The 113,831-nt window shown below is 71.0% G+C and carries 105 protein-coding genes and 2 pseudogenes (1 of these 107 running past the window's edge); 52 read left to right on the top strand and 55 right to left on the bottom strand.

The features are described from left to right. From ACFY36_RS00535 to ACFY36_RS00505, 7 genes are all read left to right on the top strand, one after another. On the top strand, positions 1-1,157 hold the 3' portion of the coding sequence (locus tag ACFY36_RS00535; protein WP_499743730.1) for an MMPL family transporter. The gene continues 976 nt to the left of window position 1, outside the view; 1,157 of the gene's 2,133 nt are visible here — the last part of the coding sequence; its start codon lies beyond the left edge, outside the window; it ends in the stop codon at positions 1,155-1,157. Between the two features lie 4 nt (positions 1,158-1,161). Then, a complete protein-coding gene (locus tag ACFY36_RS00530) occupies positions 1,162-1,836 on the top strand; it encodes a response regulator (protein WP_499743729.1) in 675 nt (224 codons plus the stop codon). After that, positions 1,829-2,992, top strand: coding sequence for a sensor histidine kinase (locus ACFY36_RS00525; RefSeq protein WP_499743728.1), 1,164 nt, complete (start codon positions 1,829-1,831; stop codon positions 2,990-2,992). The genes ACFY36_RS00530 and ACFY36_RS00525 overlap by 8 nt, the downstream gene beginning before the upstream one ends. Positions 2,993-3,024: 32 nt before the next feature. Continuing rightward, complete coding sequence (locus ACFY36_RS00520; RefSeq protein WP_499743727.1) at positions 3,025-3,531, top strand: MarR family winged helix-turn-helix transcriptional regulator; 507 nt, start codon at positions 3,025-3,027, stop codon at positions 3,529-3,531. Between the two features lie 11 nt (positions 3,532-3,542). Further along, positions 3,543-4,361, top strand: a complete 819-nt coding sequence (locus ACFY36_RS00515; protein WP_499743726.1) for a helix-turn-helix transcriptional regulator — start codon at positions 3,543-3,545, stop codon at positions 4,359-4,361. Positions 4,362-4,436: 75 nt separating this feature from the next. Next, complete coding sequence (locus ACFY36_RS00510) at positions 4,437-4,751, top strand: MmyB family transcriptional regulator (RefSeq protein WP_499743725.1); 315 nt, start codon at positions 4,437-4,439, stop codon at positions 4,749-4,751. A gap of 96 nt (positions 4,752-4,847) precedes the next feature. Next, the gene (locus tag ACFY36_RS00505) at positions 4,848-5,741 is read left to right on the top strand and encodes an NADP-dependent oxidoreductase (protein ID WP_499743724.1); all 894 of its coding nucleotides are present in this window, start codon (positions 4,848-4,850) and stop codon (positions 5,739-5,741) included. Between the two features lie 209 nt (positions 5,742-5,950). Here ACFY36_RS00505 and ACFY36_RS00500 read toward each other — a convergent pair whose 3' ends face one another. The 3 genes from ACFY36_RS00500 to ACFY36_RS00490 all read right to left on the bottom strand — a co-directional run bounded on the left by ACFY36_RS00500 (position 5,951) and on the right by ACFY36_RS00490 (position 8,701). After that, positions 5,951-6,922 carry an AraC family transcriptional regulator gene (locus tag ACFY36_RS00500; protein ID WP_499743723.1) on the bottom strand — a complete coding sequence of 324 codons (972 nt, stop codon included), beginning with the start codon at positions 6,920-6,922 and terminating at the stop codon, positions 5,951-5,953. Beyond that, positions 6,919-7,758: a helix-turn-helix domain-containing protein gene (locus ACFY36_RS00495; RefSeq protein WP_499743722.1), complete on the bottom strand. Its 840-nt coding sequence runs from the start codon at positions 7,756-7,758 to the stop codon at positions 6,919-6,921. The genes ACFY36_RS00500 and ACFY36_RS00495 overlap by 4 nt, the downstream gene beginning before the upstream one ends. Positions 7,759-8,083: 325 nt before the next feature. Next, on the bottom strand, positions 8,084-8,701 hold the full coding sequence (locus ACFY36_RS00490) for a TetR/AcrR family transcriptional regulator (protein WP_499743721.1): 618 nt from the start codon (positions 8,699-8,701) through the stop codon (positions 8,084-8,086). Between the two features lie 103 nt (positions 8,702-8,804). Between ACFY36_RS00490 and ACFY36_RS00485 the strand changes: the two genes are divergently transcribed. The 5 genes from ACFY36_RS00485 to ACFY36_RS00465 all read left to right on the top strand — a co-directional run bounded on the left by ACFY36_RS00485 (position 8,805) and on the right by ACFY36_RS00465 (position 12,682). Beyond that, a complete protein-coding gene (locus ACFY36_RS00485) occupies positions 8,805-9,500 on the top strand; it encodes an alpha/beta fold hydrolase (protein ID WP_499743720.1) in 696 nt (231 codons plus the stop codon). 70 nt (positions 9,501-9,570) lie between these two features. Then, complete coding sequence (locus ACFY36_RS00480; RefSeq protein WP_499743719.1) at positions 9,571-10,062, top strand: nuclear transport factor 2 family protein; 492 nt, start codon at positions 9,571-9,573, stop codon at positions 10,060-10,062. Between the two features lie 119 nt (positions 10,063-10,181). Next, complete coding sequence (locus ACFY36_RS00475) at positions 10,182-11,084, top strand: ABC transporter ATP-binding protein (protein ID WP_499743718.1); 903 nt, start codon at positions 10,182-10,184, stop codon at positions 11,082-11,084. A 10-nt stretch (positions 11,085-11,094) separates the two neighbouring features. Further along, a complete protein-coding gene (locus ACFY36_RS00470; RefSeq protein ID WP_499743717.1) occupies positions 11,095-11,814 on the top strand; it encodes an ABC transporter permease in 720 nt (239 codons plus the stop codon). Positions 11,815-11,893: 79 nt separating this feature from the next. After that, entirely contained in the window at positions 11,894-12,682 is a 789-nt protein-coding gene (locus tag ACFY36_RS00465) for a helix-turn-helix domain-containing protein (protein ID WP_499743716.1), read from the top strand. Here the strand turns inward: ACFY36_RS00465 and ACFY36_RS00460 are convergent. After that, positions 12,649-13,272, bottom strand: coding sequence for a hypothetical protein (locus ACFY36_RS00460; RefSeq protein WP_499743715.1), 624 nt, complete (start codon positions 13,270-13,272; stop codon positions 12,649-12,651). The genes ACFY36_RS00465 and ACFY36_RS00460 overlap by 34 nt on opposite strands. A 33-nt stretch (positions 13,273-13,305) precedes the next feature. After that, the gene (locus ACFY36_RS00455) at positions 13,306-13,935 is read right to left on the bottom strand and encodes a TetR/AcrR family transcriptional regulator (protein WP_499743714.1); all 630 of its coding nucleotides are present in this window, start codon (positions 13,933-13,935) and stop codon (positions 13,306-13,308) included. 95 nt (positions 13,936-14,030) lie between these two features. Between ACFY36_RS00455 and ACFY36_RS00450 the strand changes: the two genes are divergently transcribed. Beyond that, positions 14,031-14,825, top strand: coding sequence for an SDR family NAD(P)-dependent oxidoreductase (locus ACFY36_RS00450; RefSeq protein WP_499743713.1), 795 nt, complete (start codon positions 14,031-14,033; stop codon positions 14,823-14,825). A 15-nt stretch (positions 14,826-14,840) separates the two neighbouring features. Here the strand turns inward: ACFY36_RS00450 and ACFY36_RS00445 are convergent, their stop codons facing one another. Continuing rightward, positions 14,841-15,512 (bottom strand): response regulator, encoded by a 672-nt coding sequence (locus tag ACFY36_RS00445; protein WP_499743712.1) that lies wholly within the window; start codon positions 15,510-15,512, stop codon positions 14,841-14,843. Next, positions 15,509-16,816: a sensor histidine kinase gene (locus ACFY36_RS00440; protein WP_499743711.1), complete on the bottom strand. Its 1,308-nt coding sequence runs from the start codon at positions 16,814-16,816 to the stop codon at positions 15,509-15,511. The genes ACFY36_RS00445 and ACFY36_RS00440 overlap by 4 nt, the downstream gene beginning before the upstream one ends. Positions 16,817-17,036: 220 nt before the next feature. Between ACFY36_RS00440 and ACFY36_RS00435 the strand changes: the two genes are divergently transcribed. Then, positions 17,037-17,201, top strand: coding sequence for a hypothetical protein (locus tag ACFY36_RS00435; RefSeq protein ID WP_499743710.1), 165 nt, complete (start codon positions 17,037-17,039; stop codon positions 17,199-17,201). Here the strand turns inward: ACFY36_RS00435 and ACFY36_RS00430 are convergent. The 6 genes from ACFY36_RS00430 to ACFY36_RS00405 all read right to left on the bottom strand — a co-directional run bounded on the left by ACFY36_RS00430 (position 17,176) and on the right by ACFY36_RS00405 (position 22,958). Next, entirely contained in the window at positions 17,176-18,639 is a 1,464-nt protein-coding gene (locus ACFY36_RS00430) for an alpha/beta hydrolase (protein WP_499743709.1), read from the bottom strand. The genes ACFY36_RS00435 and ACFY36_RS00430 overlap by 26 nt on opposite strands. A 1-nt stretch (position 18,640) precedes the next feature. Next, on the bottom strand, positions 18,641-19,528 hold the full coding sequence (locus ACFY36_RS00425) for a DUF5996 family protein (protein ID WP_499743708.1): 888 nt from the start codon (positions 19,526-19,528) through the stop codon (positions 18,641-18,643). A gap of 63 nt (positions 19,529-19,591) precedes the next feature. Next, on the bottom strand, positions 19,592-19,990 hold the full coding sequence (locus tag ACFY36_RS00420; protein ID WP_499743707.1) for a universal stress protein: 399 nt from the start codon (positions 19,988-19,990) through the stop codon (positions 19,592-19,594). Continuing rightward, positions 19,987-21,489: a tripartite tricarboxylate transporter permease gene (locus tag ACFY36_RS00415; protein ID WP_499743706.1), complete on the bottom strand. Its 1,503-nt coding sequence runs from the start codon at positions 21,487-21,489 to the stop codon at positions 19,987-19,989. Before ACFY36_RS00415 ends, ACFY36_RS00420 begins: the two co-directional genes overlap by 4 nt. 9 nt (positions 21,490-21,498) lie before the next feature. Continuing rightward, the gene (locus tag ACFY36_RS00410; protein ID WP_499743705.1) at positions 21,499-21,972 is read right to left on the bottom strand and encodes a tripartite tricarboxylate transporter TctB family protein; all 474 of its coding nucleotides are present in this window, start codon (positions 21,970-21,972) and stop codon (positions 21,499-21,501) included. Next, positions 21,969-22,958: a tripartite tricarboxylate transporter substrate binding protein gene (locus ACFY36_RS00405; RefSeq protein ID WP_499743704.1), complete on the bottom strand. Its 990-nt coding sequence runs from the start codon at positions 22,956-22,958 to the stop codon at positions 21,969-21,971. The genes ACFY36_RS00410 and ACFY36_RS00405 overlap by 4 nt, the downstream gene beginning before the upstream one ends. Before the next feature lie 95 nt (positions 22,959-23,053). Between ACFY36_RS00405 and ACFY36_RS00400 the strand changes: the two genes are divergently transcribed. Genes ACFY36_RS00400 through ACFY36_RS00375 form a run of 6 tightly spaced genes read left to right on the top strand, consistent with a single transcriptional unit; the run spans position 23,054 to position 29,715 of the window. After that, entirely contained in the window at positions 23,054-23,992 is a 939-nt protein-coding gene (locus ACFY36_RS00400; protein ID WP_499743703.1) for a LysR family transcriptional regulator, read from the top strand. Between the two features lie 5 nt (positions 23,993-23,997). Then, positions 23,998-24,915 carry a 5-dehydro-4-deoxyglucarate dehydratase gene (gene kdgD, locus ACFY36_RS00395; RefSeq protein ID WP_499743702.1) on the top strand — a complete coding sequence of 306 codons (918 nt, stop codon included), beginning with the start codon at positions 23,998-24,000 and terminating at the stop codon, positions 24,913-24,915. Next, entirely contained in the window at positions 24,912-26,240 is a 1,329-nt protein-coding gene (locus ACFY36_RS00390) for an enolase C-terminal domain-like protein (RefSeq protein WP_499743701.1), read from the top strand. Before kdgD ends, ACFY36_RS00390 begins: the two co-directional genes overlap by 4 nt. Further along, the gene (locus tag ACFY36_RS00385) at positions 26,237-27,361 is read left to right on the top strand and encodes an L-talarate/galactarate dehydratase (RefSeq protein ID WP_499743700.1); all 1,125 of its coding nucleotides are present in this window, start codon (positions 26,237-26,239) and stop codon (positions 27,359-27,361) included. The genes ACFY36_RS00390 and ACFY36_RS00385 overlap by 4 nt, the downstream gene beginning before the upstream one ends. Then, positions 27,358-28,815, top strand: coding sequence for an aldehyde dehydrogenase (NADP(+)) (locus tag ACFY36_RS00380; protein WP_499743699.1), 1,458 nt, complete (start codon positions 27,358-27,360; stop codon positions 28,813-28,815). Before ACFY36_RS00385 ends, ACFY36_RS00380 begins: the two co-directional genes overlap by 4 nt. A 48-nt stretch (positions 28,816-28,863) precedes the next feature. Next, positions 28,864-29,715, top strand: coding sequence for a helix-turn-helix domain-containing protein (locus ACFY36_RS00375; RefSeq protein ID WP_499743698.1), 852 nt, complete (start codon positions 28,864-28,866; stop codon positions 29,713-29,715). A 19-nt stretch (positions 29,716-29,734) separates the two neighbouring features. Here the strand turns inward: ACFY36_RS00375 and ACFY36_RS00370 are convergent, their stop codons facing one another. From ACFY36_RS00370 to ACFY36_RS00350, 5 genes are all read right to left on the bottom strand, one after another. After that, positions 29,735-30,427 (bottom strand): alpha/beta fold hydrolase, encoded by a 693-nt coding sequence (locus tag ACFY36_RS00370; RefSeq protein ID WP_499743697.1) that lies wholly within the window; start codon positions 30,425-30,427, stop codon positions 29,735-29,737. A gap of 1 nt (position 30,428) precedes the next feature. Next, positions 30,429-31,556 (bottom strand): FAD-dependent oxidoreductase, encoded by a 1,128-nt coding sequence (locus tag ACFY36_RS00365; protein WP_499743696.1) that lies wholly within the window; start codon positions 31,554-31,556, stop codon positions 30,429-30,431. Positions 31,557-31,634: 78 nt separating this feature from the next. Then, positions 31,635-32,294: a TetR/AcrR family transcriptional regulator gene (locus ACFY36_RS00360; RefSeq protein ID WP_499743695.1), complete on the bottom strand. Its 660-nt coding sequence runs from the start codon at positions 32,292-32,294 to the stop codon at positions 31,635-31,637. Positions 32,295-32,319: 25 nt separating this feature from the next. Beyond that, positions 32,320-32,661: a hypothetical protein gene (locus ACFY36_RS00355; protein WP_499743694.1), complete on the bottom strand. Its 342-nt coding sequence runs from the start codon at positions 32,659-32,661 to the stop codon at positions 32,320-32,322. A gap of 33 nt (positions 32,662-32,694) precedes the next feature. Then, positions 32,695-33,792 carry an NAD(P)/FAD-dependent oxidoreductase gene (locus tag ACFY36_RS00350; RefSeq protein ID WP_499743693.1) on the bottom strand — a complete coding sequence of 366 codons (1,098 nt, stop codon included), beginning with the start codon at positions 33,790-33,792 and terminating at the stop codon, positions 32,695-32,697. Positions 33,793-33,874: 82 nt separating this feature from the next. On the opposite strand from ACFY36_RS00350, the gene ACFY36_RS00345 reads away from it, so the two are divergent. Next, positions 33,875-34,330 carry a MarR family winged helix-turn-helix transcriptional regulator gene (locus ACFY36_RS00345; protein WP_499743692.1) on the top strand — a complete coding sequence of 152 codons (456 nt, stop codon included), beginning with the start codon at positions 33,875-33,877 and terminating at the stop codon, positions 34,328-34,330. Positions 34,331-34,346: 16 nt separating this feature from the next. On the opposite strand, the gene ACFY36_RS00340 is transcribed toward ACFY36_RS00345, so the two are convergent. Further along, a complete protein-coding gene (locus tag ACFY36_RS00340; RefSeq protein WP_499743691.1) occupies positions 34,347-35,546 on the bottom strand; it encodes a PucR family transcriptional regulator in 1,200 nt (399 codons plus the stop codon). 329 nt (positions 35,547-35,875) lie between these two features. On the opposite strand from ACFY36_RS00340, the gene chvE reads away from it, so the two are divergent. The 4 genes from chvE (at position 35,876) to ACFY36_RS00320 (ending at position 42,096) form a co-directional block, all read left to right on the top strand. Further along, on the top strand, positions 35,876-37,003 hold the full coding sequence (gene chvE, locus ACFY36_RS00335) for a multiple monosaccharide ABC transporter substrate-binding protein (protein WP_499743690.1): 1,128 nt from the start codon (positions 35,876-35,878) through the stop codon (positions 37,001-37,003). Between the two features lie 25 nt (positions 37,004-37,028). Then, positions 37,029-38,558, top strand: coding sequence for a multiple monosaccharide ABC transporter ATP-binding protein (gene mmsA / locus ACFY36_RS00330; RefSeq protein WP_499743689.1), 1,530 nt, complete (start codon positions 37,029-37,031; stop codon positions 38,556-38,558). 5 nt (positions 38,559-38,563) lie between these two features. Further along, on the top strand, positions 38,564-39,793 hold the full coding sequence (gene mmsB / locus ACFY36_RS00325) for a multiple monosaccharide ABC transporter permease (RefSeq protein ID WP_499743688.1): 1,230 nt from the start codon (positions 38,564-38,566) through the stop codon (positions 39,791-39,793). Positions 39,794-39,882: 89 nt separating this feature from the next. After that, positions 39,883-42,096: a glycoside hydrolase family 97 N-terminal domain-containing protein gene (locus ACFY36_RS00320; protein WP_499743687.1), complete on the top strand. Its 2,214-nt coding sequence runs from the start codon at positions 39,883-39,885 to the stop codon at positions 42,094-42,096. A gap of 13 nt (positions 42,097-42,109) precedes the next feature. Here ACFY36_RS00320 and ACFY36_RS00315 read toward each other — a convergent pair whose 3' ends face one another. Continuing rightward, positions 42,110-43,099: a LacI family DNA-binding transcriptional regulator gene (locus tag ACFY36_RS00315; protein ID WP_499743686.1), complete on the bottom strand. Its 990-nt coding sequence runs from the start codon at positions 43,097-43,099 to the stop codon at positions 42,110-42,112. A gap of 77 nt (positions 43,100-43,176) precedes the next feature. Between ACFY36_RS00315 and ACFY36_RS00310 the strand changes: the two genes are divergently transcribed. From ACFY36_RS00310 to ACFY36_RS00285, 6 genes and pseudogenes are all read left to right on the top strand, one after another. Then, complete coding sequence (locus tag ACFY36_RS00310; RefSeq protein ID WP_499743685.1) at positions 43,177-44,532, top strand: extracellular solute-binding protein; 1,356 nt, start codon at positions 43,177-43,179, stop codon at positions 44,530-44,532. A 3-nt stretch (positions 44,533-44,535) separates the two neighbouring features. Beyond that, entirely contained in the window at positions 44,536-45,456 is a 921-nt protein-coding gene (locus tag ACFY36_RS00305; RefSeq protein ID WP_499743684.1) for a carbohydrate ABC transporter permease, read from the top strand. A 1-nt stretch (position 45,457) separates the two neighbouring features. Next, positions 45,458-46,270, top strand: coding sequence for a carbohydrate ABC transporter permease (locus tag ACFY36_RS00300; RefSeq protein ID WP_499743683.1), 813 nt, complete (start codon positions 45,458-45,460; stop codon positions 46,268-46,270). Between the two features lie 127 nt (positions 46,271-46,397). Continuing rightward, on the top strand, positions 46,398-48,143 hold the full coding sequence (locus tag ACFY36_RS00295) for a CocE/NonD family hydrolase (protein WP_499743682.1): 1,746 nt from the start codon (positions 46,398-46,400) through the stop codon (positions 48,141-48,143). A gap of 97 nt (positions 48,144-48,240) precedes the next feature. Next, positions 48,241-48,534 (top strand): annotated as a pseudogene (locus ACFY36_RS00290) (DUF3500 domain-containing protein); the annotation flags it as partial. Between the two features lie 25 nt (positions 48,535-48,559). After that, on the top strand, positions 48,560-48,946 hold the full coding sequence (locus ACFY36_RS00285) for a CoA transferase (protein ID WP_499743681.1): 387 nt from the start codon (positions 48,560-48,562) through the stop codon (positions 48,944-48,946). Between the two features lie 17 nt (positions 48,947-48,963). Here ACFY36_RS00285 and ACFY36_RS00280 read toward each other — a convergent pair whose 3' ends face one another. Next, positions 48,964-50,511 carry a ricin-type beta-trefoil lectin domain protein gene (locus tag ACFY36_RS00280; RefSeq protein WP_499743680.1) on the bottom strand — a complete coding sequence of 516 codons (1,548 nt, stop codon included), beginning with the start codon at positions 50,509-50,511 and terminating at the stop codon, positions 48,964-48,966. A gap of 510 nt (positions 50,512-51,021) precedes the next feature. On the opposite strand from ACFY36_RS00280, the gene ACFY36_RS00275 reads away from it, so the two are divergent. The 3 genes from ACFY36_RS00275 to ACFY36_RS00265 all read left to right on the top strand — a co-directional run bounded on the left by ACFY36_RS00275 (position 51,022) and on the right by ACFY36_RS00265 (position 56,715). Beyond that, on the top strand, positions 51,022-53,118 hold the full coding sequence (locus tag ACFY36_RS00275; protein WP_499743679.1) for a PQQ-dependent sugar dehydrogenase: 2,097 nt from the start codon (positions 51,022-51,024) through the stop codon (positions 53,116-53,118). Positions 53,119-53,188: 70 nt separating this feature from the next. Next, the gene (locus tag ACFY36_RS00270) at positions 53,189-55,579 is read left to right on the top strand and encodes a ricin-type beta-trefoil lectin domain protein (protein ID WP_499743678.1); all 2,391 of its coding nucleotides are present in this window, start codon (positions 53,189-53,191) and stop codon (positions 55,577-55,579) included. A gap of 29 nt (positions 55,580-55,608) precedes the next feature. Further along, the gene (locus tag ACFY36_RS00265; protein WP_499743677.1) at positions 55,609-56,715 is read left to right on the top strand and encodes a ricin-type beta-trefoil lectin domain protein; all 1,107 of its coding nucleotides are present in this window, start codon (positions 55,609-55,611) and stop codon (positions 56,713-56,715) included. Between the two features lie 649 nt (positions 56,716-57,364). On the opposite strand, the gene ACFY36_RS00260 is transcribed toward ACFY36_RS00265, so the two are convergent. Together ACFY36_RS00260 and ACFY36_RS00255 are read right to left on the bottom strand one after the other, a co-directional pair. Further along, complete coding sequence (locus tag ACFY36_RS00260; protein WP_499743676.1) at positions 57,365-61,840, bottom strand: glycoside hydrolase family 2 TIM barrel-domain containing protein; 4,476 nt, start codon at positions 61,838-61,840, stop codon at positions 57,365-57,367. 33 nt (positions 61,841-61,873) lie between these two features. Then, positions 61,874-62,689 carry a DeoR/GlpR family DNA-binding transcription regulator gene (locus tag ACFY36_RS00255; RefSeq protein ID WP_499743675.1) on the bottom strand — a complete coding sequence of 272 codons (816 nt, stop codon included), beginning with the start codon at positions 62,687-62,689 and terminating at the stop codon, positions 61,874-61,876. A 226-nt stretch (positions 62,690-62,915) separates the two neighbouring features. On the opposite strand from ACFY36_RS00255, the gene ACFY36_RS00250 reads away from it, so the two are divergent. The 4 genes and pseudogenes from ACFY36_RS00250 to ACFY36_RS00235 all read left to right on the top strand — a co-directional run. Further along, positions 62,916-64,190 (top strand): spinster family MFS transporter, encoded by a 1,275-nt coding sequence (locus ACFY36_RS00250; protein ID WP_499743674.1) that lies wholly within the window; start codon positions 62,916-62,918, stop codon positions 64,188-64,190. Further along, positions 64,187-65,674: a flavin-containing monooxygenase gene (locus ACFY36_RS00245; protein WP_499743673.1), complete on the top strand. Its 1,488-nt coding sequence runs from the start codon at positions 64,187-64,189 to the stop codon at positions 65,672-65,674. The genes ACFY36_RS00250 and ACFY36_RS00245 overlap by 4 nt, the downstream gene beginning before the upstream one ends. Continuing rightward, a complete protein-coding gene (locus ACFY36_RS00240) occupies positions 65,671-66,867 on the top strand; it encodes a zinc-binding dehydrogenase (RefSeq protein WP_499743672.1) in 1,197 nt (398 codons plus the stop codon). Before ACFY36_RS00245 ends, ACFY36_RS00240 begins: the two co-directional genes overlap by 4 nt. A 4-nt stretch (positions 66,868-66,871) precedes the next feature. After that, positions 66,872-67,219: pseudogene (locus ACFY36_RS00235) on the top strand (amidohydrolase family protein); the annotation flags it as partial. Between the two features lie 82 nt (positions 67,220-67,301). Here ACFY36_RS00235 and ACFY36_RS00230 read toward each other — a convergent pair. From ACFY36_RS00230 to ACFY36_RS00220, 3 genes are read right to left on the bottom strand one after another with little or no spacing between them, the layout of a single operon-like run. Beyond that, a complete protein-coding gene (locus ACFY36_RS00230; RefSeq protein ID WP_499744862.1) occupies positions 67,302-67,556 on the bottom strand; it encodes a hypothetical protein in 255 nt (84 codons plus the stop codon). Between the two features lie 23 nt (positions 67,557-67,579). Then, complete coding sequence (locus tag ACFY36_RS00225; RefSeq protein WP_499743671.1) at positions 67,580-68,050, bottom strand: OB-fold protein; 471 nt, start codon at positions 68,048-68,050, stop codon at positions 67,580-67,582. A 25-nt stretch (positions 68,051-68,075) separates the two neighbouring features. Continuing rightward, entirely contained in the window at positions 68,076-68,957 is an 882-nt protein-coding gene (locus ACFY36_RS00220; RefSeq protein ID WP_499743670.1) for a helix-turn-helix transcriptional regulator, read from the bottom strand. Positions 68,958-69,087: 130 nt separating this feature from the next. Between ACFY36_RS00220 and ACFY36_RS00215 the strand changes: the two genes are divergently transcribed. Then, entirely contained in the window at positions 69,088-69,948 is an 861-nt protein-coding gene (locus tag ACFY36_RS00215) for an SDR family oxidoreductase (protein WP_499743669.1), read from the top strand. Further along, positions 69,945-71,132, top strand: coding sequence for a metallophosphoesterase (locus ACFY36_RS00210; protein WP_499743668.1), 1,188 nt, complete (start codon positions 69,945-69,947; stop codon positions 71,130-71,132). The genes ACFY36_RS00215 and ACFY36_RS00210 overlap by 4 nt, the downstream gene beginning before the upstream one ends. A 6-nt stretch (positions 71,133-71,138) precedes the next feature. Here the strand turns inward: ACFY36_RS00210 and ACFY36_RS00205 are convergent, their stop codons facing one another. Beyond that, positions 71,139-71,711, bottom strand: a complete 573-nt coding sequence (locus ACFY36_RS00205) for a TetR/AcrR family transcriptional regulator (protein ID WP_499743667.1) — start codon at positions 71,709-71,711, stop codon at positions 71,139-71,141. Between the two features lie 82 nt (positions 71,712-71,793). On the opposite strand from ACFY36_RS00205, the gene ACFY36_RS00200 reads away from it, so the two are divergent. Further along, positions 71,794-72,639 (top strand): aldo/keto reductase, encoded by an 846-nt coding sequence (locus ACFY36_RS00200; protein WP_499743666.1) that lies wholly within the window; start codon positions 71,794-71,796, stop codon positions 72,637-72,639. Here ACFY36_RS00200 and ACFY36_RS00195 read toward each other — a convergent pair. Continuing rightward, positions 72,620-73,519 (bottom strand): LysR substrate-binding domain-containing protein, encoded by a 900-nt coding sequence (locus tag ACFY36_RS00195; protein ID WP_499743665.1) that lies wholly within the window; start codon positions 73,517-73,519, stop codon positions 72,620-72,622. The two genes, ACFY36_RS00200 and ACFY36_RS00195, sit on opposite strands and share 20 nt — an antisense overlap. Before the next feature lie 82 nt (positions 73,520-73,601). Here ACFY36_RS00195 and ACFY36_RS00190 point away from each other — a divergent pair, with 82 nt between their 5' ends. Continuing rightward, entirely contained in the window at positions 73,602-74,195 is a 594-nt protein-coding gene (locus ACFY36_RS00190; RefSeq protein ID WP_499743664.1) for a nuclear transport factor 2 family protein, read from the top strand. Continuing rightward, positions 74,192-75,286 (top strand): amidohydrolase family protein, encoded by a 1,095-nt coding sequence (locus ACFY36_RS00185; RefSeq protein ID WP_499743663.1) that lies wholly within the window; start codon positions 74,192-74,194, stop codon positions 75,284-75,286. The genes ACFY36_RS00190 and ACFY36_RS00185 overlap by 4 nt, the downstream gene beginning before the upstream one ends. Positions 75,287-75,292: 6 nt before the next feature. On the opposite strand, the gene ACFY36_RS00180 is transcribed toward ACFY36_RS00185, so the two are convergent. The 4 genes from ACFY36_RS00180 to ACFY36_RS00165 form a co-directional block, all read right to left on the bottom strand. Beyond that, complete coding sequence (locus tag ACFY36_RS00180; protein WP_499743662.1) at positions 75,293-76,432, bottom strand: amidohydrolase family protein; 1,140 nt, start codon at positions 76,430-76,432, stop codon at positions 75,293-75,295. Continuing rightward, positions 76,429-76,884, bottom strand: a complete 456-nt coding sequence (locus ACFY36_RS00175; RefSeq protein WP_499743661.1) for an HIT family protein — start codon at positions 76,882-76,884, stop codon at positions 76,429-76,431. The genes ACFY36_RS00180 and ACFY36_RS00175 overlap by 4 nt, the downstream gene beginning before the upstream one ends. A gap of 75 nt (positions 76,885-76,959) precedes the next feature. Next, positions 76,960-77,445, bottom strand: coding sequence for a nuclear transport factor 2 family protein (locus tag ACFY36_RS00170; protein ID WP_499743660.1), 486 nt, complete (start codon positions 77,443-77,445; stop codon positions 76,960-76,962). 135 nt (positions 77,446-77,580) lie between these two features. Continuing rightward, entirely contained in the window at positions 77,581-79,875 is a 2,295-nt protein-coding gene (locus ACFY36_RS00165; RefSeq protein ID WP_499743659.1) for a thiamine pyrophosphate-binding protein, read from the bottom strand. Positions 79,876-80,048: 173 nt separating this feature from the next. On the opposite strand from ACFY36_RS00165, the gene ACFY36_RS00160 reads away from it, so the two are divergent. The 4 genes from ACFY36_RS00160 (at position 80,049) to ACFY36_RS00145 (ending at position 84,121) form a co-directional block, all read left to right on the top strand. Further along, complete coding sequence (locus tag ACFY36_RS00160) at positions 80,049-80,717, top strand: GntR family transcriptional regulator (protein WP_499743658.1); 669 nt, start codon at positions 80,049-80,051, stop codon at positions 80,715-80,717. A gap of 108 nt (positions 80,718-80,825) precedes the next feature. After that, entirely contained in the window at positions 80,826-81,674 is an 849-nt protein-coding gene (locus ACFY36_RS00155; RefSeq protein WP_499743657.1) for a fumarylacetoacetate hydrolase family protein, read from the top strand. Positions 81,675-81,692: 18 nt separating this feature from the next. Beyond that, a complete protein-coding gene (locus ACFY36_RS00150; RefSeq protein ID WP_499743656.1) occupies positions 81,693-82,571 on the top strand; it encodes an alpha/beta fold hydrolase in 879 nt (292 codons plus the stop codon). After that, a complete protein-coding gene (locus ACFY36_RS00145; protein WP_499743655.1) occupies positions 82,571-84,121 on the top strand; it encodes an FAD-dependent monooxygenase in 1,551 nt (516 codons plus the stop codon). Before ACFY36_RS00150 ends, ACFY36_RS00145 begins: the two co-directional genes overlap by 1 nt. An 8-nt stretch (positions 84,122-84,129) precedes the next feature. Here ACFY36_RS00145 and ACFY36_RS00140 read toward each other — a convergent pair whose 3' ends face one another. After that, positions 84,130-85,155: a lysylphosphatidylglycerol synthase transmembrane domain-containing protein gene (locus ACFY36_RS00140; RefSeq protein ID WP_499743654.1), complete on the bottom strand. Its 1,026-nt coding sequence runs from the start codon at positions 85,153-85,155 to the stop codon at positions 84,130-84,132. Positions 85,156-85,164: 9 nt separating this feature from the next. Further along, positions 85,165-86,196, bottom strand: coding sequence for a hypothetical protein (locus ACFY36_RS00135; RefSeq protein WP_499743653.1), 1,032 nt, complete (start codon positions 86,194-86,196; stop codon positions 85,165-85,167). 90 nt (positions 86,197-86,286) lie between these two features. Here ACFY36_RS00135 and ACFY36_RS00130 point away from each other — a divergent pair, with 90 nt between their 5' ends. Beyond that, complete coding sequence (locus tag ACFY36_RS00130; RefSeq protein WP_499743652.1) at positions 86,287-86,907, top strand: TetR/AcrR family transcriptional regulator; 621 nt, start codon at positions 86,287-86,289, stop codon at positions 86,905-86,907. On the opposite strand, the gene ACFY36_RS00125 is transcribed toward ACFY36_RS00130, so the two are convergent. From ACFY36_RS00125 to ACFY36_RS00085, 9 genes are read right to left on the bottom strand one after another with little or no spacing between them, the layout of a single operon-like run. Continuing rightward, positions 86,891-87,961 carry a hypothetical protein gene (locus tag ACFY36_RS00125; protein ID WP_499743651.1) on the bottom strand — a complete coding sequence of 357 codons (1,071 nt, stop codon included), beginning with the start codon at positions 87,959-87,961 and terminating at the stop codon, positions 86,891-86,893. The genes ACFY36_RS00130 and ACFY36_RS00125 overlap by 17 nt on opposite strands. Positions 87,962-88,018: 57 nt before the next feature. After that, entirely contained in the window at positions 88,019-88,921 is a 903-nt protein-coding gene (locus ACFY36_RS00120) for an aminoglycoside phosphotransferase family protein (RefSeq protein ID WP_499743650.1), read from the bottom strand. Between the two features lie 6 nt (positions 88,922-88,927). After that, positions 88,928-90,646, bottom strand: coding sequence for an ABC transporter ATP-binding protein (locus ACFY36_RS00115; RefSeq protein WP_499743649.1), 1,719 nt, complete (start codon positions 90,644-90,646; stop codon positions 88,928-88,930). Then, positions 90,643-92,304 (bottom strand): ABC transporter transmembrane domain-containing protein, encoded by a 1,662-nt coding sequence (locus ACFY36_RS00110; protein WP_499743648.1) that lies wholly within the window; start codon positions 92,302-92,304, stop codon positions 90,643-90,645. Before ACFY36_RS00110 ends, ACFY36_RS00115 begins: the two co-directional genes overlap by 4 nt. After that, positions 92,301-93,092, bottom strand: a complete 792-nt coding sequence (locus tag ACFY36_RS00105) for an ABC transporter ATP-binding protein (RefSeq protein ID WP_499743647.1) — start codon at positions 93,090-93,092, stop codon at positions 92,301-92,303. The genes ACFY36_RS00110 and ACFY36_RS00105 overlap by 4 nt, the downstream gene beginning before the upstream one ends. Then, complete coding sequence (locus ACFY36_RS00100) at positions 93,089-94,126, bottom strand: FecCD family ABC transporter permease (RefSeq protein ID WP_499744836.1); 1,038 nt, start codon at positions 94,124-94,126, stop codon at positions 93,089-93,091. Before ACFY36_RS00100 ends, ACFY36_RS00105 begins: the two co-directional genes overlap by 4 nt. Positions 94,127-94,128: 2 nt before the next feature. After that, on the bottom strand, positions 94,129-95,139 hold the full coding sequence (locus ACFY36_RS00095; protein ID WP_499743646.1) for a FecCD family ABC transporter permease: 1,011 nt from the start codon (positions 95,137-95,139) through the stop codon (positions 94,129-94,131). After that, positions 95,136-96,125 (bottom strand): ABC transporter substrate-binding protein, encoded by a 990-nt coding sequence (locus ACFY36_RS00090; RefSeq protein WP_499743645.1) that lies wholly within the window; start codon positions 96,123-96,125, stop codon positions 95,136-95,138. The genes ACFY36_RS00095 and ACFY36_RS00090 overlap by 4 nt, the downstream gene beginning before the upstream one ends. Further along, positions 96,122-97,978, bottom strand: a complete 1,857-nt coding sequence (locus ACFY36_RS00085) for an SIP domain-containing protein (RefSeq protein WP_499743644.1) — start codon at positions 97,976-97,978, stop codon at positions 96,122-96,124. Before ACFY36_RS00085 ends, ACFY36_RS00090 begins: the two co-directional genes overlap by 4 nt. Positions 97,979-98,043: 65 nt before the next feature. On the opposite strand from ACFY36_RS00085, the gene ACFY36_RS00080 reads away from it, so the two are divergent. Continuing rightward, on the top strand, positions 98,044-99,636 hold the full coding sequence (locus ACFY36_RS00080) for a helix-turn-helix transcriptional regulator (RefSeq protein WP_499743643.1): 1,593 nt from the start codon (positions 98,044-98,046) through the stop codon (positions 99,634-99,636). Here ACFY36_RS00080 and ACFY36_RS00075 read toward each other — a convergent pair. From ACFY36_RS00075 to ACFY36_RS00065, 3 genes are all read right to left on the bottom strand, one after another. Next, positions 99,573-100,028: a VOC family protein gene (locus tag ACFY36_RS00075; RefSeq protein WP_499743642.1), complete on the bottom strand. Its 456-nt coding sequence runs from the start codon at positions 100,026-100,028 to the stop codon at positions 99,573-99,575. The two genes, ACFY36_RS00080 and ACFY36_RS00075, sit on opposite strands and share 64 nt — an antisense overlap. A gap of 98 nt (positions 100,029-100,126) precedes the next feature. After that, positions 100,127-100,876, bottom strand: coding sequence for a glucose 1-dehydrogenase (locus tag ACFY36_RS00070; RefSeq protein ID WP_499743641.1), 750 nt, complete (start codon positions 100,874-100,876; stop codon positions 100,127-100,129). Continuing rightward, positions 100,864-101,508 carry a TetR/AcrR family transcriptional regulator gene (locus tag ACFY36_RS00065; RefSeq protein ID WP_499743640.1) on the bottom strand — a complete coding sequence of 215 codons (645 nt, stop codon included), beginning with the start codon at positions 101,506-101,508 and terminating at the stop codon, positions 100,864-100,866. The genes ACFY36_RS00070 and ACFY36_RS00065 overlap by 13 nt, the downstream gene beginning before the upstream one ends. 225 nt (positions 101,509-101,733) lie before the next feature. Here ACFY36_RS00065 and ACFY36_RS00060 point away from each other — a divergent pair, with 225 nt between their 5' ends. Together ACFY36_RS00060 and ACFY36_RS00055 are read left to right on the top strand one after the other, a co-directional pair. Then, on the top strand, positions 101,734-102,018 hold the full coding sequence (locus ACFY36_RS00060; RefSeq protein WP_499743639.1) for an SDR family oxidoreductase: 285 nt from the start codon (positions 101,734-101,736) through the stop codon (positions 102,016-102,018). Between the two features lie 188 nt (positions 102,019-102,206). Continuing rightward, the gene (locus ACFY36_RS00055; RefSeq protein WP_499743638.1) at positions 102,207-103,709 is read left to right on the top strand and encodes a PAS domain-containing protein; all 1,503 of its coding nucleotides are present in this window, start codon (positions 102,207-102,209) and stop codon (positions 103,707-103,709) included. A 5-nt stretch (positions 103,710-103,714) separates the two neighbouring features. Here ACFY36_RS00055 and ACFY36_RS00050 read toward each other — a convergent pair whose 3' ends face one another. From ACFY36_RS00050 to ACFY36_RS00010, 9 genes are all read right to left on the bottom strand, one after another. After that, the gene (locus ACFY36_RS00050; protein WP_499743637.1) at positions 103,715-105,286 is read right to left on the bottom strand and encodes an ATP-binding cassette domain-containing protein; all 1,572 of its coding nucleotides are present in this window, start codon (positions 105,284-105,286) and stop codon (positions 103,715-103,717) included. Continuing rightward, on the bottom strand, positions 105,267-106,253 hold the full coding sequence (locus tag ACFY36_RS00045) for an ABC transporter substrate-binding protein (RefSeq protein ID WP_499743636.1): 987 nt from the start codon (positions 106,251-106,253) through the stop codon (positions 105,267-105,269). Before ACFY36_RS00045 ends, ACFY36_RS00050 begins: the two co-directional genes overlap by 20 nt. Further along, on the bottom strand, positions 106,250-109,024 hold the full coding sequence (locus tag ACFY36_RS00040) for an ATP-binding protein (protein WP_499743635.1): 2,775 nt from the start codon (positions 109,022-109,024) through the stop codon (positions 106,250-106,252). The genes ACFY36_RS00045 and ACFY36_RS00040 overlap by 4 nt, the downstream gene beginning before the upstream one ends. Positions 109,025-109,201: 177 nt before the next feature. After that, a complete protein-coding gene (gene rraA, locus ACFY36_RS00035) occupies positions 109,202-109,519 on the bottom strand; it encodes a ribonuclease E activity regulator RraA (protein WP_499743634.1) in 318 nt (105 codons plus the stop codon). Between the two features lie 33 nt (positions 109,520-109,552). Further along, a complete protein-coding gene (locus ACFY36_RS00030) occupies positions 109,553-109,690 on the bottom strand; it encodes a hypothetical protein (RefSeq protein ID WP_499743633.1) in 138 nt (45 codons plus the stop codon). 76 nt (positions 109,691-109,766) lie between these two features. Then, the gene (locus ACFY36_RS00025; RefSeq protein WP_499743632.1) at positions 109,767-110,459 is read right to left on the bottom strand and encodes a class I SAM-dependent methyltransferase; all 693 of its coding nucleotides are present in this window, start codon (positions 110,457-110,459) and stop codon (positions 109,767-109,769) included. Next, positions 110,456-111,220, bottom strand: a complete 765-nt coding sequence (locus ACFY36_RS00020; RefSeq protein WP_499743631.1) for an ABC transporter ATP-binding protein — start codon at positions 111,218-111,220, stop codon at positions 110,456-110,458. Before ACFY36_RS00020 ends, ACFY36_RS00025 begins: the two co-directional genes overlap by 4 nt. Next, the gene (locus ACFY36_RS00015; RefSeq protein ID WP_499743630.1) at positions 111,217-112,179 is read right to left on the bottom strand and encodes an ABC transporter substrate-binding protein; all 963 of its coding nucleotides are present in this window, start codon (positions 112,177-112,179) and stop codon (positions 111,217-111,219) included. Before ACFY36_RS00015 ends, ACFY36_RS00020 begins: the two co-directional genes overlap by 4 nt. A 2-nt stretch (positions 112,180-112,181) precedes the next feature. Next, a complete protein-coding gene (locus tag ACFY36_RS00010) occupies positions 112,182-113,249 on the bottom strand; it encodes a FecCD family ABC transporter permease (RefSeq protein ID WP_499743629.1) in 1,068 nt (355 codons plus the stop codon). A 337-nt stretch (positions 113,250-113,586) separates the two neighbouring features. Here ACFY36_RS00010 and ACFY36_RS00005 point away from each other — a divergent pair. Next, positions 113,587-113,831: energy-coupling factor ABC transporter permease (locus tag ACFY36_RS00005; RefSeq protein WP_499743628.1), on the top strand; the 245-nt coding region annotated here is incomplete at its 3' end.

Raw genomic sequence — 113,831 nt, 5'->3', positions numbered from 1 at the left:
CTGCGGGCATCCCGATCGAGACCTCCTCCAAGGCCGGCCCGGCCGCCCGGTGGGCCGCTCTGGTCAGCCGCTCGCCGAAACGCCTCGTCGCGGCCGCCCTGATCGTCGTGGCCGCGCTGGCCCTCCCGGCCACCCAGCTGCGCGTGGGCGACGCCGACGCGAGCAGCGACCCGGCCGGCTCGGTCACCCGCGCCTACTACGACCTGGTGACCCCCGCCTTCGGCGCCGGCTTCGACGCGCCGCTGCTGCTGGTCGCGAAGACCCCCGACCAGGCCTCGGCCGCCGCCTTCACCGCGCTGACCAAGCAACTCTCGTCGGTCACCGACGTCGCCACCGTCTCGGCCCAGCCGGTCCAGGCGGGACAGACCATCGCCGTGGCCACCGTCATCCCGGAGACCAGCGCCCAGACCGAGAAGACCGCCGACCTCGTCCACCGGCTGCGCGACCACGTCATCCCGGCCGCCGCCGAGGGCACCGGCCTGCGCGTCTACGTCGGCGGCACCACCGCCACCAGCATCGATCTCGGCGACGCCCTGCTCAGCAAGCTGCCGCTCTACCTCGGCCTCATCGCCCTGCTCGGTTTCCTGCTGCTGGCTGTCGCCTTCCGCAGCATCCTGGTCCCCCTGGTCGGCGCGCTCAGCAACCTCGCCACCATCCTGGTCGGCCTGGGCACGGTCACCGCGATCTTCCAGTTCGGCTGGGGCTCCGAGCTGCTGCAGGTGGGTTCCGGCGCGCCGGTCAACTACCTGGTGCCGGTGCTCATCGTCGGCATCGTCTTCGGCCTGTCCATGGACTACCAGGTGTTCCTGGTCAGCCGCATGCACGAGGAGTGGACGCACACCCGCGACAACACGCGCACCGTCCGGGTCGGGCTGGCCGAGACGACCCAGGTCATCGTGGCCGCCGCGACCATCATGCTCAGTGTGTTCGCCTCCTTCGGCTTCGGCGGCGAGCGGATCGTGTCCGCGATCGGCATCGGTCTCGGCCTGGCCGTGCTGGTCGACGCGTTCGTCGTCCGCCTGGTCCTGGTGCCGGCCCTCATGCGGCTCATCGGGCCGGCCAACTGGTGGTACCCCCGATGGGCGAACAAGATCACCCCGCACGTGTCCATCGAAGGCGAGCGCGAGCCCGTCGCCGCCCTCTCCCGGCAAGAATGATCCGATGCCGATCCGTGTGCTGCTCGCCGACGACCAGGCCCTGCTGCGGGCCACGTTCCGCCTGCTGCTGGAGGCCGAGGACGACATCGAGGTCGTCGGCGAGGCCGGCGACGGCGCCGAGGCGGTCGCCCTGGCCCACACCACCCGGGCCGACCTGGTGCTGATGGACATCCGCATGCCCGGCACGGACGGCATCGAAGCCACCCGGCGCATCACCGGCGACGAGGACCTGGCCGGTGTCCGGGTGGTCATCCTGACCACCTTCGAGACCGACGAGCTGGTGGTGGACGCCCTGCGGGCCGGCGCGAGCGGCTTCCTCGGCAAGGGCGCCGACCCCGGCACGCTGCTCGACGCCATCCGGGTCGTGGCGGCCGGGGAGTCGCTGCTCTCCCCCGCCGCCACCACCGCGCTCATCGAACGGTTCCTGGCCACCCCGAGCCGGCCCGGCCCGCGCCGATTCGACGGAACGCTCATCAGCGCCCTGACCGAGCGGGAACTCGAGATCACCGCGCTGGTCGGCGCCGGCCTGTCCAACACCGAGATCGCCGAACGCCTGGTCATCAGCCCGGCCACCGCCAAGACCCACATCAACCGGGCGATGGCCAAGACCGGCGCCCGCGACCGCGCCCAGCTGGTCATCTTCGCCTACGAGAACGATCTGGCCGGCCGCCGTGGCTGACACGTACGGGCGCGCCGCCTGGCGGATCTGGGCGGCGCCCCTGCTCACCGTGCTGATCATGATGGCGGCGACGGCCTGGCACGACGAGAACACGCTCGTGAAACCCACCGCCGCCCAGTTCGTGCTGATCCTCACCGGCGCCATAGCCCTGCTGTTCCGTCTGTGGTGGCCAGTGCCGGTCGCAGCGGTCACTGTCGTCTGCGGCGCGCTGCTCCCCCTGTTCGAACCCCACCTGGTCTTCATCGACGTCGCGTGCGTCGTGGCCGCCTACACGGTGGCCACCCTGCGCTCACGCCGGACCGCCTGGACCACCGGGATCCTGGCCACCGTCGCGCTGACCGCGGCCATCATCCCCTGGCAGCCTCACGGCCTGCTCGACATCCTCAACGTCCTGCCCGCCAACTACATCCTCGTCGCGGTCGCCGTCGGCGACGCCGTGAAGACCCGCCAGGCCCTGCTGACCCAGGTCCGCGAACGCGCCGAGCAGGCCGAACGCACCCGCGAGCAGGAGGCCCGCCGCCGCGTCGGCGAGGAGCGCATCCGCATCGCCCGCGACCTGCACGACGTCGTCGCCCACCACATCACCCTGGTCAACGCCCAGGCCGGCGTCGCACACCACCTCATGCGCACCCACCCCGACCGCGCCTACCAGGCCCTCGCCGAGATCCGCGAGACGAGCCGCGCCGCCCTCGACGAGCTCCGCGCGACCGTCGGCCTCCTGCGCCAGGACGACGATCCGCCGGACAGCCGCCGGCCCACCCCGACGTTCGCGGACGTGGACAGCCTGATCGACGGTTTCCGCAAGGCCGGCGCCGACATCGCCGTCTCCACCGAGGGCAAGCCGGTCCCATTGACCGCCCCGGCCGACGTGGCGGCGTACCGCCTCGTCCAGGAGGCCCTGACCAACGCCGGCAAACACGCCCTCCCCGGGCCGGTCCAGCTCCACTTCGCCTACGACCCGGCCCATCTGCGCATCACCGTCACCAACCCCGCCCGCCCCGGCCACCACGGCCCGGGAACCGGCCACGGCCTCATCGGCATGCGCGAACGAGCCGAGGCCGCCGACGGCACGCTGACCACCGAGATGCGCCCCGACGGCCGTTTCATCGTCGAAGCGACCCTCCCCTTGCGGACGCCGGCACCCGGGCGCCCTTGATCGTTCGAATTCTAAGCAAGTAGGCTCTCCCGGTGAGCACACCGTCCGAAGGCCTGAACTCGGAGCAGCTCGGCGCCTACTTCGCGCTGATGGAGGTCAGCAGCCTTCTGCAGTACGCGGTGGACGAGCACCTGCGCGCCGACGGCGACCTCAGCTACGTGCAGTTCCAGATCCTGGCCCGGCTGGTGGACTCGCCGGAGGGCCGGCTGCGGATGACCGACCTGGCCGACGGTGTGGTGTACAGCCGCAGCGGCCTGACCTATCAGGCCGGGCTGCTGGAGAAGCGTGGCCTGGTCACCCGGGCGCCGTCGCCGGACGACGAGCGCAGCGTCATGGTCACCGTCACCGACGCGGGCCGGGCTCTCATCGCGCATGTGCTGCCGGGGCACGTGGAACGCGTACGGCAGCTGTTGTTCGATCCGATGAAGGACCGGGACCTCTCCACCCTGAGCAGCGTGCTGGGCCGCGTGCGCGAGCACATGCGGGCGACCCCGCCCCGCTCCGCCAAGCCTCGCGCCGGGCGCAACCGGGCCGAGTGAGGGGCGGCGAGATGGATCGGGCGTTGCTGGCCGACTTCCTCCGGGCCCGGCGGCAGGCGCTGCGGCCCGAGGACGTCGGGCTTCCCGCGGGCTCCCGGCGCCGCACCAGCGGGCTGCGGCGGGAGGAGGTCGCGGTGCTGGCCGGCATGTCGGCCGACTACTACAGCCGCCTCGAACAGCAGCGCGGCCCGATGCCGTCCGAGCAGATGCTGGCGGCGCTGGCCCGCGGCCTGAAGCTCAGCCCGAGCGAGCGCGATCACCTGTTCGACCTCGGCGGGCACTCGGCGCCGCGGCGCGCGCTGCGCGACGAGCAGGCCAGCCCGGCCATGCGGCGGATCGTCGAGCGCATGTCGGACACGCCGGCGATCGTGCTGTCCCGGTTCGGCGAGGCGCTGCTGCAGACCCGGCCGGCGGTCGCCCTGCTCGGCGACTACACCAGCTACCACGGCATGGACCGCTACCTGGTCTACCGCTGGTTCACCGATCCGGCGCAACGCGCCCTCTTTCCGCCGGAGGACCACGAGGTCCGGGGCCGGGTCTTCACCGCGGAGATCCGCGCGGCGTACACGGCCGACCCCGCCGGAACGGCCGGCGAGATCGTCGAGGCGCTGCTGACCGTAAGCCCCGCGTTCGCCGAGGTCTGGCGGAGGCACGAGGTGGGCCTCGTCCATCATCACGATCTCAAGCGCTACCGGCATCCGGAGCAGGGCGAGCTGGAGCTCTACGCCCGGCGGCTGATCGACCCCGACGAGGGTCAGGAACTCCTGGTCTACCTGGCCGAGCCGGGCTCACCGAGCGATGACAAGCTCCGGCGCCTGAGCGCCATGTGACGGTTATCCACGGACAAGTAGTCCGTGGATAACCGTGCCATTCACCTTCTCCCCGGTTCGTATCACTCTGGACGAGTGCAGCGGGAACGTGTCGGGCCTTTTCTGGCGTACCTGGTCGAGCGGCTGTCGGATCACCCGGCGATCGTGTTCTCGCGGTTCGGCGAGATGCTGCTGCGGACCCGTCCCGCGGCGGTCCTGCTGAGAGACCGCGCTCTGGTCGAGGTGGGCGGCACACCCGATTCCCGCCTCCGGCGTTACCGGCACGCCCTCCTGGGCGAGCTGGAGCTGTACCGCCAGGTTCTGGTGGATCCCGACGAGCACCAGGTCCTGCTCTTCTTCACCACCGTGCCCGGCTCGGCGAGCGAGGAGAAGCTCCGCCGGCTGCTGTAGGCCACGTCACACCCGTTTCTAGTTGCTTCGAATTCGAAGCCAAGTATGGTCAAGAAGTGCTTCGAAAACGAAGCACCCGACGAGAGAAGGCTCCCGATGAAGGCAGTGCGATTCCACGAGTACGGCGACCCGGCCGTCCTGCGGTACGAGGACACCGAGCGCCCCACCCCGGCCGCCGGCCAGGTCCTGGTCCGGGTCGCCGGTACGTCGTTCAACGGCGTCGACGGCAACATCCGCGGCGGTTTCATGCAGGGCCCGATCCCGGTGACGCTGCCGCACACGCCCGGCATCGACGTCTCCGGCACGGTCGAGGAGCTGGGCGAGGGCGTGACCGCCGTTCAGGCCGGGGACCGGGTCGTCGGCTTCCTGCCGATGACCGAAGACGGCGCCGCCGCCGAGTACGTTCTGGTCCCGGCCGAGATCCTGGCCCCGGCGCCCGCGAGCATCCCCCTGGCCGACGCGGCCGCGCTGCCCACCGTGGGCCTGACCGCCTGGCAGGCGCTCTTCGACCACGCCAAGCTCACCGCCGGGCAGCGGGTGCTGATCAACGGCGCCGGCGGCGCGGTCGGCTCGTACGCCGTCCAGCTGGCCGAGCAGGCCGGCGCCGAGGTCGTCGTCGTCAACGGCCCCCGCGGCCAGGACGGCCTGCGCACCATCGACGAGGTGACCGAGCCGGTCGACGTGGCGCTCAACCTGGCCCCGGTCGAGCCGGACCGGCTGACCGCGCTGGTCGGCCTGATCCGCGACGGCGGCGTCCTGGTCAACACGACGGTGTGGATGCCCGCTCCGTCCGACGACGCCAGGGACGTACGCGGCGTCAATCTGTTCGTCCGTAGCGACGCCGGCCAGCTCGCGCACCTGGTGTCGCTGGTCGACTCGGGCGAGCTGCGGGTCGACGTGGCCGAGCGGGTGCCGCTGGCCGAGCTGGCCACCGTGCACGCGCGGGCCGCCGCCGGCAAGCTGGCCGGCAAGACCGTCATCGTCGCCTGAGAGTCGGGCGGATTCATCGAAAAGACAGTTCAACGCCCGGCCCAAGGACGACCCGGAGCGCACGACGTTGCCGGTCGCGGGTGACGATGTCGCCGCGAAAAAACTGGTGACGCGGTTCATGGAGACGGTCGGCTACGACGTGGTCGACGCTGGTTCGCTTCCGCCGGCCCATGTCGCCATCTTCCTGGACCTCGCGCGCGGAGCGACGTTCAAGAGGTAGGCAAAGCCTGCGGGGTGCCGTCGAACGGCACCCCGCGGTCCCGCGCCCGCCCCCGGAAAGCGCGAGGTGAGCAGCCGACGACGCGGCGGAAGGCGGTGCTGAAGGCGCTTTCGGACTCGTAACCCGTGGCCACCGCCAGCTCGGAGATCGACCGGGTGTCGTTGCGCAGGGCGTCCCGCGCCAGGCTCATCCGCCACTCGATCAGATACGTCAGCGGCGCCGTGCCGATCTTCGCCTTGAACGAGGCGGCGAACACCGAGCGCGACGTGTGGCTGATCGCGGCGAGCTCGTCGAGAGTCCACCGGCGGCTCACATCGGCGTGCATCGCACGCAGGGCCGCTCCGATGCCGTCGTCCACGAGAGCGCCGAGCCAGCCGACGGGCCGTTCGCTCCCATCGGCGTGCACACGCAGCAGATGAACGAGGATGAGCTGGGCGAGGTGCTCCAGGGCCAGGGACCGGCCGACGCCGGCCGACTCCATCTCGGCGACGGTCAGCGCGGAAAGGTGCTGGAGCAGCGCTCCCCGCGAGTCGCCGGCCCGGACGAGCACGACGGGTGGGAGCACGTCGAACAGCATCGAGGCGTTGGCTTCCTCGAACATGAAGTCGATGCTGCAGACGTACGTGTCCTCGTCGCTCTCGGCTCCGATGCGGAGGTCGCCGTCGTCCGGTTCCTTCAGGTAGAAGGTGGCCGCGCGGGGTTTCACGTCGAGCGCGCTGGCCAGCGTGTAGGCCGGCGGGTTGTTCAGGAGGAAGAAGTCCCCTTCGTTCAGCACCACCGGCCGGCAGCCCTCGAGGTCCAGCCAGCACTCGCCGTGGAGGACGACGCCCAGGCGTACGTGCGGACGTGGGTCGAACCGCACCGCCCACGGTGTGGCCGCGTGCACGCGTGCCGGCAGGACCGCGTGCGGGTGCAGCAGCCGCAGGACGTCGGCGATCGGGTCGCCGGTCCCGAGGGTCATCGTGCCGAAGTCCGCAGAAGGGCGAGTTTCTCGGCGTCCCGCGAGCTCGGATCGGCCCAGTTGAGCACGATGTGCAGGTCGGCTCGCTCGATGGTGAGGATGTCGCAGTTGAGGGTGATGTCCCCGAGCTGCGGGTGGACGACCGTCTTACGGTTGCGTTCCAGCGGCAGCGTCTCGTAGCGCGTCCACAGCCGGGCGAAGCGCGGGTTCGCCTCGCGCAGACCGCTGATCAGCTCGGCGACGGCGCGGTCGTCGGGATAGCGATCGGCCGCCCGGCGCAGGTCGGACACCATCATGCGTTCGAAGGCGTCGGCGTGCGCGGCGTCGCGTTCGATGCGCGAAGCGCCGGCCGCGGCCGGGGCGGCGAAGTGTCCCCAGATCATGTTGAGCGTCCGGGCGTTCGACTCGGCCGGGTTCCCGAAGAGCGCACCCCACAGCGGGTTCCACTGCACGACGTCCCATGCCGCGGTGAAGACCGCCAGCGGGGTGTCGCTCATCCGGTCGATCATCTGCTGTACGCCGGGCGGCACCTCACGCGGCACGGATCCCGAGACCGGGGCGACGGATCCGGCCAGGCGGTAGAGCAGTTCGCGGTCCACGGCGTTCAGGCGCAGCGCCTGCGCCAAGGCCGCGAGCACCTGCGTCGAGGGGTTCGCGGCCCGGCCCTGCTCGAGCTGAACCAGGTAGTCGAACGAGATGCCGGCCATCAGGGCCAGTTCCTCGCGGCGCAGGCCCTTGACCCGGCGGGTGCCGTGGATCGGCAGACCGACGTGGCGGGGGTCGACGCGTGCCCGCCAGGCGCGGAGGGCGGCGCCCAGTTCGGTTCCGTTGCTCATTCTCGTAGTGTGCGCTTCCGGCTGGACTACAGCCTGGTAGTGGGATTCATAGGGAGTCAGAGCTTGTAACCGGCTCGAGGGCGAGCGTGTGCGTCAGATTGTTGAGGCTCGCCTTCGCCATCGCATAGATGGGCGCCGCCGGCATCGGCCGCGAGCCCCCACCCTCAGCGCCGTTCTTGCTCGCGTTGTAGGTGAGCGCGACTGTTGCCCCCTCCTTGGCCAGGCGCTCAGCAATAGAGCGGCCGATACCCCGGGAACCGCGAGATTCCGGTTCACCTTGGCCATGACACCCAGCCGGCCGGGGCGCGCTGTTTGAGGACGGCGGTCAGCGGCCCAGGAGCTGCCGCGTGAGCACCTCGTTGAGCCAGGCCTCGGATCGGTCGAGCGGCCAGCCGAGGTCGTCGGTCCGGATGAAGTAGGCGGCGTTGCACAGGTGCAGCCACAGGATGTCGGCCGCCTGAGCCGCGTCCACACCCTCGGCGAGCGCCCCCATCGCGGCCAGGCGGTCGGCGGTCAGCCGCAGGCCGCCGCGCAGACCCTGGTGGGCGATCTCCATGCTCTCGCGGACCACGGGCTCCTGCGGCGCGGCGGCGACCACTTCGCGCATCAGCGGCGACCAGCGCTCGAACTTGGTCCGCGACGTGGCGACGATGAGCCGGATCAGGCCCTCCGGGTCGGTGGCGGCCTCGATCTCGGCGAGCAGCCGGGCGTTCTCCTCCGAGTTGACGGTGAACTCGATGAGCGTACGCAGCAATCCGCTCTTGCCGCCGCCGACGGCGTAGACGGTGGCGGGGGCGACCCGCGCCGTGCCGGCGATCTGCTCGACCTTCGTCGCGAAGTATCCCTGCTCGGTGAAGAGCGACCGGGCCGCTTCGAGGATCGCCTGACGGGTCGCCTCCGCGTACTCAGCTCGGCGGCTGGCGCGACGTGTCCCGGTGGTCATGAAGTCGATCCTAGGAGACCCACTCACTAGAGTTCGCTTTGATCATCAGAGTGCACTCTGATGATCATGCTAGGGTCGGAATCCCCCGAACCAAGGAGATCCGATGCACTACGTCTTCGTTCCCGGCGCCTGGCACGGCGGATGGTCCTGGCACCCCGTCGGCCACCGGGTGCGCGCCACCGGCCACGGCGCCACCGCGCTGACGATGCCCGGGCTGAGCCTGGGCGACGATCCGGCCGGGCTGCGGCTGGCCGACGCCGTCGACCACATCGTGACCGCCGTCGAACGCCGCGATCTGCGTGATGTCGTGCTCGTCGGGCACAGCTGGGGCGGCATCCCGATCACCGGCGCCGCCCACCGGCTCGGCGAGCGCCTGGCCGCGGTCGCCTACTTCAGCGCCTTCATCCCACGACCGGGCGAGTCCATGGCCGCCGCGATGGGCCCGATGGAGGGCTTCATCCGGGACACGATCGCAACCGCGCCGGACGGCACCATCGGCCTCGACTTCGACACCCTGGCCCAGCGGCTGATGCCCGGCGAACCCGAGCCGCTCCAACGGCTCATCTTCGATCAGCTCATGCCGCAGCCCGGCGGCTACCTCCTGGACGCGCTCGACCTGCCCGGGGTGGAGACGCTCGGCGTGCCGATCACCTACGTGCTCGCGGAGGACGACATCGCGCTGGCCGCGCCCGGCGAGGAACTCGCGGCCCGGGTCGGTGTCCGGCCGGTGCTGGTGCCCGGCGGCCACGAGGCGCTGCTGACCCGGCCCGACGAGGTGGCCAAGGCCCTGCTGGGGTGAGGGTGGTAAAGGATTTCCTACCGTCGAACCTTCTCTGGTACGCCCTTTCGCGCCGCCGAATCATGAAGACATGACAAACGCACCGACCACCGAAAAAGCCCTCGCCCGCCTGGTCGACGAGGCCGCCGTCCGCGACACCATCGTCCGTTTCGCCGACATCGCCACGCGCGGCGACTTCGACGCTTTCCGCACCCTCTGGTCCGACGACGCCACCTGGATCATCGGCGGCACCGACCGCCAGCCCTTCGAACGCCGGGCCGACGGCATCGACCAGATCGCGGCGCTCTACCGCACCCTCCGGGAAGAACGCGACTACTTCATCCAATTCGTCATTCCGGGCGCCATCGACATCGACGGCGACACCGCCACCACCCGCTCGATGTGCCACGAAGCCGCACGCGGCCCCGGCCAAAACTACTACCGCAACAACGGGATCTGGACCGACACGTTCCGCCGCACCGACAACGGCTGGGTCTTCACCAACCGCACCTTCCAGTACCTGTGGCTCGACTTCTCCCCGTTCACCGGCGACATCTCCTGGCCCGGAACAGACGCCCGATGACCACCTCCGGCTCCTCGACCGAGCCTGGGTGACCTTCGTAACCGTTGCCTTGACTGTGTTCCGTGCACACGGTCTGCACTGGATTCACGACGACCGTCATCCAGTTGAGGCAGGACGCCATGGCGCAGGCCGCAGTCGAAGTGGACCATTTGCACGTCTCGTACGGTGATTTCGCTGCCGTCAAGGATCTGAGCTTCCGGGTCGAGCAGGGCGAGCTGTACGCGCTGCTGGGCACCAACGGAGCGGGCAAGACCTCGGCCCTGGAAGTTGTCGAGGGCCATCGGAAGGCGACCTCGGGCACCGTGCGGGTGTTCGGTGAGAGTCCGGCCGACCGGCGCGCGGTGCGGCCCCGGATGGGGATCATGTTGCAGGAGAGCGGGTTCTCCGCCGATCTCACCGTCGCGGAGTCCGTGCGGCTGGTCGGGCGGCTGTCCGGGCGCTCCGATTCGGTCGACCGTGTCCTGGACGTCGTCGACCTCACGCGTAAGGCCTCGACCAAGGTGGGGCAGCTGTCGGGTGGTGAGAAGAGGCGACTCGACTTCGCCACCGCTGTCTACGGGCGGCCAGAACTGATCTTCCTCGACGAGCCGACCACGGGGCTGGACATCCAGTCGCGGGATGCCCTGTGGAAGGCCGTCGAGGACCTGCGCGGCTCTGGTTCGACCGTCATCCTGACCACGCACTATCTCGAAGAGGCGCAGCAGCACGCCGACCGTATCGGGCTCATGCACCGGGGCACCCTGCGCACTCAGGGGACGGTGGCCGAGCTGACCCGCGCGCTGCCGGCGGCGATTCAGTTCTCGCTCTCCCCCGGGGCTCCCGTGCCACCCCTCGGGGTGGCGCAACCGGGAGGGCCGGCGTACCAGATCGAGACGTACGAGCTGCAAGCCGATCTTAAAAGGCTGCTCGACTGGGCGGATCTGCACGACGTGGACCTGCACGGGCTCTCCGCCGCGCCGACCCGGCTGGACGACGTGTTCCGCGCCATCGAGACCGACCCGGTTCCCACTCCTACACGCTAGAGGCCACGACATGCTTCCCATCGCGTACAGCGAGTTCGCCCAGATCTACCGCAACCGCGCCGTCCTGATCTCGAACCTCATCATGCCGTTGCTGGCGAGCGCCTTCTTCATCTACCGCCGCGACTCGTTCGCTGAGATCGGCAGCCTCGGCTACATCGCCGCGGTCCTCGTCTTCACCGTCGCCGCGTTCAGCCTCTACACCACGGCGGTGACCACCCTGGCCGCCCGGCGGCAGGATCTGTTCCTCAAGCGGCTGCGCTCCACCGCGGCCGGCGACCCGGCCATCCTGTCCGGCCTGACCCTGCCGGTCACCCTCACCGCCCTCGTCCAGGCGGTTGCCATCCTCGGTGTGTTCGCCGCGGTCAGCGGCAGCCCGGCCGATGTCGCGCTTCTGGCCGTCTCGATCCTGGCCACCTTCGCCATGATGCTCGCCCTGGCCATGGCCACCGCCGGCCTGACCGGCTCGCCCGAGCAGGCACAGGTCACCACGCTGCCGATCAGCCTGCTCACCATCGCCGTGGCCAGCTGGGTCGGCATCACCGGCACCGAGGAGCTCGCCCTCATCAAGCGGTTGCTGCCCGGTGGGTCGGCCACGGAGCTCATCGTGAACACCTGGAACGGCGGTGTGCCGCTCGCGGAGTCGCTCCCGCTGCTGGCTCCGACGCTCGGCTGGGTCGTGGTGGCGGTCGTGCTCGCGCTGAGGCTGTTCCGCTGGGAACCTCGCCGGTAGGGCCGGTGTGCTAGCTTGCCCGGGAGACTGATCGGCACGGTGTCGAGGGCCGAGCCGGCGCGACCGGGAAGGGGCCGACGTGGCCTGGAGCACCCGGGAACTCGCCGAGCTCGCCGGCACCACGGTGAACACGGTCCGGCACTACCATCGGCTCGGCCTGCTCGAGGAGCCCGAGCGCCGGTACAACGGCTACAAGCAGTACGGCGTATCGCATCTCGTCTGCCTGCTGCGTATCCGGCGGCTCGTGGCCCTCGGCGTCCCGCTGTCCCACATCGGCGCGGCGATGTCGGACGGGCAGGTCCCGCCCGAGGTGCTGCGCGAGGTCGACGCCGAGCTGTCGGCCGAGATCGACCGCCTGAACAAGGCCCGCGCCGACATCGCCGTCATCCTCCGCGACGGAGCGCCGGCCGACACCCCGGCCGGCTTCGAGTCGGTCGCGCCCCGCCTGTCCGAGGCCGACACCTCGCTCATCCACGTCTACAGCCAGCTGTACGACGACGACGCCATGAAAGACCTCAAGCGCATGGCCGAGGACGACACCGACCCGGTCAACGCCGAACTCGACGCCCTGCCCGAGGACGCGGACGAGGCCACCCGGCAGGACCTAGCCGAGAGGTTCGCGCCGCTCATCGCCCGCAACCTCACCGACTATCCGTGGCTGAGCGACCCGGCGGCGCACCTGTCCAAGAGCGCGGACGTCACCACGCAGACGGTCCTCGACGCGATCGTCTCGATCTACAACACCGCGCAGGTCGACGTGCTCACCCGGGCCAGCATCCTCGCGCACCGCCAGCTGAACTCCACGCCCGCGCCCGAGGGCGGCCCGGACACCGGTCAGGTGCCCAGGCCGTCCAGCAGCGCGTTGTAACGCAGCCGCCAGCTGCGTTCGACAGCGCCCAAGGTGGCGGCGGCGCCGAGTGCGACGTTGAGCCACACGGGCAGGTCGATCGGCGACTCGAACCGCCCGAACCGTTCGACGACCGGCGGGACCTGCAAGATCGGCTCGAGCAGCTGCACCAGGTTGAGTCCGGCGCCGACGACGAGCGCCACCACCGAGAAGGCCGCGATCCAGCGGCTCAGGGCCCGGTGCTCGCGGTCGAAGCGCAACCGGCGGCCGATGGCCGACCGCGGATCGGGGGTCAACCGGTACTCCCCGCCCTCGGCCGTCACGTAATGGGCGCGTTTGAGGCCCACCGTGGACATCGCGACCTCGATCGTGCCGCCGTCGACGGGAATGGCGGCGGGCATCCGGGACCGGGCTTGGTGCCGGCCGTCGACGTACAGGTGCACCATCCCGTCCCCGTTGTCGCCCGCCTGCTTGCCGGTGACGCGCACGTCCACGGCGTAGACGGTCCGGCCGACATGCAGCGAGAACAGCTTGCGCCCGGTGACCAACTGCCACCAGCGGAACCTCTCCAGAGGGCGGCCGTCGCCGGCGCGGACACGATTGCGGAACATGACTTCACGAGACACCGTGTTCCCGCCACAGGGTCAAGCGCGCTTCTCCCGGGTGAGGACGGGCGGCCAGCTCCGCAGGGTGGCGTCGACGATCAGCTCCAGGTCGGCGCGTTCGGCGCCGCCGGCCGCTTGGACCGCGACGCCGTTGCCGATCGTCATGACGTACCGGGCCAGCAGCGCCGGGTCGGTCGCGGCGGGCAGGTCGCCGTCGTCGACGGCCCGGCGGAAGCGCTCCGTCAACAGGGTGCTGGTCTCGTCGCGCCACGCGGTCAGCAGGTCGCGGATCGGCTGCCCGTCCTCGCCCCCGATGAGGGAGGCCCGCAGGCTGAGGCATCCGCTCGGATATCCCGGCAGGGTGGCGCTGCGGACGGCGCCGTGCAGGAACACCGTGGCGACCCGCTGGGCGGTGGGCTCGGCGACGGCCTCGACGCCGTACGAGGCCGGGCCGTCGGCGTAACGGGCCAGTGCCTTGCGGAACAGCTCTTCCTTGTTGCCGAAGGCCGCGTACATGCTCGTACGGCTGATCCCCATGGCCCCGAGCAGGTCGGGCAGGCTGGCGCCCTCGTAGCCGTTCTGCCAGAACACCCGCATGGCGTTTTCGAGGGCCTCGTCGGCGTCGAAGCCCCGCGGACGGCCGACGGGAGCGCTCTTCTGGATGTCCATGTGATCGATCTTACCAATTGCGGACCGATCGATCCGGAACTGTTACGGTAATTCTGAACCGATCAGTTGGTACGGAATTAACGAAGGAGTTCGACATGAGTGAGCTGACCGGCAAGACGGCCCTGATCACCGGTTCCACCACCGGCATCGGCCGCGCGGCGGCGATCGCCCTGGCCGCCCGGGGCGCGAGCGTGGTGGTGACCGGCCGCGACGCCCAGCGCGGGGCCGAGGTCGTCGAGAAGATCCAGGCCGACGGCGGCACGGCCCACTTCGTCGCCGCCGACCTGACCGACCAGGAGGACGTGGCCCGGCTGGCCCGCGAGGCCGGCGACGTGGACGTGCTCGTGAACAACGCGGCGGCGGCCAGCTTCGGCCCCAGCGCCGACATCACCACCGCGCAGTACGACGCGATGCTCGACGGCAACCTGCGCGCGGTCTACGTGCTGACCGCCGCCCTGGCCCCCAGGATGGCCGAGCGTGGCAGCGGCAGCGTCATCAACGTCAGCAGCGGGGCGGCCCTGATGGGAGATTTCTACAACGCGGTGTACGCCGCCACGAAGGGCGCGGTGAACTCCCTGACCCGGGCCTGGGCCGCCGAGTACGGCCCGGCCGGTGTACGCGTCAACGCGGTCGCGCCCGGCCCGGTCTACACCGGCGCCCCGGTGGAATGGCTCGACAAGTACATCCCGCTCATCCCGCTGCGCCGCGTCGCCCGGCCCGAGGACGTCGCCGAGGTGATCGCCTTCCTCGCCGGCCCCGGCGGCTCGTACGTCAACGGGACCGTCATCCCCGTGGACGGTGGCCTCACCGCGGTCGAGCCCCCGAAAACCGTCGTCGAGCCCCCGAAAACCGTCGTCGAGCCCTCGAAGGCCGGCGCGACGAACGGCTGACGGCGGGTTCCCGGCTCAGGCCGGGCCGTCCAGCGAGGCCACGCCGTGGCGGTAGGCCCAGATGACGGTCTGCACGCGGTCGCGCGCGCCGATCTTGGCCATGGCCCGGCTGAGATGGCTCTTCACGGTGCTGACCTCGACGACGAGCTCGGCCGCGATCTCCGCGTTCGACAGGCCTTCGGCGAGCAGCCGTACGATCTCGGCCTCGCGGGAGGTCAGAAGGTCACTGGCCACCCCGGGCGCCGGCGTGGTCACGGCCGGGCGCCGGCGGGCGAACTCGGCGATGACGCGACGGGTGACCGTCTGGTCGACCAGCCCTTCGCCCGCGGCCAGCCGCCGGATGCCGTTGATGAGTTCGTCCATGTCGGTGTCCTTGAGCAGGAAGCCGCTGGCGCCGGCTTCGAGCGCTCCGAAGACGTACTCGTCAAGCTCGAAGGTCGTCAGCACCAGGACCGCGGGCGGTGGGTCGATCTCGGTGACGATGACCCGTGTCGCGTCGAGGCCGTTGCCGCCGGGCATGCGGACGTCCATGCACACCACGTCGGGGCGCAGCTGCCGCGCGAGCTTCACCGCGTCGGGGCCGTTGGAGGCCTCGCCGACGATCTGGATGTCCTCGGCGAGTTCGATGAGCGAGCGGAATCCGGCCCGCAGCAGGGGCTGGTCGTCGACCAGGAGCACGGTGATCAAAGTCGGCCACCTTTGCGGGGAACGGTGAGGGTGACCGACCAGCCGCCGTCCGGGGCCGGCCCGGCGGTCAGGGCGGCGCCGACCAGGCCGGCCCGCTCGCGCATGCCGATCAGCCCGAATCCGCGGTGCTGACGGTCGGCCGGCGCCGGCTCGGCGGTCGGCGGCCCGTTGCGTATCTGAAGCACGCTGCCCTCTTTTCTATGTTCGAGCGTGACCGTCACCTCGGCGCCCGGTGCGTGGTCGCGGGCGTTGGACAGCGCTTCCTGCGTCACGCGGTAGAGCGTCAGCTCCGCCGCCGCCGACAGGTCACCGGCCTCCCCCGAGACGATCAAATTCGGACGATTGCGGCTGTACGCATGACGGGCCACCAGTTCGCCGATGCCCTCGAGTCCCGGCACGGCCGTGCCATCCGGTTCGACCGGCCGGGTCTCCCGGAGGGTGCCCACCACCGACCGCAGGTTGCCCAGCGCGCTCTTCCCCTCGGTACGGATGGCGGCGGCGGCGCGGCGGGCGGCCTCGGGGTCCCGGTCGAGCATCCGCTCCACGACGGTGGCCTGAACGATGAGGGCCGTCAGGTGATGGGCGGCGACGTCGTGCAGCTCGCGCGCCATCCGGGTGCGTTCGGCGGCCAGGGCGGCGTCGGTGCGTACGCGCAAATTCTCCGCGGCCTCGGCGGCGCGCAGCTCGACCACCCGGGTGTAGCGCCGGCGCAGGGCGGCGCTGCGGCCCAGCAGAGCCGCCGTGCCGTACAGCAGCAGCGCCAGGAAGAACTGACCGGAGAAGCGCGTGACCCACAGCCACGGCGACCCGGGCGGGTCCTCGGCGGCCGGGATCGCGCTCAGCACCACGAAGCTCGCGATCTCGGTGAACGCCGCGAGCCCGGCCACGGCGTAGGCGCGGCTCGCGGACAGCAGCGAGCCGCAGGTGTAGACGGCGATGATCAGCGCCACTCCCCGCAGGCCCTCCCCCGGCGGCGCCACCGAGGCCAGGCCGATCTGCAGGACGAGGACCGCCGACGCGCACCAGATCGGCCGCACCCGGCGCAAGCACAGGACCGCCGCCTGGGCCACCATCAGGATCAGGATGGGCACGTCCGCGGGCGCCATGCCGGAGGTGGCCGACTCGGCCCCGGCCGGGAACAGGAACAGGGCCGCCGACACGCCCGCCACCAGAGCCGCGAACGCGCAGTCGCGCCGGAACGGTGTGCTCAGCCCCAGCGCCTCGAGCCGCCGGACCCAGTCGTCGAGAAAACGTCTCCGCTCGGCCGGCCCGGAGAACCCCTGGGGCTCATCCCTTGCCTTCACCTGTCCACGCCTTCTTCTGCCGGTGACACCGGCACCGATGCTACCGACGCCGGCGCCGCCACGACCCTTCCCGCGCGGCCGGGCGACAAGGTTCATGCCGGCGTCGCAACCGCCTCCGTCGCAGGTCGCAAGCCGAAGTTCATCCCCGCGCCAGATGTGCCGGCCGGCCGCCGAACGGCACGGTGGTCATGCCCGTACACCTTGTTCGAGGAGCCCCGCCATGGCCCAGCACAAGCCCGAACCTCCGGCCGAGTCCCGGCGTACGAACACCGCGAGCGGGGTCGCCGTCATCACCGCGGCGCTGATGGCCGGCATGACCCCGCTCGCGAAGCGGCATTTCCCGTCTCGACCGGAGGCGGTCAGCGGGGTTCGGCCGCACAGGTGATGTCGTGCCGGGGACGCTGCCCGGTGGTGAGGAAGGTGGTCACGGTGTCGTTGGCGCACTTGTTCGTGGCGAACAACAGATAAGCGCCGTGGCCGCCCTGGTCCGCCGTGACCATCCGGGCCCGGTCGCCGAACGCCTTGCGGAGCTCGCGGGCGCCGGCCATCGGAGTTCCGGGATCGCGAAGGTTCTGCACCATGAGTACGTTCGACGGGCCCCCGTCGCCGATCCGCACCGGCCGCTCGGCCGGGGACGGCCAGAACGCGCACGGCCCGATGTTGGCCGCGGCGGCGCCGATCAGCGGGTACTTGACCCGGTGGACTTCGACGGCGCGCTGGTATTCGCGGACCGACCGGGGCCAGGCCGAATCGCCGCAGATGACGTGCAGGCGGCTGGAGATGGCGTTGTCGACGTTCGCCGGCGGCGGCTCGGGAGGCAGTGGCTGGTTGGTGTCGAGGGCCTTCCATATCGCGGCCAGGGCGGGCATGCCGGCGTCGCTGTAGAGGTGGTCGAACGTGATGCCCCGGAACAACGAGCCGTCCACGCCCTGCACCGGCGCCTTCTCCAGACGTACCGCAAGGTCGAAGAACTTCGCTCTTACCTGCTTCGGCGTCGAGCCCAGCCCGTACTGCGGACGGGCCGCGGCGAACGCGGCGAAGTCCGGGAACCGATCCTCCAGGCCACGGCCGAACCTTCGCTGCGCGGTGACGTCGTAGCCGCCGGGACCGAGGTTGCTGTCGAGCACGAACCGGTCACTGCGCTGCGGGAACATGGTGGTGTAGACGGCGCCGAGGTAGGTGCCGTACGAGGTGCCGAGGTACGAGATCTTCGGTTCGCCGAGCGCGGCCCGGACGCGGTCCAGGTCCCGCGCGGTGTTCGCGGTGGTGATGTGGGGCAGCAGAGAGGCCGTCCCCGACGTCACGCACTGCCGGGCGATCGCCTTGGCGATCACGGCGTCCTTCAGTACGTCGGCTGCGGTGGCCGGGTACGGGAGATTGCGCCGCGCGATCTGCTCCGGCGTCACGTCACAGGTCACCGGCGAGCTGTGACCGACACCGCGCGGGTCGAAACCGATGACGTCGTACCGGTCCTGGATGCTGTGGGGTAAAGGCTGAGGCGACAGATTGCCCGCGAGCAGGACCGGGTAGATCAGTCCGCCGGCGCCGGGGCCGCCCGGGTTGGTCACGAGCACGCCCCGGCGCTGCGACGGATCCTTGCTCGGCAGGCGGGAGACCGCGATATCGATCTGCCGCCCCTGCGGCTTCCGGTAGTCCAGGGGAACCTGAACCGTCGTGCATTCCAGTCCGGGCAGCGCGCTGTCGGCTGGACACGGACCCCACCGCAGCCCGCTGTGCGCCGCCGCTTGAGAGACGCCCAGGACGGAGACCACCGAGATCGCCGCGACCGCCGAAGCGAGCGTGACCGACAAGGCTTTTCGCATCTCAAACCTCCACGGCGGAGCGGTTCCACGCGGCCAGATCCGCCGCGGCCTCGTAGGTTTCGCGGAGGAACTCCAGCAGTGTCGCGTCGGGGTCGGGCGCTTCGGCCACCGTCTCGTACGGGAGCAGGCATTCCCGCAGGTCCTGGTGGTAGTACGCCTCGGTGCGCTCCCGGTAGCCCGGCGGCTCCGGATAGGCGTACGCGTAAAAAGCGCCCTCCTCGCCGCCGCCCGGCCAGAAACCGAAGCTGGCCAGCTCGTGCGAATAGCCCTCGTGCATGACCCACGGCGGGCAGTTCGGCACGCCGCCCGGGTGTTGCGGGGCGACGCGCCCGGAGAAGCGGGTGTACGCCAGATCCATCGCGCCCCAGAAGAAGTGCACCGGGCTGGCCTTGCCCACGAACTCCGCCCGGAAACGGCCCAGCACGCGCTCGGCCTGCTGCAGCTGCCGCCAGAAGAGCCGTACGGCCTCCCCGTCGTACGAGCCGTTCCGGTCGTTCTCGGCGAAGGGGATCGCGAGCTCGACCTCGTTGGGCACGGGGTGGATGCGTGGTTGCAGGCCGAGGGCGGCCAGCGCTTCGAGAGTCTCGGCGTAGAACCTCGGGACAGGCTTCGGTTCCAGTACGACCTCACGCGCGCCACCGGCGCTCGTCCGCACGCGCAGCCGGTCGTCGACGAAGTCGAACTCGATGTCGAAGACACCCCCGTCGTACGGCACGGCCGAGGTGGTCAGCCCGCGGGCCGTGGGATGGAGCGTGACGTGCCACCAGTGGTTGGCCGTCGGCGCGTACGCCATCCGGATCTTGCCGACGATCTGGGTCCACATGTGCAGGGTGTCGCGGGTCTCTGTCCAGTCGGCCACGCGCAGCCGGGGCCACGAGCCAGTGATCATGTCGGTTCCTCTTCTCCTGGGCGGGTTCCGCCGCTCAGGAGACACCGTGTTCCTCGAACAGGGTCAAGCTTCGGGCGGCTTCACGGCCAGGACCGGGCGTTCCGCCTCGAGCAGGATGCGCTGCGCGTTGCTGCCCAGCAGGAGCTTGCCGACCGCCGACCGGCGGCGCAGGCCGATGACGATCAGTGAGGCGCCGATCCGGTCGGCGGTGCTCAGCAGGTGATCGGCCAGGTCGCCGTTGTGGGGCGCCTGCACGACGTCGAGGGCCACGCCGGCCTCCTCGGCCCGTGCGGCCAGCCCGGTGATCCGGTCGGGTGGTGCCACCTCGGCGCTGACCAGGGCGCCGTCGCGGGGCGAATTGATCAGGACGACGGGTTCTTCGCGGCGGAGGGCTTCCTCCAGCGCGGCGGCGAAGGCGGCGTCGCCCTCGGGTGTGGGCAGATATCCGACGAGGATCGTCATACCGGCTCCTTGAGACGGTCGTTGGCGCGGCGGCGGCGCAGGGCCGCCCGGGCGGCCGGCAGCAGGATCACCAGGAGGAAGGCGGCGAGCAGGACGCCGGAGATGGGGCGGGTGAAGAAGCCGCCCGGGTTGCCGTCGAACATCAACAGGGAGCGGCGCAGCGAGCTCTCCAGCAGCGAGCCGAGCACGAAGGCCAGCACCATGGGGCCGGGGTCGAAGCCGGCCTTCTTCATCAGGTAGCCGAGCACGCCGAAGAAGATGACCAGGGCGATGTCGAAGACGTCGTTGCGGACCGTGTAGGCGCCGATCAGGGTGATCAGCGCGGTGATCGGGGCCAGGACGGCCGGGCGGACGCGCAGGATGCGGACGAACAGGCCGACCAGCGGCAGGCTCATGATCAGCAGCAGGACGTTGCCGATGTACATGGAGTTGACGACGCCCCAGAACAGGTCGGGGTGTTCGGTGACCAGTTGCGGGCCCGGGGTGATGCCCTGGATGAGCAGCGCGCCGAAGATGACGGCCATCGTCGCGTTGGCCGGGATGCCCAGTGACAGCAGCGGAATGAACGACGACGTGGCGGCCGCGTTGTTCGCGGTCTCGGGTGCGGCGACGCCCTCGATCGCGCCGTGGCCGAAACGTTCGGGGTGTTTCGACCGGCGCTTCTCCACCGCGTACGCGGCGAGCGAGGACAGGACCGCGCCGCCGCCGGGCAGGATGCCCAGCACAAAGCCGATCACGCCGCCGCGGCCGATCGCGCCGCTCGACTGACGTAGGTCGGAGCGGCTGGGCCACACATTGGCGACCACGGCCGGCGCCTGCGCCGCCCGGTGACGTTCCTCGAGGTTGTAGAGGATCTCGCCGAGGCCGAACAGGCCCATGGCGATGGGGACGAAGTCGAGGCCGTCGGCCAGCGAGAGGCTGCCGAAGGTGAACCGTTCGGCGCTGATGAAGTCGTCCCGGCCGACGGTCGCCAGCAGCAGGCCGATGGCCGCCGCGATGAACGCCTTGAGACGGCTGCCGTTGGAGACGGTGGCGACCAGCAGGATGCCGAGCAGGGCCAGCGCCGCGTACTCGGGCGGGCCGAAGTCGAGGGCGAAACCGGCGACCAGCGGGGCCACGAAGGTCAGGGCGATGATGGACAGCGTGCCGCCGACGAACGAGCCGATCGCGGCGATGCCGAGCGCGGTGCCGGCACGGCCCTGTTTGGCGAGCGCGTGGCCGTCGAAGACGGTGACGACCGAGGAGGCCTCTCCCGGCAGGCGCAGGAGCACCGAGGTGATCGTGCCGCCGTACTGGGCGCCGTAGAAGATGCCGGCCAGCATGATGATCGAGGTGACCGGTTCGAGGCCGAAGGTGACCGGCAGCAGGATGGCGATGGTGGCGGCGGGGCCGAGGCCGGGCAGCACGCCGATCAGCATGCCGATGATGACGCCGATGAGGCAGTAGAGCAGGTTTTTCGGCTCCACCACGACGGCGAAGCCGTCGAGTACCGCGGACAACGGTTCTCCCTAGAAGAGGTGGGGGATGGTGACGGAGAGCGCGCCGACGAAGATCAAGTAAAGAACGAGGGTGACGGCAAGGCTCACGACGACGGACATACGCCACGACTCCCGCCCGAGGAACCGCAGCCAGACGAAGGCCAGCAGCGCTGCCGGAATCTCGAAGCCGATCACCTCGACGAGCGCGACGAAGGCGACCATGCTCGCCACCGCGGCCAGCACCAGAAGTCCGGAGCGGGTGAATCGCTCGGCGTCGTCCGTGCGCCGTGCCCGTGCGGCCAGGACCGCCCCGAGCACGATGAGCACAGCACTGACGATGGCCGGCCAGGTGCCCGGCCCGGGCGCGGAGAGAGTCCCCACGCCCAGGTCGAGCGATCCGATCAGGGTCGCGCCACCGAGGATCACAACGACCAGAGCGATGACGAGATTGGTCACCGCTCCCGCGGCCGGCGGGCGGTCAGATTCCTCGATGGGCTCGTTCACGACTTGCCACTCAAGTCGATCTTGTACTTCTCCACAAGCCCCTTGTACGTCGTCAGCGCCTCGTTCCACTGCTGGAGCAGGGTGGCGCCGTCGACCTCGTTCGGGGTGAGCATGCGCCCGGTGTTGAAGTCCTTGTACTTCTGGTCGGCGAACGACTTCTGGAACGCCGCGCGCAGCCGGTCGAGGACCTCCTTCGGGGTGCCCTTGGGGGCGACGACGGCGCGGGACTGCTGCACCAGCGCGTCGTAGCCGGCCTCCTTCGCGGTCGGGGTGTCCGGCAGATAGGTGGGCCGCTTCTCGGCGAAGGTGACGACCGGCGTGATCTTCCCGGCCTTGATCTGGGCCTGTGCCTCGCCGAGCTGCACGCTGGCCACGTCGACCTGCCCGCCGAGGACGGCGGTCAGCGCGGGCGACCCGCCGTTGAACGGAACCGCGGTGGCCTGGATGCCGGCCTGTGCGAAGAGCAGCTCCTGGCTGAGCTGGCTGCCGGTGCCGACGCCGGTGGTGGCGTACTTGATCGGCCGCTTGGCGTCCACGATCGACTCGACCGTGGTGAAGCCGGTCTTCGGGTTGGCCACGAGCACGTAGTCGTCCTGCGAGACCCCGGTCACGACCTCGTAGTCGTTGATGTCCACGGCCTCGTTCTCGGGGACGGCCAGCGGCGTGATGTAGGCGAGGGAGCCGACGAAGAGCATGACCGTGTAGCCGTCGTTCTTGGCGCCGGCCAGTTCCTTGGCGGCGACCGCCCCGTTGGCGCCGGGCTTGTTCAGCACGGTGATCGACTGCTTGAGGTCGGCCGCGGCCGGGTCGGCCAGGGCGCGGGCGATGAGGTCGGTGCTGCCACCGGCGTCCTGCCCGACGAGCAGGTCGACGGTCCGCTCAGGATATTGGGAGGCGGCTTCGGAGTCGTTGCTATCGAGGTTGCCGCCACAGGCGCTCAGCGCGAGGACGGTTGCTACAGAGGCGCCTAAGAACCTGCTACGCATGGACTGTCTCCGGTATGTGAGGCGGGTCACGAGCGTATGACCGCGAATTTATGCCTGTCCAACTCCCTTATTGCATTGATTGATACCTTTCTTGCATGGCTTACACGCTGGAGCAGCTCCGCGGGTTGGTGGCCGTCGCGGAAGAGCTGCACTTCGGGCGGGCGGCCGCCCGGCTGCGCATCACCCAGCCGCCGCTGAGCCGCCAGATCCAGAAGCTGGAGGCGGCCGTCGGCGTGCACCTTCTGGACCGCGACAACCGCCGGGTCGCGCTCACCCCGGCCGGCGAGGCGTTCCTGCGCGAGGCCCGCCGCATTCTCGCCATCGCCGAGGCGGCGCCCGACCTGGCCCAGCGGGTCTCCTCCGGCACCCGGGGGCTGATCCGCCTCGGCTTCACGGCGGCGTCCACTTTCGGCATTCTCGGCCGGCTGCTCGACGAGTTCGAACGCGAGCTTCCCGAGGTGCGCATCGAGCTGTTCGAGATGGTCACCCGTGAGCAGACCGCGGCACTGGCCGCCGAGGACCTCGACCTCGGGCTGGCCCGGCCGCCGTTCGACGCCGATCTGTTCGACTCGCGGCTGCTGCACCGCGAGGCGTTGCTGCTGGCAGTGCCGGCCGGCCATCGGCTGACCGCTCTCGGCCGCCCGGCCGGGCCGGACGATCTGGCCGGCGAGCCGCTGATCTTCCATTCGCAGCAGAAGGCCCGCTACTTCTACGACCTGGTGGTCGGCATGGTGCCCCTGGCCCAGGAACGCGTCGTGCACAGCGTCAGCCAGATCATGACCATGCTGTGGCTGGTCTCGGCCGGGCGCGGGGTCGCCTTCGTGCCCGCCTCGGCCACGCTCGCCGGCATCCCGCAGGTCGATTTCGTTCCCCTGGCCACCCCGGTGCCGCAACCGGTGGAGCTGCACCTGTTGTGGCCGCGGCAGTCACAGAATCCGGCGCTGACCAAGGCACTCACGGTGATTGATGCTCGCAAGGTATCAGACGATGCGGAAACGCTCTTGGACACGCATCATCGTCAGTCCATACCGTAACCGGGGTGACGCCGACATCACCCGCTGAGCTCGCCGCTCGTCTTCCCACCGGACTCCTGTCCTTCCCCGTGACGCACTTCGACGACGACCTCGCCTTCGACGAATCCCGCTACCGCGAGCACCTCGCGTGGCAGGCGGGCTTCGGCGTGGCCGGCCTGTTCGCGGCCGGCGGCACCGGCGAGGGTTTCTCGCTGACCTCGGCCGAGATCGACGCCGTCGTCCGGGCGGCGGTGGGTGAGGTCGGTGACCGGCTGCCGGTGGTCGCCCCCGCGACCGGCAACACCGCGCAGGCCATCGCGCAGGCCGAGGCCGCCCAGCGGGCCGGAGCGGCCGGGTTGCTGCTCCTGCCGCCCTACCTGACCGAGGCCACCCAGGCCGGCCTGATCGCGCATGTCACCGCCGTGTGCCGGGCGACGGAGCTCGGCGTCATCGTCTACAGCCGGGCCAACGCCGTGCTCGACGACGTCACCGTGGCCGAACTGGCCGAGCGTAACCCCAACCTGATCGGCCTCAAGGACGGCGTCGGCGACATCGAGCGGATGACCCGCACCTACGCCAAGCTCGGCGACCGGCTCATCTACATCGGCGGCCTGCCGACCGCCGAGACCTTCGCCCTGCCGCTGCTCCAGCTCGGCGTCAGCACGTACTCGTCGGCCCTTTACAACTTCCTTCCCGAGTACGCCTTGAGGTTCTTCTCGGCCGTACGGGCCCAGGACCGCGCCACGGTCTACCAACTGCTCAACGACTTCGTCATCCCGTACCTCGACATCCGTGACCGCGCCCGCGGCTACGCCGTCTCCATCATCAAGGCCGGGCTGACCGCGATCGGCCGCGACGGAGGCCGGGTCCGGCCTCCGCTGACCGATCTGACCCCGGCCGACCGGGCCGACCTGGCCGCCCTCATCGACAAGGTCCGCTCGTGAGCACCCCGGCGGTCGCCCGGGTCGAGGTGGTCCCGGTCGCCGGGCACGACAGCATGCTGCTCAACCTCAGCGGCGCGCACGGCCCGTTCTTCACCCGCAACGTCGTGGTCGTCACCGACAGCACCGGTCGCGAGGGCCTCGGCGAGGTGCCGGGCGGCGAGCCGATCCGGGCCACCATCGAGGCCGCCGGCGAGTCCCTGATCGGGCAGCCGATCGCCCGCTACGCCACGCTCCTGCGCGAGATCGGCTCCCGCTTCGCCGGTCTCGACAGCAAAGGCCGAGGACCGCAGACGTACGACCTCCGGGTGGCCGTGCACGCGATGACCGCCCTGGAGAGCGCGTTGCTCGACCTGAACGGACAGCATCTGGGCGTGCCGGTGGCCGAGCTTCTGGGCGAGGGGCAGCAGCGAACGGAGGTGCCGGTGCTCGGCTATCTCTTCTACGTCGGCGACCGCACCCGCACCGACCTGCCCTACGTCACCGAGCCGCAACCGGCCGACGACTGGGAGAAGCTGCGCCGCGAGCCGGCCCTCACCCCGTCGTCCATCGTGGACCTCGCGGTCGCCGCCCAGGCCCGCTACGGCTTCGCCGACTTCAAACTCAAGGGTGGCGTGTTCCGAGCCGAGGAGGAGATCGAGGCGGTCCGCGCGCTCGCCGCCCGCTTCCCGCGGGCCCGCATCACCATCGACCCCAACGGCGGGTGGGGGCTGAGCGAGGCCGTCGCGCTCTGCGCGGGGCTGAGCGACGTGCTGGCGTACGCCGAAGACCCCGTCGGCGCCGAAGGCGACCTGTCCGGCCGTGAGGCGATGGCCGAGTTCCGCCGGGCGACCGGCCTCCGCACGGCGACCAACATGATCGCCACCGATTGGCGGCAGCTGGCTCATGCCGTACGGATGGACGCCGTCGACATTCCGCTCGCCGATCCCCATTTCTGGACCATGCGCGGCGCGGTGCGCGTGGCCCAGCTCTGCCACGATTTCGGGCTGACCTGGGGATCGCACTCCAACAACCACTTCGACATCTCGCTGGCCATCCTCACCCAGGTCGGCGCGGCCGCCCCGGGCGAGATCACCGCCCTGGACACCCACTGGATCTGGCAGGACGGGCAGCGGCTCACCCGCTCGCCTCTGCGCATCGCCGACGGGAGGATCGCCGTACCGGATCGGCCCGGCCTCGGCGTCACGCTTGATCGGGACGCCCTGCAGACGGCGCACGAGGTCTACCTCGAGTACGGGCTCGGCGCGCGCGACGACGCCGCCGCGATGCAGTACCTGTCCCCCGGCTGGCAGTTCGATCCTAAACGGCCTTGTCTGGTGCGGTCATGAGCGACCGGATCACGCGCCTCACGCTGTCGTCGGTGACGCTGCCGCTGACGACCCCGATCAGCGACGCCAAGGTGCTCACCGGCCGGCAGAAGCCGATGACCGAGGTGGCGTTCCTGTTCGCCGAGATCGGCACCGCCGACGGCCTCGAAGGGCTCGGCTTCGGTTACAGCAAACGGGCCGGCGGGCGCGCCCAGTACGCGCACGCGAGCGAGGTCGCGGCCGGGCTGCTCGGCGAGGATCCCAGCGACATCGGCCGGCTCTGGACCAAGCTCGTCTGGGCCGGCGCGTCGGTCGGCCGCAGCGGCGCCGCCACCCAGGCCATCGCCGCCATCGACGTCGCGCTGTGGGACCTCAAGGCCAAACGCGCCGGGCTGCCCCTGGCCAAACTGCTGGGCGCCTACCGCGATTCGGTGCGCTGCTACGACACCTCGGGCGGCTTCCTGCACGAGCCCATCGACCGGGTGCTCGAGAACGCCACGGCCGCCCGCGCCGCCGGCATCGACGGCATCAAAATCAAGGTCGGTCACCCCTCCCCCGCCGTCGACCTGGCCCGCGTCCGCGCGGTCCGCGAGCACCTCGGCGACGATGTCCCCCTCATGGTCGACGCCAACCAGCAGTGGGACCGGCCGACCGCCACGCGGGTGGGACGGGCCCTCGAAGAGTTCGGGCTCGTCTGGATCGAGGAACCCCTCGACGCGTACGACGTCGAAGGCCACCGCGCCCTGGCGCGATCGCTCGACACCCCCATCGCCTCCGGCGAGATGCTCACCAGCGTCGCCGAACACACGGCGCTGCTCGACGCGGTCGACGTCATCCAGCCCGACGCGCCCCGCATCGGCGGCATCACCCAGTTCCAGCGCCTGGCCGCCCAGGCCGAGCAGCGCCACCTCACCCTGGCCCCGCACTTCGCCATGGAGATCCACATCCACCTGGCCGCCGCGTATCCGCACGAACCCTGGGTCGAGCACTTCGACTGGCTGCATCCGCTGTTCAACGAACGCCTCGACATCCGCGACGGCCGTCTCCACCTCTCCGGACGCCCCGGCCTCGGCGTCACCCTGAGCGCGCAGGCCCGCGAGTGGACCGTCGACCGCACCGACATCCGGGAGACCACCCGATGACCGTCATCGCCAGCATCGACCCCCGTACCGGCGCCGCTGTCGAAACCGTCGCCACGGCAAGCACCCCGGCGCAGGTCGACGCCCTCGCCCACGCCGCGCTCGCCGCCGCCGGCCCCCTCGACGCCCTCGGCCGTGACGGCCGCGCCGCGCTGCTCGACACCCTCGCCGACGCCCTCGAGGAGGACCGGGCGCCGATCGTGGAGGTCGCCGACCGCGAGACCGCCCTCGGCGCCACCCGCCTCAACGGCGAACTCACCCGCAGCACGTACCAGCTCAGGCTTTTCGCCTCGGTGCTCCGCGACGGCGGCTACCTGGAAGCCACGGTCGACCACGCCGGCGACACCCCGATGGGCCCCCGCCCCGACCTGCGCCGCATGCTCGTCCCCCTCGGCCCGGTCGCCGTCTTCGGCGCCAGCAACTTCCCCCTGGCGTTCTCGGTGCCCGGCGGCGACACCGCCTCCGCGCTCGCCGCCGGCTGTCCCGTCGTCCTCAAGGCCCACGGCTCCCACCCGGCCACCTCCCGGCGCTGCTTCGACGTGCTGTCCGCCGCCGCCCGCCGCGCCGGCGCCCCCGACGGAACCCTCGGCATCGTCTACGGCCAGCAGGCCGGCGCCGACCTCGTCGCCCACCCGGCCATCCGGGCCGCCGGGTTCACCGGCTCCACGGCCGCCGCCCGGGCCCTGCTGGCCGTCATCGACCGCCGGCCCGACCCGATCCCGTTCTTCGGCGAGCTCAGCAGCCTCAACCCGGTAGTGGTCACCCCCGCCGCGGCCGCCGACCACCCCGCGGAGATCGCGGCCGGCCTGGCCGCCTCGTTCACCCTCGGAGTAGGGCAGTTCTGCACCAAACCAGGATTGGCGTTCATCCCCGACGGCCTCGGCGGCGACACCCTGGTCGCGGCCCTCGACAAGGCGGTCGCCGCAACGCCGGCGGGAGTCATGCTCAACGACGGCATCGCCGCGGCGTACGAGAAAGCCACCGCCCGGCCCCGGGGCACCGCGCTGCTGCGCCTCGCCCGGGCGGCCGGCCTGCCACCGTCGGCCCTGGAGGAGTGCTTCGGCCCGGTCGCGACGATCGCCCGCTACAGCGACGAGGCCGACCTGTTCGCCGCCCTGGACACGCTGCCGTCCTCGCTGACCGCGACCATCCATCGCGGCCCCGGCGAGACCGCCCTGCCGGCCGAGGTGACCCGGCGGCTGCTGCCCCGCGCGGGCCGGATCCTGTACGACGGCTATCCCACCGGCGTCGCCGTATCGTGGGCCCAGCACCACGGCGGCCCCTGGCCCGCCACGAACTCCCAGCACACGTCCGTGGGCGCGACAGCGATCCGCCGCTTCCTGCGCCCGGTCGCCTGGCAGAACGCCCCGGCCGACCTGCTGCCACCCGAACTCCGCGACGACTACGACGCCATCCCCCGCCGCGTCGGCGGCATCCTCCACGCGAGCACTGCGTAGGAAAACCTTTACCACCCTCGCCCCCGGCCCGCGCGGAACAATGGGTTCATGACCACGGACGAAGCGGGGCTCGGGGCGACGTTGCGAGCCTGGCGCGACCGGCTGACCCCGGCCGCCGTGGGGTTGCCCCAGGGTGGGACACGGCGGGCGAACGGGCTCCGCCGGGAGGAACTCGCCGCGCTGGCCGGCATCTCGGTCGACTACGTGGTCCGTCTGGAGCAGGGGCGCGTCGCCACCCCGTCCGCGCAGGTGGTCGCGGCGCTGGCCCGTGCTCTTCAGCTGACCGGCGCCGAGCGCGACCACCTATACCGGCTGGCCCACCTGGAGCCACCGGCGCACGGGCAGATCTCGCACCACATCCCGCCGGGCATGAACCGGGTGCTGGCCCGGCTCGGCGACGCCGCCGTCGGGGTGTTCGCCGCCGACTGGCAGCTCATCTGGTGGAACTACGGCTGGGCGGCGCTGCTCGGCGATCCGTCGTCGGCGCCGCCGGCGTCGCGCAACTTCGCCCGGGACACCTTTCCGGTCGACGACCACAAGCCCCGGCTGGCGCAATGGCCGGTGACCTCGGACGCCGGGGACGCGGTGGAGGCTGCCGTCGTGGCCGACCTGCGCCGCGCCACCGGCCGCTTTCCCGGTGACCGCGGGCTGGCCCGCCTCATCAAGGACCTGACGGCGGGCAACGAGCGCTTCGCGCAGCTGTGGCGGGCCGGGGTGGTCGGCGCTCACCGCGAGGACCACAAGATCGTCGCGCATCCGGCGGTCGGCCCGATCGCCGTCGACTGCGACGTCATGAGAGACGGCGACGACGACCTGAAGATCGTGATCCTGACCGCGGCCCCGGGCAGCGACGACGACACCAGGATGCGCTTGGCGCTGGTGGCCGGCGTCCCCGCCTAGGCAACAGGTACGCGCAGGGTCACAGGGCGGTGAGAAAGTCGTCGATGGCGGCGAACGTGGCCTCGGGCGCCTCCCGCATCGGCAGATGCCCACCGCCGGGGATCACCGTGAACCGGGCGCCGGGGATCGCGCCGGCGTAGAGCCGGCCGAACTCCGGCGTGACGACCGTGTCGTTCTCGCCCCAGATCAGCTGGGCCGGGATACCCAGGCCCGCGAAGCGGCCTAGCAGGGCCGGGTCTTCCAGCCCGCCGGTGGTGTAGGCGCGGAACGCGGCCATGTCGCCCGGCGGCGGTCCCGGCCGTGGCGCGCCCGGCGCCGAGGGCGGCGGCCCGCTGGGCATCGCCGGCGGATGCCCTTCGATCCGCGGGCCGACCGCGTCGATGATCAGCAGCCGGCCGAGGCGCCGGCCGCGATCGGTCACGGCCATCTCCGCGGCGACCCAGCCGCCGAACGACACACCGGCCACCGTGACCCCGGTCAGGTCCCGCTGGGCGAGCAGGTCCAGATAGAGACCGGCCAGGCCGGCAACGCTCGCCAGATCGCCGGGGCGCTCGGTGCCGTCCCACCCGGGATGGGTCGGGGCGATCACCCGGTGCGCGCCGGCGAGGTGATCGATCAGGGAGTTCATGCTGTCCGGACCGGCCGCGCCGTGCAGCAGCAGGATCGGGTCGCCGTGGCCGGTCTCGCCCACCGTCAGTATCGAGGACGTCATGTCAGACGCCGAACGACGCGAACATGTCGACCAGCGACTGCGGCGCCTTGTCGTCGAAGATGACCTCGAGGCTGTCGGCCGACTCCTGGGCCACGCCTTCGCTGCGCGAGAACAGCTCCTGCTCATAGGCCGCCAGGGCCTTCTCGATGTCGCCCGGGTTCGCCGCGATCGCCTTGCCGAGCTCCGAGCCGTCGTACATGGCCAGGTTGGCGCCCTCACCGGCGAACGGTGACATCACGTGCGCGGCGTCGCCCAGCAGGGTCACCCCCGGAATCCGGTCCCAGCGGTGCCCGATCGGCAGCGCGTTGATGGTGCGCGGGATCAGCGCGCTGTCCGCCTCGGTGATCAGGGTCTTGATCTCCGGCGCCCAGTCGGCGAACTCTTCGAGCAGCACCGCCTTGCCCTTGTCGCTGTCGGCCCAGTCGATGCCGTCGAGCCACTCCTTCGACTTCTTCAGCGCGATGTAGATGTGCAGGCTGCCGTCGGTCTCCTTGTGCGCCAGGAAACCCTTGCCGGGCGCGAGGGCGAACAACATGCCGGTGCCGACCACCGAGGCCGGCACGGGGTGCTTGCTGTCGGCATCGAGGTGGTCGACCTCGACGAACGAGATTCCCGTGTACGCCGGCACGGCCTCCGACACCAGCGGCCGGATCCGCGACCACGCGCCGTCCGCGCCGATCAGAATGTCGGCGGTGACCGTCTCGCCGTCGGCGAAGCTGAGCTCGTGCCGGCCGTCGCCCAGCGGCTTGGCGCCGGTGACCTTCCTGCCCCACTTGATCGTTCCGGCCGGCAGCGAGTCGAGCAGGATCTGCCGTAGCTGCCCGCGGTCGACCTCGGGCCGGTCGCCGGCGCTCTGCTCGTCCGGCTCTTCCATCCGTACGGCGTTGTGCTTGTCGAGGATGCGCATGGCCTGCCCGCCCTCGTGGATGATCGCCTGGAACTGCTCGAACAGCCCGGCGTCGCGCAGCGCGATCTGGCCGTTGTAGTCGTGGATGTCGAGCATGCCGCCCTGCGTGCGGGCGGCGGGTGATTCGTCCAGCTCGTAGATGGTCGCGGCGATACCGTGGATGTGCAGGACCCGGGCCAGGGTCAGACCGCCCAGGCCGGCTCCGACGATGGTGATGTTCATGATGCCTCCCGTGATAACGTGTTCGCGACGAACATGTTCGCGATGGTCGAACGAAACGGCGCCTGATCGACGCCTTGGTCAGCCCAGCCCGTCGATGAGCGTCTCGAACGCCCACCGCCGGCGCTGTTCACCGGTTCCCGAGAAGATCTCGTCGCGCACGGCGACCAGATGCGGATAGGTGCCCGGCGTCGCCTCGGCCACCGCGACGGCCAGATCCCGCTCCTCGCCGTCCGCGTCGGCCGACTCGTCGCGGCTGCCCTGCTCGGCCGCCATGGCGGTGGCCTGCTGGAGCAGGATGTCGACACCCCAGGCGGCCTGCCGCGCCGGCAGACCGCCGGCCAGCAGCAACCCGAGCGTGGTGTCGAGCAGCCGCAGATAGTGTGGCCCGGACGGCCGCAGCATGAGAACCGATCGCGCCAGGCTGGGATAGGCGAACAGCAGATCCGTGTACGCGGACAGCAGGCCGATGAGCTGCTCGCGCCACTCCCCCGCACCGGGCGGCTCCAGTCCGGCGACGAGCTCGTCGAGGATCGCCCCGTGCAGCTCGGCCGTGTTCCGCACGTAGACGTACAGCGAAGCCGGCCCGGTGTCGACCTCGGCCGCCAGCCGGCGCATCGTCAGCCGCTCCAGACCCTCCTGCCGCATGACATGCAGCGCGGCCGTCACCAGAACCTCCCGGCTCAAGGGCGACTTGGCCGGACGGTCACGGCGGCTGACGGGAACGCGGCGCGGACTCATAACACGATCGTAGCGAACATGTTCGTCAGCCACCAGTGCCGGGCGCACCGGTCAAGGTGCGCAGTTCGTCGGTGGCCTGTGTGATGAGTGCCTCGAGGCCGGCGGCCGTGGCGCCGTCCCATGCCCGGTGCGCGTGTTCGAAGACGGCGGCGCCCACACCCGCGGCGAGCCGGGCGACGGGTTCGGTGATGTGGCGTTGCTGGAGGGCCTGGATCAGCGCTTCGGTCAGCCTTGCCGATTTGGCCTGGGCCCGTTCGTGGAGCGCGGGTGAGGCGGCGATGAGTTGGGCGCACCGCTCGGCGACGGGACGGCCGGCGACGAACAGCGGGATGGCCGCCGTCGAACAGCACCTCAGCCTCTCCGGCAACCCGCACGGCAAACTCGTGCTCCTGCCCTGAGGTCATGGGCGGTTGAATCGGGCGGCGAATCGCGCGGTGAACAGGTCGTCGCCTTTACGGTCGTGGACCGTCTCCACGCCGGCCGCGGCGGGGCCGTCCGCGGCCGGGAGCTGACCGACGCCGGCGCCGGGACCGAGAGGCAGCAGAATCCGGCGGCCGGACGCCGGGGCGTGGAGGACTTCGGGCCTCTCGCCGGCGAGTTGGGCTTTGATGTTCGCGGCCACGATGACGGCGTGCTCCATGGCGTAGGAGGCCATTTTCGGATCGGGGAGCTCAGCCACGTCACCGACCGCGTAGACGTGGTCGTAGCCCCGGACGTTCAGATGGTCGTCCACCGGGATCGTTCCCTGGCCGGTCAGCGTGGTGAGGCGCCCGTCGGCCAGAAAGCCGGTGTTGAATCGCAGGCCGAACGCGCGGAACCAGATGTCGGCGACGATCTCCTCACCCCTGTCGGTGGTGACCGTGAAACGGGCAGTCCTGCCGGCCGGGACCGGCGGCAGCGCGGTCAAGCCGGTGCCGAGCCGCAGATCGATGCCACGTTCGTTCAGCTGCCGGTGCAGGCTTTCACGCACCTCGGGCAGGAATCCGGCCAGCAGCTCAGCGGCCCGGTCGACGACGATCACATGCTTGTCCGGCCAGACGTCCTTGATCTCGCCGGACAGTTCCAGCCCGACCGGGCCCGCGCCGAGGATCAGCACGCGGGCGGCGCCGGACAGTTCCTTGTTCGTCGCGCGGAGGTCGTCGAGCTGCTGGGCTATCCCGGTCGCGCCCGGGTGGGGCTTGGCCGGATACGAGTACTCGGAACCGGTGGCCAGAACCAGATAGTCGGCTCGGATCCGCTCGCCGGATGCGAGTGTCACGCCTCGGGGATCCACTGAGACCGCCCGATCACGAATGACCGACCCTCGCTCGAGCAGGGCGCCGTACGGGAAGAACGCGTTGGGCGCCCAGTCCGGGCGGGTCAGCGCCCGCAGCGAGGCGGCCGCGTTGACGAAGCCCTCCCGCGGGTCGATGAGGACGACGTTCGCGCCGGCGTCGAGCTCCTTGGCCACCAGAGACCCCGCGTAGCCTCCGCCGATGATCACAACTGTTCGTTCCATGCCAGGACCTCCCATGAGTTGACGTGACAACTCTAGCTCGCGAAGTTGTCACGTCAACTCTGGCTGTCGGTACGATCTCCTCATGGCCGAACCCCTGACACCGGAGCAGTGGGAGCTGTGGCACACCTGGATGCAGGCACAACGCCTGCTGCAGCGCGAACTCGACCGGGATCTGCAACGGGACTTCGGCATCTCCAAGGCGGAGTTCAGCGTGCTGGTGACCCTGCACGAGACCCATGGTGAGGAAATGCGGGTCGGCGAGCTGGCCGAGTCACTCGGCTGGGAGAAGAGCCGCGTCGCCCATCAGCTGACCCGGATGGAGAACCGCGAGCTGGTCGACCGGACCGACCACGAGTCCAACGGCCGCCGCGCCGGCATCCGCCTGACCGCGAAAGGCCGCAGCGCGGCCCGGAACGCCCTCGTCGGCCACGGATCCAACATTCGTCGCTACTTCTTCGAGGCACTTTCCTCCGACCAGGCCGCGGCCATCCAGGCATGGAGCCGCCAGACCATCGACAGCATCGAATCCGCGACCTGAGGGGCCCCGCGCTTCCCTACCGCCGGCGATTCAGCAGCCACCACGCCGTCACCAGGTCCTCGGTGCGTCTCAGGTCGAGCTCGGTGAGCTCGGTGAAGCGCTGGACCCGATAGCGCACCGTGTTCTGGTGGATGGACAGGCGCTGGGCCACCTCGCGGACGTCCTGGTCGCACTCGAGGTAGACCCGCGTGGTCTCCTCGATGTCCACGTTGGCCCGCCCGGCGCTGTCGAGGGCGTGCAGGTGCCTCACGGACAGGCCGTCAGCGACGGCCGGCACCGACAGGACGAGCGGCCGGGGGCCGAGACCGGCCAGCCGCACCAGGCCCGACTGCCCGAACCGCTGCGCGGTGTCGAGCGCCAGCACGGCCTCGGTGTAGCCGGCGTGGAGCTGGTCGAGCGGTGCCGCCGGGCCGGCGGCGACCAGGTGCCCGGTCAGGCGCTCCGGCAGCTTCGGCGCGATGAAGCCCAGGCCGGCTCCCATGTCGGCGACCAGAATGTGGCCGGCCGGCAGGCGCAGGGCCGAGGCGATGGCCTGGCGCACCGCTTCCGCGTCGCCGGGCGAGGCGGCGCGGGCGGCGAGAGGAACATGGCGTGCCCGCGGGTCGAGGCCGAAAAGGTGGGCGTCATGCAGGATCTGCTGGGCGGGCAGCGTGCCGCCGAGCACCTCGCCCGCGAAGACCGACCGCCTTTCGGCGTCGAAGTGAGCCTTCTCGATCGCCAGATCGCGCTGGATGCGCAGGAACACCCCGGACGCCTCATTGGCGAACTCCCAGGTGCTGTCGTGAACCGCGAGCATCAACTCCGCGGGCAGTCCGACGTGGGCGCCCACCTCGTCGAACTGGGCGAGCATCGCACGGGAACCCAACTGGTAACCGAGGGCCAGCACTTCGGGCGAGATGCCCCGGGCCATGCGATCGGTGGCGTACGCGATCAGCAGGTCGCGAAGCGCGGCGTCGGGCACCCGCATGGCCGTGAGCTCGGCGACGAGCGTGTCCATGAACTTCTGCGCGTTGTCGCGGATCTCCGCGTCGGTGAGCACCTGGTAGTCCGGTATCCGCTCGCGGGCGATGGCCAGGAACCGGTGGCCGAAGGAGTTCTGGACCTCGCGGAGCCGGTCGACGGCCAACCGCACCTTACGGCGGGTCGGGTCGTCCAGCGTGGTGAGCTCCGGCATCACACGACGGGCGGACCAGGTCGCTGAGCTCACGTTCGTCATCGCCCGAGGTTAGTGCCCGCGACTTTGTTCCCCGGAACAAAGTTCCGGCGGCGGGCTTGGTAGGCGCTCCGTAGTCTTGCGGGCGCTTGTGCGGTGACACTGTGACATGCCGTGGGCGTACCCCCGGCCTGATGTTCGTTCTTGATGTTTTGCGGTCAGAACGAACGGCGCCGCGGGCGTCCGAGCACGTGACAATCCGTGCCCTGAGCTGGAATTTCTCTCGTTTTACCCTCGGAAACATGTCGGTAATTTTCTGTCCATTGATGTTTACTTGTGGTTGAGATTGATGAAGGATGTTCTCTCAGATCCCCCAGAATTCAGGAGAACCGATGAGATTTGTCCGGCTCGCGTCCATGGCTTCGGTCATGACGCTGACGGTGGCCCTGGCCGCATGCGGGTCGAGTGAGAAGACCGCGGACCAGCAGGCCGCCGCGGGAGATACGAAGGGCGCCCTGATCGGCGTCACGATGCCGACCCGGTCCTCGGAGCGATGGATCGGCGACGGTGACAACGTCAAGGAGCAGCTCGAGGCCCTCGGTTACAAGGTCGATCTTCAGTACGCCAACGACGACATCCCGACCCAGACGCAGCAGCTGGACAACCAGATCACCAAGGGCGCCAAGCTGCTGATCGTCGCGTCGATCGACGGCACGGCCATCACCACCCAGCTGGAGAACGCCAAGGCCGCCAACATCCCGGTGATCGCCTACGACCGGCTGATCCGCGACAGCCCGAACGTCGACTACTACGCCACCTTCGACAACTTCAAGGTCGGTGTCCAACAGGCCACCTCGCTGCTGGTCGGCCTGAAGCTGCTCAAGGAGGACGGCTCCAAGGGCGACGCCAAGGGCCCGTTCAACATCGAGCTGTTCGCCGGCTCCCCGGACGACAACAACGCCACCTTCTTCTTCAACGGCGCGATGTCTGTCCTCAAGCCCTACCTGGACGACAAGACCCTGACGGTCAAGAGCGGACAGACCCAGTTCGAGAAGGCCGCCATCCTGCGCTGGCAGCCGAAGGTCGCCCAGGACCGCATGGAGAACCTGCTCACCTCGACGTACAAGAGCGGCGCCAAGGTCGACGGCGTCCTCTCGCCGTACGACGGCCTCTCCATCGGCATCCTCTCGGCGCTCAAGAGCAACGGCTACGGCACGGCCGGCCAGCCGTACCCGATCGTCACCGGCCAGGACGCCGAGGTGGCCTCGGTCAAATCGATCATCGCGGACGAGCAGTTCGCGACGATCTACAAGGACACCCGTGAGCTGGCGAAGACGACCGTCACGATGGCCGACGCGATCCTCAAGGGACAGACGCCGGCCACGAACAACACCACGGACTACAACAACGGCGTCAAGGTCGTCCCGGCCCAGCTGCTCGAGTCGGTGATCGTCTACAAGGGCAACTACAAGAAGGAGCTCGTCGACTCGGGTTACTACACCGAGGCCGACCTGAAGTGATCCGTGCCGACCCTGGGAGATGGGCATGAGCGACACCATCCTGCGGATGCGGGACATCACCAAGACATTTCCCGGGGTCAAGGCACTCCAGGACGTCAACCTCTCGGTACGCCGCGGCGAGATCCTGGCGATCTGCGGGGAGAACGGCGCCGGCAAGTCCACCCTGATGAAGGTGCTCTCCGGCGTCTATCCGCACGGCTCCTACGACGGCGAGATCACCTTCGACGGCGAGCCGTGCCGCTTCTCGGGCATCCGCGACAGCGAGCATCTCGGCATCGTGATCATCCATCAGGAGCTGGCGCTGGTGCCGCAGCTGTCGATCGCCGAGAACATCTTCCTCGGCAACGAACAGGCCCAGCGCGGCCTGATCGACTGGAACCGGACCAACCACGCGGCCGCCGAGCTGCTGGGCCAGGTCGGCCTCAACGAGAACCCGGTCACCCCGATCATCGAGCTGGGCGTGGGCAAGCAGCAGCTCGTCGAGATCGCCAAGGCGCTGTCCAAGAAGGTGCGGCTGCTGATCCTCGACGAGCCCACCGCCGCGCTCAACGACGAGGACTCGGCCCACCTGCTCGGCCTGCTGCGCGGCCTGCGCGACGAGGGGATCACCTGCGTGATCATCTCGCACAAGCTCAACGAGGTCATGGCGATCGCCGACCGGGTCACGATCCTGCGTGACGGCCGGACCATCGTCACCATGGACCGGGCGGACGGCGACGTCACCGAGGACCGGATCATCTCGGGCATGGTCGGGCGCGACCTCGACCACCGCTATCCGCCGCACGAGCCGACCATCGGCGAGGAGGTGCTGCGGGTCGAGGACTGGACGGTGCACAGCCCCACCCAGCACGGGCGCGTCCTGGTCAAGGACGCCAACCTGTCGTTGCGCAGGGGCGAGATCGTCGGCCTGGCCGGGCTGATGGGCGCCGGCCGCACCGAACTGGCCATGAGCGTCTTCGGCCGCTCCTACGGCACCGCCATCTCGGGCCGGATCGTCAAGGACGGCAAGGAGATCCACCTTCGTACGGTCCGCGACGCCATCCGCAACGGCATCGCCTACGCGACGGAGGACCGCAAGCGCTACGGCCTGAACCTGATCGAGGACATCAAGCGCAACATCTCCGCGGCCGCCCTGGGCAAGCTCGCCAAGAACGGCTGGGTCGACGAGAACAGGGAGTTCCAGGTCGCCGGCGAGTTCCGCACGAGCATGAACATCAAGGCCCCCAGCGTGCTCAGCGTGACCGGCAAGCTGTCCGGCGGCAACCAGCAGAAGGTCGTCCTGTCCAAATGGATCTTCACCGATCCGGACGTGCTGATCCTCGACGAGCCCACCCGCGGCATCGACGTCGGCGCCAAGTACGAGATTTACACGATCATCAACCGGCTCGCCGACGAGGGGAAGGCCGTGCTGGTCATCTCCTCCGAGCTGCCCGAGCTCCTCGGGCTCTGCGACCGCATCTACACCCTCGCGGCCGGGCGGATCACCGGTGAGCTGTCCCGCGCCGAAGCCACCCAGGAAAACCTGATGACGCTCATGACCAGAACAACGGAGTGACCGCGATGTCCGTCGCACCCACCATCGCCGGCCCGGCGGTCGGCACGCCGCCGCCCGTTCCCGCAGGCAGAGGCAACCTGCGCCAGAGCGGCATCTACATCGCGTTCGCGGCGATCGTCGTGCTGTTCACGATCCTCACCGGCGGCGACCTGCTGGCCCCGCAGAACATCAGCAACATCATCGTCCAGAACTCGTACATCCTGATCCTGGCCATCGGCATGATCCTGATCATCATCGCCGGGCACATCGACCTGTCGGCCGGCTCGGTCGTCGCGGCCTGCGGCGCCATCGCCGCCGTCCTCATGGTCGAGCACGACGTGGCGTGGCCGCTCGCCCTGCTGATCACTCTCGTGGTCGGCGGCGCCATCGGCGCCTGGCAGGGATACTGGGTCGCGTACTTCGGCATCCCGGCCTTCATCGTCACCCTGGCCGGCATGCTGCTGTTCCGCGCGGTCACCCTGATGATCCTGGGCAACCGCGGCATCGGCCCGTTCCCGGACGAGGTCCGCACGCTGTCCAACGGCTTCACCGAGGGCTATCTGGGCAACATCGGCCTGGGCGCGCTTGGCGGGGCCGACCTGTTCAGCCTCCTCATCGGCGTGGCCGCCGTCGCCGGCATCGTCGTCACCCAGTGGCGCCGCCGCTCGGCCCGGCTCCAGTACGGCCAGGCGGTCGACCCGCTGCCGCTGTTCATCGCCCGCATCGCCGTCGCGTCGGCCCTGGTCATCGCCGTGGTCGTACAGCTCGCCCGGTTCCGGAACCTGCCGTGGGTGCTCATCCTGCTCGCCGCCCTGGTGCTGGGCTACTCGCTGGTGACCAACCGGGCGGTCTTCGGCCGCCAGATCTACGCCGTCGGCGGCAACCTCCAGGCCGCCACCCTGTCCGGAGTGAAGGTCAAGTCGGTCGTTTTCTGGATCTTCGTGAACATGGGCGTGCTGGCCGCGCTGGCCGGCGTCATCTTCGCCGGCCGCCTCAACCAGGCCAATCCGACGGCCGGCGCCAACTTCGAGCTCGACGCCATCGCGGCCGCCTTCATCGGCGGCGCGGCCGTGCAGGGCGGCGTCGGCAAGGTGGTCGGCGCCATCACCGGCGGTCTGATCATGGGCGTCATCAACAACGGCATGTCCCTGATCGGCGCCCAGAGCGAGACGCTGATGCTGGTCAAGGGCGCCGTCCTGCTCGCCGCGGTCGCCTTCGACGTCTGGTCGAAGCGCCGCGCCGGAGCGGGCCGCTGACTCTGGCGGCGGCCGGGGCCCCCCGTCCCCCACCCGGCTGCCGCCAGCCCCCTCCCCAAGGTTCCCGTCCCCAACCGAAAGGCATCCCCATGCGCCTGAGAAACGCACTGCCGGCGCTCCTGTTGCCGGCGACCCTGCTGGTGGCCACCCCGACCGCCGCCCACGCCGCCACGACCTGGACGGTCAGCGGCCCGTCGGCCGGCTCACCGACCTCGGCCCAGGTCACCCTCAATGACAACGGCACGCTCGCGTTCTCGGTGTCCCATCAGGGCCGCACCGTGCTGTCGCCCGCGCCGATCGGCATCCAGACGAGCGCGGCCGACCTGACCCGCGGCCTCACGTTCACCCGGCGGGCGGACCGGGCGGTCACCGAGACGTACACGATGACCACCGGCAAGCAGCGCAACCGGTCGACCACCTACAACGAGTCCACGTTCTCGTTCACCGGCGCCGGCGGAGCCCGGCTGGACGTCGTCGTGCGGGCCTCGAACACCGGCGCCGCCTACCGTTACGTGCTGCCCGGCAGCGGATCGGTGACGGTCAACCGCGAGGCGTCGTCCTGGGCCGTGCCGACGTCGTCCACCGCCTGGCTGCTGCCCGCACACAGCGAGGACCAGGGTTACCCGGTCCAGACGACGGCGGGCGGGGCGGCGGCCGGCACCTTCCGGGTGCCGGCGCTCTTCGACGTCGGCGGCACCTACGCGCTGGTCGCCGAGGCTGATCTCGACGGCCGGTACGCGGCGGCCAGCCTGACCCACACGGCCGGCTCCGGGACGTACGGCACCTCGCTGGCCTCGACCGTCACCACCAGCCTGCCGCTGTCGACGCCGTGGCGCACCGCCGCGGTCGGAGACCTGAGCTCGGTCACGCAGTCGACGATCGTGGACGACCTCTCCGCGCCCTCGCGCGCGGGCAACCCGTCCTGGGCGAGACCCGACACCGTCGCCTGGTCCTGGCTGACCGAGCACTCGAGCCCGTCGAGCGAGAGCCGGCAACGGCAGTACATCGACTTCGCCGCCCGCAACGGCTGGGGCTACGTCCTCATCGACGAGGGCTGGCAGGAGAGCTGGGTGCCGGGCGTGGTGTCCTACGCGCGCTCGAAGGGCGTGCAGGTGATCCTGTGGTTCAACTCCTCCACCCTGCGCACCGCCGAGCAGCGTGAGACGTGGCTGCCCCGCATCAAGGGCTGGGGCGTGGCCGGGGTGAAGGTCGACTTCATCTACGAGTTCACCCAGCCGACCCTGCAGTGGTACGACGCCATCCTGGCTCGGACGGCCGAGCTGCAACTGATGATCAACTTCCACGGATCCGCTACCCCGCGCGGCATGCAGCGCACCTGGCCGCACGTCATGACCGCGGAATCGGTGCACGGCGCCGAGCAGTACCTGCGGGCCACGAAGAACACGATCCTGCCGTTCACCCGCAACGTCATCTCCAGCATGGACTACACCCCGGTCGTGTTCAGCCCGTACAACCGCGACACCACCCCGGCCCACGAGCTCGCGACCGCCATCGTCTTCGAGTCCGGCTGGCAGCACCTCGGCGACAACCCCGAGAGCTACGAGGCCCGGCCCGAGGCCCTGCGCATCCTCAACCAGATCCCCACCACCTGGGACGAGACCCGGCTGCTGGGCGGCCGGCCCGGCCAGGAGGCCTACTTCGCCCGCCGCAACGGCGGCACCTGGTACCTGGGCGGCATCTCCGCCCTGGGCGCGAAGACCTACTCGGCGCCGCTGAGCTTCCTCGGCGGCGGCCAGTGGCTGCTGGAGACCGTCCGGGACGGCTCCGGCTCGTCGCTGGTCCGCGAGACGCGCGTCGTCACCAACACGTCCACCCTGTCGGTGGCGTTGCTGGAGCGCGGTGGCTTCGCCTCGGTCGTGTGCCCGTACACCAGCGGCCTGACCACCTGCGGCACCGCCGGCAGTGTCCTTCGCGGCCAGGCCTCCGGACGGTGCGTCGACGTGCCGTTCGCCAGCCAGGTCAACCGGACCCGGGTCGAGCTCTTCGACTGCAACGGCGGCGCCAACCAGGCCTGGACGGCGACGTCGTCACGGCAGCTGACCGTGTACGGCTCCAAGTGCCTGGACGTCGACGGCGGCGGCACCGCCGACGGAACCGCCGTGACCATCTTCGACTGCACCGGCGGCGCCAACCAGCAGTGGACCGTCAACGCCGACGGAACAGTCGTCGGCGCCGGCTCCGGCAAGTGCCTCGACGCCACCGGCGGGGCCACGGCCAACGGCACCCTGCTACAGATCTGGCCCTGCAACGGCGGCGCCAACCAGAGGTGGTCGCGCAGCTGAGCTGAGACGCCGATCAGGACGTACGCCCACGGTGGACCAGCGTGGTCGGCAGGACCACCTGGCGTACGTCCTGAGTGCCGCCGCCGATGCGGTCGAACAGCAGGGCCGCCGCCTGACGGCCCAGTTCGACCGCGTCGTAGGTGGTCAGGGCGACCGGCTGGGGCAGCAGGTCGGCCAGCTCGACGTCGTCGAAGCCGGCGACCCCGACGTCGCCGTGGTGGGCCGCGGCCGCGTGCAGCACGCCGACGCAGATACGGTTGTTGTCGGCGAAGACGGCGTCGGCCTTCGCGGCCCCGGTGAGCAGGTCCGTGGCCGAGCGGGTGGCGTCCTCGACCGTATGGTTGCCCAGGCTGACCAGCGCGGGGTCGAAGGCCAGGCCGGCGTCGGCGAGCGCCTGCCGATATCCGGCCTGGCGGGCCGCGCCTGTGTGCACGGCCGGGTCGCCGCCGAGGAAGGCGATACGCCGATATCCCGCCGCGACGAGGTGCGTGACGGCCGCGCGGGCGCCGCCGAAGCTGTCGAGGACCACCGAGTCGGCGAGCACGCCCGGCGGGACGCGGTCGATGAAGACCATAGGCGCCCGGCGGGTGAGCTCGTGGTGCAGGTCGTGGTGGTCGTGGGCGGTGGGCACGACGAGCAGGCCGTCGACGCGGCGGCGGACGAGGTCGCGCAGCAGGTTGCGCTCCCGCTCGTAGTCCTGGCCCGTGCTGCCGACCACCAGCAGGTGATTGTGCAGGCGGGCGGTCTCCTCGGCGCCGCGGATGATGGCCGACCAGAACGGGTTGCCCGGGTCCTCGATGACCAGCGCGATGGTGTTGGTGGCCTGGCCGGGCCGCAGCGTGCGGGCGATCTCGTTGCGGTGGAAGCCGAGCTCGGCGATGGCCCGCTCGACGGCCGCGCGCGTCTCGGGCCGGATGTAACGCTCGTCGTTCACGACCCGCGAGACCGTGGCCGGGCTGACCCCGGCCGCCTTCGCGACGTCACGCATGGTGGGTTGCCGCACGCGTTCCCCTTTCTTGACCGCGCCAAAATAAGTCGATTAGTGTCTATGTATACGTTCTCAGAACCAGGGAGCAGAGTATGCGACGACGCACCAGAACTCTCCTGGCCGGACTGCTGGCTCTGACCCTGAGCGCGACCACGGCGTGCTCGGGTGATTCCGGCGGCGACAGCGAATCGAAAACCCTCACCGTGGCGTACCAGAAATTCGGCACGTTCATCCAGATGGACGACCTGATGAACAAGGTCAAGGGCGAGTTCGAGCAGGCCCACACGGGCTGGACCGTGAAGCTGCTGCCGATCGAGGCGTCCGAGAACGACTACTACACCAAGCTCACCCTGATGAACCGGTCCCCCAACACGGCGCCGGACATCCTCTACGAGGACACCTTCCTGGTGAACACCGACATCCAGGCCGGTTTTCTCACCCCGCTCGACAGCTACCTCGGCAAGTGGGCCGACTGGAGCCAGTTCACCGACGCCTCGAAGACGGCCGCGAAGGGCCTGGACGGAAAGATCTACGGGGTGCCGATGGGCACCGACACCCGCGCCCTCTGGTACAACAAGGACCTGTTCGCCAAGGCTGGGCTGCCGGTGCCGTGGCAGCCGAAGACCTGGGACGACGTGCTCGCGGCGGCGCGCACCGTCAAGCAGAAGCTGCCCGGTGTGATCCCGATGAACGTCTTCTCGGGCAAGGGCGCCGGCGAGGCCGCGAGCATGCAGGGCTTCGAGATGCTGCTCTACGGCACCGACAACACCCTCTACGACGAGTCCAGTAAGAAGTGGCTGGTCAACACGCCTGGCTTCCTCGACTCCCTGAACTTCGTCAAGACCGTGTACGGCGAGAAGCTCGGCCCCGACGTGCAGGACGCGCTCGACCCGAACTTCGGCAACCGGCTGAGCGCCGAGCTGATCCCGAACAACAAGATCGCCATCGACCTGAACGGCTCGTGGCAGAGCGGCAACTGGATCGAGACCGGCGCCAAGCCGTGGCCCGAGTGGTCCAAGGTGCTCGGCCAGGCCCCGATGCCCACCCAGAAGGGCCAGGCGCCCGGCTCGACCAGCATGTCCGGCGGCTGGGTGCTGTCGGTCGGCTCGCACGCCAAGGACAAGCAGGCCGCCTTCGACTACGTCAGCCTGGCGCTGAACAAGGAGAACTCGCTGGCGTACGCCATCGCGGCCGGCCAGATCGCCGAGCGCAAGGACGTGGCCGAGGACCCGGCCTATCTGAAGTCCAACCCGGCTCTGAAGTTCTTCACCGACCTGGTCCAGGTGACCCACTTCCGGCCCGCCTACCCGGAGTACCCACGGGTCTCCAACGCCATCCAGGTCGCCATGGAGGGGGTGATGACCGGCCAGCAGACGCCCGAGCAGGCCATGGCCACCTACGGCGACACGGTCAAGGCCGCCGTCGGCGCCGACAAAGTGAGCGGCTGAGGCGTGACGGCCACCACCCCGACGCGACCCCCGGCGGTGCACGCTTCGGCGAGCGCGCCCCGCCGGGACCGCGGCCGCCTCCTGCGCATCCTCGTTCCCCTGCTGCCGGCCCTGCTGCTGCTTCTGCTCTTCTTCGCCGGCCCGATGCTGTGGAGCCTGTACACCGCGTTCACGAATTCCGCGCTGAGCGGCAGCGGGACTGTCGAGTTCATCGGCCTGGACAACTTCGAGCGGCTGGTCAACGACCCGTCGTTCTGGCACTCGATCGTGCTGACGCTGGTGTTCGTGGTCGGCTCGGCGGTGATCGGCCAGAACACCCTCGGCCTGTTGATAGCCCTGCTGATGCGCGGTCGCCACCGGGTCACCCGCACCGTGGTCACCGGGCTGGTCCTGGCCGCGTGGGCCGTGCCGGAGACGGTCGCCGCCTTCTGCTGGTACGCGTTCCTGCACCGCACCGGCACCCTCAACGAGCTTCTGCAGAACTTCGGGATCTCGCAGAACTGGCTCTACACCGCGCCGATGCTCGCGGTGATCCTGGCCAACGTGTGGCGCGGCACCGCGTTCAGCATGCTCGTCTACGACGCCGCGCTCTCCGAGGTGCCACCCGACCTGCTGGAGGCCGCCGCCATCGACGGCGCCTCGGGCTGGCAGCGGCTGCGCCACGTGACGCTGCCGCTGATCCGCCGGTCCATCGTCACCAACCTCATGCTCATCACCCTGCAGACACTGGCCGCGTTCGGCCTGATCTTCGTGATGACCGGCGGCGGCCCGGGCACGGCCAGCCAGACCACGCCGCTCTACATGTACGAGCAGGCCTTCAAGTTCTACGAGCTCGGCTACGGCACCGCGATGGCGCTCGTGCTGCTCGCGGTCGGCGCGATCTTCTCCGCGATCTACCTGCGGCTGATCCGGTTGGAGGACTGAGATGGCCCGGCGCTTGGCGACCTATCTGGCCCTGCTCGTGATCGCGCTCTGCTTCCTGCTCCCGTTCGCGTGGCTGCTGATCAGCTCGGTCCAGCCGAACTCGGGGCTCTCGGCCGAGCTGACCGGGCAGTTCTCGCTGGTGAACTTCTCCGACGTGCTCACACCGGAGACCGTGTTCCGGCCGATGCTCAACTCACTGATCATCTCCGGCGGCACGGCGATCCTGACGGCGGTCGTCGCCACCTTCGCCGCTTATCCGCTGTCGCGCTATCGCAACCGGTTCGGCCGCGGCTTCCTCTACGTCATCCTGTTCGCCACCGGCCTGCCGATCACCGCGGTCATGGTGCCCGTCTATGCCATGTACAGCCGGTTCAACCTGGTCGACTCGGTGCCGGCCACCGTCGCCTTCATGACGGCGTCGGCCCTGCCGTTCGCCATCTGGATGATGAAGAACTTCATGGACAGTGTGCCGCTGAGCCTGGAGGAGGCGGCCTGGACCGACGGCGCGGGCTGGTTCCAGTCGCTGCACCGGATCGTGCTGCCGCTGATGGTCCCCGGCCTCACGGTCGTCTTCATCTTCACCTTCGTGCTGCAGTGGGGGAACTTCTTCGTCCCGTTCATCCTGCTGCTCAGCCCGGAGAAACAGCCGGCCTCGGTGACCATCTACACCTTCTTCTCCCAGTACGGCCAGGTCGCGTACGGCCAGCTCGCCGCCTTCTCGATCCTCTACACCGTGCCGGTGATCCTGCTGTACTCGGCGGTCTCCAAGGCGCTCGGCGGGGCGTTCAGCCTCACCGGCGCCGTGAAGGGCTGAAAGGGGCAGCCCAGATTTATCTCAACGCGTGTTGATATAAGAACGCGGCGGACGTATGTTCGGACGGTCGGCGGCCCAGTCCCGCCGGAGCACTTCGCGCCTGGAACACAAGACGAAGGAGCTCGCCATGAGCGACGTCCAGAAGCTCTACATGCCGTCCCGCCCGCTCGAGCCGGGCAACGACCGCTACGGCATCCTCACCGGATTCGAGCCCGGCACCAGAACCCTTCCGGCAGGTTTCCGGATCGCACCGCCGTTCCGGCCGATCCCGGTCGACATCGTCCTGGAGAAGGATGTCCCGGTCACCCTGCGCGACGGCGTGACGATCAACGTCGACGTGTTCCGTCCGGCCGGCGCGGACAAGGTGCCGGTCATCGTCGCCTGGAGCCCGTACGGCAAGGGCCAGGGCACCTCGCCCAGCGTGATGGGCGTCTTCGGGCTGGTCGGACTCAGCAACCAGACCGTCTCCGGCCTGGCGAAGTTCGAGGCGCCGGACCCGGCCTACTGGTGCGCGCAGGGCTACGCGATCTGCAACCCGGACATCCGCGGCACCATCGACTCCGAGGGCGACAGCGTGCTCTGGGACCGCCAGGAGGGCCGTGACTGCTACGACCTGATCGAGTGGCTGGCCGTCCAGGAGTGGTCGACCGGCAAGGTGGCGATGAGCGGCACCTCCTACCTCGCCGTCTCGCAGTGGTTCACCGCCGCCGAGCAGCCGCCGCACCTGGCCGCGATCAACCCGTGGGAAGGCGTCAGCGACGTCTACCGCGACCTGGTGATGCGCGGCGGCATGCCGGACACCGGCTTCGCCCGGCAGCTGCGGGACTACTCCTTCTGGGGCCGGAGCCGCAAGGAGGACATCATCGCCGAGGCCGAGGCCTACCCGCTGATGAACGAGCTCTGGGCGAACAAGATCCCGGATTTCGGCCGGATCACCGTGCCGGCGTACGTCGTGGCCAGCTACTCCAACACGTTGCACACGGCGGGCACCTTCCGCGCCTGGCGCCGGATCGCGTCCACCGAGAAATGGCTGCGCGTCCACAACGGACAGGAGTGGCCGGACTACTACGACGAGGCGAACGTCGAGGACCTGCGCCGGTTCTTCGACCACTACCTCAAAGGCGCCGACAACGGATGGGAGACGACGCCGCGCGTCCGCTACTCCGTGCTCGACCTGGAAGGCGGAGACCGGGTCAACCTGCCCGCCACGGCCTTCCCGCCGGTGGACGTCACTCCGGCCAGCTACTACCTCGACGGCCGCACCCGCACCCTGGGCACCACGGCGCCGGCCGAGGAGGCCACGGCCCAGTACGACGTCGACGCGAACCCTGACCTGGTGTCCTTCGTGGTCCGGTTCGAGCGGGAGACGGTGCTGGTGGGTTACCCGAAGGCGCATCTGTTCGTCGAGGCGCGCGGCTCCGACGACATGGACCTGTTCGTCCTGCTGCAGAAACTGGACGAGCACGGCACCCCGCTCGCCGCGTTCACCACGCCCAACCAGAGCGCGATGATCCACGACCTGACCGAGCGGGGCGCCACCATCCTGCGGTACAAAGGCTCCGACGGCCGGCTCCGGGTCTCCCTGCGGCACCTCGACGAGGACCTGACGACCGGCGACGTGCCCGCGCACAGCTTCGACCGGGTTGAGAAGCTCGCCCCCGGCCAGATCGCCGAGGTGGAGATCGACCTGCTGCCGGCCGGGCTCGCCTTCCACGCCGGTGAGCAGCTCCGCTTCGTGGTCAGCGGCCGGAACCTGCTCGGCGGGATGATGCCCCGGCTGGTCGAGTACACCCCGGCCAACAAGGGCCTGCACGTCATCCACACCGGCGGCGATCACGCCTCCTACCTCCAGCTCCCCCTTCAGGCGGGCTGACCGGCCGGATCGACACGGCCCGAGGGCGGCCGCGCCGGCTACGACCAGATCGCGCAGGGCGAGGGCGGCCTGATGTCGCTGACCGGATCCGGTCCCGGTGTCGATTCCGGCGTACGCCCGCGTCGTGCAGGTGATGGCCAACGAACACCTGCTCCGCGAACTCAACCAGCCGCTGTTCGGCCACATCGCAGCCACCTTCCGCGACGCGCGGGCCTATTTCCTGACCTTTTTCGGGCAGCCGCAGCCCGACACGAGCTGGGGTTGGCGGCTCGTCGGCCACCACCTGTCGCTCAACGTCACGGTCGTCGACGGGGATCTGGTCAGCGTCACCCCGTTCCTGCTCGGCGCCGAGCCCGCCCGGTTCGGCCCGTTCCGGATCCTGGGCGAAGAGGAGGACACCGCATCTGCTGGCCGGGATGTACGGCGCGTACGGCGTCCTCGCCGCCCTGCACGAACGGACGCGCACAGGGCACGGGCAGGTCGTCCGCACCTCGCTGCTGGCCGCCGCGGTCGGCGTGCATGCCTTCCAGGGCACCCGATGGACGGTGGCCGGCGAGGTGGGCCGCGCCGCCGGCAACCATCACGCCGCCATCGCCCCCTACGGCCTGTTCCGCTGCGCCGACGGCGCGGTGCAGATCGCGATCGGCAACGAGGGACTCTGGCGCCGGCTCTGCGCCGGTTTCGACCTCGACCCCGACCAGCCGGGCTTCGCCACCAACGCCGAGCGGGTGGAACGCCGCGAGGACGTGATCACCCTCGTCGAGAAGGCGTTCTCGGCCTGGGACGCCGGCGACGCGGCCTGACCACCGGCCGCACGGCGTCAGGTCCGGGACCATCTCTGGTTCGTGCCGCCGTTACAGGTCCAGATCGTGAGGGCGGCGCCGTTGGCGCTGCCCGTCGCGTCGAGGCACTTCCCGGAGCCGGCGCCCACGACCGTGCCGTCGGCGTTGACGGTCCATTGCTGGTTGGCGCCACCGTTGCAGTCCCAGATGATGACGGCCGTCCCGTCGGCGGTGCCTCCGGCGCTGGCGTCCAGGCACTTGGTGCCGTACACCTGCAGCTGCCGGGCGGCCGTGGCCGTCCAGCGCTGGTTGGCGCCGCCGTTGCAGTCCCAGAGGGCGATAGCGATGCCGTTCGCCTGACCGGCCCCGGGCACGTCGGCGCAGCGCCCGGACTGCTGACCGCGCAGCACCCCGGTGCCGGTCCCACCGCCGGCGCCGGGCATGGAGGCCGGCGTGACGGCCTGCATGATCACGGAGCCGATGGCTTCGACCGCCCGCGTGTCGTCCCGTGGAGTCGGTGTGTCCCAACGGTTCCAGGTCAGGTTGAGGTCGGTACGCCGCGCGTTCCAGGCCGCGTCGGCGTTGCGCTTCATGAAGTCGTAGTACTGCGGCCAGAGGCCGTTCTCACGGACGAACTCGCCCATCCCCCGCGCGAACTCCGACTGCCAGGTCCCCTCCCGTTGCCCGTTCGTCATGATGCCGTTGCTGGTCATGTCCCGGATGACCCAGTCGGTCGTCCGTTTGGCGTCGTCGAACAGGGAGCGTCCGGCGAAGTTGCGGTACATGGCCTGGGCGGCGCTGACGAAGGCGCCGGCGGAATACACCGTACGGCCGCCGGAGAGACTTCCGTTCGCCTGGATGTTCTCGTGGACGGCGCCGCTGCTGCGGTCGAGCAGAGTCGACCAGGTCCAGTCGTAGACCGCGCGCGCCTTGTCGAGATAAGCGCGGCCGCCGCCCGACTCGTAGATGAGGGCGCCCAGGATGACCGCCGGGCTGTTGCTGAGCGCGCTCTTCTCGCCCTTGCGGATGTCCCACCAGATCCCGCCGCCGAGAGCGCTGTCCCAGCCACGGTCGTACACCCGGTCGAATGCGTACTGCGCCTGGGCCAGGTACGTCCGGTTCCCGGTGATCCGGTAGCCCCGGGCGAAGGCCAGGCCCGCCCAGAGCAGATCGTCGTTGTACTCGTTCCAGTTCCAGTCGTAGAGGCCGCCACCACCGCGGTTCTGCTCCAGGAAGGTGTCGAGGAGGCGGCCGATCAGGTCACGTGTGGCCGAGCTGCCGGTGCTGTCGTACACGTCCTCGGCCGCCTGGATGTCCAGGGCCTGACGCCAGAAGTAGTCCTTCGCCGGTTGGTTGAGCGATTCCTTGTAGTACCGCTGATCGCCGTTGGAGACCAGGAACGCGTTGTTCAGCGCGGTGAAGGCGGCGTCGGTGTTGGCGGAGAGCACCACCGGCCCGGCCGGGGCGGCGTGCGCGGTGGCCGGTATCGCGCTCGCGCCGGCGGCGCCGAGCGCCAGAGCGACGAGCACGGCGGCCATCGATCGTGGACCGGAGCGGCGGGGCCGGAGCCCAGGGGTGAGTCGCAAGAGTCTTCTCCTTCGATGCGGGGGTCACGAGGAGTCGCGCGGGTGAGCGTCCTGCGGATCATGTCGAACAAATCCGCACATCCGTCATCAAAGATGAACGCCGGGTGGATGTCAACGCTTTCGGCGAAGCCGATGTCAACGTTTGTCACGCACCGGAAACCTGTCCGACATCGAGCAAGCTGCGTCCAAATAACGATTGAGCAGGGCGCTTGTCAATGATCCAGGGCCGGTTCCGTCACCCGCGTCATGTCGAGCCTGGGTCGGGGCGATGGCGCGACGCTGCCCGATAGGGCGCAGATTGTGACAACTTTTACATCGATGACTGGCGATCGTTGACTTCAGCCTGCCGTTCATCTTCGATAGAACGTGTCTTACTTTGTTCGGCTGAACAAAGGACGGCTTTCCCGGGCATCCCCTCCAGTCCTGATCCGGCGCCGAGCGGTGCACCCTCGGCCCGGCCGGCCCGCCCCGGAGCCGAGACACGATCCCGTCCCCGAGATGAGGAAGCCGATGCCGAGATCCCCCGGACAGCCGCCGCCGGCGCACCGCCGGCGGCGGATCTCGAACGCACTGACCGCACTGGCGCTCTCGACCGCCGCCGCACTGGTCCCGTCCGCACCGGCGCTGGCCGCGGCCGGTTCCCCCGTGGTCGCCGTGGACTCCGGCCGCTGCCTGGACGTGACCGGCCGATCGCAGGACGACCGGGCGCACGTCACCATCCATGACTGCAACGGCGGGGAGAACCAGGCGTGGACCCTGACCGCGGAGGGCGAGCTGCGGGTCTACGACGCGCCGAAGTGCCTCGACGTCGACGGCCAGGCGACCACGGCACCCGCGGTCGTACAGATCTTCACCTGCAACGGCGGCGCGAACCAGCGCTGGCGGGCCGGCCCGGACGGGACGCTCATCGGAGAGCAGTCCGGGCTCTGCCTGGACGTGACCGGCGCGGGCACGGCCAACGGCACGGCGGTCGGACTGTGGACGTGCAACGGGCAGGGCAACCAGAGGTGGCGCGTCACCGGCGGCGCCGACACCCAGCCGCCGAGCGTGCCCGGCAGCCCGCGAGTCGGCAACCTGGTGTGTGACGCGGCGACCTTCTCCTGGGACGCCGCCACGGACGACGTCGGGGTGGCGTTCTACGACGTCTACCACGACGGTCAGCTGATCAAGTCGGTCGGTGGCAGCACGCTGTCCACCGACATCGCGGTGCTCAGCGGTGTCACCTGGGGACTCTATGTCAACGCCCGGGACGCCGCGGGCAACGTGTCGCAAGGCAGCGCGACGGTTCGCATCACCCCGCCGCAGTGCGAGTCCGACACCCGGCCGCCGACCGCGCCGGCGCGGCTCGCCGGGGCGGCGTCGGGCACGACGATCACGCTCACCTGGAGCGCCTCGACCGACGACATCGGGGTACGCGCGTACGACGTCCACCGCGACGGCGTCCGCGTGGGCACGGTCACCGGCACCGCCACCACCGCGCCGGCGACGACGTTCATCGACAGCGCTCTGCCGCCGAACATGGCCCACTCCTACTACGTGACGGCCCGCGACGCCCAGTCGAACGTGTCGGCCCGCAGCAACACGGCGACGGTGACGACCGGCGCCGCCTGCGGCAGCTCGGTCTGCTCCGTACGCCAGGTCGCCACCGACACCGACATTCCGTGGGGTCTGGCGACCCTGCCGGACGGCTCGATCCTCTACACCCGCCGCGACGCGCACGACGTCGTCCGGCTCGACCCGTCGACCGGGGTCAGGACCAGGGTCGGCACGGTGCCCAACGTCTCCGGCACCGACGGCGAGGGTGGCCTGCTCGGCCTGGCCGTGTCGCCGGCCTTCGCCGAGGACCGCTGGGTCTACCTGATGCACACCTCGCCCACCGACAACCGGATCGTCCGGGTGCGGCTCGACGGCGACCGGCTGGACACCGCCGGCACCCAGATCCTGCTGACCGGCATTCTGCGCAACAAGTATCACGACGGCGGCCGGTTGCGTTTCGGCCCGGACGGCAAGCTCTACGCGAGCACCGGGGACGCGCAGAACGGCGACCACGCCCAGAACCGCGACAGTCTCAACGGCAAGATCCTGCGGCTGAACCCGGACGGCAGCGTCCCGGCGGACAATCCGTTCGGCAATCACGTGTGGAGCTACGGCCACCGCAATCCGCAGGGACTCGCGTTCGACTCGCAGGGCCGGCTCTGGGAGCAGGAGTTCGGCAACGCCGTCATGGACGAGACGAACCTGATCGTCAAGGGCGGCAACTACGGCTGGCCGGCGTGCGAGGGGACGAGCGGCGCCTGCGGGACCGCGGGTCTCGTCGCCCCCAAGCAGACGTACCCCACCGCCGACGGCTCCTGCTCCGGCATCGCCATCGTGCGTGACGTGCTGTACGTGGCGTGCCAGCGCGGCACCCGGATGTATCGCGAGGTCATCACCGGCAGCAGCCTCACCGATGTGCGGGCCTACTTCACCGGGACGTACGGCCGCCTGCGCACCGTCGAGCCGGCCCCGGACGGCGGGCTGTGGCTGACCACCAGCAACCAGGGCGACAAGGACAGCACACCGGACAACAGCGACGAGCGGATCCTGCACATCACGCTCGGCAACTGACCCCATCGGGAGCCGCCCCGGCGACGCCGGTCGCGGGGGCGCCCCGGTAACGATCCCGAAAGGACGGACGATGCGACGACGATTCCGGCGGACAGTCCACCTGGTGGTGCTGTCGCTGGTCGCCACCCTGGCGTACGCCTGGCCGGCGTCACCGGCAAGCGCGGCGACCTCGATCCTGATCAACGGCAACGTGGCCGGGCGCACCTTCGACGGCGTCGGCGCGATCAGCGGCGGCGGCGGCAACTCCCGCCTGCTCATCGACTACCCCGAACCGCAACGGACGCAGATCCTCGACTACCTCTTCCGGCCCGGCTACGGCGCCGCGGTGCAACTGCTCAAGCTCGAGATCGGCGGCGACGCGAACTCCACCGACGGCGCCGAGCCCAGCCACCAGCACGTCCGCGGCGACATCAACTGCAACGTGGGATACGAGTTCTGGCTGGCGCGCGAAGCCGTCGCCCGCAACCCGCAGATCAAGCTCGCCGCGCTGCCCTGGACCGCGCCCGGCTGGATCGGCAACGGCGACTTCTGGTCGCAGGACATGATCGACTACGACATCTCCTGGCTGAACTGCGCCCGCGGGCACGGCCTGACCATCAGCTATCTCGGCGGCTGGAACGAACGCGGCCACGACAGCGGCTGGTACAAGAGCCTGCGATCGTCGCTGAACGCCGCCGGCTACTCCGCCGTGCAGATCGTCGGCGACGACAGCGGCTGGAGCATGGCCGACGAGTTCGCCGGCGACCCCACGCTGCGCAACGCCGTCGGCGTGCTGGGCAACCACTACGTGTGCGGCTACCTGTCGCAGGCCGAGTCCTGCTCGACCACCCAGAACGCCCGCAGCTCCGGAAAACCGTTGTGGGCCAGCGAGTTCGGCTCCCAGGACGACAACGACGGTGTGGTGCCGTACATCCGTACCGTCAACCGGGGTTATCTCGACGCCGAGATCACCGGCTTCATGAACTGGCCGCTCATCGCGGCGATCACGCCCAACCTGCCGTACTCCACCGTGGGCCTGATGGACGCCGGCTCGCCGTGGTCCGGCTCGTACCGGGTCGGGAAGAACCTGTGGGCCAACGCCCACTATGCGCAGTTCACCCAGCCCGGCTGGCGGTACCTCAACGACTCGGCGAGCGGATATCTCGGCGGCAACCGGGCCAACGGCAGCTACGTCTCCCTGAAGTCGCCCGACAACGCCGACTACTCGACCATCTACGAGACCAGCGGCACCACCAGCGCGCAGACCGTCGACGTCCGGGTCGCCGGCGGCCTGAAGACCGGCACCGTGCACGTCTGGTCGACCAACATGGGCTCGCCGAACACGGCGGAGCACTTCGTCAAGCAGGCCGACGTCACCCCGGTCAACGGCGCCTACACCCTCACCCTGCAACCCAACCGCATCTACACCGTGACCACGACGACCGGGCAGGGCAAGGGCACGGCGACCGCTCCGGCGAACCGGGCGCTGCCGTTGCCGTACACCGACACCTTCGACAGCTACCCCGTGCGGGGAATGGCGAAGTACTTCCAGACCATGCAGGGCGCGTACGAGATCCGCGACTGCACGGCCGGCCGCACCGGCCGCTGCCTCCAGCAGGTCGCGCCCACCCGGCCGATCAACTGGCAGGACGACAGCGACGCGTACGGGCTCATCGGCGACACCACGTGGTCCAACTACACGGTCAGCACGGACGTGAGCATGCGGCAGGCCGGCACGGTGACCCTGCTCGGCCGGGCCAACACCCAGCTCCGGCCGCAGAACCGCCAGGCCGCCTATCAGCTGCGCGTCAGCGACACCGGCGCGTGGTCCATCGCCGAGCACACGACGAGCAACACCACCACCACGCTGGCCTCCGGCACGCGCCCGGCCCTGGGCCTGAACACCTGGCACAAGCTCTCCCTCGGCTTCTCCGGCACCCGGATCACCGCCGCCATCGACGGCGTCACGCTGGCCACCGTCAACGACAGCTCGTATGCACGAGGCCAGGTCGGAATCGGCGTCGTCGGCTACCAGACCAACCAATTCGACAATCTGACCGTCACCCCCGAGGCCGACCCCGAACCGCCGCCCGAGACCGTCGGCGTGCTGCGGGGACAGGAATCCGGCCGATGCGCCGACGTCCCGGCCGCCAGTCAGGCCAACGGCACCGTGGTCGCCCTCTGGGACTGCAACTTCGCCGTCAATCAGTCCTGGACGGCCACGGCGAGCCGGCAACTGACCGTGTACGGCACCAAATGCCTCGACGCCGACGCTCACGGCACCGCCGACGGCACCGCCGTCCTGATCTGGGACTGCACCGGCGGCGCCAACCAGCAATGGACCGTCAACCCGGACGGCACGGTGGTCGGCGCCGAGTCCGGCAAGTGCCTCGACGCGACCGCCCACGGCACCGCCAACGGCACCCTGCTGTCGATCTGGACGTGCAACGGCGGAGCGAACCAGAAGTGGGCGCGCAGTTGATGCCGCCCCGTCCCCCAGGAAGGACAACGATGCATCACTCTCTGCGGCGGATCGGCGCCGCCGTCCTCGGGCTCGCCCTCGGCGCCGGCCTGGCCCTCACTACAGCGGCGCCGGCCGCGGCGGAATCGAACGGCGGCGTCCGCGTCATGCCGCTGGGCGACTCCATCACCGACGGCTTCAACGTGCCCGGCGGCTACCGCATCGGCCTGTGGCAGCGGATGGCCACCGACCGGCACACCGTCGACTTCGTGGGCTCCGGCTTCAACGGGCCGTCCGCCCTCGGCGACCACGACCACGAGGGTCATTCCGGCTGGCTGATCCGCGACCTCGACGCGAACATCACCGGCTGGCTGCGGCAGTCGGCGCCCCGTACGATCCTGCTGCACATCGGCACGAACGACATCAACCGCAACGACGACGTGGCCGGCGCCCCCGGCCGGCTCTCGGCGCTCATCGACCGGATCCGGGTGCTGGCCCCCAACGCCGAGCTCTTCGTCGCCACCATCACGCCGATCGCCGACACCGCGGCCGAGCAACGGGTCCGGGCCTTCAACGCCGCCGTCCCGGGGGTCGTGGCTCAGAAGGGGTCACGCACGCATCTGGTCGACCTGCACGCCGCGCTCACCACGGCTGACCTGGCCGACGGGCTGCACCCGAACGCCGGCGGCTACGACAAGATGGCGGCACGCTGGTACGCCGCGCTGCAATCCGTACCGGGCAGCCTGACCCCGCTGACCGTGCCGCCGGCCGGCTCCCCCGCATTGTTGTCGCACGCGCAGTCGGGACGCTGCCTCGACATCAGCGGTGGTCTCGCCGACGGTTCCCAGGCGCTGATCTGGGACTGCCACGGCGAGGCCAACCAGCGCTTCACCCGTACGACGGCCGGCGAGCTCCGCGGGCTCGGCGGCCGCTGCCTCGACGTCAACGGCAACGGCACCGCGAACGGCACGAAGATCCAGCTGTGGACGTGCAACGGCACCGCGGCACAGCGGTTCACCGCCAACCCGGACGGCACCGTGGTCGCCGCCGGCTCCGGCAAGTGTCTCGACGTCAACGCGAACGGCACGGCGAACGGCACCCTCGTGCAGCTCTGGGAATGCAACGGCACGGCCGCGCAGCGCTGGACGGTGCGCTGACGACGATGCCGGCGCGGGCCACGGTGGCGTGCTGTCGCCACCGTGGCCCGCGCCCTTTTCTCAGCTTCGCGTTCAACGTCCGTTTCGCCGTTTCGGGGTCTCGACGTTGGTCTTCTTGATCGCGGAATGACGTTGGGCGGGCGTGGATCGGGAGCCTCTGGGGCCTCCTGGTCCTGGTCGGGTGGCTGGCCGGGCTGCCGATCAGGGGCAGTAGATGGCCGAAACCTTGCCGGACGCGGCCGGGGGTGAGCGCATGGGACGGCTTTCGTGGTTGCCACGGGCAGCCGGTGGTCGCCGACCAGTGGTCCAGCCCAGGACTTGTTCGGTGAGGCGGAAGGTGTGCTCGATGTCGAAACGGCGCAGGTAGGCCCGCCGAACGCGGTCGAGGTTCAGGCTGGATGGGTCGTCGCCGTGCCACCACAAGCCACTGCGGCATAGCCGGCGCCGTGCCCGCGCCGGGCACCCGGCGCCAGCTCAGATAGGCAACTCCGCCGACCGTGGTCGGCGTGCACAGCCCATCGACCAAGTCGAACAACGGCCACCTGGTCCTCCCCGAGAAGATTCGCCTCTCCTCAGAGTGATCAGGTGGCCGTTGCATGCCAGTCCCTCCACGGAGGACTGAGCCAAGCTCAAACGTTGAACGCGAAGCTCAGACCGCGCAGTGCAGGACGGCGTCCGCCCAGTCGGCGTGGTCCAAGGCGTTGCCGTCACTCGCGTCGGAGACGCGCAGCTCCACCCGATCCCGGCCGGTCAGTGGCAGGTCCACCGGGACCGGGCCGTCCGCCCCGGTCAGCCGGGCGCCGGCCCAGATCCGCTCCCCGTCCGCCCACACCTCGAAGACCACGCTGCCGCCGTCGCCGACCTCGTCGTCGACGCCCGTCACCGCGGTGAACGACGAGCACCGCCCGCCCAGGTGCACCACCATCGACGAGTCGGCGTGCACACCCAGGCCACGCTCGTAGGTCACTCCGCCGATCCGCAGGGGCGAGCCGTCGCCGGCCGCGTCCTCGCCGTTACTGGCGTCACGCTCGACGGGGCCCCAGCCGTTGCGGGCCCGCAGAAGCTCGGCGTCGGCCAGTGCCGTGTCACCGGACGGCGGTGCGGGTGCGGCCGTCACGACGACCTCGGCGGTCCGGGCGTAGACCCGGGCGTTGCCGGCCCCGACACCGGTGAGCTCGGCCGCCACCGCGAACTCGCCCACCCGGATCTCCCGGGTGGCCGTCGCGCCCGCGGCGAGGGCGCCGATCGTCACCGGACCGGCCGACCAGCCGGCCGGCACCCGGACCACGGCGTCCAGCTCGCGCATCGTGCCGGCGCACGGGTTGTGCACGGTCAGCGTCATGGTCGCCGAGGCGCCGGGCTCCCACGAGCCGGTGCCCGCCGACAGCCGGGCCTCCGGCGCGCAGGTGGCCGGGCCGTTCGGACGGCCGGCGATCGCCTCGGCCCGGCTCAGCGGCCGCAGCAGGACCTGATAGGCGTACTCCCGGTCGGCGGCCACGCGATATTGCGGCAGCACCGAGTGGAACGTCTCGGCGACGCCGCTGACCGCGTGGTCGGCGCGCAGGGTGAGCTCACCCGGGGTCCGCTGGAGGGCGTGCGGGTACTGCGCCCGGTCGATCCCGGTGAACGGGGTGACACCCACCGACAGGTCACCCGCGACCAGCAGCCCCGACGAGCGGCCGTCGGAGAGGGCGGCCCAGCGCACGTCCTCGTGGTTGCCGTATTCCTGCGGAGCGCTGTACTCGACGTACTGCTTGTCCACGGTGGAGCGCCACACGCCGACCGGTGAGCCGTCGACCCGGTCCGGGTACGTCTCGCCGGGGCCCCGGCCGTGCCACACGAAGGTGTCGAGCGCCGAGGGCAGGCGCATCTGGAGGCCGACCCGGGGCAGCATCGGCAGATCGCGCATCCGGCCCTGCGGGGTGACCCGGTGCGACACCCGGACGTCACCGTTGGCGGCGACCGCGTAGCTGATCTCCTGGTCGAACCCGGCGTCGGTCACGCCCGGCGCGGCCACCCGGCTGCCGATCGTCACCGTGGAGCCGGAGGTGCCGACCCCGGTCACGGTGGTGGCCAGCCGGTCCAGGCCGACCGCGCGCCAGGCCCGGGCCTCGTCGACGTCGTTGCTGACCGGTGGCCGCCAGACGTCCAGCTCGGGCCCGCCGGTGAGCAGTTCGGTGCCGCGCACCTTCATCGAGGTGAGCGTCCCGGACCGCCGGTCGACGGTGTAGACGAAGCCCGGGCCGGTCAGCACGACGCTGTCGGCGGTGGTGCGGGTGGTGACCGCGCCGGGCACCTCGGGGGCGAACACCCCGGGTACCTGGTCGCCGCCGAGCGGGAACTGCTCCACCGCGACCACGTGCCCGGCCGGCGCCCATCCGGTGGGGCGGGCGAGCACCGCGCGGACGGTCAGGTGGCGCTCGGCGTCGCGGGGGTTGGCCGGAGGCGCGGGCAGCTCGAGGCGTGCGGTGCCACCGGGTGCCACGTCGGCGGTGTGCGTGCCGGAGCGCAGGACCCGGTCACCCTCGACGTACTGCCATCGCACCTGGACGTCGGAGGTGCCGGTGAACGCCCGCTCGTTGGTGACCGAGAGCGTGCGGCCGGCGAAGGCGAACCGCACGGGCGCGTGGACCGCGTTGAGCGCGGTCGCCTCCGGTTGCGGCACCCGGTCGGGGCTGATCATGCCGTCGTTGCCGGCCTCACCCGCGCCGTACGATAGATAGGTCCCCCGGGTCTCGATGTCCTCGAAGTCGAGCGCCAGCACCGGATCGGCCTGGACCGACGGATCGGCGAGCTCGGCGGTGGACAGGGCGCGGTGATAGACGCGCACGTCGTCGACCGCGCCGTGTGCCATCCGGGAGTTGTTGATGTTCTCCCGCATCGACTCGGCGTTGCGCCCGATGTTCACCGGCCACGCCGACCGGTCGACGGCGCCGGTCCACCGGGTCTCCCCCACGACCGCGCCGTCGATGTGCAGGCGCAGCACGTCACCGTCGAAGGTGCCGGCCACCCGGTGCCACTTCTCGTACCAGTCGGCCGGAACGGTGGCCTGCACGACGTGGTACGCGCCGTCGCCGTACACGAAGAACTCGAGCTGGGTCTCCGACTTCATCTTGATCGCGTACTGGTGGTCGCCCTTGGCGACGATGGTCAGGTCGCCGGTCCAGGGCCGGGCCGGCTTGACCCAGGCGTCGAGAGTCAGGCCGCGCGACACCTCGTCGAGCACCGGGGCGCGGTACACCTCGACGAAGTCGTCCAGGCCGGAGAGGGCCAGCGCGTCGCCGCCGCGAGGGCCCGGCACGGTGTCCGGCAGCCCGTTGATCCAGGCCTGGATGTCGTGACCGGAGCGGTCCGGGACGATCCGCAGCGGTTGCCGTAGCTGCTGGTCGACCCAGTCCCAGATGAAGCCGCCCTGCGCCGATGGATACTTGCGCATCACGTCCCAGAACTCGCGGAAGTTGCCGAGGCTGTTGCCCTGCGCGTGGACGTACTCGCCCATCACGATCGGCTTCTCGGTGGTCTTCGCCTTTTCCTCCAATGAGGACGGCGACGGGTATCGCGGTCCCCAGACGTCGGCGAAGGGCGCGTCACCGTCCGGGGAGTTGGACTGGTGGTACAGCGGACGGGTGGGCTCGTTGCGGTCGGCCCATTCGGCCATCGCGTAGTGCGCGGCGCCGAGCCCGGCCTCGTTGCCGGTGTCCCACATCAGCACGCTGGGGTGGTTCTTGTCGCGCTGCACCATGCCGATGAACCGGTCGAGGAAGGCGTCCTTCCACTCGGGCCGGTCGGCCAGGCAGTTGGACGGGCAGTTGTCGTGGTGGTGGGTCTCCACCTCCACCTCGTCGTCGATCCACAGCCCGTGGGTGTCGGCCAGCTCGTACAGGTAGGGGTCGCTCGGATAATGCGCGGTGCGGATCGCGTTGACGTTGTGCTGCTTGAGCAGGTCGACGTCCTGTTCCAGGCGGGCCCGGGGCACGTGCCGGCCGCCGTCGGGGTCGGCGTCGGAGTGGTTGACGCCGCGGACGAGGATCCGCTTGCCGTTGACCTTCAACTGCTTGTCACTGACCTCGATCGTACGGAGCCCGACCGGTTGCCGGGTCACATGGGTGACCCGGCCGGTGGGGTCGAGCAACTCGACCACCAGCGCGTACAGGTTCGGGGTCTCGTCGGTCCAGGGCAACGGATCGGCGACGGCCGCGTCGAGGGTGACCGTGCCGGTGGCCGGGGCGACGGAGCCGGTCGTAGTGGTCACCGGGCGGCCCTTCGGGTCGTACAACCGGCCCCGGACCGTGTGAGCGCCGGCCGGGCCGCCCTTCGCGGCCACGTCGACCACCGCCCGCAGGTGGGAGCCGCCCGGGGTGGTGATGGTGACGTCCCGCAGATAGGTCGACGGCGTCGAGTAGAGCCACGTGGTGCGGAAGATGCCGGAGAACCGCCACTGGTCGTAGTTCTCCAGATGGGTGCCGGCGCTCCACCGGTGGACCTGGAGGGCGATCGTGTTGTGGCCCGGCCGCACCACATCGGTCAGGTCGAACTCGGCCGGCGTGTAGCCGCCCTGGTCGTACCCGACGTACCGGCCGTTGACCCAGAGGAAGTACGCGCTCGTCACGCCCTCGAACCGGACGAACGTACGGCGCCCGTCCCAGCTCCGCGGAACGTCGAAGGTGCGCACGTACGCGCCGGTCGGGTTGACGTCGCGGGGAATGGCGGGCGGCGCGTCGGGCACCATCTCGGTCACGAGGTTGCGGAACAAGGGGTGGTCGAGGCCGTCGGACTGCCAGGTGTGCGGCACGGTGACGCGGCGCCAGTCCGACACGTCGTAGCCCTCGCGCTGGAAGCCGGCGGGCACGTCGGCCGGCCGATCCGCCATGGCCAGGCGCCAGGTGCCGTCCAGCGACCGGATCCACGGCGACCCGGTTCCGCCGGCCCGGGCCGCGGCGACGTCCGGATAGGGCCGGAGGGCGGCGTGCGGCGACTCCTGGTTCTCCTGCACCCGCCGTGGGTCCTCCAGATAATCATGGACGTCAGCCGGCGGATCGGCGGCGGAAGCCGGGCCCGCTATGCCGACGGCCCCTAGCGCGGCCAGCAGAGTTCCGACGACGCACATGCTGAGGTGTCGACGCACCTACTCACGCTCCTCGTGATGAGACATGACTTCCTACTCGACCAGCTGCCCGATCTCAGCCCGGAGCCGATCGCGCGCCGGTGGTGACAGTCCACCGCCCGAGATCAGCACATCGGCCGCCGCCAGTGACGCGAAAGGGACGGTGGGCGCCGCCTCCCAGCGCGTGCTGTCGGCCATGACGACCTTCACGCCCATGCCCTCCATCAGGATCCGGTGGACACCCACCAGCGACGTCTCCGCCGTGCCGAACCCGTCGCTCAGGCTGATCCCGTCGGGAGCGATGAACACGTGACCGACGTGCAGGAGGCTCAACGCCGCCTCGGCCACCCGCCCGGCCAGCGCGTCCGGCCCGGCGCGGACCCCTCCGCTCAGCACGACCTCCTGCCCGGACCGGCCCAGCCGGGAGAAGACACCGAACACTCCGACCGAGTTGGTCACCACGGTCAGGCCGGGCACGTCGGCCAGATGACCGGCGAGCGCGACACCGATGACGCCGGACGCGATCGCGACGGAGGCGCCCGGCATCACCAGGCCGGCCGCGCGCTCGGCGATCAGCCACTGCTCCGGCGAGATCACCCGGCCGGCCAGTTCGCCGATCGCTTCCGCGTGCTCGAGCGGGCGCGTGCCCGGCCCGGACCGCTCGGCCGCGCCGGAGACGGCCCCGCCGCGGACCCGGACGAGGAGCCCGCGCCGGGCCAGCAGGAGAAGGTCGCGATGTGCCGTCTCGGGCGAGACGGCCAGCCGGCGCGCCAGTTCGGGCAGCCGGACGTATCCCTGCCGGGCGAGCAACTCGAGAATGTCAGCGCGACGTTGCTCCTGTTCGGACGGTGAACGGCCGGAGCCTTGCATGATCGGCCACCTTCGCGCAGGCGCTCAGATTCCATCGTGGACGTACACAGGACGACGTGGCTCATCAAAGTCGAACATGACAAGGTTGTCAATGAAGACCATCGATGGCTTCGGAGCTTTGTTCCGCGTACCAAAGCCCACGCTCCGGCCTTGGCAGCCACTCCATGGCCGAGTGACCGCGGCCCGGCGACACTGTGACTCGGCACACGGACAGGAGGGACGGCTGGTGTCACGGACGACCTCTTCCGCCGGGTATGTGCTCGGGTTGCTCTTCGCCGGCAACCTGCTCAACTTCTACGACCGGGCGCTTCCCGCCGTGGTGCTGGAGCCGATCAAGACCGAGTACGGCCTCGACGACACCCAGGTGGGTGTCCTGGCGTCGGCCTTCGTCCTCGTCGCCGCGGTGGCCGGCGTCCCCCTCGGCCGCCTGGCCGATCGCGTCCCCCGCACGACCGTGGCCGGATGGGGCCTCGTCGTCTGGTCCGCGTTCACCGCCGCCGGCGGCCTGCTCACCAGCTTCGGCGGCTTCGTCGCGTCACGTGTCGGCGTCGGGGCCGGCGAGGCGAGCTACGCGCCGGCCACCGGTTCCCTGCTGTCCGACCTCTACCCCAGCGAACGCCGGTCGCGGGCCAACGCGGTGTTCATGCTGGGATTCCCGATCGGCACGCTGCTGGCCTTCTTCACCGCCGGGGCGCTCGCCGTCGCGTTCGACAGCTGGCGGGCGCCGTTCCTCATCGCCGCCGTGCCCGGGTTCGTGGTCGCCGTCCTGGTGCTCCGCCTCCGCGAGCCCGCCCGGGGCGCGGCCGACCCGGGCGCCGCCACCGGCGGGACCTTCCGGTCGTTGTTCCGGGTCCGGTCGATGTACGGCCTGATTCTCGCCTTCGCCGGCTACAACTTCGCGGCCTACGCCATCGGCACGTTCCTGACCCCGGTCCTCCAGCGTTACTACGGGCTGGAACTGGTCGCCGCGGGCGCGGTCGGCGGTGTCGTCATCGGCGTCACGGGGCTGATCGGCCTGCTGGTGGGCGGCCGGGCGCTCGACCGGGCCGCCAGCAGATCGCTGTCCGCGCGGGCCCGGGTGGCAGCGGTCAGCCTCGCCGCGGCGGCCGTCGCCGCTCTCGCCGGGCTCGCGGCCGCCGAGGACAGGCTGTGGCAGCTCGTGCTGTTCCTGAGCCTGGCCTACCTGCTGGGCATCATCTATCTGGCGGCGGCGGTACCGGTCGTGTCGGACGTGATCCGGCCGTCGCAGCGCTCGGGCGCGCTCGGCCTGCTGTTCGCCATCGGCTATCTGCTGGGCGGCGCCGGCGGCCCGATCGTGGTCGGGCTCATCTCCGACAGGCTCGCGGCGGGCGACAGCGACGCCGAGGCCTGGGGCCTGCGGACCGCGATGATGATCGCGGTGCCGGCCGCCTTCGCCGTCGCCTCGATCGGCATGTTCCTCGCCTCGCGCTTCGTCCGGGCCGACCGCGAGGCGATGATCGCCGGCGAGGTGACGGCATGAGCGGCACCGCGGAGAGCCGGCACGCTCAGGTCGTGATCGTCGGCAGTGGGTTCTCCGGTCTCGCGCTCGGGCGTGCGCTGCGGAAGGCACGCTTCACCGACTTCGTCATCCTCGAACGGGAACCCGGCGTCGGCGGGGTGTGGCGCTCCAACACCTATCCGGGATGCACCTGCGACGTCCCGTCACACCTGTACTCGTTCTCGTTCGCCCCCAACCCCGACTGGTCCTCGACCTACTCCCCGCAACCCGAGATCAGCGCCTATCTCGAGCGGTGCGCCGAGGAGTTCGGGCTGCGCCCCCATCTGCACACCGGCGTGGAGGTCGAAGCCGCCCGCTGGGACTCCGGCGACCGCCGGTGGCACGTCACGACGAGCCGGGGACCGTGGACGGCTCAGGTGCTGGTCAGCGCCGTCGGCCCGCTGACCGAGCCGAGGCTGCCGGACGTGCCGGGCATCGGCGGCTTCCGCGGCAAGATCATGCATTCGGCCCGATGGGACCACGAGTACGGCCTCGCCGGCCGGCGGGTGGCGTCCATCGGCACCGGGGCCTCGGCCATCCAGTACGTCCCCTCGATCGCGGACGAGGTCGCCGAGCTGTTCGTCTTCCAGCGCAGCGCTCCCTGGATCACCCCGCACGACAAGAGACCCGTCACCGCCGCCGAGCGGGAGGGCTTCCGAAAACGGCCGCTGCGCCAGCGGATCGAACGCGGCAAGGTCTACCTGGGCAAGGAAGCGCTCGTCCTCGGCATGGCCAAGCGCCCCGGGCTGATGCGGGTCCTCGAAGGCCTCGCCCGCAAGCACCTTCAGCGGCAGGTGCCGGACCCGGAGCTCCGGCGCGCCGTCACGCCCGACTACACGCTGGGCTGCAAGCGGATCGTCCCCTCCAACGCGTGGTATCCCGCCCTTCAGAAGGCCCATGTCACGCTGGTGCCCCATGCCCTGCGGGAGGTCCGCGAACACGGCGTCGTCGGTGCCGACGGCGTCGAACGCGAGGTCGACACCATCATCTTCGGCACCGGCTTCCACGTCACCGACATCCCGTTCGCGGACAAGGTCCGCGGCCCCGGCCGCGAACTGCTCAGCAACGTCTGGGCCGGATCACCGCGGGCCTATCTGGGCGTGTCGGTTCCCGGCTTCCCCAACTACTTCATGCTGCTGGGACCCAACTCGGGGCTGGGACACAGCTCGATGGTCTACATGATCGAGGCGCAGGCCGAGCACGTACGAAACGCGATCCGCGCGCTCGACGTGTCGGGCTCGGCGACGATCGAGGTCGACCGGCGGGCCTTCGACGCGTACAACGCCGGCCTGGACCGCAAGCTGGCGGGCACGGTGTGGGAGGTGGGCGGCTGTCGCTCGTTCTACCAGGACGCGAACGGCCGCAACGCGACGATCTACCCCGACTGGACGTTCCGGTACCGCCGCCAGGCGGTCCGGTGGCGACCGGAGGCGTACCGGCTCACCCCGCCGGACGGCAGCCGATGAAGGCGGTCACCCTCACCGAGGGCCGGCTGGAGCCGGCCGATCTGCCCATGCCCAGACCCGGTCCCGGGCAACTCCTGGTCGAGGTCAAACGGTGCGGCATCTGCGGTTCCGACCTGCACGCGCGCCAGCACGCCGACGACCTGGCCGACGTGCTCGAGCTGTGCGGATATCCCCGCTACATGCGCTCGTCGCAGCAGGTCGTGCTCGGTCACGAGATCTACGGCGAGGTCGCCGACCGGGGCCCCTGGACGAGCGGCCGGCTCAGACCCGGGACACCGGTCGTGGCCATCCCCCTGGTCCGGCGCGGCCGGCAGGTCGACGGGCTCGGGCTGTCGGCACACGCCCCCGGCGCCTACGCCGAGTACGTGGTCGTTCAGGAATCGCTGACCCTGGCCGTGCCCAACGGCCTGCCGGCCGACGTCGCCGCGCTCACCGAGCCGATGGCCGTGGCCTGGCACGCCGTGAACCGCGGCGAGGTGACCACGAAGGACGTGGCGGTCGTGGTGGGCTGCGGACCGGTCGGGCTGGCCGTCATCGCGGTGCTGAAGGCGCGCGGCGTGCGGTCGGTGATCGCCAGTGACCTCTCCCCCGGCCGCCGCGCGCTGGCCCGGGAATGCGGGGCCGACGTGGTCGTCGACCCGGCCCTCGAATCACCATGGCAGACCGGCCCGGGCCGCGACTTCGTCCGCTCCATGTCGGTCGAGTACAACGCCGGCATCGACGCCGTCGAACAGCTCAGCCGGCTGCCGGTTCCGTGGTGGAGCAGCTGGCGGATCCTGGAGAAAGCCGGCCGGACCCGGCCGCGACGCCCCGTGGTCTTCGAGTGCGCCGGGGTGCCCGGGCTGATCGACGACGTCATGGCCGCCGCGCCGCTGCACTCACGGATCGTCGTCGCCGGCGTCTGCATGGGCGCCGACACGGTGCGGCCGTCGCTCGCCGTGAACAAGGAGCTCGACCTGCGCTTCGTCGTCGGCTACACGCCGCTGGAGTTCCGCGACACCCTGCACGCGCTCGCCGACGGCACCCTCTTCGCGTCGCCCATCGTCACCGGGCGGGCCGGTCTCGCCGGCGTCGCCGGCGCGTTCACCGCCCTCGCCGACCCCGCGACGCACGCCAAGGTGCTCCTCGACCCGTCCGTCAACGGGGATCAGATCCTCCTCACACCTCGGTCGCGGGCCGCTCGCCGCCGGTGACCCAGTGGGGGCACGCTGGACCCCGGCCGACGCCCTCGCGTACTTGGACCGGCACGCCATCGCCGCTCAGATCCTCTCCACGCCGTGGACCTTCACCGGCACCGAGCAGGACCCGGACTTCGCGATCAAGTTCAGCCGCCGGGTCAACGAGGAGTACGCGGCGCTGATCGACAAGTACCCGGGCCGCTTCGGCGCCTTCGCCGCCGTGCCCGGCGACAGTCCCGAGGCGATGCTCGCCGAGATCGAGTACGCCCTCGACACCCTGGGCCTGGACGGCGTGCTGCCGAACTCCAACACCGACGGCCGGCACTTCGGAACGCCGTTCTTCGAGCCCGTGCTGGCCGAGCTCGACCGGCGCCGGGTCCCGGTCTTCGTGCACCCCTACGACAGCCCGCAACTCCCTGCTGCCGACCCTCGAGGTCACCGGCGCCGGGTCACAGCCTCTTCAGGACCAGCGCGGCCGCGAAGAGACCCGCCGCGACCGGCACGCCGGCCTGCGCGACGATCAGAAGTGTGTAATGGGCGAAGCTGTACAGCGCGTAGGGAACGGTGTGCCCGGAAGCGGCGTCGATCGAGCGCAGAGCGCTTTCCCCGAAGACGGCGCTGAACACGCCCAGGAGGATGAGGACGTACGATGCCAGGCGCGCCCGCTTGGCCACTGCCGCGGGGGAAGCCGGCTGCGTGTTCAAGGTTCCTCGTCTCGTCACAGCGATCAGCCGACGATCCGGGTGTCTTTGAAGATCAGAACGTTGGTGCGGTCGCTGAATACGTTGCAGCTCCCGGTCACGACGATCTCCCGGCCGTCCTCGACGCTCTCCAGCCGGCGGAACGACTCCGCTCGGCGGCCGTCGTAGGGCAGGACGAAGGTCCCGAGATGAGGGCCACCGGCCGCGTCCGACGCCTCGATCGCCGGCGTTCCGTACTTGCTCGCACCCGTGCTCAGCACGACGGCCCGGACCGTCACGGTGTGGCCGTAGCACTGGTCCTGCGCGCGGGACCGGTCGGCCGTGAACAGGTTGTGCAGGTCGCGGATCTCGACCGTGCCCGCCAGTTCGGCGGACGTCGCCGAGGCTCCAGCGGCGGAAGCCCGGGCGCCGCCCGCCGAGCACCCGGCCACTCCCACCAGAATTGCCACGGTCAGCGCCGGAACCCACCGGAACGGCGTCCTCATCGCAATGGTCATGCCGACACGATGCTGACCGGCCGGATCATCGTCCAGAGACCTCTCTTCCTGGTACTGCCGGTCCCACGGGCGCACCCATCTGCTGGATGCCGATGGTGGCCAGCAGGGCGAGCTTGCTGTCGGACTCACTGCCCGGTTCCGCGGTGTACATGGCGATACGCAGGTCGCCGCGCTGCGTGCTGAGGATGTCGCAGTCCAGGTCGAGGCGCCCGACCTCGGGATGCGCGATGCTCTTGCGCGACGGCCCGTGCTCGGTGATCTCGTACCGCTGCCAGATCTCGCGGAACCGCGCGCTGCGCTCGCTCAGCCGGGCGACGAGGTCGTGCAGCTGCGTCTCGCCGGGGTAGCGGCCGGCGCTGCGGCGCAGATCGGCGGCCATGGACGTAGCGAAGCTCTCGTCCGCCGGGTCACGGATGTAGCAGCTGGAGACCCCGCTGAAGTGCATCCACAGGATGTTGCGGTCGGCCTCGCGCAACCGTAACGGGTCGCCCAGCAGAGCCGCCCAGATCCGGTTCCACAGCAGCAGGTTCCACATCGCGTCGAACACCGCGATCGGGCGGTCGTCGGTACGTTCCACCAGCCGGCGGATGCCGGCCGGGACCAGCCGGTTGATCCGCCCGCCACCGGTGGCGTGACCGCCGAGATGGAACAGATGCTCCTGCTCGGTGTCGCTGAGCTGCAACGCCCGCGCCAGCGCGGCGCAGACCTGCGCCGACGGCGCCGAGGCCCGGCCCTGTTCCAGCCGCACGATGTAGTCCGCCGACACCCCCGCCAGCACCGCGAGCTCCTCGCGCCGCAGACCGGCGGCACGCCGGCCGGCCGTCACCGGCAGCCCGGCCGCCTGCGGGGTCAGCCGTTCGCGCCACACCCGCAGGACGGAGGCCAGCTCACCAGGGGTGCTACTCATCGGTCCATCGTGGCAGGCCCCGGCGCCGCCGGCCTGGTACTGCGAATACCAGGAAGAGGGGTATCTGGCCCCCGGCGCGGCGCGCCGCAGACTCGATGCCGGGATCGTCCCGTACGAGAGGAACCACATCATGATCGTTGTCACCGGCGCCAGCGGACGGTACGGCCGCGAGGTCATCGGCCACCTGCTGAGGCGGGGCCTGCCGGCCGAGCGGATCGTCGCCGCCGTACGGGACCCGGCCCGGGCCCGCGCCCTCGCCGCCCGCGGCGTCGAGGTCCGCGTCGCCGACTACGACGATCCCGGCACGCTGCTCACGGCCTTCACCGGCGCCGAGAAGCTCCTGCTGGTCTCGTCGACCGGACCCGACCACACGCGCATGGCCCAGCACCGCGCCGTCGTCGAGGCCGCCGGCAAAGCCGGGGCCGGCCTGATCGCGTACACCTCCGTCACCGGCGCTCCCACCAACCCGATGGCCCTGGCCGGCGTGCACCGCGACACCGAGCAGGCGATCCGCGAATCGGGGCTGCCCGCGGTGGTGCTGCGTAACGGCTGGTACACCGAGAACCACACCGGCACGCTGCCCGACGCGGTCGCCCGCGGCGTCATCGCGGGCAGCGCCGGGCACGGCCGCATCGCCTCCGCCACCCGGGCCGACCTGGCCGAGGCCGCGGCCGTCGTCCTGGCCCGCGACGATCAGGCCGGAAGAACCTACGACCTCACCGGCGACACCGCCTGGTCGCTGCCCGAGCTCGCCGAGCAGGTCACCGCGCTGACCGGCCGCCGCGTCACGTACGCGGCCCTGCCGCCCGAGCAGTACCGCCGGATACTCACCGGCGCGGGCCTCCCGGCCCCGGCCGTCGACCTGATCGTCGACGCCGACGTCCAGATCGCCCAGGGGGCACTCGCCGGCGTCACCGGCGACCTCAGGTCACTGCTCGGCCGGCCCACCACGTCGCTGGCCGCCGCGGTCGCGCAGGCGCTCGGCGGATGAGCGTCCTCTTCCTCGTGATCGCCGTCGTCGTGCTGGGCGGCCTCGTCGCGCTGCATCGGTACGCGTGGCGACGCCTCGTCCGCGACACGACGGGGCGGGGCCGGACGGCGCGGCGCGTCGGCACCGGCGTGTTCATCGCCGGGCCGGTGCTCGCGCTCGCCGCACTCGTCCCCGACATCCCCACGGTCCCCTTCGCCCTCGAACGCGTAGTGGACTGGCCCGGATATCTGTGGTCGGCCCTGTTCCTCTACCTGCTGCTCGTCCTGGCCGTGACTGAACCGGCGCGTCCGCTGCTGCGGTGGTGGCTGGCCCGGCGCGACGTGGCCGGCACGGACGTGATCCGGCCGGCGGAACCCGAGCTGTCCCGCCGTCTCTTCGTCTCGCGCGTGGTGGGTGGCGCCGCGGCCGCCGCGGCGCTCGGCACGGTCGGCCACGGCGCCTACGGCGTCCTCCACGGGCCCCGGGTCAAGCGGCTCACGGTGCCCCTGGCGAAACTGCCCCGCAGCGCGCACGGCTTCCGCATCGCCGTGGTCAGCGACATCCACCTCGGCACCATCCTCGGCCGCCGCTTCAGCCAACGGGTCGTCGACATCGTCAACAGCACCCAGCCCGACCTGATCGCCGTCGTCGGTGACCTGGTCGACGGCAGCGTCGAAGATCTCGCGGGCGCGGTGGAGCCGCTGACCCGGCTGCGCGCCCGCCACGGCAGCTACTTCGTCACCGGCAACCACGAGTACTACTCCGGTGCCGAGCAGTGGATCGACAAGGTACGCGATCTGGGGTTACGCCTCCTGGAGAACTCCCGCACCGAGATGCCCGGCTTCGATCTGGCCGGCGTGAACGACGTCGCCGGCGAACAGAGCGGCCAGGGACCCGACTTCGCCCGCGCCCTCGGCGATCGCGACCGCACCCGTGCCGCCGTCCTGCTCGCGCACCAGCCGGTGCTCATCGACGAGGCCGTGACCCACGGCGTCGACCTGCAACTGTCCGGGCACACCCACGGCGGCCAGCTCTGGCCCGGCCCCTTGCTGGCCGAGCTGGCCAATCCCACCGTCGCCGGCCTCGAGCGCTACGGCGACACGCAGCTCTACGTCAGCCGTGGCGCCGGCGCCTGGGGCCCGCCGGTGCGGGTCGGTGCGCCGTCGGACATCACGGTCGTGGAACTGGCCGCCACGCGGGCGTGACGGGTCTCAGCGGGCCCGGAGCGCGTCGGCGAGCAGGCCGAGCATGCGGCTGGTGCGCTGCGGATCGCCTCCGGCGGTCAGGAAAATGCCGTGCAGCATGCTTGCGGCGTCCTCCGGGTCGACGTCGCCGCGCAGGGTGCCGGCCCGCGCTCCACTGTCGAGGAGGGCGCGGAGCGCGGCGGTGACCCGCTCGCGGGTGTGCGGTCCGATCCGCCCGGCGGCGAAGCTGCTGCGCAGGGTGTCCATCATGCCGCGTTTGGTGGCCAGGAAGGCGGCGTACCGGTCGAGCCAGGCCCGCAGCGCGGCCTCCGGCGGCAACTGGTCCAGCAGGGCCGACGCGCTGGAGGTGACGTCGTCGAGCTCGGCCGCGTAGACCGCCTCGACCAACGCCTCCCGTGTCGGGAAGTGCCGGTAGAGCGTGCCCACCCCGACCCCGGCGTCCCGGGCGACGGACACCATCGCCAGGGACTCCTCGCCGTCGGCGAGCGCCACCCGGGCGGCCGCGAGCACCCGGTCCCGGTTGCGCCGGGCGTCGGCGCGCTCCTTGACCGGCCGCGGAACCGGTAGGGGATCAGTCAAAGCGGAAGGCCTTCCGTTTCGTGCTAGCGTGCTAAGCGGAAGCCTTTCCGCTTCTCCATTCTTGCACGAAAGCAGGCCTCGAATGCTTCCCACCCTGGCCGGCCGCAAGGTCGCCCGCATCGGCTACGGCGCGATGCAGCTCTCCCGCCTCCGCGACGACCGCGCCGCGGCGATCGCGCTGCTGCGCCGCGCCGTCGAGCTGGGCGTCGACCACATCGACACCGCGCAGTTCTACGGCTTCGGCTTCGTCAACGAGCTGTTGCGCGAGGCGCTGCGCCCCGAGGACGGCGTGGTGATCGTCAGCAAGGTCGGCGCCGCGCCCGACCCGGGCGGCCCGCGACCGCTGCGGTTCGCGCAGCGGCCGGCCGAGCTGCGGGCCGCCGTCGAGGAGAACCTGGCCACGCTGGGCCTGGAACAGATCCCGGTGGTGAACCTGCGCCGCGCCGACGCCGGCCCGATCGGGTTGACGCTCCCCGACGATCAGATCGTGGACCTCGACGACCAGCTCGCCGAGATGATCGCCCTGCGGGACGAGGGCAAGATCGGCGCGATCGGCCTGAGCAGCGTCTCGCTGGAGGTGCTGCGCCGGGCGCTGCCGGTGGGCATCGATTGCGTGCAGAACGCCTACAGTCTCGTCGACCGCAGCGCCGAAGAGATGCTGGAGCTCTGCCTGACCGAGGACATCGCCTGGGTCCCGTACTTCCCGCTCGGGAGCGCCGCCCCGCACCTGCCGAAGGTGACCGACGCGCCGGCGGTGATCGCCGCCGCCGGCGCCTCCGGCTTCACTCCGGCGCAGATCGGCCTCGCCTGGCTGCTGCACCACGCCCCGAACGTGCTGCTCATCCCCGGCACCGCCACCATGGCCCACCTGGAGGCGAACATGGCCGCGGGCGACGTCCCGCCCGACGTCACCGCGCCGGTCGGATAGGCGAGCCTCCGCTCCGGCGGCCGAGGAAGGCGCGGACCGGGCCGGACAACTCGTCGGGCCGGCTGATGGTCATGACGTCGACGCCGCCGATCACGCCAGTCAGGGGCCGGTAGACCAGCTCGGGCAGCGCGATGCGCTCGGTAAGCGCGGGAACGACGGCCACGCCGGTGCCGGCCGCGGCGAGGGCGAGGGCCCCGAGCGTGCCGCTCACCAGATGAACGCCGGGGCGATGCTCGCCCGGCACCGTCCGCAGCCGGGTGAGCACGGACATGTCGTCCTCCGCGGCCGCGTACACGATGAGGTCCTCGTCGACCAGCTCGGCGAGCGTCACCGGCGCGGCGGCCGCCAGCCGGTGGTCGTGGCGCACGGCGACCGACAGCGTCGTGTCGGCACGGCGGGTCACGACCAGGTCGGGCACGTCACCGAGACCGGTGTCGGGGACGTATCCGACGTCGAGCTCGCCCTCGCGCACGCCGGCGACCTGTGCGGCCGGGGCGAGCTCGGACAGCCTGATCTCCACCCGCGGATGCTCCTGGTGGAAGCGGCGCAGGTCGGCGGTCAGCACGCCGCCCAGCACCGCGACACCGGAGAAGCCGATCCGTACCGCGCCGATCTCGCCGCTGACCGACTGCCGGGCGACGCCGAGGGCACGGTCGGCCTGCGCCAGCGCCCGGCGCGCCTCGACGAGCAGCACCTCGCCGGCCTCGGTGAGCTCGACCCGGCGGCTGGTCCGGACGAACAGGGGGCCGCCGACCTCTCGTTCGAGTCCCTGGATCTGCGCGCTGAGGGTCGGCTGGGTCACGCGCAGCCGGGTCGCCGCGCGCCCGAAATGACGCTCCTCCGCGACCGCCACGAAGTAGCGGAGATGCCGTAGCTCCACGGTGCATACCCATCGTCCGTACCTATCAATCGATCGTATCAAGGTGTTGGACCGATCAATCGGCAGATCACACACTGAGTCCATGACAACGACCTGGCAGGACCGGCAGGACATCGCCGACCTGATGACCGGATGGATTCACCGTGACCTCGGTGAGTGGGACCGGCTCCGCGCGCTGTTCCACCCCGACAGCCGGATCGAGGTGACCTGGTTCGAGGGCCTCGCGTTCGACTTCGTCGACGCGTCGGCCCGGATGAACGCCTCCGACCTGCGGACCAAGCACCTGATCACGGCGCCGGTGGTGACCTTCTCCAGCGACGGCGATCGCGCGGTCAGCGAGACCAACGCCGTCATCATCGCGGAGAACGTCCGGCTCGAACTCGGCGGCAACGCCCACAACCGGTTCATCGACCAGCTTGAGCGACGCGACGGAGTGTGGCGCATCGCCGACCGCAAGAGCGTCTACGACTTCGCCTCTTTCACCTTCCCCACGGGCTTCAAGCACATCGAGCCCAGTGGACTCGCCGGGCATCCGCGGGAGTACGGGGCGCTGGCCTACGTGCTCGAGGCGAGCGGATTCCCGGTCCGGCGGGCCTTCGCCACCAGGGGCAGCAAGCTGGAGCAGGAGATCAAGGAGTCGGCTCTGGGCTGGCTGCACGAGGAGAACCGGCCGTGAGCACCACCACGATCACCGACGTCGCCGTCTTCGACGGGGCCGGCCTGCTCGACGGACGCTTCGACGTGTCCTTCGACGCGTCCGCCGTCACCGCTGTGGTCCCGGCCGGCACGGCCACGACCAGCGGGACGACGGTCGACGGCACCGGCGCCACCCTCCTGCCCGGGCTGATCGACGCTCACGTGCATCTCAGCGATCCCGAGCAGCTGTCGACGCTCGCCCGGTTCGGCGTGACCACCGCCCTCGACATGGGGACCTGGCCCACCGAGTTCGTCACCGCGCTGCGCGCCGCCGGGCGCGGTGCGGACTTCCGCAGCGCTGGGACCCCGATCGCCGGCGCCGGCGGCCCGCACGCCCGGATTCCCGGCTTTCCCGTTGACGACCTCGTGGCGAACGCGGAACAGGCCCGCCGCCGGGTCGCCGCTCGTGTCGCCGAAGGCGCGGACTACGTCAAACTCGTTCTGGAGCCGCCGGGCAGCGGCGGCCCCGACCTGGAGACGGCCGCCGCAACCGTCGGCGCGGCCCACGCGGCCGGGCTGAAGGTCGTGGCGCACGCCATCCGCACCGGCGCCGTGGAACTCGGCGTCAGCGCCGGGGTCGACATCCTCACCCATGCGCCGCTCGACGCCGCCCTCAGCCCCGAGGTGGTCCGGGCCATCACCGTGGTGATCCCGACCCTGACCATGATGCGCGGCACCGCGGTCAGCCTCGGCGCCGCCGGGCTCTCGTACGACCACGCCCGTGACGCGGTCACGGCCCTGCACCAGGCCGGCACGACCGTCATCGCCGGGACCGACGCCAACGACGCGCCCGGTGTTCCTTCGTCGGTGGCGCACGGCAGCAGCCTGCACGACGAACTGGGCCTGCTCGTCGAGGCCGGGTTGAGCCCACTGGAGGCGCTGCGGTCGGCGACCGGCGTCACCGCCTCGGTGTTCGGCCTGGCCGACCGTGGCCGGATCCGCCCGGGTCTGCGGGCCGACCTGCTGCTGGTCGACGGCGACCCGTCCACCGATGTGGCCGCGACCCGCCGGATCCGGGCGGTCTGGACGACCGGCCGGCCGGTCGACGCCGTGACGCCGGCCGAGGGCTGAACCCCTCTACGCCGGCGGCGCGCGGTCCGGGATGCGCGTGCCCGCGATCCAGACCCCACGGATGTCGCGGGTGGCGGTGATGTCGCGGGACGGGTCGCCGCCGACGAGGACGAGGTCGGCGCGCTGCCCGGTGGCGATCGTGCCGCGGCCGGTCAGGCCGAAGACCTCGGCCGCGGACGAGGTCGCCGAGCGCAGCGCCTCGACCGGGGTGAGGCCGGCGTGGACGAGCCGTTCGAGCTCCTCGTGCAGCGCTCGCCCGTGCGGGACCTGGAACGGTGACAGTGGGTTGTCGTTGGCGTCCGTTCCGGCCAGCACGATCCGCCCGGCGCGCCGGAAGGCGGCGACGGTGGCCTCGGCATGCCGGTAGCGCATGCGCAGGGACGGGACGGCCAGCGACAGCACTCGTACGGGCAGGCGCCGCCCGATGGACTGCTCGACGCCTTTCATCATCGACAGGGTGGGGATGATCGTCACCGGGTGATCGGCCAGCAGACGCTCGCCTTCGGCGCCCAGGGCGCTCGTGAGCGTCGTGTGGGTGACGACGTCGACGCCGGCGGCGACCGCGCCGAGGAGGGTGCGCGTGCTGACGACGTGCGCCACCGTGAGCAGGCCGGCGGCGTGGGCCGCGGTGACGATCGCGGCGACGGTCTCGGCGCTGAGCGGCTTGGCGCCGGGGAACGCCGGGTCCTCCACGATGATTTTGACGTAGTCCGACCCGTCGGCGACCCGGTCGGCGACGAACCGGGCCGCGTCGCCCGGCCCGGTCACCCCGGTCGAGGCCGGGTGTCCCATGCGGGTGATGAACGTGGAGCCCGGTCCGCTCGCCGGGCGGCCGGCGGTCAGAAGCTCCGGAAGCCCGGGCAACCGGCGCAATGCGACGGTGGCGGCGAGATCCGGCGCGCCCATGTCGAGCACCGTCGTGACGCCCCACTCGGCCATCGCCGCGAGCTGCTCACGCGTGTGCACATGGGCGTGGGTGTCGATGAGCCCGGGCATCAGCGTGGCGCCCGCGCCGTCGACGCGGTGGGCGCCGGCCGGCGCCGGCCCGTCGGCGATCGCCCCACCCTGGATCACCACGTCGGCCGACCCGCCCATCCGGTGGCCGTCGAAGATCCGCGCGGCGGCGATGACGGTGACGCCGCTCATTCGGTGGTGCGGTGCAGGCGGCGCCGGTAGGCGTCGCGCATGCCGGGGACCAGGGCCCTCGCGGCGATCGGATCCGCGTGTTCGCCGCGCAGCTGCAGGATGTTGCCGCCGCGCATGGCTGTCGGCACGTCGGCGCCTCGGGCGGCGATCAGGGCGTGGAAGTGGGCGTAGTTCTCACCGAAGACCATCAGGTAGGTCGCCGGCGCGCCGGTGGCTTCGGTGACCGCCGCCGTGAGGTCCTGCGCCCGTTGGGCGAAGGTGGCGAGCTCGGCCGCGGCCAGGCCGGTGATGCGCTCGGCGTGCCGCCGGGCGCGCAGGATCACCCAGCCCGGCACGTCGTAGCCCGCCACGACCTGGGCGGCCCAGTGCTCGTCGCTGAACACGGTGGTGTCGGCCGTGCCCTGCTCCAGGTCGCACATCAGGCAGTCGGCGGGGGCGCTTGACTGGTTCACGGGATCCTCGGTTCCTTGCCGTGGTGAGGGCGGCGCCGGAAACCGCCACAGTGGACGGCCTCCGGCGCGCCTCGATCAGGAGAAGACTTCGACCTTGGCGTTCGCGGGGATGTCGTCGTTGACCCGGGCGGTGTCGTCGGCCCGGCGCCAGATCTCGTAGCCGTTCTCGCGCGAGATCTTGCCGTCGCGGCACTTGAACGCGTGCAGCAGCCGGATGCTGACCCTGGTGCCCACCGGGTACGGGCAGTTGCGGAACCCGTCGTCGGTGATGGTCCACTCGAAGACGCTGTCGTCGAAGACCCACTCCTCGTTCGCGAACCGGTGCAGGTTCGTGATCTTGTGGATCGTCATGGAGCTGAAGATCTTCAGGTACTCCTGTTTGACCTCTTCCCGATCGCGCAGGACCAGGCCCCGGGCCGGCACCTCCCAGACGATGTCGTCGGTGTAGCCGGCGATGGCGATGTCGATCGTCTCAGGGGTCTCGTTGTGGAAGTGCTCCTCCACCACGGCCAGATTGCGGGCGATGATTTCCTCACGCGACAGAGCGCTGTCCGGTGTCATCTGGATCTCCGATCGGAATGAACGACGCGGTGGACGTCGAGATCGTCACGCTCGTGAACGCGGGCGGCTCTCCCCGGACGAGCGATGATCAACAGCTGTGCTCAAGTTAACAAATATATGTGATAACAGCAATGCTCAGGCGAGGTCGAGGGCGGCCCGCACGATGCTGTCGGCATCGATGCCGTGGTGGCGGTACACCTCGTCCAGGCCGCCCGACTGGCCGAACCGGGTGACACCGAGGTGACGGGCCGGTCGCCGGTGCAGGCCGGCCAGGAACGCCAGGCTGTGCGGATGCCCGTCGAGCACGGTCAGCAGCGGGGCGGCCCGCCCGGCGGGGAAGGCCGAGCCGAGGATCCACGTGGCGGCGTCACCCTGTCCGTCGCGGGCCTGCATGGCCTCGAAGAGCAGGCCCGGACTGGTCACACACACGACGTCGGCGGCGATGCCCAGCTCGGCCAGCCGGTCGGCGGCGGCGAGGGCCTCGGGCACGATCGCGCCCATCGCCGCGATCGTCACCATGGGCGACGCTGAGTCGCGCTTGAGGGGGTACGCCCCGGCCACCACCTGCCGCCGCCGTCGCTCCCGGGCCGCCGGGTCGTCCGGCACCGCGGCCAGCGACTGGTCGACCGGGCGCGAGGAGAGGCGCAGATAGGCCGAACCGCCGTCGGGCCGGCCGAGCCGGGCCATCGAGGCGAGCAGCGCCCACTCCAGATCGAGGGCGAAGGCCGGCTCGTAGCTGACGCAGCCCGGTTGCTCCAGGCCGATCGACGGGGTCTTGATGGACTGGTGGGCGCCACCCTCGGCCGCCAGGCTGACACCGGCCGGGGTGCCGACGAGAATCGACTGTCCACCGGCGTACACCCCGAATGACCACGGCTCCAGGGCGCGCTCCACGAACGGGTCGTAGACGACCCCGATCGGCAGCAGCGGCTCGCCCCACCGGCTCCAGGTCGCGCCGAGCTCGCCGAGGAGGCCGACCAGGTTGACCTCGGCGATGCCGAGCTCGATGTGCCGGCCGGTGGGCCGCTCCCGCCAGTGCAGGATGGTCTCGGGATCGTCGGCGAACCAGTCCCGGCGGTCGTCGGACGACCACACGCCGACCTTGTTGATCCAGCCGCCGAGGTTGGTCGACGACGCCACGTCGGGCGCCGCGGTCACCACCCGCCGCGCGACCTCCGGCGCCTGGCGGGTCAGGTCGAGCAGGGTGCGCCCGAGAGCGGCCTGCGTGGAGCCGCGCCCGGTGGGCGTCCTTCCCAGATCGCCGGGCACGGCGGGCGGAGCCTGCGCGGTGACCGGCGGCCGGCGCAGCCGGGCCGCCACCGTCGCGCACAGCCGCCCGGCGTCCGACCCGGGCGCGAACCGGGCCCACGGCTCGTCCAGCGACATGCCCACGCGGTCGGCGAGCTCACGCAGCTGGGCCTCGGTCAGCATCGAGGAATGGTTCTGCGGATGTCCCTCGGTGGCCAGGCCGTGCCCCTTCACGGTGTAGGCGAAGATCACCGTGGGCCGGGTGTCGTCGATCGCGGCGATGGTGTCGCCGATCGTCCGGAGGTCGTGGCCGCCGAGGTTGCGGAACGCCGCGGCCAGGGTGGCGTCGTCGAGGCGGCCGGTCAGGGCCCGTACGGCCGCCGCGGTGTCGCCGTCTCCCGGCAGGCGCTCTCGCAGTTGGTCCGGGGTGCACCGCAGCAGGCGCTGGAACTCGGCATTGCCCATGGTGTCGAGGCGCCGCCGCAGAGCGTCTCCACCCGGCGTCTCGAAGAGGCCGGTCAGCAGACGGCCGTACTTGGCGGTGAGCACCTGCCAGCCCGCGGCCTCGAACATCGCTTGCAACCGGGTGACGGCGAGGTGCGGCACCACCCGGTCGAGCGACTGCCGGTTGAGGTCGACGATCCAGCACACCTCGCCCAGCGTGGCGACCATCGGGTCGAGGATCGCCTCCCAGCACGCGCCCTCGTCCAGCTCGGCGTCGCCCACCAGCGAGTACTGACGGCCCCGGCCGGCCGCGCCGCCGTCGGCGCCGACGTAACGCCGCGCCAGCGCACCCCAGATCGGCGCGGTGGCGCCGATGCCGACCGAGCCGGTCGAGTAGTCCACCGCGTCCGGGTCCTTGGAGCGGCTGGGATAGCTCTGCAGCCCGCCGAACGCGCGCAACGTCGTGAGGTAGCGCTCGTCCAGGCCGCCCAGCAGGTAGTTGATCGCGTGCAGCACCGGGGAGGCGTGCGGCTTCACCGACACCCGGTCGGCCGGGGTCAGGTGCTCGAACCAGAGCGCCGTCATGATCGTCACCATCGAGGCGCTCGACGCCTGGTGGCCGCCGACCTTCACGCCACCGGGGTTGGGCCGGACCCGGTTGGCGTGGTCGATCATCGCGGTCGACAGCCAGAGCACCCGCCGTTCCACGTCTTCCAGCCCGGCCAATCGATCCGTCATCACGCCTCCAGGGCTCAGGGGGGCGTTATCATATATCGCAGTCGTGACTTCGCACCCGGCCCGACCGCCGATATAGTCATGCCACCAGACGTGCGTAAAGGGACGAGAAGTCAGTGCAGCCATCTACCGCAAGCGTCCGCCCGATCGAGTCGCGATCCGTCGCCGAGCAGGTGATGGCGGAGCTTCGACGGTCGATCCTGGCCGGCGACCTCGAGCCCGGCCGGGAGTTCTCGCTGCGCGAGGTGGCCGAGATGCTCCAGGTCAGCATCATCCCGGTGCGTGAGGCGCTGCGGAGTCTCGAGAGCCAGGGCCTGGTGCACATGCGCCCCGGGCGCAGCGCGGTGGTGGCGCCGCTCGACCTCGACGAGCTCCAGGGCATCTACCGGCTACGGCGGCGGCTCGAGCCCGAGATCGCCCAGCGCTCGTGCCGTCTGCTCTCCGCGGCCGACCTCGACCGCCTCCAGGAGCAGGCCGCCGGCTTCGGCGACGAGCGGACCTCGATCCATGAGATCTACGAGTCACACCACGCCTTCCACCTCGCCCTGCTGGCGCCCGCGGCGACCAGCTGGGACCTGCGCATCCTGACCACCCTGTGGCGGGCGGCGGAGCGCTACATCCGGATCGGTTTCGGCCGCCTCGACCCCGACCCGAACGAGCACTGGCGGCGCGAACGCGCCCACCAGGAGCTCCTCGACGCCTTCCGCCAGCGCGACCCGGAGGTGGTGGCGGCCGCCGTGCACCAGCATCTGGCCCACAACGAGCAGACCGCGCTGCTCGCCCTTCGCGACGTGGAGACGCCCACCCCGCCCGCCGCGCCACGGGGCCGGCGCTCTCCTCGCTGACCTTCCCCGCTCGTAGCACTCCCCTCCTTTCGCCTGTTGCTGTTATCACATATAACCGATACGGTTCCGGCCAGATCGACGGTGTTCCCGCCCGGCGAAGGGGTCTTGATGCGTATCTACAACTTGGACGGCCGCCTCGCCCTCGGGGTGGGCGCGCAGAAAGCCGTGGACGTCGAGACGGCCAGCCGCGGCCGCTTCACCGCCGACGTCCAGGCCGTCTATGACCGGTGGGACGAATTCGCCGGCTGGGCCCGCGACTTCGAGGGCCCGCCCCAGCTCACCGTCTCCGAACACCGGCTCGGGCCACCGGTACCTCGCCCACCCCAGATCTTCGGCATCGGCCTGAACTACCGCGAGCACGCCGCCGAGGCCGGGCTGCCACTGCCGCACCAGCCGATGGTCTTCGCCAAGTTCCCGGCCGCCGTGACCGGCCCGCACACGTCGATCACCCGGCCCCCCGGATCGGTCGACTTCGAGGCCGAACTGGTCGCCGTGATCGGCGCCCGCGCCGAACAAGTGAGTGCCGACCACGCGTGGAAGCACGTCGCCGGTCTGACCGGCGGCCAGGATCTGTCGGAACGTGAGCTGCAGACGACCGGGTCCACGCCACCGCAGTTCAGCCTGGGCAAGTCGTTCCCCGGCTTCGCCCCGATCGGGCCTTCGCTGGTGAGCGCCGACGAGTTCCCCGACCCCGATGACATCGGCCTCGGCTGCGCGATCAACGGCGAGCCGATGCAACAGGGCCGCACCGCCGACATGATCTTCTCGATCCCCCGCCTGATCGAGTTCCTCTCCGGCGTGGTCCCCCTCCTGCCCGGCGACCTCATCTTCACCGGCACCCCGAGCGGCATCGGGTGGGCGCGCACACCGCCACGCCTGCTGCAGGTCGGCGATGAGCTGGTCACCCACGTCGAGGGCATCGGCGAGATGCGTCACCACTTCGTTGCTCACCCCTGATCGGCAAGGAGTCCTGGCATGACCGAAGCGCGCACCACATTGGAACTGGTCGTCGACGGCCTGACGATCACCGCCCTGACCGCCGGGCCGCCCGGACGGCCGCTGATCGCCGCCCTGCCCGGCGGCACCTACACCGGCGAATACTTCGACGTACCCGGCTCCGCGCGGGGATCCTTCATGCGCACCGCCACCGCGGCCGGCTATCAGGTCGCCGGCTTCGACCGGCCCGGATACGGCGGCAGCACCGCCCTGAGCCCGGCCGGCAACACCTTCGACCGGCATGCCCAGCTGCTGGACGCCGCGATCGCGCAGGCCGCGTCCCACCTCGGCGCCGACCGGGTCTTCCTCGTCGGGCACTCGATCGGCGGCATGATCGCCATGATGATCGCCGCCGAGGGCCCCAGCTTCCCGCTCATCGGCCTGTCGGTCACCGGCATGGGCGCCGTCCTCAACAGCAACGGCGCGGCCGAGGCCCTGGCCCAGCTGCCCGCCGACGCCACCGTCGACCTGCCCTACGACCAACGCGACCAGGTCATGTTCGGCCCGGACGGCACCTACAGCTCCGCCGCGGTCGAGGCGGCCCACCGGTCGTACGCCCCGGTGCCGGTCCGCGAGCTGATCCAGGCCCCACGGTGGCCGGTCGACCGGCTGCCCGGCCTGGCCGCGCACGTCCGGGTGCCGGTGCACAACGCCGTCGCCGAGCACGACATGCTCTGGGACAGCTCGCCGGAGAGCGTCGAGAAGTTCGCCGCCATGCTCACCGCGGCCCCGTTCGTCTCCGCCACGATCGCGCGCGGCACCGGCCACAGCATCGACCACCACACCCTCGGTCATGCCCTGCACCTGCGGCAGCTCGCTTTCGCCGAGGAGTGCGCGGCCTGGGCGGAGCGCGAGTAATGCCGCTCGAGCACGTGCCGGTGCTCATCGCCGGCGGTGGACCGGTCGGCCTCGCCCTCGCCGTCGAGCTCGGCCGGCGCGGCGTCGAATGCCTCGTCGCCGAGCCCCGGGCCACCGTCTCCCGGGCCCGGCCCCGCTGCAAGACGATGAACGTCCGGTCGATGGAGCACCTGCGCCGGTGGGGCATCGCCGACCGGCTGCGGGAGCGGGCGCCGCTGCCGGCCTCCTGGTCGCAGGATGTCGTCTTCTGCACCTCGATGAGCGGCCACGAGCTGTCCCGGTTCAGCGGCGTGCTCGGCCTGGCGGCCGACGGCGACCGGTTCCCCGAGCTCGGTCAGCAGGTGCCGCAGTACGTCCTGGAGGGGCTGCTGCGCGACGTCGTCACGGAGCTGCCCGCCTCCACCCTCCTCACCGGGCACCGCGTCGACGAGGTCGAGCAGGACGAATCGGGGGTCCGCGCCGTCGTCGTCGACGAGGCCGGCCGCCGCTCCACGGTCACCGCCGACTATCTGATCGGTTGTGACGGGCCCCGCAGCACCGTTCGCGACCGGATCGGCGCCTCCTATGTCGGTGGCCAGGCGTTGCGGCCCAACTTCGGCATGGTCTTCGAGGCCCCCGAGCTCTGGCGGGACCTGCGCCACGGTCCCGCCGTGCACTACTGGGTCGTCAATCCGGCCGCGCCCGCCGTGATGGGACCGATCGACCGTACGGGCACCTGGTGGATCATCGCCTTCGGCGTCGACCAGGAGACCGGCGAACGCGACGCCCGCCGCATCATCGACGCCGCCGCGGGCCGGCCCGTCCAGGCCCGCGTGGTGTCCACCGACCCGTGGACGGCCCGCATGCAGATCGTCGACCGCATGCGCTCCGGCCGGGTGTTCCTCGCCGGGGACGCCGCCCACCTCAACCCGCCGTTCGGCGGGCACGGCCTCAACACCGGCCTGGCCGACGCCGTCGACCTCGGCTGGAAGCTCGTCGCCGTCCTCGACGGCTGGGCCGGACCGGCGTTGCTGGACAGCTACGAGGCGGAACGCCGTCCGGTGCAGGAGCGGGTGATCCGCGAGGCCACCGCCAACATGGCCGTACTCTCCACCGAACTGCTGGCCGACAACCTCGACGCCGGCGACGAGGACGGCGAACGCGCCCGGCAGGCGGCCCACCGCCGGATCCAGGCGACGAAGAAGGCGGAGTTCCACTCCCTGGAGCTCGTCCTGGACATCCCGGTCACCGGACCCGCCGTCGCTCCCGGCGGCGGTCGCCGGCTGCCCCATCTCTGGCTGGAGGACGGCCGATCGCTCTACGACGAGCTGGGCCCCGGGTTCACGCTGGTGCTGCTGGGCGGCGACGGGAGCCCGGCCGCCCAGCTCGCCGCCGTGGCCCGGTCGCGGGGTGTTCCGGTCGAGCTCACCGACCTGCGTGAGCGCGACGTCCGTGGCCGGTTCGGGGCGGATCTCCTGCTGGTACGGCCCGACCAGCACATCGCCTGGGGCGGCGACACGCTGACCGGTGGCGCGTCCGCCCTCCTCGACCGGGTGTGCGGCCGGGGCTGACCAGGGCGTCACCACCGCCCGGCCTCCTGCCGGGCCTCCTCCCGGTCGTCGCGGCGGCGGCGGAGCACGAGCCAGGTGATCCATCCGGCGCCGATGATGAAGCCGAAGCTGACGATCCGGTACAGCACCACCGCGGCGACCGCGGTGGCGGTGTCGACGCCGCCGGTGACCAAGCCGAGGATCAGGGCGCTGTCGATGATGCCGAGGCCGCCCGGGACCAGGGTGATGGTTCCGGCCGCCATGCCCGCGCAGAAGGCCAGCAGGACCTGCGTGGCGTTGACGGGCTCGTCGGTGACGGCTCGCAGGCACATCCAGAGGCAGACCGCGTCGAGTCCCCAGTTGAGCACGGCGAACACGGCCGCGGCGGTGCCGCGCCCGGCGGTCAGGCGGGCCGAGCCGAGCTGGCCGAGGAAGGCCCGGACGTGGTCGAGGCCCTCCCCCTCGGGCCGGCGGCGGACCCGGTTGATCCGGCTCAGCACGGCCCGGGCCACGGGATCGGCCGTCTCCGGGCGGCGGCTGATCCGGTGGGCCCCGGCCACGATCACCGCCACGGCAGCGGTCAGGGCGGCGAGGTTGTACCACTGCGGCGTGCCGTCGGAGACCAGCGCCCCGGCCGCCGCCACCAGGGCCAGAGCGGTGGTCGACAGGACGCCGGACAGGGCGATGCACCACGAGGCGACCGCCGGCGTGGCGCCGAAGCGGCGCAACTGCTGATAGTTGAAGCTCGTGGAGAACGCGGGACCGCCGGGCAGGGTCTCGTTGAGCGAGTGCGCGGCGTAGGCCAGGGCGATGTTACGGCGGATCGGCACCCGCAGCCCGGCCGAGCGCAGCAGGAACTGCTGCATGCGGGCGTAGCAGCCCATGGCGATCACCTCGGCCAGGACCGCGGCCGCGAGCCACCCGGCGTGCGGGCCGCGCAGCTGCGACATGGCCGAGGCCAGGGCCGGCCAGCCCACGATGAGCTCGGCCGCGAACAGGACGATCAGCGCGGTGAGGGCGCCGCGCCGGACCCAGGCGCGCGCTGACCGTGACATGGCGGGTGGTCACACCGTGGCTAGTGTGCCGGGCGCGGCGACGGCGCCGATGGAACGGCGGCGGGCACGACGGGCGCCGGCCAGGCACAGTACGACACCGAGCGCCAGCCAGGACAGCAGGACGACGATGGAGTGGGCCACGCCGTGCCCGTCGAAGAAGGCGGACGAGCGCAGCAGCTGGCCGCCGGCGCCGGGCGGCAGCAACTGCCCGAGGGCCCCGGACCAGCCGGGCAGCATCTCGGGGGCGCTGGCGCTGCCGGACAGCGGATTGCCCACCAACATCATGATCAGCGCGCCGACGCCGAACCCGGCGTAGCCGAGCAGGGCCTCCAGTCCGAGCAGGGTCATGGCGGTGGCCGCGATGGTCAGGGCGATCGCGCCGGAGTTGGCGAGGTAGGAGCCGTCCAGCGAGCCGAACCAGAACTGCAGGATCGCGGCCATGGCCAGGCCGCCGGTGACGGCGAAGACCAGAGCTCCGGTGACCCGTCGCGACGTACCACGCAAGAGGTTGGTCAGCAGGACGGCGGTGAGCATGCCACCCATGACCAGCGGAAGGGCGGCGGCGGTCAGGCCGGCGCCGCGGGGATCGTCGGCGGGCAGCGCGACGACGTCCCGCACGGCCACGGAGGACGTGCCGGCCTGGGACTGCGCCGGCGCCAGGGCGGTGGCCATGCCCTGCAGCGTCTGCGCGATGGAGGCGCTGCCGGCCGACGCGGTGATGACCTGCGGTGTGCCCGTGCTGAGGTCGATCGCCCCGTACACCTCGCGGTCGCGGATCATCTGTTCGGCGGCGGCGGTGCCGTCGACCACGGTGATGTCGAACGCGTCCGGCATGCGCTGCTGGAGAGCCGCGGTGACCTGGCCCGTGGCGGCCGCCGGCCCGGCCACCGCGATCGGCACGTCATGCACCGACGAGCGGACGGACGGCCAGGCGAACGCGGTCAGCAGGACGCTGATGATGACGGTGAGCAGGGCGACCGCGCCGGCCACCTTCGGCCAGGGCGACGGGGCGTGCGCGCCCGGGAGAACCCGCGTGGACATGTGACTCCTTACCGGAATGAGCGTTCGTTTTTAGTGTGGCGGGCCGCCCGCCGCGTTGTCAAGAACGAACGTTCGCTTTAAAGTCGTCGCGTGCCCCGAGTAACCGAGCAGTACCGGGCCGGCCGCCGCGCCGAGATCCTGGCCGCGGCGGCCCGCCTCTTCGCCACCGACGGGTTCCACGCGACGTCGATGGCCGACATCATCAGCGAGTCCGGCCTGTCGGCCGGCGCGGTGTACCGCTACTTCCGCAGCAAGGAGGAGCTCATCGGCGCCGTGGCCGAGCTGGCCCTGTCGACCGCGGACGAGATCTTCGACGCCCTGCTGGCCGGCGGCGCCTCGCCGTCACCCGGTCAGGCCATGACCGCGATCATCGAGGCGATCAGCGGCCGCATCATGAACGACGCGATCGCGGGCACCGACATCACCCGCATCGGCGTCCAGGTGTGGGCCGAGGCGCTGCGCAGCCCGGAGCTGGCGACCCGGGCCAACCTGGTCTACCGCGAACTCCGGGGCCGTTTCTCCGAGGTGGCCCGCCGCTGGCAGGCCGCCGGCAACCTGCCCGCCGACGCGGTGCCGGACGAGGTCGGCGCGGCCATGCTGGGCCTCGTACAGGGCTTCATCCTGCAGCACCTGCTGGTCACCGACACCGACACCGGGGGCTACCTGGCCGGGGTGCGGGTCCTGCTGACCGACGTCAGGGAAGGCCGGTGAGGCTCTTGCGACGTTGGGCTCCCGCGATCGCGTTCACCACACCGAGAACGACCGCGCCGACACCCGCGTACAGGGCGAGCGTGAGGATCGGGGTGCCCAGCGGCGCGTCCGGGAAGTAGAGGACCCGCCGCAACAGGGTCGCTCCCGCGCCCGGCGGCAACGCCTGGCCGAAGCCGTGCCAGAACGCCGGCATCAGCGGCCCCGCCGTCGCCGCACCGCTGATGGGTGCCCCAAGAAGGAAGTAGAGGACAGCGCCGACGCCCGCTCCGGCCGCGCCGATGATCGACACGATGGCGCTGATCGACGCGGTGACCGCGAGGTTGATCAGGGCCAGAGACGCGGTCAGCTCCATGAAGTGGATGTGGGTGCCCACACCGAAGGCGCGGGCCAGGCCCGCGACGCCCGCTCCCAGACAGAGGCCGTACAGAATCAGGAAAAGAACCGGAAGCTCGCCGCGGGCGACGTTCGCGCGATAGCGCGGCACGAGCTGGCCCAGGCCGAGCGCTCCGATGGTGCCGCCGAGGATGATGACCTGCAGCATGACGCCGATGCTCCCGCCGCCGGAGTCGTCGGCGGGCAGTGGGCTCACTTCGGTCACCGCCGGGGTGCCGGCCTGCGCGAACGCGGTGGTGACAAGGCCCGTCAGCACGGAGGCGACCTGTGGTGAGGCGGCCGTCGACTTGAGCAGTTCGACACCGGTTCCGCTGATGACCAGCGCGCCGTAGACGTCGAGGCGGCCGATGCCGGCCAGAGCGTCGGCCCGGCTGCCGTACGTCTTGACGTCGAGCGCGTCGCCGGCCTGACTCTCCAGCGCGGCCCGTGTGCTGTCGGCCCCCACATAGCCCAGGGGAATGTGATGCGGCGTCGGCGCGTGCGAGATGCTCAGCAACGCCGACCCCAGCAACGACACGATGGCCACGCCGAGCGCGACGACCACCGCCGCCCGCACCCAGAAATGCCGTTCCCGCCGCTTCTCGGCCTCCGGCGGCAACTCCTGGGCGTCCGGCTCCAGCGACGCCGCGACCTGCTCCGCATGCTCCGACCGAACCGACATCTGCTCACCCCTCAGCTCGATGCTCGCAGCCGGTGCGGGGATTCGTGGCGAATCGCGTCAGAAGCCCTTCAGGACGCGGGCGAGGGCCGACCGGCCGGCGGGGCCCCAGTTCGGCTTGCCGCCGGGGAGACCCCGGTCCCCGTTCTGGCCCATCAGCATCAGGAACAGGCTCTTCATGGCGGCCAGGCCACGGGCCCGCCGGATCGTCGCCTCGTCCGCCGGGGCGTACCGGTCGAAGAAGCGCGAAGCGCCGCCCTCGGGCAGCAGCAGCCAGGCGGCGCCCAGGTCCCACGCCGGATCGCCGGCGAAGAGGGCGCCGAAGTCGATGACGCCCGCGAGCGTGCCGTCGGCGACGACGACGTTCGCGGGATGCAGGTCGCCGTGCACCCAGACCCGCGGGCCCGGCCACTCGGGGGTCGCCACCGCCTCGTCCCAGACCGCCCGGATGTCGTCCTCGGCAGCGCCGAAGCCGAAGCGGCCGAGATCCACCGCCCCCAGGAAATGATCGAATCCCCTGGCGTCCCTGGGGTGGGTGCCGAAGTCGGAGGCGCCTGGCGCGTCGGCCGGCGCCTCGACGTGCAGCGCCGTGAGGAAGGCGGCCAGCCGGTCGGCGGCGTCGTCGCCGCGGGTGATCGAGCCGAGGTCCAGGGGTGTTCCCTCGACCCAGGTCATGACCGTCCAGAGCTTCGGGAAGCGCTCGGACGGCGTACCGCTGCGCACCGGCGTCGGGATGGGAAGCGGCAGGCGCGGCGCCAGGAACGGCAGCCAACGGCGCTCCTTGAGTTGCGGGCCGGGAGTGGTGTCCATCCGCTGCATCCGGATCGACAGGTCGTCCCCGAGGCGCCACATCTGGTTCCCCCAGCCGCCCTCGACCTCGCGGAGGGGCAGATCGGCCAGGTCCGGATGCTGCTCCCGCAGCAGATCGCGGACGAGATCGACCTCAACCTCGGGCTCACTCACGGCGAGTCAGGTTACTCGAGCCCACGCCTGCCACAGGCGTGCGTAGACGCCCTGAGCCGCGACGAGTTCGTCGTGTGTGCCCTCCTCGGTGATCCGGCCGTGCTCCATGACCACGATCCGGTCGCAGGCGGCGGCCTGTGACAGGCGATGGGCGATCACCAGGCCGGTCCGGCCGGCCAGGACGGCCTCGGAGGCGCGGTCGAGCAGGCCGGCGTGTGTGGAACCGGCCTCGGCGGTGGCCTCGTCGAGGATGGCCAGGTCGGGGTCGGCCAGCAGCAGGCGGGTCAGCGCGAGCTGTTGCGCCTGGGCGTCGGTGAGCGGAAGGCCACCGGTGCCGACCTCTGTGTCGAGGCCGTCCGGTGACAGGTCGAGCAGGCCGGCCGATCCGGTGGCCTCCAGCGCTTCCCGTATTTCGCGGTCGGTGGCGTCCGGCGCGGCGAGCGTGAGGTTCTCCCGCAGGGAGCCGGCGAACACGTGCACCTCCTGGGTGATGATCGCCGTGCGCTCCGGCCGTTCCACGGTCCCGGCATCGGGTGGGTGGATGCCGGCGATCACGGTGGCCAGCGTGGTCTTGCCCGCCCCGGAGGCGCCGACCACGGCGACGCGCCGGCCGGGTCCGATGTCGAGGGTGACGTCGTCGAGCACGGGCGGGCCTTCGTCGTAGCCGAACGCGACGTCGCGGAGCCGGACGGAGCTGCCCGCGCCGGGCGCCGGGCCCGGTCTGTCCGCCGCGTCGTCCTCGATCGTGACGACGCCGATCATGCGGCTCAGCGAGGCGAGGGCGGACTGGAGGGTGTCGATGACGAACAGCAGTTGGTTCACGGGTCCGAGCAGGCGCAGCACGAGCAGCATGGCGGTGGTGGCGGCGCCGACGGTGGAGGTTCCGCGGTCGATCAGGACGAACCCGACGACGAGCACGGTGGCCAGGCTCAGGCACTCGCCGATGTTGAGGCGGGCGTTGAGCCGGCTCTGCACGGCCCGGGCGCGCAGCGACTGCACCGCGACGGCCCAGGAGGCGGTCATCACGGTGCGGTGGCGTTGCCCGGCGAGCCCGAAGCCGAGCACTGTCGCGTAGCCGCGCTGGGACTCGAGGATCTGCTGCGCGCGGGCGCTCATCGCCGCCCGCTCGGCGCGGTACACCCGCGGGCCGGTCCGCAGATACCACCGCATGGCCAGCACATAGACCGGCAGTACGACCGCGAACGCGACGGCGTAGGGCCATTCCAGCGCCGCGAGCCCGCCCAGTGACACAACGATGGTGAACACGGTGACGGTGACCACCGGGATCACCGCCGGAGCGGCGTCGGCGACGGCTGTCACGTCGTCGCTCGACCGTGAGATCAGGTCCCCGGTCCCGGCGCGCTCCACCTGATGCTGCGGGAGCCGCAGGGCGCGGGCGACCAGCTGTTCGCGGAGCGCGGCGAGGATGGCGTGGTAGGCGCGGGTGGCCAGGACGATCGTGGCCGCGGTGCCGGCGGCGCCGAGCACGGCCGAGGCCGCCATCGTCGTGGCGAGGGTCAGCACGGTGCCGAGGCCGGCCGTGCCCGCCCGGACCCGGTCGACGAGGAAGCCGATCGCGACCGGCCCGATCAGGTCGACGGCGGTGCTGACGATCCCCAGAGCCGCGACGGCGGCGAGCCGGAGCCGATGCCCACGGCTGAGCCGCCACACCTCCCGGGCCGTCTCGCGACCACCCGCGACCGGCAGGGAATGCGTCCCGGTCATGGTGTCACCGGCTCGTGGAGGAGGTCGACGACGCGGTCGCAGGCGGCGAGCAGCGCCGGGGCCGAGGCGATCAGCAACGTCGAGCGGCCCGCCCGGACATCGCGGAGCCGGCTCGCGATCGCGTGCTCGGTGACCGGGTCGACGGCGGTCGTCGGGTCGTGCAGCACGAGCACCGGCGCGTCGCCGGCGAGGGCGCGGGCGAGCGCGACGCGCTGCCGCTGGCCGCCGGAGAGGCGGTTGCCGCCCTCGCCGGCCGGGACGTCGAGGTCGGCGGCGAAGTCGTCGCACGCCGCGGCCCGCACCGCGGCGTCCACCCGCTCGGGCGCGGCCCCGGTCACGGCGATGTTGTCGCGGAGCGTGCCGCTGAACAGCGTGGCGCGGTGCGGCGCGACGGTGACCCGGGAGCGGAACTCGGCCGGTGACAGTTCCCGCGCCGCGATCCCGTCGAGCCGCGCCTCGACGCCGCCCTCGGCCCGCGGGTCCAGCAGCGCCTCGACGACGCGGGCGGCGGTCCGGTCGTCGGCGCGCACCCCCACGAGCTCGCCGGGTTCCACCCGGACCGTCAGGCCGGCCACGACCACGTCCAGCGCCGGAATCGCGGCGACCTCCCGCGGGGGCGGTTCGCCGGGTCCGGGCGCGGAGGCCGCGTTGTCCCGGAGTACGTCGAGGACGCGTGCGGCTGAGGCTCGGGAGTTGGCGAAGTTGGGAATGGACGTACTCGCCATCGCTTGGATCTGCGGCAGCAGCGCCTGGGTGAGGCCGACGGCGGTGATCAGTCCGCCGATGCTCAGCCGTCCTTGCACGGCGAACCAGCCGGCCAGCCCCATCACCGCCGCGACGAACGTGCCGCTGACCACGCCCGAGCCCATGAGGAAGCGGCCCAGCAGGCCCGCGTTGCGCTGGGCGCTGACAAGTGTCAGCCGGCTGGCCCGCCGGTACCGTTCGGTCGCCTCGGCCTCGGCCCGTACGCCTTTGACGACCCGATATCCGGCGACCAGGTCGGTGGCCCGCCCGACGGTCGAGGCCAGCAGCGCCTGGTACTCGCGGGTGCCCCGGGAGAGCCGCCCGCTGAGCAGGCCCATCAACCAGACCGCGACCGGCGCCCCGCACAGCACCACGAGCGCGAGCAGCCAGTGCGTCGCCAGCAGCGAGGCCGCGATGAATCCGATGGCCGTGACCCTCGAGATCGGGATGATCGCCAGGATCACCGCGTTCGACAGGCGCGCGACGTCGTTCGTCATCACCGAGACCACGCCGCCGTCCGGCGCGTGGGCGGCGCCGCCGGCCGGATGGAGCACGCCGGTCGAGAGGGTGCCGCGGAGCCGGTACTGCAGCAGCTGCACCGCATGAGCGGTCAGCCGCAGCGAAAGCCCGGCCGCCGCCGTCAGCGCGACGTACAGGGCGATCAGCACACCGAGCCACAACCCCAGCTGTCGTACGTCACCGGTCGCCAGCGCCCGGTCGATGGCGAGCCCCATCACGACCGGGACGGCCGACTCGCCGACCTGCCACACGATCGCCAGCAGCATCGCGGGAACGGTGACCCGTGGCAGCGAGAAGACGGCGCGGGCCACGAACCGGCCCGGACGGTCGCCCGGCCCGGCCTCGAACGGCCGGGCGCCGGGCGGCTCGGCGGGAGCCCGATCGGCGCGCGTCAACGGCGGCGGTCCCGGCCCAGCGGCACCACCTGCGGAGTGCCGGCCACCGGATCGGGCACGACCAGGCAGCGCAGGCCGAACACCTTCTCGACCAGTTCGGCCGTGACGACCTGCTCGGGGGTGCCCTCGGCGACGACCTGGCCGTCCTTCATGGCGATCAGATGCGAGCCGTAGCGGGCGGCGTGATTCAGGTCGTGCAGCACGGCGACCAGCGTGTGCCCGGCATGGTGCAGGTCGGTGAACAGCTCCATCAGCTCGATCTGATGGGTGATGTCGAGGAAGGTGGTCGGCTCGTCCAGCAGCAGGATGTCGGTGTGCTGGGCGAGCGCCATGGCCACCCACACCCGCTGCCGCTGGCCGCCCGACAGCTCGTCCACCGGGCGGGCGGACAGGTCGGTGACCGCGGTCTGGTCCATGGCCCGGGCCACGGCCCGCTCGTCGGCCTCGGTCCACTGCCGCATGAACCCCTGATGCGGATATCGGCCCCGGGCCACCAGTTCGGCCACGGTGATGCCGTCCGGGGCGATCGAGGTCTGCGGCAGCAGCCCGACCCGCCGTGCCACCTCCTTGGTCTTGAAGGAGTTGATGTCGGCGCCGTCGAGGACGACCTGCCCGGCCGACGGCTTCAACAGCCGCGACAGGCCGCGCAGCAGGGTGGACTTGCCACACGCGTTCGGGCCCACGATCACCGTGAACGACTCGTCGGGAATGGACACCGACAAGTGCTCCGAGATGACGCGCTTGTCGTATCCGATCGTCGCCGACTTCACGTGGAGTCGAGTGTTCACAGGCGTCTCCGTGCTTCGATGAACAGCAGCCAGCCGAGGTAACCGCCGCCGAGCATGACGGTGATGATGCCGACCGGCAGGGGTGTCGGTGCGACGTGCTGGGCGATGTAGTCCGCCGCCAGGCAGAGCAGCGCGCCGGCGAAGGCGGCGGGGGCGAGGGTGATCCCGGCCGTGCGGGCCAGCCGGCGGGCGATCTGCGGGGCGACCAGGGAGATGAAGGCGATCGGCCCCGACGCGGCGGTGACCGTCGCGGTCAGCGCCACCCCCACCACGATCAGCGCGAGACGGGTCGGCGACACCCGCACCCCTTGGGCGGCGGCCGCGTCGTCGCCCAGTTCCATCTGCCGCATCGGCCGGCTCAGGATCGCCGCCAGCAGCAGGAGCACGGCGATGCAGGCGCCGCCGATGACGACCTGGTTCCACGAGACGCCGTTGAGCGATCCGGCGCCCCACGCGGCGGCGGCCATCGCCTGTATCAGTTCGGCCTGGAGGATCAGCCAGGTGTTGAGCGAGCCGAGCATCGCCGAGACGCCGATGCCGACGATGATCAGCTGGAATCCCTTGACCCCCCGCCGGTAGGCGAGCAGATAGACGGCGACGGCGGTGGCCATGCCGCCCAGCAACGCCCCGCCGACGGTCTGCGCGTAGGAGCCGTTGAGGACCAGGATCACGATCAGCGCGCCGGTGTAGGAGCCCTGGGAGAACCCGATGACGCCGGGGTCGGCGAGCGGGTTGCGCAGCATCGACTGGAAGACCGCCCCGCTCACCCCCAGCGCGGCGCCGAACACCAGCGCGGCCGCGACGCGGGGCAGTCGCCACTCGACCACGATGTCGTGGACCAGCCCGGTCTCGCCGCCGGTCAGTGCGGAGAGCACCTGCCCGGGACCGAGCTGGTACGAGCCGGTCATCAGCGCGAGCACCGCCATGCCCGCGACCGCCAGCGCGAGCACGGCACAGACGACGACAGAGCGCCACTCGAGCCGTACGGCAACTCGCCGGCGCCGCAGCACCACCACCCGCCGCCCGAAGTCCACGCTCAAAGCCCGCTCGCCTTCTTCCGCCGCGCCAGCACGATGAGGACGGGGGCGCCGACGAAGGCGGTGACGATGCCCACCGGGATCTCGCCGGGCCGCATGAGGACGCGGCCGAGGATGTCGGAGGCCAGCAGCAGGCTCGGGGCGAGCAGCACGCTGTAGGCGAAGATCCAGCGCTGGTGCGGGCCGGCGATCCAGCGCGCGATGTGCGGGACCATGAGCCCGACGAAGGCGATAGGGCCGGCGATCGCGGTGGCGCCACCGGCGAGCAGGGTGAGTGCGATCACCGAGAGCACGCGGGTCCGCACCAGCCGGACTCCCTGGGCGACCGCGACCTCGTCACCCAGCGCCATGGCGTTGAGCGAACCCGACACCGCGAAGGCCAGGACGATGGCCACCGCGAAGAACGGCAGGATCGGCCACACCACGTCCAGCGGGCGGCCCACGATCGAGCCGGCGTTCCAGGACCGCATCGCGTCGAAGGCGTCCGGGTTGGTCAGTTGCAGCGCCTCCCGGGCGCCGCCGAGCACCGCGCCGACGCAGACCCCGGCCAGCACCATGACCACCGGCGACTGACCCTGCCGGGTCGAACCGAGGGCGAGCACCATGAGCGTGACGATCAGCGCCCCGCCGAAGGCGAACCACATGTAGCCCTGGACGTCGCGGACGCCGAGCAGGCCCACGGCGACCGTCACCGCGAAGGACGCGCCGGCGTGGACGCCGAGAACGCCCGGGTCGGCCAGGGGGTTGCGGGTGAGCGCCTGGATCAGCGCGCCCGACAGGCCGAGCGCGACGCCGGCGACCAGGCCCACGATCGTGCGCGGCAGCCGGAAGTCGCGGATCGCGAACTGGCCGATGTCGGCCGACGAGTGGAACAGCGAGTCCCACACCACTGACGGCGCGATCGCCGTCGACCCGATCATCACGCTCAGCACCAGCAGGACAGCCAGCACCAGCAGAGCGACGATCGGGCCGATCAGGCGGCGACGCGAGCCGAGGGCGAGGGTCGTCACTGCTTGGCGGGGAGTTTCGCCAGTGCGCTGTCGAGCGAGTCCAGGTACTTCAGGACGGGCCCGTACGAGTTGTTTCCGGGACAGAAGACTCCGAGCGCACGACCGGAGGTAACGGCCGGCAGCGCTTTCCAGGTGTTGGTCTCGACCACCGGAGCGAAGGGCTTCGTCGCCCGGCCCTCGGCGTCGACCGGATAGGTGATCACGTCGTACTTGGAAAGCCCCGAAATCTGCTCGAAGGGCAGGGAGGTCCAGCCCAGGGGGTCCTCGCCGGCGGCCGCCTTGGGGAAGTCCATACCGAGGTCGCCCTGGGCGATCTCGACGCAACCGAAGTCCGCGACGGAGAAGGTTCCGGGATCGGAGCTCTCCCAACGGTCGACGTTGACGAACGAAGTGCTTTCGATGACTTCGCCGTACGTCTCCTTGATCTTGGCGATCTTCTTGTCGAACTCCGCCTTCTGCCCGCCGAGCCCGTCGGTGACGTTGCCGGCCTCCGCGAGTCCGGCGGCGAGGGCCTTCCACTCGACGTCGAGCCCCCAGAAGACCGTCGGGGCGACCGATTCCAGTTGCTTCTTGATCTGCTCGAACTCCTTGTCGGGCAGCTGGGCCAGGATCAGGTCCGGCTTCAGGCCGGCGAGCTTCTCCATGTCGACCTGGTCACCGCTGGAGCCGAGGACCGTGGCCGCCTCGTACGTGGCCTTCTGTTCGCCGGGGATGAGACCGAGCTCGGAGGCGCTCACCTCGGTTACGCCCACCGGCTTGCCACCCATGTCGATCAGCGGAAGCGTCGTGTTGCCGATCGTGACGACCCGCTGCGGGGCGGCGGGAACCTCGACCGGGCCGTTGCCGGCCGTGACGGTGCGCTTCTCATTCGTGGTGGTGCTGGGCTCAGGGCTGTCGTTGCTGCCGCAGGCGGAAAGGACGATGGCGGCACTCAGCAGGGCGGCGGTCAGGGCCGCGCCGCGTCGTCGCAAGGGTGTCATGGTCATGGCTCTGTTCTTCTCTTCGTCGTAGGTACGAGTTCGTGGACGGTGGTGCCCCAGCCGACGGTGTGCGTGGCGTGGCGTGTCAGCCCGGCCCGCGCGATGACGGCGTCGAGCTCGGCCGCGGTCCGCAGGCCGGAGCCGTGCACGGTGAGGCCGAGCAGGTCCGCCTCGCCGTCGTGCTCGTCGAGGTCGTCGGTGTCGAAGAGGTCTTCGACCAGCAGGACCCGGCCGCCGGGGAGGAGGTTCTCGGCCGCTCGGCGCAGGGCGTGAGCGGCGTCGGCGTCGGGCAGGTTCTTGAAGGCGCGGATGACGAACACGACCTCGGCCGCGGGGCTGGGCTCGAAGACGGACTGTTCGGCCACGCCGACCCGCGCGCGCTGCTGCTCGTCGGGGATGGTGTCGGGCAGGTCGCGGCGCAGCCAGTCGGCTTGGGCGGGCAACGCGCAGATCGTCACGCGCAGGTCGGGGTGGGCGGCGACGAACTCGCGGGCCTGCGCGCCCGCGCCGCCGGAGTGGAGCACCATGTGCCGGACCCCGGCGAGCAGGCCGGACCGGGCGATCGGCTCGGCCAGCGTTGCCTGGAACAGCGCCAGGCGTTCCAGATAGCGGTCCTCGTAGTCCTGTTCGGCGCGCACCTCGGCGAAGGTCTGCCCGGTGACCGAGGCGTACGAGGCCCGGCCGGTGCGGATCGACTCGGTGAGCCCGTGGATGCCGAGCATCTCGCGTCCGGTCACCCCGGCCGGGTGGAGCGAGTTGGCCACGAACTCGACGGTCAGGACCTCACCGACCGTCGTCAGACCGTAGTGGTTCGGCTCGGTCTCGGTCAGCACGTCCAGGGTGTGCAGGTAGCGCAGCAGCTTGCCCAGCGCGCGCTCGTCGGTGCCGGTCTTGACGGCCAGGTCGGCGACGCCGGTGACGCCTCGGGAGATCAGCTCGGGCACACCGAGCTCGACGGAGGTGCGCAGCGCGATCGGGGCGATCAGCTCGGCCAGGTCGTGCAGCTTCTCGAACGGGGTTCTCGTCTTCTCGGGGTCCGGCACCGCGGCGTCGTCCTCCAGGGCGACGACCTCGCCGCGCCGCCAGTACCCGGCGAAGTCGATGTCCTCCTTCGGCATGCCCCGGTCCTCGACGAGATGGCGCCGGATGTCCCGTACGGTCGCCTGCTCCCCGGCGATCCAGGCGAACGGCCGGCCGTCCCACCAGGCGCAGTTCCTGACCGCGTCCACGAGGCCGCCGTCGCGGACGAGCCAGGTCACCTCGACGCCCGGCAGCTCACGCAGCTTCTGGCGGTACTCGTCTCCCGCGATCTCGATGAACACCTGGGCCCTGGTGTCCTCGGGCAGCTCTTCGAGCAGGCGGGCGATCGCGGGGATGGTGGTGTCGTCACCGGCGACCAGCAGCCAGTCCGCGTCGTGCGGCAGCGCCCGGGACGAGCCCGGGCCGAAGAAGTGGATGCGATCCCCCACCTGGGCGCGGAACGCCCAGGTGGTGCCCACGCCGATGCCGTGCCGGACGACGTCGATGTCCAGCTCCCCCGCTTCGGGGTCCCAGCGGCGCACGGTGTAGATCCTCGACAGCGGCCGGGGGTCCCGCGGCAGGTCGAGGCCCGTCTCCTTCTGCACCGGCAGCACCGGCTCGGCCTGACCGGGATAGGGGAACACGAGCCGGATGTCGTCGTCGAAGCCCGTCGAGTCGAACGCCGGCTGAGCGAAGCCGTTGGCCGAGGTGAACTCAGCCAGCTGCGGACCGGCCAGCGTGATCCGCCGCATCCCCGGAGTCAGGTCCGCCACCTGGACGATCTCGACCTCTCGCAAGGTCAGGGGATGCACGGTGATCCGGCGTGAGGTCTTCGGCATGGACCTAACGTTAGGATAGGCTTACCTCTTACGGTGTGCGCAGATCGCCATATAGTTAGGGCAGGGTGGCAGTGGATCCAGCACCGCCGATTCCCCGGGTGCGGTCGAGCGGCTCGTGGGACCAGCCCGAGCATCTCCTGCTCTGGGTCCGTACGGGCTCGGCGCGCGTCCAGATGGGCGACAGCCCGGAGTTCCGGCTCGCCGAAGGCGAGGGCGTCTGGATCCCGGCCCGCGGCGGCGACCAATGGACGGTCGTCACCGAACCCGGGACGGTCGTCTTCCCGTTGCTGACCCATCCGGGCATCGCGGCCGGGGCCCTGTCGGAGCCGAGGCGGTTCACGATTCCCGACGGCTGGCAGGACTGGCTGATCCAGCACTTCAACCTCATGGTCACACCGCTGGCCGGCCACGGATACTCTCAGGACGCGCTCGGCGACCTGCTCCGCGGCTCCGGCCGGCGACCGCCCGCGCTGAGCGGGGACACCCGGATGCGCGAGGTCGACCCGCCGGTCATGCCAAGATCCGGCGCGGCCCGGGAAGTGGCCGGCGAGATGCTGCGAAATCCCGCGCTCGACCTCACCGTCGCCGAATGGGCGACACGGGTGCTGTCCAGCCCGCGCACCCTGCTCCGCGACTTCCGGGCCGACACCGGGCTGAGCTTCGAACAGTGGCGGGTGCGCTGCCGATTGAACGCGGCGGTCGAATTCCTGGTCTCCGGATACGAGGTCGACCAGGTCGCCGCGCGGGTCGGCTTCGCCAGCCGCAACGGATTCACCCGAGCGTTCAAGCAGCAGTACGGGCTGACCCCGCACGAGTTCAGCCGTGACTTCGCCGCCCGGCCCGTCGCGAGCGGGGCGACACAGGCCGACGACCTGATCCGCATGATGCGCGCGAAGGACACCACGGCCGCGCCCGACCTGCTGCCCGCGGTCCGCACGCCGTCACACACGAACAACGTCCACGTGCTCATCTGGACGTATCGCGGCAGCGGATATCTGGACATCGGCGGTCGCCGCTACGACCAGGAACGTGGCGTCGCGACCTGGATCCCCGCGGGCACGGAACACACCCTTGGTGTCCACGAGAACTCGATCTCGCTCCCGCTCGGGAACGCCGGCACCGGGGACCTCCAGCTGACCGAACCGTTGCAGGCCCCGTTCTCGCCGGCCTGGGACGCGTACCTGATGTTCTGCTCGATCAGCGCCCGCACTCCCGTGCGCCCGGACGACTACGACCCCAGCCACGTCCTCGACCTGTTCGCCGATCAGGTCGCCGCGCAGCGAGCGCTGTCGGTGCCGATGCCGACCGACGCCCGGGCCCGGGAGGCGGCCGTCGACTACCTGCGCAGCATCGGCACGTCCGGCCGGTCAGGGCTCGACGTGCCCAGCGACATCCACCGGGCCTTCCACGAGCAGACCGGCATGAGCTTCTCCCGCTGGCGTTACGCGGCCCGCATGCGCATAGCCCGCGACCTGCTCGCCGCCGGCGCCAAGCCCAGCGCCGTGGCCCGCCGCGTCGGCTACGCGCACCTGCCGACGTTCAGTTCCGCCTTCACCCGCTTCCACGGCCTCTCACCCCGCGACTACGTAACACGTCAGGACGCCTTGGCCACCGGCCCGGGAGCGGCGTGCTCACCGCGGAGCAGGCCGGTGCTCTGACCGACCTCGATCAGGTAGCCGTCCGGGTCGCGCAGATAGCACCGGAGCTCGGCCCCGCGATCGACCGGCGGCGTCAGGAACGTGGCGCCCCGGGCCGTCCAGTCCCGGTAGCAGGCGGCGATGTCGGCCACCCGCAGGTTGAGGAAGATCGAGGTGGTCTCCCCCGGCTCGTAGTCGACGACCGAGATGCCAGGCTTGTCGACCGTGGGCGGCCCACCCGGGTTCATGATGATCCACGAGTTGGACAGCCGGACGATGCAGGGATTCTCCTGAACGGCGACCGTGCCGCCGAGCACGCGCGTGTAGAAGTCGCGCGACCGCGCCACGTCCCGCACGGTGATGAACAGGGTCACGAGGATGCCCTCGGCGGGCGCGGGTACGGCTTCGGTCACGGGAGTGCTCCAGATCCAGCGGACGTCATCGCTGTCAGACCACGGGACCGGAGCGTCCGTGACAACCGCGTCGTTCAGTGCTGCGCCGGCCGCCTGATTCAGTCGGCGGTCTGGCCGCCGTCGATCAGGTGCTCGGCGCCGGTGATGTAGGAGGACTCGTCGGAGGCGAGGAAGGCGACCAGGCGGGAGACCTCACGCGGATCGGCCAGCCGGCGCAGCGGGACGTCGGCGGCGACGGCGCTGATCTCCTCGGAGGTGAGGGTGCCGGCGAGCATCGGGGTGAGCACACCGCCGGGGTGCACCGAGTTGACGCGGATGCCGCGCGGCCCGTACTGGACGGCGGCGGCCTTGGTGAGACCACGTACGGCGAACTTCGCCGCCGTGTAGGCCGGGTTGGGCACGTTGATCTGGTGGACGAAGCCGGCTACGGACGAGATGTTGACGATCGAGCCGCCACCGGCGGCGAGCATGCCGGGAATGACGGCACGCATGCCGTAGAAGACGCCGTGCTGGTCGATGGCGATGGTCTTGAGGTAGTCGCCGGGGGTCATGTCCGCGACACCGGCCGCCGGTCCGGCGTACCCCGCGTTGTTGACGAGCACGGTGACCGGCCCGAAGGCGCTGGTGGTGGCCTCGACGACCGAAGACCAGGCGTCCGGGTCGGTGACGTCGTGGCGCAGGAAGAGGGCGTTGTCGCCGAGCTCGCCGGCCAGCGCCCGGCCTTGCTCCTCCAGGATGTCGGTGAGGGCGACCTTGGCCCCTTCCTCGATGAACAGGCGGGCGTGCTCGACGCCCATGCCGCTGGCGGCGCCCGTGATGACGGCGACCTTGCCGGTCAGCTTTCCCATGGTGTGCTCCTCGTTGCGGGGTCGGTGGTGAACCAGGGCGGAAGGACCTCGGCGAGCCGGAGCCCCAGCCGCTCGGCGCTGCACCGGCCGGGATCGCGCAGCCACCAGGCGATGACGCCGACCGACCCCGCGGCCACGAACCGCGCGGTGGTCTCGATGTCGGTGCCCGGCGGCAGGCCGGGCAGGCGGCGCAGCGTGTCGAGCGTGCGTTCGGTGAACGCGTCCTCGATCGCCGCGTAGAACGCGTTGCGGCCCTCACCGAGCAGCGGCCGGTAGATGTCGCCGCGGGCGCCGATGAACTCGACGACCTCGACCAGCGACCGCCGGCTGGTCTCGCGGGCCGGCTCAGTGTGGTCGCGGCGGGCGGCCGCGTCCAGGGACGCGACGGCCAGGAAGACATCGGTCAGCGCTTCGACGGCGAGGTCCTCGACCCCGGCGAAGTGGGCGTAGAAGGATCCCCGGTTCACCCGGGCCCGGGCGGCGATCGCCGACACCGACAGCTCGGCCCCGGGTTCCTCGACGGCTTCCCGCATGGCGGTGACGAGGCGGCTCCGGGTGCGCACCGAGCGGGGGTCGCGGTTCGTCGCGCGCTCGGCCCGCCGGACGTCCGGCTCGTGCCCTTCGGTGGTCATGTCTCGACCGTACATCTAAACGACAGTGTTTGTTAGACCTGTTCAGGAGGCTTATCTCCGACGTAGCGTCAGAGTCATGAACACAGGAGACTTCTCAACCAAGACAGCGGTCGTCACGGGCGCCGGTTCGGGCATCGGCCGCGAGGCGGCGCTGCAGATCGCGGCGCGCGGCGGCAAGGTAGTCGCGCCTCCGGAACCGCCTACACCGTCTCCAAGCACGGCATCGTGGGACTCACGCTGTCCACCGCGATCATGTACCGCGAGGCCGGCATCCGGGTGAACGCGATCGCCCCCGGAGCCACCCGCACCAACATGGTCGGCGACCCCGAGGCCATCCTCAGCGCACCGCCGACCACCGGGCTCACGGCGGTGGCGAGCTACCAGCGCAACATGGGCGGCCTGGCCGAGGCCGACACGGTCGCCGCCGCCATCACTTTCCTGGCCTCGGACGCCGCCAGCACCATCACCGGCGTCGTCCTGCCCGTCGACGGCGGCTGGAGCGCCGTCTGACGATCATCAGGGTTTCGAGATCGAAGATCTCGTCGAGGGCGTGGGACAGGACGTCGGGCCAGCGGTTCTTTGGATAAGAAGCTGCAGGTTGGCCGGTGCGTGACCGATCTGCTCGGGTGCTGGGTTGGCAACACTGCTGCGAGCGGGAGGACATCGACTTGTCGGATCAGACGGCTACCACGAGGGACATGGACGAGCTCCTGGCCGATCTCAGGAGCCAGGTCGAGGCGTACGGGCGCGGGTCGGCCACGGCCGAGTACAGCCCGGACGGCCTCGTGCTGCGGGCCAACGACGCCTTCGCCGAGCTGGTGGGTCTCGAGCCGGCCGCGGTCGTGGGCGCCGACCACCGCTCGTTCGTCTCCCCGGAGATGGCCGCGTCGGCCGAGTACGTCTCGCTGTGGGAGCGGCTGGCGTCCGGCCGTGACCTCACCGGTGAGTTCCGGCTGCTCTGGCCGGCCGGCCGCGACCGGTGGATCCGCTCCAGCTGGGTGCCCGTGAAGAACGCCGCCGGCCAGGTCGTCAAGGTGATCGAGCACGCTCTCGACGTCACCGTGGGCAAGCGGGCCGCGGCCGACGCGCAGGGCAAGATCCAGGCGATCTCGCGGTCGCAGGCGGTCATCGAGTTCGGCCTCGACGGCCACATCCTGGACGCCAACCAGAACTTCCTCGACCTGGTCGGATATTCGCGGGACGAGGTCGTCGGGCGGCATCACCGGATGTTCGTCTCCGCGGCGGAGGCGCAGTCACAGGCGTACCAGGAATTCTGGCGGCAGCTGGTCGCCGGCGAGTTCGTCTCCGGCGAATTCTGCCGGATCGGCCAGGGCGGGCGCGAAGTGTGGCTGCAGGCCGTCTACAACCCGATCCTGGACGTCGACGGCAAGCCCTGGAAGGTGGTCAAGTTCGCGGTCGACGTGACCGCCTCGAAGCTGGCCAACGCCGAGTTCGAGGGCAAGGTCGCCGCGATCAACCGGTCCCAGGCGGTGATCGAGTTCGACCTGGACGGCCACGTCCTCAGCGCCAACGAGAACTTCCTCGCCGCGGTCGGCTATGAGCCGTCCGAGGTGATCGGCCGGCACCACCGCATGTTCGTGTCGGACGAGACGGCGGACTCGGCCGAGTACGCGGACTTCTGGCGGCGGCTGCGGAACGGCGAGTTCGTCTCCGGGGAGTTCCACCGCTACGGCAAGGGCGGACGGGACCTCTGGCTCCAGGCGACGTACAACCCGATCTTCGGCCTCGACGGCAAGCCGTGGAAGGTGGTCAAGTTCGCCAGCGACGTCACGGCCGAGAAACTGCGCAGCGTCGAGCTGGCCGGGCGGCTGGCGGCGATCGACCGCTCGCAGGCGGTGATCGAGTTCGACCTGGACGGCCGGATCCTCACCGCGAACGACAATTTCCTGAACACCATCGGCTACACGCTGGAGGAGATCGCCGGCCGGCACCACAGCATGTTCTGCACCCCGGAGTACGCCGCCTCCGACGAGAACCGGGAGTTCTGGGCGCGGCTGCGGGGCGGCGAGTTCAGCTCCGGCCGTTTCCACCGGCACGGCAAGGACGGCCGGGACGTCTGGATCCAGTCCAGCTACAACCCGATCCTGGACCTGGCCGGGCGGCCGGTGAAGGTGATCAAGTACGCCTACGACGTCACCGGGCAGGTTCTGCTCGAGCGGCGGCTGAGCGTGCCGGCGTAGCCGGCTCAGAGGTCGGCCTGGAGGCGGTCGTACAGGGCGCGGTAGTCGGCCCGGGCCATCAGGGCCCGTTGGTCGCGCGGGCGCCCGTACGGCACCTCCACGTCGGTGCGGACACCGCCGTCGGCGAGGGTGATGACCCGGTCGGCCAGGACCAGGGCTTCGGCGAGGTCGTGGGTCACGAAAAGGACGGTTTTGCGGTACGCCTCGCCGTCCCAGATCTCGAGCAGCATGTCGCGCAGGGACGAGCGCGTCAGGGCGTCCAGCGCGGCGAACGGCTCGTCCATCAGCAGCAGCTCGGGGTCGGAGGCCAGGGTCCGGGCCAGCGCCACCCGCTGGCGCATGCCCTGCGAGAGCTGGGACGGATATTTCTCCTCGGCTCCGGACAGCCGTACCAGGTCGAGCATCTGCAGGGCGCGCTCCCGCCGGGCCGGGGGCGCGCTCCCCTGCAGTTCCAGGCCCAGCTCCACGTTGCGGCGCGCGGTGCGCCAGGGCAGGAGCGCGTCCCGCGCGAACATGTAGCCGACGTCCGTACGCCCGGCCCGCGGCGGGCGGCCGAACACGGTGACCTCTCCCGACGAGACCGGTACGAGTCCCGAGACGACGTTGAGCAGCGTCGACTTACCGATGCCGCTGGCGCCGACGATGGCGATGAACTGCCCGCCGGGGATGTCCATGGAGAGGTCGTCCAGCACAGGCCCCTCACCCGGGAACCGCACCGAGACCGAGCGGATCCGGATCGGCTGCGGGCCCGTGCGCGCTTTCGCGGGGGCGGCGCTTGCTTTGCTCGTACGGCTGTGGGCCCGGCCCGGACGGCGATCGGGACGCTGCCATCGGAGCGATGCGGCCTCGAGTGCTCCGGCGAGCAGGGTGAGCAGCGAGGTGAAGGCCGCGAGGATGATCAGGAGCGCGTAGACCGGGGCCATCGACAGCGTCGCCGAGTACGTCGTGATCAGCTGGCCCACGCCCGCCTTGGACGCGATGATCTCCGAGCCGACCACGCCGAGCAGCGCGAAGACGATGCCGAGCCGCAGGGCGGTGAAGATGGCCGGTACGGCGACGGGAACGTACAGCTTGCGGAAGAGCTGGAACCGGGACGCGCCCAGCGCGGTGCACATCCTCAGGTGGTCCTCGTCGGCGCTGAGCACGCCGATGCGCGCGTTCATCAGGAACACGAAGACGGCGATGCTGAACCCGAGAGCGATCTTGGAACCCTGCCCGATGCCCAGCGCGACGAGGAACACCGGGGCGAGGGCGATGCGGGGCATGCTGTTGACCGCGTTGAGGTACGGCGCCAGCACAGCCCAGGTCCGCGGCAGCATCCCGAGCAGGATCCCGGCCGGGACGCCGACCACGGCCGACAGGGCGAGCGCCGCGAGGGCCGCGCTCGTGGTCGACCACAGGTTCGGCCACAGGACTCCTGAGCTGTGCAGGTCCAGCCCGGAGGACCAGACGGCGTACGGGCTCGGCAGCAGGACGCGACTCGTGACGCCGAGCTGGTGGAGGAGCTGCCACAGCCCCACCACGATGAACGGCACCGCGAGGCGCCACCACCAGATGTCACGCCGTCGCGCAGCCATCGACCACATACTCCGAGAAGTCAGGTGACGTACCGCCGGAGGCGAATTTCGCCTGATGATTCCAGTTCTGCTCGTCGAGCGGCGGAATGTCCACCACCGGTGACCGGTACTTCTCCCACAGGGTCCTCGCCTGGCCGGTGTCCGATCCCAGGCCGAGCCAGGCGAAGGCCCGCGGCCCCGCGCCCGGCTCCCGCTCGAGCGCCGTGAAGCCCTGGTTGAGCGCGTGGCAGAACTTCCTCACCGTCTCGGGATGGTCGTCGGCCCAGTCGCAGTTGGCGACGGCGACCGACTGCCAGAACGCGCCCAGCGGCGTGTCCGGGCCGGCGAGATCGACCAGCTTGTCGAAGGCGGTGCCGGTGGCCGCGAGGTTCGTCTCGAGCAGCGAGTACGACATCGCCACCTCCACCTTCCCGGAGGCGAAGGCGGCGGCGGCGGCCGCGCCACCACCGATGGCCACCCACGTGACGTCGGTGTCCGGGTTCAGCCCGGCGTCGGCCAGCAACGACCGGAGCACGAGCTCCTGAGCGGCGCCGCGAACGGGGACGCCGACCGTCCGGCCGCGCAGCTGGGTGAGGACGCCGGGGAAGGGCCGGGTGGCGTCGAGGTGGAGGCCGGGCTGCGCGATCACCCCGTAGCCCGCGCCCTGCGTCGGGCGGAGCACCCGGGCGCAGGCCCCGTTGCGGATGGCGCCGTAGAGCTGCGCCGGGCCGAGGCTGGCCACGTCGAAATCCCCGCCCACCAGTCCCTGCAGGATCACCGTCCCGGACGTGGCCCAGGTCGGCGAGAACGTGAGCCCCTCCTGGGCGTAGAAGCCCTCCACCTCGGCCGCCGCGTATCCGGTCGCGCCCTGGTCGCGGACGCCTCCGAAGGAGACGGCGCCGCTCTCGCCGGAACCGCCACATCCGGCGATCCAGGGCAGGGTGGTGGCCAGCAGGACAAGCAGAACGGCCGGGACTCGAGTCTTCACACCGCCGGTCCCCGGCTCGGCAACGCGTCCTTGAGCCCCTGCCGAGAGGTGATCCCCAGCTTGACGAACACCTTGCGCAGGTGCCATTCCACCGTGCGCGCGCTGATGTAGAGCTCGCTCGCGATCTCGGGATTGGTGCGCCCGTCCCGGGCGAGACGCGCGATGTGCAACTCCTGAGCCGTCAACGCCGCACGGGGGTCGGCCTGGCCGCGACGTACGTGCTCCCCGGTCTGGAGAAGCTCCCGCCGTGCCCGCTCGGCGAAACCGTCGGCCGACATCGCCACGAACATGTCGTGCGCCGTCCGCAGGTGCTCCCGGGCCTCGTCGCGCCGGTTCTCGCGGTGCAGCCACTCGCCGTACAGCAGCTCCGCCCGGGCCAGCTCGCCGCGCACCCCGGCCCGGCCCAGCTCGTCGATGGCCTCCCGGAAGAGACCGTCCGCCACGTCGCCGTCGCTGACCATGGCCTGCGACCGTGCCGCGATGCCCCGGCCCCAGCCGTGCTCACCGGGGTTCGCGGTGGACTCGAACTCGGCCCAGGCCGCGACGGCCACGTCCCGCTGTCCGCAGCGGACCGCCGCCTCGATGCGCTCGGGCAGCATCCAGGTGGACATGAGCAGCCCGGGCGCCTTCGGGTCGGCGGGATGAGCGGCGGCCATCGCCTCCGCGTATCGGCCCAGGCCGTTGTTCAGGATCGCGGTGCACCACCGCGCGTGGTCCACGCCCAGCCCTTCGCCCCGGCTGATCGAGTCTTCCGTGCTGGCCGCGATGAGCGCGGACGCCTCCTTCAGCTGTCCCCGATATCCGGCGAGCAGCATGGCCCCGTACGGCGCGATCCTGGTGCCGGTCGCCTCCTTGACCGCGTCGTGCTCGGCGGTCAGCCGGGCCGCCGCCTCGAGGTCGCCGCGCCACGTGGCGACCATGGCCATCCCGTTCAGCGGACTGGGCAGCACGGCGAGCGCGCCCAGCTCACGGGCCAGCGCGACCTGCCGGCTGTGCACCGCGTCGCAACTCTCCAGATCCCACAACGCCGCGGCCGCGGTCGCGGCCGAGCCCGCGAAGTGGAGCCAGTTCTCGTCGGGAAGGTCGCCGGCGAGCAGGGCGCCGAGCGCCTCGCGGAGCATCGGCTCGGCCGCCACCCGCCCGTCGGTGACCAGGACGTACAGCCCTTCCGACATACGGCCGAACGGGCGGAGCGGAACATCCGGCTGAGGACCGGACCGCGCCGCCTGGGACACCTCGAGCAGGTCGCCACCGGGCTTGGCGAGATGGCCGGCGAACATCGCGGCGGCCCAGGCGTCGGAATAGGTGCGGCGGGAGAGCGCGGTGTCCAGCGGTTCCAGGAGCCGGGCCGCCTCGAGCAGCTGCAGCGGCGCGTCGCCGCCGGCGTCGGACGCCGACGCCACCTGCCCGCGCAGCAGCGTGACGCGCGCCCCGGCCAGATCGTCGGTCACCTCGGACTCGGCCGCCGCCAGCAGAGCCCGCGCCGTGTCGAACGCGCCGGCCCGCAGATGTGACCGGACGGCCGCCAGCCGGCGCTCGAACCGCACGGCGGGCTCGGGGGTCAGATCGGCCGAGCGGTCCAGCAACGCGGCGGCCGCCGCGAATCCGCCCCGGGCCTGGGCCCGGTCCGCGCTCCGTTCGAGCTCGGCCGCGACGTCCTCGTCGGGGCCGGCGCTGGCCTGGGCCAGGTGCCAGGCCCGGCGGTCCGGGTCGGTCGTGGCGTCGGTGGCCCGGGCAAGCGCGGCATGCGCGGCCCGGCGCTCGTCGACCGACGCCGACCGGTGCACGGCCGACCGGACCAGGGGATGACGGAACCGCACCTGGGCGCCGATCTCGAACAGCCCGTCGGTCACCTCGGGCCAGGCCGCCTCGAACCCGATGCCGAGACCGGCCGCGGCACGCCAGACGGCCGAGACGTCCCCGGCGCCGTCGCAGGCGGCCAGCAGCATGAGCCGCTGCGTGGCCTCGGGCAGCGAGCGCAGGCGTACGGCGTAATGGCTCTCCACGTCCGCCGCGGCCCCGCCGGCGGCCGGCGGCCCGAACCCGGCGGCGAGCTCGGCCGGGCTCATGCCGCGAGGCAGCTCCAGAAGGGCGAGCGGGTTGCCGCCGGTCTCGTCGACAAGGCGCTCGCAGATGCCCGGGTCGAGCCGGCCCGGCACGACGGTGGCCAGCAGAGCCCGGGCGTCCTCACCGTGGATGCCGCCCAGGGTCATCGCGGGCAGGCCGCTCAGCCCGCCCGCGCTCGCCCCGGCGTCGTGGTCACGGACGGCGAACACCATGACCACCGACTCGGCGGCCAGCCGGCGGGCGACGAAACCGAGGATGTCGCTGGAGGCCCGGTCCAGCCACTGCACATCGTCGATCAGGCACATCAGAGGCTTGGCCCCGGCCACCTCGGCGAGCAGGCTGAGGGTGGCGAGACCGACGAGAAAGCGATCGGGCGCGGCCCCGCCGGTGATCCCGAACGCGACGCGGAGCGCCGCCTGCTGAGGCTCCGGAAGAGCATCGAGGCGACCGAGCATGGGCACACAGAGCTGATGCAGGCCGGCGTACGCCAACTCGGCCTCGGACTCGACGCCGGCGATCCGGGCGATCTGGAAAACCGGGGTGGCCCGCTGAGCCGCGTACGACAGAAGAGCGGTCTTCCCGACACCGGCCTCACCGCGAATGACCAGAGCGGCACTACGACCGGCCCGCACACTCTCGCGGAGCCGGTCCAGCTCGCGGAGCTCGTTGTCGCGGCCGTGCAGCCGTACGGAGTCCCCGAGCACCCGGCCAGCATAAAGGCTGTTGTGGTCTTGCCCCGAGTTCACATCTGTGACGTGCGCGGGTTGCCCCGGGCCGGTGCCCTTCCGCAGGGCCCAGCCCTACCCGGCGACTCGGCTCGTGTATCCATGCACGCCGGCGTTCCCGTGCCGGTTCGACATCGAGCACACCTTCAGCATGCTCTAGGAGCCCAATAGCGCCACGATGCCGTCCTCGTCGGCGACGACCCTGGCGCCCGGTGAGAACCGGCAACCGCCGAACTCGACCGGGACGTCACGCTCGCCCGCGCCGGTCTTCGTGCTCTTGCGCGGGTTGGATCCAAGCGCCTTCACGCCCAGCGGCAGGGACCTCAGCTCGGCGACGTCGCGCACGGCGCCGTGGATGATGACGCCGGACCAGCCGTTGGTCACGGCCAGGCCGGCGATCACGTCGCCCATCAGCGCCCGGTGCACCGAGCCGCCGCCGTCGACCACCAGCACCCGGCCCTCCCCCGACGGCAATCGCCACTCCCATCACCACGGTGGCATCCTGCCCTACATACTGCGCCGGCCGGGCAGAGCGGCCGGCTCCGGCGCGACCGCGGCCACCGGCGCGTCGTCACGCCGGGCGAGCAGGCCGGAGATCGTCACCGCGAGCGTGCGGGACACCAGGTCGGTGAAGTCGGTCCGCATCGCGGCGACCGCCGGGCCAGCGACCCGGCACGATGGCGGCTTGAAGTCCCCCCGCCGATGGCAGCGACGGCCCTGGTCAGCGACGAGGTGTGCGGCCGGTGATGAGGAACTGCAACTGGAGCTCGTGGTTCTCGGCCACGCCGTGGCGCTGGTCGAGCTCGTAGATCGTGGCGAGCGGGGCGACTGTGACGTCCTCCAGGCCGGCCCGGGTCAGGACCGCGGCCGTGTCGTCGATCGAGCGTGACGCGGCGAGGGGCAGGACGGCCCGTACGGACTCGTCGTAGAAGCCGGCGAAGGTCTCGGAAGACTTGTCGAGGCCGTCGGGGAACCACGTGCTGTCGACCACCGCGACCGTGCCGCCCGGGCGCAGCAGGCGGATCCAGTTGGCCACGGCCGATTCCGGTGACCGGAGCGTCCACATGACGTAGCGGCCGACGACGGCGTCGAAGAAGGCGGGGGCGAACGGCGGGTCGACGGCGTCTCCGCGGCGGAAGTCGACGGGGCCGCCGTGCTTGCGGGCCTCGTCGAGCATGCCCTCGGAGAGGTCGATGCCGGTGACCCGGTGGCCGAGCCCGGCCAGGACGCGGGCGACCTGGCCGCTGCCGGTGCCCACGTCGAGCACGTCGCCGCTGTCGAAGGGCAGCGCGCCCGACCACACGGCCGACCAGGCCGCCGTGTCGGCCGCGAGCCGCGACGGGCGCTGCTGGTATTCGTCGTACGCCGGCGCCCGGCCGGTCCAGTACTCGTTGATGCGGTCCTGCGCGGTCATACGCGAGCTCCCAGTTCGAACAGCAAATGCAGGTTTCCGTCCAGGTCGAGGCGTTTGATGCCGATGCCGTAGACGGGTTCGAGGATCGCCGGGTCCAGCACCTCGCCGGCCGGGCCGGCCGCGACCACGCCGCCGTCGCCGAGCAGGACCAGGTCGTCGCAGTAGCGGGCGGCCAGGTTCAGGTCGTGCAGCACCACGATCGAGCAGGTGCCCAGCTCGCGGACCAGGTGCAGGATCTCGTGCTGGTAGCGGATGTCGAGGTGGTTGGTCGGCTCGTCCAGCAGCAGGTGCGTGGCCTGCTGGGCCAGCGCCCGGGCGATCAGCACCCGCTGCCGTTCACCCCCGGACAGACCGCCGAAGGCCCGCGCGGCCAGGTGGGTGGCGCCGACCCGTTCCAGCGCCCGGGCCGCCACCTCGTGGTCGGCGGCGCCGGCGCGCTGGAACGTCGACAGGTGCGGGCCGCGGCCCAGCAGCACCATCTCGGCCACGGTCAGCGCGGTCTCCCCGCCCGATTCCTGCACGACCACGGCCAGCCGCCGGGCCGCCTCGCGCGGCGAGAGCGACCCGAGCGCGGCGCCGTCGACGGTCACCGAGCCGGCCGGGCTGCGCAAGGCGCCGTACAGCAGACGAAGCAGTGTGGTTTTGCCGCTGCCGTTCGGGCCGATCAGCCCGAGGACACGCCCGGGCCGGGCGACCACGTCGACGCCGTCGATGACCGGGGTGGCGCCGTACCGCCACGACACACCGGAGGCCGAGATCATTTGAAGCGCTGCACGATCTTCTCGAGGCCGTCGACCGACAGCGGCGACGGCGGCTCGGTGAAGTTGAACAGCTGCGTCATCACGTTGCCGCCCCGCACCGCTTTCAGATCGGAAGCGCCCGGCAGCCCGGTGATCGCCTTTTCCACCGCGGCCGGGTCGCCGTCGCTGTAGAGCAGGATCAGCACCTCCGGGTTGCGGCCCAGCAATTCTTCGAGGGTGACCTCGAAGACGCGCTCCTTCGAGTCGCCGAACACGTTCTTGAAGCCGGCCGCCTCCAGCTGCGGATGGGCCATGCTGGTGCTGCCGTACGCGTATGTCACGCCACCGCCGACGGTCGGGTAGAGCACCGCGGCCGTACGACCGGCGCCTGTGCCTTTGATATTGGCGAAGCGCTCCTTGAGGGCCGTGACGGCGGTGGCCGCCTGCTCCTGACGATCGAAGACTTCGCCGTACGTCTCCAGCTGCTTGTAGATGTCGTCGAAGGTGGGCACCGCGGTGGTGCCCTCGCACATGGCCGGCTCTTCCAGCAGTGGAATGTCCACCGCGGACAGGGTGTCACGGGAGAGGTTGTCGACCTGCCCGAAGACCAGGTCGGGCTGCTGGCTGATCACGACCTCCTTGCTGATCTGGAGGTGACCGGAGGTGTCGGTCTTGTCGGTCAGCAGCGGGATCTTGTCCAGCTCGGCCAGGGTCTCGGCGTCGTAGTACTCCTTCGGGTACTGCCCGGCGCGGGCGGTGACCCGGTCCAGCACGCCCAGGTCGTGCAGGTAGGGCACCGCCGCGCTCTTGAGCAGCACCGTGCGCTCCGGCGCCTTGTCGAACTTCACATCGGCGCCGCAGTTCTTGACCGTGAGCGGATAGTTGCCCCCGCTCGCGGCCTCCTTGTCGTCGGCGGCGGCGGCGCCACACCCCGTCAACGCGAGGGTGGTGATGACGAGCGTGGCGGCGAGTTTCTTCATGGTCAGACTCCAGTGGCGTGCAGGCGGCGGATGAGGATCAACAGGAACGGGGCGCCGAGCAGGGCGGTGATGATGCCGATCGGGATCTCCTGCGGGGCGAGCAGGACGCGGGCGACCACGTCGGCCCAGACCAGCAGGATCGCGCCGAGCAGCGCGGCCACCGGCACCACCCGGGTGTGCGTCGCGCCCACGATCCGGCGGGCGAGGTGCGGCACGACCAGGCCGACGAAGCCGATGCTGCCGGAGGCGGAGACCAGCACCCCGACGCAGAGCGAGACGATGACCAGCAGCCGCAAGCGGAACCGGTCGGGCGAGATACCGAGCGTGTGCGCGGTCTCGTCACCGACGGCGAGGGCGTCGAGCCGGCGGCCCCCGACGGTCAGATAGGCGATGGTGCCGCCGATGACGATCGCGGCCACCGCCAGCAGCGCGTCCCAGCGGGCCAGGCCCAGGGAGCCGAGCAGCCAGAACATCACCGAGCGGGAACCCTCGGCCGAACCGGACGCGAAGATCAGGAAGCTGGTCAGGGCGTAGAGCGCATAGCCGACGGCGACGCCCGACAGCAGCAGGCGCATCGAGGTGATCCGGCCGCCGCTGCGGGCGATCAGGAAGACGAGCAGCGATGCCGCCAGCGCGCCCAGGAAGGCGCTGGCCGACAGGGCGTACTGGCCGAAGCCCGCACCGACCCCGAAGAGGATGGCCGCCGCGGCGCCGCTGGAGGCGCCCGAGTTGATGCCCAGCAGGTAGGGGTCGGCGAGCACGTTGCGCACCATCGCCTGCAGCGCGACGCCGCAGACGGCGAGGCCCGCGCCGACCAGCATCCCGAGCAGGACGCGGGGAAGCCGCACCTGCCAGACGATGGCCTCCTGCGGCGGCGTCCAGCTCACCTCGGAGGGCAGTCCGAACATCTTGTGGCCCAGGATCTGGGCGACGGTCGCCGGGCCGATCGCGATCGCGCCGGTGCCGACCGCGATCACCCCCGTAGCTATCAGCCCGGCGACCAGGCCCACCACCCACAAGGCCGTGCGGCGCCGCTGGGCCACGAACACCTCCGCCACAGCGGTCGACACCCTGACCTCCAAGTCTTGGTTGTTGCCAACAATGTGCAGCAATCCAAGAAGATGATCAACAGCGGACAGATGAACAGATAGCCCCGTCACACACGAAAGGCGCCCCGGGCAGAGCGTGGATCATCGCGGCCCCGGGACGCCTTCTCGCATTCGCAGCCAGCGGAACGAAGTCGACAGCATCGCCACGCCTGAGCGGGAGGGTCACGGCCAAGTGTCACCCGCCTTGTGCCCATGATGCAGTAGTTGCAAAGTTATGGCAAGAAGCCTCCTGACGTGACCCGGCACATCCACCGGCGGCCGTGCGCCGAACCACCTCCATATGCCCGGGGAGGCGTCGATGGAAGTAGTGGCGATGCACATCGCCAACGGGATCATCAGCGGTCCCGTTTCGGCGATTTTCGTAGTGATCTCAGTGGCGGCCCTGGCCGCCTGTGTCTCCAAGGCCCGCGCCGACCTGGACGACCGCCTGGCCCCCATGGCCGGCCTTGTCGCGGCGTTCATCTTCGCGGTGCAGATGCTGAACTTCCAGGTCCTGCCCGGCGTCTCCGGCCACCTGCTCGGCGGCACCCTCGCCGTCATCCT

Source organism: Actinoplanes sp. NPDC000266 (genome assembly GCF_042899005.1).
GTDB lineage: Bacteria > Actinomycetota > Actinomycetes > Mycobacteriales > Micromonosporaceae > Actinoplanes.
The sequence above is the reverse complement of the archived record's forward strand: the minus strand, read 5'-3'. Positions and strand labels throughout refer to the sequence as shown.

Bases quoted from the DNA above. Each gene is read 5' to 3' on its own strand.
- ACFY36_RS00380 (WP_499743699.1), top strand. From the start codon at position 27,358: ATGACCGTCATCGCCAGCATCGACCCCCGTACCGGCGCCGCTGTCGAA.
- ACFY36_RS00145 (WP_499743655.1), top strand. From the start codon at position 82,571: ATGCCGCTCGAGCACGTGCCGGTGCTCATCGCCGGCGGTGGACCGGTC.
- ACFY36_RS00125 (WP_499743651.1), bottom strand. From the start codon at position 87,961: ATGTCGGTTCGGTCGGAGCATGCGGAGCAGGTCGCGGCGTCGCTGGAG.
- ACFY36_RS00340 (WP_499743691.1), bottom strand. From the start codon at position 35,546: ATGACGAACGTGAGCTCAGCGACCTGGTCCGCCCGTCGTGTGATGCCG.
- ACFY36_RS00180 (WP_499743662.1), bottom strand. From the start codon at position 76,432: ATGAGCGGCGTCACCGTCATCGCCGCCGCGCGGATCTTCGACGGCCAC.
- ACFY36_RS00455 (WP_499743714.1), bottom strand. From the start codon at position 13,935: ATGGACATCCAGAAGAGCGCTCCCGTCGGCCGTCCGCGGGGCTTCGAC.
- ACFY36_RS00400 (WP_499743703.1), top strand. From the start codon at position 23,054: ATGGCTTACACGCTGGAGCAGCTCCGCGGGTTGGTGGCCGTCGCGGAA.
- ACFY36_RS00460 (WP_499743715.1), bottom strand. From the start codon at position 13,272: ATGTTCCGCAATCGTGTCCGCGCCGGCGACGGCCGCCCTCTGGAGAGG.
- ACFY36_RS00220 (WP_499743670.1), bottom strand. From the start codon at position 68,957: ATGAGTAGCACCCCTGGTGAGCTGGCCTCCGTCCTGCGGGTGTGGCGC.
- chvE (WP_499743690.1), top strand. From the start codon at position 35,876: ATGAGATTTGTCCGGCTCGCGTCCATGGCTTCGGTCATGACGCTGACG.
- ACFY36_RS00190 (WP_499743664.1), top strand. From the start codon at position 73,602: ATGACAACGACCTGGCAGGACCGGCAGGACATCGCCGACCTGATGACC.
- ACFY36_RS00265 (WP_499743677.1), top strand. From the start codon at position 55,609: ATGCATCACTCTCTGCGGCGGATCGGCGCCGCCGTCCTCGGGCTCGCC.
- ACFY36_RS00420 (WP_499743707.1), bottom strand. From the start codon at position 19,990: ATGACGATCCTCGTCGGATATCTGCCCACACCCGAGGGCGACGCCGCC.
- ACFY36_RS00450 (WP_499743713.1), top strand. From the start codon at position 14,031: ATGAGTGAGCTGACCGGCAAGACGGCCCTGATCACCGGTTCCACCACC.
- ACFY36_RS00030 (WP_499743633.1), bottom strand. From the start codon at position 109,690: ATGCGGACCGACTTCACCGACCTGGTGTCCCGCACGCTCGCGGTGACG.
- ACFY36_RS00070 (WP_499743641.1), bottom strand. From the start codon at position 100,876: ATGGGAAAGCTGACCGGCAAGGTCGCCGTCATCACGGGCGCCGCCAGC.
- ACFY36_RS00170 (WP_499743660.1), bottom strand. From the start codon at position 77,445: ATGACACCGGACAGCGCTCTGTCGCGTGAGGAAATCATCGCCCGCAAT.
- ACFY36_RS00435 (WP_499743710.1), top strand. From the start codon at position 17,037: ATGGCCCAGCACAAGCCCGAACCTCCGGCCGAGTCCCGGCGTACGAAC.
- ACFY36_RS00480 (WP_499743719.1), top strand. From the start codon at position 9,571: ATGACAAACGCACCGACCACCGAAAAAGCCCTCGCCCGCCTGGTCGAC.
- ACFY36_RS00225 (WP_499743671.1), bottom strand. From the start codon at position 68,050: ATGACCATTGCGATGAGGACGCCGTTCCGGTGGGTTCCGGCGCTGACC.
- ACFY36_RS00405 (WP_499743704.1), bottom strand. From the start codon at position 22,958: ATGCGTAGCAGGTTCTTAGGCGCCTCTGTAGCAACCGTCCTCGCGCTG.
- ACFY36_RS00385 (WP_499743700.1), top strand. From the start codon at position 26,237: ATGAGCGACCGGATCACGCGCCTCACGCTGTCGTCGGTGACGCTGCCG.
- ACFY36_RS00150 (WP_499743656.1), top strand. From the start codon at position 81,693: ATGACCGAAGCGCGCACCACATTGGAACTGGTCGTCGACGGCCTGACG.
- ACFY36_RS00345 (WP_499743692.1), top strand. From the start codon at position 33,875: ATGGCCGAACCCCTGACACCGGAGCAGTGGGAGCTGTGGCACACCTGG.
- ACFY36_RS00025 (WP_499743632.1), bottom strand. From the start codon at position 110,459: ATGACCGCGCAGGACCGCATCAACGAGTACTGGACCGGCCGGGCGCCG.
- ACFY36_RS00165 (WP_499743659.1), bottom strand. From the start codon at position 79,875: ATGACGGATCGATTGGCCGGGCTGGAAGACGTGGAACGGCGGGTGCTC.
- ACFY36_RS00475 (WP_499743718.1), top strand. From the start codon at position 10,182: ATGGCGCAGGCCGCAGTCGAAGTGGACCATTTGCACGTCTCGTACGGT.
- ACFY36_RS00470 (WP_499743717.1), top strand. From the start codon at position 11,095: ATGCTTCCCATCGCGTACAGCGAGTTCGCCCAGATCTACCGCAACCGC.
- ACFY36_RS00515 (WP_499743726.1), top strand. From the start codon at position 3,543: ATGGATCGGGCGTTGCTGGCCGACTTCCTCCGGGCCCGGCGGCAGGCG.
- ACFY36_RS00375 (WP_499743698.1), top strand. From the start codon at position 28,864: ATGACCACGGACGAAGCGGGGCTCGGGGCGACGTTGCGAGCCTGGCGC.
- ACFY36_RS00310 (WP_499743685.1), top strand. From the start codon at position 43,177: ATGCGACGACGCACCAGAACTCTCCTGGCCGGACTGCTGGCTCTGACC.
- ACFY36_RS00210 (WP_499743668.1), top strand. From the start codon at position 69,945: ATGAGCGTCCTCTTCCTCGTGATCGCCGTCGTCGTGCTGGGCGGCCTC.
- ACFY36_RS00270 (WP_499743678.1), top strand. From the start codon at position 53,189: ATGCGACGACGATTCCGGCGGACAGTCCACCTGGTGGTGCTGTCGCTG.
- ACFY36_RS00495 (WP_499743722.1), bottom strand. From the start codon at position 7,758: ATGAGCAACGGAACCGAACTGGGCGCCGCCCTCCGCGCCTGGCGGGCA.
- mmsA (WP_499743689.1), top strand. From the start codon at position 37,029: ATGAGCGACACCATCCTGCGGATGCGGGACATCACCAAGACATTTCCC.
- ACFY36_RS00430 (WP_499743709.1), bottom strand. From the start codon at position 18,639: ATGCGAAAAGCCTTGTCGGTCACGCTCGCTTCGGCGGTCGCGGCGATC.
- ACFY36_RS00200 (WP_499743666.1), top strand. From the start codon at position 71,794: ATGCTTCCCACCCTGGCCGGCCGCAAGGTCGCCCGCATCGGCTACGGC.
- ACFY36_RS00370 (WP_499743697.1), bottom strand. From the start codon at position 30,427: ATGACGTCCTCGATACTGACGGTGGGCGAGACCGGCCACGGCGACCCG.
- ACFY36_RS00530 (WP_499743729.1), top strand. From the start codon at position 1,162: ATGCCGATCCGTGTGCTGCTCGCCGACGACCAGGCCCTGCTGCGGGCC.
- ACFY36_RS00360 (WP_499743695.1), bottom strand. From the start codon at position 32,294: ATGAGTCCGCGCCGCGTTCCCGTCAGCCGCCGTGACCGTCCGGCCAAG.
- ACFY36_RS00485 (WP_499743720.1), top strand. From the start codon at position 8,805: ATGCACTACGTCTTCGTTCCCGGCGCCTGGCACGGCGGATGGTCCTGG.
- ACFY36_RS00015 (WP_499743630.1), bottom strand. From the start codon at position 112,179: ATGAAGAAACTCGCCGCCACGCTCGTCATCACCACCCTCGCGTTGACG.
- ACFY36_RS00090 (WP_499743645.1), bottom strand. From the start codon at position 96,125: ATGACCATGACACCCTTGCGACGACGCGGCGCGGCCCTGACCGCCGCC.
- ACFY36_RS00160 (WP_499743658.1), top strand. From the start codon at position 80,049: ATGGCGGAGCTTCGACGGTCGATCCTGGCCGGCGACCTCGAGCCCGGC.
- ACFY36_RS00140 (WP_499743654.1), bottom strand. From the start codon at position 85,155: ATGTCACGGTCAGCGCGCGCCTGGGTCCGGCGCGGCGCCCTCACCGCG.
- ACFY36_RS00055 (WP_499743638.1), top strand. From the start codon at position 102,207: ATGGACGAGCTCCTGGCCGATCTCAGGAGCCAGGTCGAGGCGTACGGG.
- ACFY36_RS00135 (WP_499743653.1), bottom strand. From the start codon at position 86,196: ATGTCCACGCGGGTTCTCCCGGGCGCGCACGCCCCGTCGCCCTGGCCG.
- ACFY36_RS00245 (WP_499743673.1), top strand. From the start codon at position 64,187: ATGAGCGGCACCGCGGAGAGCCGGCACGCTCAGGTCGTGATCGTCGGC.
- ACFY36_RS00115 (WP_499743649.1), bottom strand. From the start codon at position 90,646: ATGACCGGGACGCATTCCCTGCCGGTCGCGGGTGGTCGCGAGACGGCC.
- ACFY36_RS00295 (WP_499743682.1), top strand. From the start codon at position 46,398: ATGAGCGACGTCCAGAAGCTCTACATGCCGTCCCGCCCGCTCGAGCCG.
- ACFY36_RS00425 (WP_499743708.1), bottom strand. From the start codon at position 19,528: ATGATCACTGGCTCGTGGCCCCGGCTGCGCGTGGCCGACTGGACAGAG.
- ACFY36_RS00300 (WP_499743683.1), top strand. From the start codon at position 45,458: ATGGCCCGGCGCTTGGCGACCTATCTGGCCCTGCTCGTGATCGCGCTC.
- ACFY36_RS00215 (WP_499743669.1), top strand. From the start codon at position 69,088: ATGATCGTTGTCACCGGCGCCAGCGGACGGTACGGCCGCGAGGTCATC.
- ACFY36_RS00350 (WP_499743693.1), bottom strand. From the start codon at position 33,792: ATGGAACGAACAGTTGTGATCATCGGCGGAGGCTACGCGGGGTCTCTG.
- ACFY36_RS00320 (WP_499743687.1), top strand. From the start codon at position 39,883: ATGCGCCTGAGAAACGCACTGCCGGCGCTCCTGTTGCCGGCGACCCTG.
- ACFY36_RS00505 (WP_499743724.1), top strand. From the start codon at position 4,848: ATGAAGGCAGTGCGATTCCACGAGTACGGCGACCCGGCCGTCCTGCGG.
- ACFY36_RS00255 (WP_499743675.1), bottom strand. From the start codon at position 62,689: ATGCAAGGCTCCGGCCGTTCACCGTCCGAACAGGAGCAACGTCGCGCT.
- ACFY36_RS00155 (WP_499743657.1), top strand. From the start codon at position 80,826: ATGCGTATCTACAACTTGGACGGCCGCCTCGCCCTCGGGGTGGGCGCG.
- ACFY36_RS00050 (WP_499743637.1), bottom strand. From the start codon at position 105,286: ATGGCTGCGCGACGGCGTGACATCTGGTGGTGGCGCCTCGCGGTGCCG.
- ACFY36_RS00275 (WP_499743679.1), top strand. From the start codon at position 51,022: ATGCCGAGATCCCCCGGACAGCCGCCGCCGGCGCACCGCCGGCGGCGG.
- ACFY36_RS00285 (WP_499743681.1), top strand. From the start codon at position 48,560: ATGTACGGCGCGTACGGCGTCCTCGCCGCCCTGCACGAACGGACGCGC.
- ACFY36_RS00490 (WP_499743721.1), bottom strand. From the start codon at position 8,701: ATGACCACCGGGACACGTCGCGCCAGCCGCCGAGCTGAGTACGCGGAG.
- mmsB (WP_499743688.1), top strand. From the start codon at position 38,564: ATGTCCGTCGCACCCACCATCGCCGGCCCGGCGGTCGGCACGCCGCCG.
- ACFY36_RS00500 (WP_499743723.1), bottom strand. From the start codon at position 6,922: ATGACCCTCGGGACCGGCGACCCGATCGCCGACGTCCTGCGGCTGCTG.
- ACFY36_RS00065 (WP_499743640.1), bottom strand. From the start codon at position 101,508: ATGACCACCGAAGGGCACGAGCCGGACGTCCGGCGGGCCGAGCGCGCG.
- ACFY36_RS00020 (WP_499743631.1), bottom strand. From the start codon at position 111,220: ATGATCTCGGCCTCCGGTGTGTCGTGGCGGTACGGCGCCACCCCGGTC.
- ACFY36_RS00240 (WP_499743672.1), top strand. From the start codon at position 65,671: ATGAAGGCGGTCACCCTCACCGAGGGCCGGCTGGAGCCGGCCGATCTG.
- ACFY36_RS00085 (WP_499743644.1), bottom strand. From the start codon at position 97,978: ATGCCGAAGACCTCACGCCGGATCACCGTGCATCCCCTGACCTTGCGA.
- ACFY36_RS00365 (WP_499743696.1), bottom strand. From the start codon at position 31,556: ATGAACATCACCATCGTCGGAGCCGGCCTGGGCGGTCTGACCCTGGCC.